At 56.0% G+C, this 115,343-nt stretch carries 108 protein-coding genes and 1 pseudogene (1 of these 109 cut by a window edge); 76 read left to right on the plus strand and 33 right to left on the minus strand.

The genetic code is table 11. The features are described 5' to 3' along the window. Positions 1–120: 120 nt before the first annotated feature. Positions 121–663, plus strand: a complete 543-nt coding sequence (locus ACN1CO_RS03655) for a glycine zipper 2TM domain-containing protein (protein WP_003849847.1) — start codon at positions 121–123, stop codon at positions 661–663. A 144-nt stretch (positions 664–807) separates the two neighbouring features. On the opposite strand, the gene mfd is transcribed toward ACN1CO_RS03655, so the two are convergent. Next, the gene (gene mfd / locus ACN1CO_RS03660) at positions 808–4,251 is read right to left on the minus strand and encodes a transcription-repair coupling factor (protein ID WP_419137750.1); all 3,444 of its coding nucleotides are present in this window, start codon (positions 4,249–4,251) and stop codon (positions 808–810) included. Between the two features lie 229 nt (positions 4,252–4,480). Then, positions 4,481–4,690 (minus strand): hypothetical protein, encoded by a 210-nt coding sequence (locus ACN1CO_RS03665; RefSeq protein WP_090962155.1) that lies wholly within the window; start codon positions 4,688–4,690, stop codon positions 4,481–4,483. Between the two features lie 247 nt (positions 4,691–4,937). Between ACN1CO_RS03665 and lolC the strand changes: the two genes are divergently transcribed. From lolC to pepT, 5 genes are all read left to right on the plus strand, one after another. Further along, positions 4,938–6,137, plus strand: coding sequence for a lipoprotein-releasing ABC transporter permease subunit LolC (gene lolC, locus ACN1CO_RS03670; RefSeq protein WP_419137752.1), 1,200 nt, complete (start codon positions 4,938–4,940; stop codon positions 6,135–6,137). After that, entirely contained in the window at positions 6,130–6,834 is a 705-nt protein-coding gene (lolD, locus tag ACN1CO_RS03675) for a lipoprotein-releasing ABC transporter ATP-binding protein LolD (RefSeq protein WP_039661033.1), read from the plus strand. Before lolC ends, lolD begins: the two co-directional genes overlap by 8 nt. Further along, on the plus strand, positions 6,834–8,078 hold the full coding sequence (gene lolE, locus ACN1CO_RS03680; RefSeq protein ID WP_283545678.1) for a lipoprotein-releasing ABC transporter permease subunit LolE: 1,245 nt from the start codon (positions 6,834–6,836) through the stop codon (positions 8,076–8,078). Before lolD ends, lolE begins: the two co-directional genes overlap by 1 nt. A 146-nt stretch (positions 8,079–8,224) precedes the next feature. Beyond that, a complete protein-coding gene (gene cobB / locus ACN1CO_RS03685) occupies positions 8,225–9,058 on the plus strand; it encodes a Sir2 family NAD+-dependent deacetylase (RefSeq protein ID WP_090962146.1) in 834 nt (277 codons plus the stop codon). A gap of 404 nt (positions 9,059–9,462) precedes the next feature. After that, positions 9,463–10,692, plus strand: coding sequence for a peptidase T (gene pepT, locus ACN1CO_RS03690; RefSeq protein WP_419137755.1), 1,230 nt, complete (start codon positions 9,463–9,465; stop codon positions 10,690–10,692). Between the two features lie 75 nt (positions 10,693–10,767). Here the strand turns inward: pepT and ACN1CO_RS03695 are convergent, their stop codons facing one another. The 8 genes from ACN1CO_RS03695 to rluE all read right to left on the minus strand — a co-directional run bounded on the left by ACN1CO_RS03695 (position 10,768) and on the right by rluE (position 18,623). After that, complete coding sequence (locus tag ACN1CO_RS03695) at positions 10,768–11,895, minus strand: JmjC domain-containing protein (protein ID WP_419137757.1); 1,128 nt, start codon at positions 11,893–11,895, stop codon at positions 10,768–10,770. Positions 11,896–11,952: 57 nt separating this feature from the next. Then, on the minus strand, positions 11,953–13,413 hold the full coding sequence (gene phoQ / locus ACN1CO_RS03700) for a two-component system sensor histidine kinase PhoQ (RefSeq protein WP_419137759.1): 1,461 nt from the start codon (positions 13,411–13,413) through the stop codon (positions 11,953–11,955). 2 nt (positions 13,414–13,415) lie between these two features. Then, the gene (gene phoP / locus ACN1CO_RS03705) at positions 13,416–14,084 is read right to left on the minus strand and encodes a two-component system response regulator PhoP (protein ID WP_003849836.1); all 669 of its coding nucleotides are present in this window, start codon (positions 14,082–14,084) and stop codon (positions 13,416–13,418) included. Between the two features lie 104 nt (positions 14,085–14,188). Beyond that, positions 14,189–15,559, minus strand: coding sequence for an adenylosuccinate lyase (gene purB / locus ACN1CO_RS03710; RefSeq protein WP_419137761.1), 1,371 nt, complete (start codon positions 15,557–15,559; stop codon positions 14,189–14,191). A gap of 44 nt (positions 15,560–15,603) precedes the next feature. Beyond that, the gene (gene hflD / locus ACN1CO_RS03715; protein WP_419137763.1) at positions 15,604–16,245 is read right to left on the minus strand and encodes a high frequency lysogenization protein HflD; all 642 of its coding nucleotides are present in this window, start codon (positions 16,243–16,245) and stop codon (positions 15,604–15,606) included. Between the two features lie 42 nt (positions 16,246–16,287). Then, positions 16,288–17,400, minus strand: a complete 1,113-nt coding sequence (gene mnmA / locus ACN1CO_RS03720; protein ID WP_419137765.1) for a tRNA 2-thiouridine(34) synthase MnmA — start codon at positions 17,398–17,400, stop codon at positions 16,288–16,290. 42 nt (positions 17,401–17,442) lie between these two features. After that, entirely contained in the window at positions 17,443–17,916 is a 474-nt protein-coding gene (locus tag ACN1CO_RS03725) for an NUDIX domain-containing protein (RefSeq protein WP_003849831.1), read from the minus strand. Positions 17,917–17,960: 44 nt separating this feature from the next. Then, a complete protein-coding gene (gene rluE / locus ACN1CO_RS03730; RefSeq protein WP_419137768.1) occupies positions 17,961–18,623 on the minus strand; it encodes a 23S rRNA pseudouridine(2457) synthase RluE in 663 nt (220 codons plus the stop codon). A gap of 104 nt (positions 18,624–18,727) precedes the next feature. Here rluE and icd point away from each other — a divergent pair, with 104 nt between their 5' ends. After that, complete coding sequence (gene icd / locus ACN1CO_RS03735) at positions 18,728–19,978, plus strand: NADP-dependent isocitrate dehydrogenase (protein WP_419137770.1); 1,251 nt, start codon at positions 18,728–18,730, stop codon at positions 19,976–19,978. 341 nt (positions 19,979–20,319) lie between these two features. Beyond that, positions 20,320–21,330 (plus strand): glycosyltransferase family 9 protein, encoded by a 1,011-nt coding sequence (locus tag ACN1CO_RS03740; RefSeq protein ID WP_419137772.1) that lies wholly within the window; start codon positions 20,320–20,322, stop codon positions 21,328–21,330. On the opposite strand, the gene ACN1CO_RS03745 is transcribed toward ACN1CO_RS03740, so the two are convergent. The 4 genes from ACN1CO_RS03745 to ACN1CO_RS03760 all read right to left on the minus strand — a co-directional run bounded on the left by ACN1CO_RS03745 (position 21,324) and on the right by ACN1CO_RS03760 (position 23,664). Beyond that, complete coding sequence (locus ACN1CO_RS03745; RefSeq protein WP_419137774.1) at positions 21,324–21,653, minus strand: DUF1493 family protein; 330 nt, start codon at positions 21,651–21,653, stop codon at positions 21,324–21,326. The genes ACN1CO_RS03740 and ACN1CO_RS03745 overlap by 7 nt on opposite strands. Next, the gene (locus tag ACN1CO_RS03750; protein WP_419137776.1) at positions 21,653–22,714 is read right to left on the minus strand and encodes a glycosyltransferase family 9 protein; all 1,062 of its coding nucleotides are present in this window, start codon (positions 22,712–22,714) and stop codon (positions 21,653–21,655) included. Before ACN1CO_RS03750 ends, ACN1CO_RS03745 begins: the two co-directional genes overlap by 1 nt. Before the next feature lie 365 nt (positions 22,715–23,079). Next, on the minus strand, positions 23,080–23,250 hold the full coding sequence (locus tag ACN1CO_RS03755) for a hypothetical protein (protein ID WP_419137778.1): 171 nt from the start codon (positions 23,248–23,250) through the stop codon (positions 23,080–23,082). Between the two features lie 165 nt (positions 23,251–23,415). After that, positions 23,416–23,664: a DUF883 family protein gene (locus tag ACN1CO_RS03760; protein ID WP_010246235.1), complete on the minus strand. Its 249-nt coding sequence runs from the start codon at positions 23,662–23,664 to the stop codon at positions 23,416–23,418. Positions 23,665–23,854: 190 nt separating this feature from the next. Here ACN1CO_RS03760 and ACN1CO_RS03765 point away from each other — a divergent pair, with 190 nt between their 5' ends. Further along, entirely contained in the window at positions 23,855–24,067 is a 213-nt protein-coding gene (locus ACN1CO_RS03765) for a DUF2767 family protein (RefSeq protein WP_419137781.1), read from the plus strand. Between the two features lie 16 nt (positions 24,068–24,083). Here the strand turns inward: ACN1CO_RS03765 and ACN1CO_RS03770 are convergent, their stop codons facing one another. The 3 genes from ACN1CO_RS03770 to ACN1CO_RS03780 all read right to left on the minus strand — a co-directional run bounded on the left by ACN1CO_RS03770 (position 24,084) and on the right by ACN1CO_RS03780 (position 26,066). Beyond that, positions 24,084–25,094 (minus strand): Ppx/GppA phosphatase family protein, encoded by a 1,011-nt coding sequence (locus ACN1CO_RS03770; protein WP_419137783.1) that lies wholly within the window; start codon positions 25,092–25,094, stop codon positions 24,084–24,086. A 23-nt stretch (positions 25,095–25,117) separates the two neighbouring features. Beyond that, positions 25,118–25,675: a hypothetical protein gene (locus ACN1CO_RS03775; RefSeq protein ID WP_419137785.1), complete on the minus strand. Its 558-nt coding sequence runs from the start codon at positions 25,673–25,675 to the stop codon at positions 25,118–25,120. Between the two features lie 61 nt (positions 25,676–25,736). After that, positions 25,737–26,066, minus strand: a complete 330-nt coding sequence (locus ACN1CO_RS03780; RefSeq protein ID WP_419137787.1) for a hypothetical protein — start codon at positions 26,064–26,066, stop codon at positions 25,737–25,739. Positions 26,067–26,280: 214 nt separating this feature from the next. Between ACN1CO_RS03780 and ACN1CO_RS03785 the strand changes: the two genes are divergently transcribed. The 3 genes from ACN1CO_RS03785 to ACN1CO_RS03795 all read left to right on the plus strand — a co-directional run bounded on the left by ACN1CO_RS03785 (position 26,281) and on the right by ACN1CO_RS03795 (position 27,455). Beyond that, on the plus strand, positions 26,281–26,460 hold the full coding sequence (locus ACN1CO_RS03785; RefSeq protein WP_419138964.1) for a hypothetical protein: 180 nt from the start codon (positions 26,281–26,283) through the stop codon (positions 26,458–26,460). Between the two features lie 183 nt (positions 26,461–26,643). Beyond that, complete coding sequence (locus ACN1CO_RS03790) at positions 26,644–27,027, plus strand: hypothetical protein (protein ID WP_419137789.1); 384 nt, start codon at positions 26,644–26,646, stop codon at positions 27,025–27,027. 14 nt (positions 27,028–27,041) lie between these two features. Next, positions 27,042–27,455 carry a GNAT family N-acetyltransferase gene (locus tag ACN1CO_RS03795; RefSeq protein ID WP_419137791.1) on the plus strand — a complete coding sequence of 138 codons (414 nt, stop codon included), beginning with the start codon at positions 27,042–27,044 and terminating at the stop codon, positions 27,453–27,455. 14 nt (positions 27,456–27,469) lie between these two features. Here ACN1CO_RS03795 and ACN1CO_RS03800 read toward each other — a convergent pair whose 3' ends face one another. Next, positions 27,470–28,132: an MBL fold metallo-hydrolase gene (locus ACN1CO_RS03800; RefSeq protein WP_419137793.1), complete on the minus strand. Its 663-nt coding sequence runs from the start codon at positions 28,130–28,132 to the stop codon at positions 27,470–27,472. 22 nt (positions 28,133–28,154) lie between these two features. Beyond that, on the minus strand, positions 28,155–29,078 hold the full coding sequence (gene ldcA, locus ACN1CO_RS03805; RefSeq protein ID WP_419138965.1) for a muramoyltetrapeptide carboxypeptidase: 924 nt from the start codon (positions 29,076–29,078) through the stop codon (positions 28,155–28,157). Positions 29,079–29,242: 164 nt separating this feature from the next. Here ldcA and emtA point away from each other — a divergent pair, with 164 nt between their 5' ends. Continuing rightward, a complete protein-coding gene (gene emtA / locus ACN1CO_RS03810; RefSeq protein WP_090962104.1) occupies positions 29,243–29,872 on the plus strand; it encodes a membrane-bound lytic murein transglycosylase EmtA in 630 nt (209 codons plus the stop codon). 10 nt (positions 29,873–29,882) lie between these two features. On the opposite strand, the gene ACN1CO_RS03815 is transcribed toward emtA, so the two are convergent. Continuing rightward, the gene (locus tag ACN1CO_RS03815) at positions 29,883–30,839 is read right to left on the minus strand and encodes a sugar-binding transcriptional regulator (protein ID WP_419137795.1); all 957 of its coding nucleotides are present in this window, start codon (positions 30,837–30,839) and stop codon (positions 29,883–29,885) included. A gap of 183 nt (positions 30,840–31,022) precedes the next feature. Here ACN1CO_RS03815 and ACN1CO_RS03820 point away from each other — a divergent pair, with 183 nt between their 5' ends. From ACN1CO_RS03820 to ACN1CO_RS03855, 8 genes are all read left to right on the plus strand, one after another. After that, on the plus strand, positions 31,023–31,964 hold the full coding sequence (locus ACN1CO_RS03820; RefSeq protein WP_419137797.1) for a D-ribose ABC transporter substrate-binding protein: 942 nt from the start codon (positions 31,023–31,025) through the stop codon (positions 31,962–31,964). Between the two features lie 2 nt (positions 31,965–31,966). Continuing rightward, positions 31,967–32,566, plus strand: a complete 600-nt coding sequence (locus ACN1CO_RS03825; protein ID WP_419137799.1) for a DUF2291 family protein — start codon at positions 31,967–31,969, stop codon at positions 32,564–32,566. Then, complete coding sequence (locus tag ACN1CO_RS03830; RefSeq protein ID WP_419137801.1) at positions 32,566–34,080, plus strand: sugar ABC transporter ATP-binding protein; 1,515 nt, start codon at positions 32,566–32,568, stop codon at positions 34,078–34,080. Before ACN1CO_RS03825 ends, ACN1CO_RS03830 begins: the two co-directional genes overlap by 1 nt. A 2-nt stretch (positions 34,081–34,082) precedes the next feature. After that, entirely contained in the window at positions 34,083–35,189 is a 1,107-nt protein-coding gene (locus ACN1CO_RS03835; RefSeq protein ID WP_419137803.1) for an ABC transporter permease, read from the plus strand. A gap of 133 nt (positions 35,190–35,322) precedes the next feature. Continuing rightward, positions 35,323–36,153 carry a transketolase gene (locus ACN1CO_RS03840; protein ID WP_419137805.1) on the plus strand — a complete coding sequence of 277 codons (831 nt, stop codon included), beginning with the start codon at positions 35,323–35,325 and terminating at the stop codon, positions 36,151–36,153. Further along, complete coding sequence (locus ACN1CO_RS03845) at positions 36,146–37,090, plus strand: transketolase family protein (protein WP_419137807.1); 945 nt, start codon at positions 36,146–36,148, stop codon at positions 37,088–37,090. The genes ACN1CO_RS03840 and ACN1CO_RS03845 overlap by 8 nt, the downstream gene beginning before the upstream one ends. A gap of 2 nt (positions 37,091–37,092) precedes the next feature. Beyond that, positions 37,093–38,580 carry an FGGY family carbohydrate kinase gene (locus tag ACN1CO_RS03850; RefSeq protein ID WP_419137809.1) on the plus strand — a complete coding sequence of 496 codons (1,488 nt, stop codon included), beginning with the start codon at positions 37,093–37,095 and terminating at the stop codon, positions 38,578–38,580. 20 nt (positions 38,581–38,600) lie between these two features. Next, positions 38,601–40,019 carry an L-fucose/L-arabinose isomerase family protein gene (locus ACN1CO_RS03855; RefSeq protein ID WP_419137811.1) on the plus strand — a complete coding sequence of 473 codons (1,419 nt, stop codon included), beginning with the start codon at positions 38,601–38,603 and terminating at the stop codon, positions 40,017–40,019. A gap of 51 nt (positions 40,020–40,070) precedes the next feature. Here the strand turns inward: ACN1CO_RS03855 and ACN1CO_RS03860 are convergent, their stop codons facing one another. Then, positions 40,071–41,201 carry a mechanosensitive ion channel family protein gene (locus tag ACN1CO_RS03860; protein WP_419137813.1) on the minus strand — a complete coding sequence of 377 codons (1,131 nt, stop codon included), beginning with the start codon at positions 41,199–41,201 and terminating at the stop codon, positions 40,071–40,073. 96 nt (positions 41,202–41,297) lie between these two features. Then, entirely contained in the window at positions 41,298–42,032 is a 735-nt protein-coding gene (locus ACN1CO_RS03865) for a flagellar brake protein (protein ID WP_419137815.1), read from the minus strand. 209 nt (positions 42,033–42,241) lie between these two features. On the opposite strand from ACN1CO_RS03865, the gene ACN1CO_RS03870 reads away from it, so the two are divergent. Continuing rightward, the gene (locus tag ACN1CO_RS03870; protein ID WP_013357556.1) at positions 42,242–42,490 is read left to right on the plus strand and encodes a GlsB/YeaQ/YmgE family stress response membrane protein; all 249 of its coding nucleotides are present in this window, start codon (positions 42,242–42,244) and stop codon (positions 42,488–42,490) included. Between the two features lie 67 nt (positions 42,491–42,557). On the opposite strand, the gene ACN1CO_RS03875 is transcribed toward ACN1CO_RS03870, so the two are convergent. Together ACN1CO_RS03875 and treA are read right to left on the minus strand one after the other, a co-directional pair. After that, positions 42,558–44,657, minus strand: coding sequence for a TonB-dependent siderophore receptor (locus ACN1CO_RS03875; RefSeq protein WP_419137818.1), 2,100 nt, complete (start codon positions 44,655–44,657; stop codon positions 42,558–42,560). A gap of 191 nt (positions 44,658–44,848) precedes the next feature. Beyond that, a complete protein-coding gene (treA, locus tag ACN1CO_RS03880) occupies positions 44,849–46,534 on the minus strand; it encodes an alpha,alpha-trehalase TreA (RefSeq protein ID WP_419137820.1) in 1,686 nt (561 codons plus the stop codon). Between the two features lie 210 nt (positions 46,535–46,744). Between treA and ghrA the strand changes: the two genes are divergently transcribed. The 3 genes from ghrA to ACN1CO_RS03895 are packed head-to-tail and all read left to right on the plus strand — an operon-like array spanning position 46,745 to position 49,059. Next, the gene (gene ghrA, locus ACN1CO_RS03885; RefSeq protein WP_419137822.1) at positions 46,745–47,686 is read left to right on the plus strand and encodes a glyoxylate/hydroxypyruvate reductase GhrA; all 942 of its coding nucleotides are present in this window, start codon (positions 46,745–46,747) and stop codon (positions 47,684–47,686) included. 39 nt (positions 47,687–47,725) lie between these two features. Further along, the gene (locus tag ACN1CO_RS03890) at positions 47,726–48,463 is read left to right on the plus strand and encodes a phosphatase (protein WP_419137824.1); all 738 of its coding nucleotides are present in this window, start codon (positions 47,726–47,728) and stop codon (positions 48,461–48,463) included. Between the two features lie 29 nt (positions 48,464–48,492). Then, on the plus strand, positions 48,493–49,059 hold the full coding sequence (locus ACN1CO_RS03895) for a TorD/DmsD family molecular chaperone (RefSeq protein ID WP_283545642.1): 567 nt from the start codon (positions 48,493–48,495) through the stop codon (positions 49,057–49,059). 119 nt (positions 49,060–49,178) lie between these two features. On the opposite strand, the gene ACN1CO_RS03900 is transcribed toward ACN1CO_RS03895, so the two are convergent. The 4 genes from ACN1CO_RS03900 to ACN1CO_RS03915 form a co-directional block, all read right to left on the minus strand. After that, a complete protein-coding gene (locus tag ACN1CO_RS03900) occupies positions 49,179–49,544 on the minus strand; it encodes a helix-turn-helix domain-containing protein (protein WP_419137827.1) in 366 nt (121 codons plus the stop codon). Between the two features lie 82 nt (positions 49,545–49,626). Beyond that, complete coding sequence (locus ACN1CO_RS03905) at positions 49,627–49,887, minus strand: type II toxin-antitoxin system RelE family toxin (protein WP_419138966.1); 261 nt, start codon at positions 49,885–49,887, stop codon at positions 49,627–49,629. A gap of 99 nt (positions 49,888–49,986) precedes the next feature. Next, positions 49,987–51,369, minus strand: a complete 1,383-nt coding sequence (locus ACN1CO_RS03910; protein ID WP_419137829.1) for a CoA transferase — start codon at positions 51,367–51,369, stop codon at positions 49,987–49,989. 46 nt (positions 51,370–51,415) lie between these two features. Continuing rightward, positions 51,416–52,300, minus strand: coding sequence for a DMT family transporter (locus tag ACN1CO_RS03915; RefSeq protein WP_419137831.1), 885 nt, complete (start codon positions 52,298–52,300; stop codon positions 51,416–51,418). Between the two features lie 172 nt (positions 52,301–52,472). On the opposite strand from ACN1CO_RS03915, the gene ACN1CO_RS03920 reads away from it, so the two are divergent. Next, positions 52,473–53,198 carry a glutamine amidotransferase gene (locus ACN1CO_RS03920; RefSeq protein WP_419137833.1) on the plus strand — a complete coding sequence of 242 codons (726 nt, stop codon included), beginning with the start codon at positions 52,473–52,475 and terminating at the stop codon, positions 53,196–53,198. Here the strand turns inward: ACN1CO_RS03920 and ACN1CO_RS03925 are convergent. After that, the gene (locus tag ACN1CO_RS03925; protein WP_419137835.1) at positions 53,186–53,749 is read right to left on the minus strand and encodes a class I SAM-dependent methyltransferase; all 564 of its coding nucleotides are present in this window, start codon (positions 53,747–53,749) and stop codon (positions 53,186–53,188) included. The genes ACN1CO_RS03920 and ACN1CO_RS03925 overlap by 13 nt on opposite strands. Positions 53,750–53,981: 232 nt before the next feature. Between ACN1CO_RS03925 and ACN1CO_RS03930 the strand changes: the two genes are divergently transcribed. After that, positions 53,982–55,502 (plus strand): aldehyde dehydrogenase family protein, encoded by a 1,521-nt coding sequence (locus ACN1CO_RS03930; RefSeq protein ID WP_419137837.1) that lies wholly within the window; start codon positions 53,982–53,984, stop codon positions 55,500–55,502. Between the two features lie 1,240 nt (positions 55,503–56,742). Here ACN1CO_RS03930 and ACN1CO_RS03935 read toward each other — a convergent pair. Further along, positions 56,743–56,904, minus strand: a complete 162-nt coding sequence (locus ACN1CO_RS03935) for an SWIM zinc finger family protein (RefSeq protein ID WP_419138967.1) — start codon at positions 56,902–56,904, stop codon at positions 56,743–56,745. A gap of 277 nt (positions 56,905–57,181) precedes the next feature. Here ACN1CO_RS03935 and tssJ point away from each other — a divergent pair, with 277 nt between their 5' ends. The 10 genes from tssJ to ACN1CO_RS03985 all read left to right on the plus strand — a co-directional run bounded on the left by tssJ (position 57,182) and on the right by ACN1CO_RS03985 (position 68,785). Continuing rightward, positions 57,182–57,682: a type VI secretion system lipoprotein TssJ gene (tssJ, locus tag ACN1CO_RS03940; RefSeq protein ID WP_419137839.1), complete on the plus strand. Its 501-nt coding sequence runs from the start codon at positions 57,182–57,184 to the stop codon at positions 57,680–57,682. 5 nt (positions 57,683–57,687) lie between these two features. Beyond that, positions 57,688–59,028: a type VI secretion system baseplate subunit TssK gene (gene tssK, locus ACN1CO_RS03945; RefSeq protein WP_419138968.1), complete on the plus strand. Its 1,341-nt coding sequence runs from the start codon at positions 57,688–57,690 to the stop codon at positions 59,026–59,028. 17 nt (positions 59,029–59,045) lie between these two features. Further along, positions 59,046–60,284, plus strand: coding sequence for a DotU family type VI secretion system protein (locus tag ACN1CO_RS03950; RefSeq protein ID WP_419137840.1), 1,239 nt, complete (start codon positions 59,046–59,048; stop codon positions 60,282–60,284). 3 nt (positions 60,285–60,287) lie between these two features. Then, entirely contained in the window at positions 60,288–63,917 is a 3,630-nt protein-coding gene (tssM, locus tag ACN1CO_RS03955; protein WP_419137842.1) for a type VI secretion system membrane subunit TssM, read from the plus strand. Between the two features lie 14 nt (positions 63,918–63,931). Further along, positions 63,932–64,648, plus strand: coding sequence for a type VI secretion system-associated protein TagF (gene tagF / locus ACN1CO_RS03960; protein ID WP_090962038.1), 717 nt, complete (start codon positions 63,932–63,934; stop codon positions 64,646–64,648). 16 nt (positions 64,649–64,664) lie between these two features. Next, positions 64,665–65,681, plus strand: coding sequence for a type VI secretion system protein TssA (gene tssA, locus ACN1CO_RS03965; RefSeq protein WP_419138969.1), 1,017 nt, complete (start codon positions 64,665–64,667; stop codon positions 65,679–65,681). Between the two features lie 79 nt (positions 65,682–65,760). Next, positions 65,761–66,294, plus strand: coding sequence for a type VI secretion system contractile sheath small subunit (gene tssB, locus ACN1CO_RS03970; protein ID WP_008925979.1), 534 nt, complete (start codon positions 65,761–65,763; stop codon positions 66,292–66,294). After that, positions 66,291–67,790 carry a type VI secretion system contractile sheath large subunit gene (tssC, locus tag ACN1CO_RS03975; protein WP_090962033.1) on the plus strand — a complete coding sequence of 500 codons (1,500 nt, stop codon included), beginning with the start codon at positions 66,291–66,293 and terminating at the stop codon, positions 67,788–67,790. The genes tssB and tssC overlap by 4 nt, the downstream gene beginning before the upstream one ends. Positions 67,791–67,920: 130 nt before the next feature. Continuing rightward, on the plus strand, positions 67,921–68,580 hold the full coding sequence (locus ACN1CO_RS03980; RefSeq protein ID WP_419137846.1) for a hypothetical protein: 660 nt from the start codon (positions 67,921–67,923) through the stop codon (positions 68,578–68,580). Beyond that, positions 68,570–68,785, plus strand: a complete 216-nt coding sequence (locus tag ACN1CO_RS03985) for a hypothetical protein (protein WP_419137848.1) — start codon at positions 68,570–68,572, stop codon at positions 68,783–68,785. Before ACN1CO_RS03980 ends, ACN1CO_RS03985 begins: the two co-directional genes overlap by 11 nt. Here ACN1CO_RS03985 and ACN1CO_RS03990 read toward each other — a convergent pair. Next, complete coding sequence (locus tag ACN1CO_RS03990) at positions 68,778–68,996, minus strand: hypothetical protein (RefSeq protein WP_419137850.1); 219 nt, start codon at positions 68,994–68,996, stop codon at positions 68,778–68,780. The genes ACN1CO_RS03985 and ACN1CO_RS03990 overlap by 8 nt on opposite strands. 323 nt (positions 68,997–69,319) lie before the next feature. Between ACN1CO_RS03990 and ACN1CO_RS03995 the strand changes: the two genes are divergently transcribed. The 38 genes and pseudogenes from ACN1CO_RS03995 to ACN1CO_RS04180 all read left to right on the plus strand — a co-directional run bounded on the left by ACN1CO_RS03995 (position 69,320) and on the right by ACN1CO_RS04180 (position 113,049). Continuing rightward, the gene (locus ACN1CO_RS03995; RefSeq protein ID WP_031592956.1) at positions 69,320–69,802 is read left to right on the plus strand and encodes an Hcp family type VI secretion system effector; all 483 of its coding nucleotides are present in this window, start codon (positions 69,320–69,322) and stop codon (positions 69,800–69,802) included. 49 nt (positions 69,803–69,851) lie between these two features. After that, the gene (locus ACN1CO_RS04000) at positions 69,852–70,343 is read left to right on the plus strand and encodes a type VI secretion system amidase effector protein Tae4 (protein ID WP_419137852.1); all 492 of its coding nucleotides are present in this window, start codon (positions 69,852–69,854) and stop codon (positions 70,341–70,343) included. Then, positions 70,340–70,699 (plus strand): T6SS amidase immunity protein Tai4 family protein, encoded by a 360-nt coding sequence (locus ACN1CO_RS04005; protein ID WP_419137854.1) that lies wholly within the window; start codon positions 70,340–70,342, stop codon positions 70,697–70,699. The genes ACN1CO_RS04000 and ACN1CO_RS04005 overlap by 4 nt, the downstream gene beginning before the upstream one ends. Before the next feature lie 142 nt (positions 70,700–70,841). Then, positions 70,842–71,216 carry a hypothetical protein gene (locus ACN1CO_RS04010; RefSeq protein ID WP_419137856.1) on the plus strand — a complete coding sequence of 125 codons (375 nt, stop codon included), beginning with the start codon at positions 70,842–70,844 and terminating at the stop codon, positions 71,214–71,216. 67 nt (positions 71,217–71,283) lie between these two features. Beyond that, positions 71,284–71,694 (plus strand): lysozyme inhibitor LprI family protein, encoded by a 411-nt coding sequence (locus tag ACN1CO_RS04015; RefSeq protein ID WP_419137858.1) that lies wholly within the window; start codon positions 71,284–71,286, stop codon positions 71,692–71,694. Positions 71,695–71,717: 23 nt separating this feature from the next. Further along, complete coding sequence (locus ACN1CO_RS04020) at positions 71,718–72,116, plus strand: lysozyme inhibitor LprI family protein (protein ID WP_419137860.1); 399 nt, start codon at positions 71,718–71,720, stop codon at positions 72,114–72,116. Positions 72,117–72,496: 380 nt separating this feature from the next. Beyond that, positions 72,497–74,359 (plus strand): type VI secretion system-associated FHA domain protein TagH, encoded by a 1,863-nt coding sequence (gene tagH, locus ACN1CO_RS04025; RefSeq protein WP_419137862.1) that lies wholly within the window; start codon positions 72,497–72,499, stop codon positions 74,357–74,359. After that, positions 74,356–75,147: a PP2C family protein-serine/threonine phosphatase gene (locus ACN1CO_RS04030; protein WP_419137864.1), complete on the plus strand. Its 792-nt coding sequence runs from the start codon at positions 74,356–74,358 to the stop codon at positions 75,145–75,147. Before tagH ends, ACN1CO_RS04030 begins: the two co-directional genes overlap by 4 nt. Positions 75,148–75,157: 10 nt before the next feature. Then, entirely contained in the window at positions 75,158–76,135 is a 978-nt protein-coding gene (locus ACN1CO_RS04035) for a hypothetical protein (protein ID WP_419137866.1), read from the plus strand. Between the two features lie 16 nt (positions 76,136–76,151). Then, positions 76,152–76,979: a type VI secretion system accessory protein TagJ gene (locus tag ACN1CO_RS04040; protein WP_419137868.1), complete on the plus strand. Its 828-nt coding sequence runs from the start codon at positions 76,152–76,154 to the stop codon at positions 76,977–76,979. Continuing rightward, positions 76,969–77,544 carry a type VI secretion system baseplate subunit TssE gene (tssE, locus tag ACN1CO_RS04045; RefSeq protein WP_419137870.1) on the plus strand — a complete coding sequence of 192 codons (576 nt, stop codon included), beginning with the start codon at positions 76,969–76,971 and terminating at the stop codon, positions 77,542–77,544. Before ACN1CO_RS04040 ends, tssE begins: the two co-directional genes overlap by 11 nt. 2 nt (positions 77,545–77,546) lie before the next feature. After that, positions 77,547–79,418 carry a type VI secretion system baseplate subunit TssF gene (gene tssF / locus ACN1CO_RS04050; RefSeq protein WP_419137872.1) on the plus strand — a complete coding sequence of 624 codons (1,872 nt, stop codon included), beginning with the start codon at positions 77,547–77,549 and terminating at the stop codon, positions 79,416–79,418. After that, positions 79,415–80,461 (plus strand): type VI secretion system baseplate subunit TssG, encoded by a 1,047-nt coding sequence (gene tssG, locus ACN1CO_RS04055; RefSeq protein WP_419137874.1) that lies wholly within the window; start codon positions 79,415–79,417, stop codon positions 80,459–80,461. Before tssF ends, tssG begins: the two co-directional genes overlap by 4 nt. A gap of 54 nt (positions 80,462–80,515) precedes the next feature. Next, on the plus strand, positions 80,516–83,125 hold the full coding sequence (gene tssH, locus ACN1CO_RS04060) for a type VI secretion system ATPase TssH (RefSeq protein ID WP_419137876.1): 2,610 nt from the start codon (positions 80,516–80,518) through the stop codon (positions 83,123–83,125). Between the two features lie 23 nt (positions 83,126–83,148). Next, positions 83,149–84,654 carry a serine/threonine protein kinase gene (locus tag ACN1CO_RS04065; protein WP_419137878.1) on the plus strand — a complete coding sequence of 502 codons (1,506 nt, stop codon included), beginning with the start codon at positions 83,149–83,151 and terminating at the stop codon, positions 84,652–84,654. A 16-nt stretch (positions 84,655–84,670) separates the two neighbouring features. Further along, positions 84,671–87,160 carry a type VI secretion system tip protein TssI/VgrG gene (gene tssI / locus ACN1CO_RS04070; RefSeq protein ID WP_419137880.1) on the plus strand — a complete coding sequence of 830 codons (2,490 nt, stop codon included), beginning with the start codon at positions 84,671–84,673 and terminating at the stop codon, positions 87,158–87,160. Then, positions 87,157–87,519, plus strand: coding sequence for a hypothetical protein (locus tag ACN1CO_RS04075; protein ID WP_419137882.1), 363 nt, complete (start codon positions 87,157–87,159; stop codon positions 87,517–87,519). Before tssI ends, ACN1CO_RS04075 begins: the two co-directional genes overlap by 4 nt. A 548-nt stretch (positions 87,520–88,067) precedes the next feature. Further along, positions 88,068–88,784 (plus strand): hypothetical protein, encoded by a 717-nt coding sequence (locus tag ACN1CO_RS04080; RefSeq protein ID WP_419137884.1) that lies wholly within the window; start codon positions 88,068–88,070, stop codon positions 88,782–88,784. Between the two features lie 208 nt (positions 88,785–88,992). Beyond that, a complete protein-coding gene (locus ACN1CO_RS04085) occupies positions 88,993–89,838 on the plus strand; it encodes a hypothetical protein (protein ID WP_419137886.1) in 846 nt (281 codons plus the stop codon). 17 nt (positions 89,839–89,855) lie between these two features. Continuing rightward, positions 89,856–90,296 carry a DcrB-related protein gene (locus ACN1CO_RS04090; protein WP_419137888.1) on the plus strand — a complete coding sequence of 147 codons (441 nt, stop codon included), beginning with the start codon at positions 89,856–89,858 and terminating at the stop codon, positions 90,294–90,296. Between the two features lie 3 nt (positions 90,297–90,299). Next, entirely contained in the window at positions 90,300–94,814 is a 4,515-nt protein-coding gene (locus ACN1CO_RS04095; protein ID WP_419137890.1) for an RHS repeat-associated core domain-containing protein, read from the plus strand. Positions 94,815–94,826: 12 nt separating this feature from the next. Then, a complete protein-coding gene (locus tag ACN1CO_RS04100; protein ID WP_260057988.1) occupies positions 94,827–95,042 on the plus strand; it encodes a hypothetical protein in 216 nt (71 codons plus the stop codon). A gap of 737 nt (positions 95,043–95,779) precedes the next feature. Continuing rightward, complete coding sequence (locus ACN1CO_RS04105) at positions 95,780–95,998, plus strand: hypothetical protein (protein WP_307380119.1); 219 nt, start codon at positions 95,780–95,782, stop codon at positions 95,996–95,998. Next, positions 95,988–96,236 (plus strand): hypothetical protein, encoded by a 249-nt coding sequence (locus ACN1CO_RS04110; RefSeq protein WP_223564749.1) that lies wholly within the window; start codon positions 95,988–95,990, stop codon positions 96,234–96,236. The genes ACN1CO_RS04105 and ACN1CO_RS04110 overlap by 11 nt, the downstream gene beginning before the upstream one ends. Before the next feature lie 419 nt (positions 96,237–96,655). Further along, positions 96,656–96,883: a hypothetical protein gene (locus tag ACN1CO_RS04115; RefSeq protein ID WP_072000452.1), complete on the plus strand. Its 228-nt coding sequence runs from the start codon at positions 96,656–96,658 to the stop codon at positions 96,881–96,883. An 821-nt stretch (positions 96,884–97,704) separates the two neighbouring features. Then, positions 97,705–98,667 (plus strand): hypothetical protein, encoded by a 963-nt coding sequence (locus ACN1CO_RS04120; RefSeq protein ID WP_419137893.1) that lies wholly within the window; start codon positions 97,705–97,707, stop codon positions 98,665–98,667. Further along, positions 98,667–99,248, plus strand: a complete 582-nt coding sequence (locus tag ACN1CO_RS04125) for a hypothetical protein (RefSeq protein WP_419137895.1) — start codon at positions 98,667–98,669, stop codon at positions 99,246–99,248. Before ACN1CO_RS04120 ends, ACN1CO_RS04125 begins: the two co-directional genes overlap by 1 nt. Positions 99,249–99,515: 267 nt before the next feature. Continuing rightward, positions 99,516–100,523, plus strand: coding sequence for an N-acetyltransferase DgcN (gene dgcN / locus ACN1CO_RS04130; RefSeq protein WP_419137897.1), 1,008 nt, complete (start codon positions 99,516–99,518; stop codon positions 100,521–100,523). A gap of 1 nt (position 100,524) precedes the next feature. Next, a pseudogene (gene dgcA / locus ACN1CO_RS04135) lies at positions 100,525–101,490 on the plus strand (N-acetyl-D-Glu racemase DgcA). 15 nt (positions 101,491–101,505) lie between these two features. Then, a complete protein-coding gene (locus ACN1CO_RS04140) occupies positions 101,506–103,368 on the plus strand; it encodes a dipeptide ABC transporter ATP-binding protein (protein WP_419137899.1) in 1,863 nt (620 codons plus the stop codon). Positions 103,369–103,393: 25 nt separating this feature from the next. Next, a complete protein-coding gene (locus ACN1CO_RS04145) occupies positions 103,394–104,935 on the plus strand; it encodes a glutathione ABC transporter substrate-binding protein (protein WP_419137901.1) in 1,542 nt (513 codons plus the stop codon). A 79-nt stretch (positions 104,936–105,014) separates the two neighbouring features. Beyond that, on the plus strand, positions 105,015–105,947 hold the full coding sequence (locus ACN1CO_RS04150) for an ABC transporter permease (protein WP_419137903.1): 933 nt from the start codon (positions 105,015–105,017) through the stop codon (positions 105,945–105,947). After that, the gene (locus tag ACN1CO_RS04155; protein WP_419137905.1) at positions 105,944–106,828 is read left to right on the plus strand and encodes an ABC transporter permease subunit; all 885 of its coding nucleotides are present in this window, start codon (positions 105,944–105,946) and stop codon (positions 106,826–106,828) included. Before ACN1CO_RS04150 ends, ACN1CO_RS04155 begins: the two co-directional genes overlap by 4 nt. A 2-nt stretch (positions 106,829–106,830) precedes the next feature. Continuing rightward, positions 106,831–107,874, plus strand: coding sequence for a P1 family peptidase (locus ACN1CO_RS04160; protein ID WP_419137907.1), 1,044 nt, complete (start codon positions 106,831–106,833; stop codon positions 107,872–107,874). After that, the gene (locus ACN1CO_RS04165) at positions 107,871–108,692 is read left to right on the plus strand and encodes a M55 family metallopeptidase (RefSeq protein ID WP_419137909.1); all 822 of its coding nucleotides are present in this window, start codon (positions 107,871–107,873) and stop codon (positions 108,690–108,692) included. Before ACN1CO_RS04160 ends, ACN1CO_RS04165 begins: the two co-directional genes overlap by 4 nt. A gap of 137 nt (positions 108,693–108,829) precedes the next feature. Then, positions 108,830–109,741, plus strand: coding sequence for a LysR family transcriptional regulator (locus ACN1CO_RS04170; RefSeq protein WP_419137911.1), 912 nt, complete (start codon positions 108,830–108,832; stop codon positions 109,739–109,741). A 370-nt stretch (positions 109,742–110,111) separates the two neighbouring features. Beyond that, positions 110,112–111,845, plus strand: a complete 1,734-nt coding sequence (locus ACN1CO_RS04175; RefSeq protein ID WP_419137913.1) for a hypothetical protein — start codon at positions 110,112–110,114, stop codon at positions 111,843–111,845. Positions 111,846–112,023: 178 nt separating this feature from the next. Beyond that, positions 112,024–113,049, plus strand: a complete 1,026-nt coding sequence (locus ACN1CO_RS04180; RefSeq protein ID WP_419137915.1) for a transglycosylase SLT domain-containing protein — start codon at positions 112,024–112,026, stop codon at positions 113,047–113,049. Between the two features lie 56 nt (positions 113,050–113,105). On the opposite strand, the gene ACN1CO_RS04185 is transcribed toward ACN1CO_RS04180, so the two are convergent. Beyond that, a complete protein-coding gene (locus ACN1CO_RS04185; RefSeq protein WP_419137917.1) occupies positions 113,106–114,134 on the minus strand; it encodes a hypothetical protein in 1,029 nt (342 codons plus the stop codon). 44 nt (positions 114,135–114,178) lie between these two features. Continuing rightward, positions 114,179–114,850, minus strand: coding sequence for a hypothetical protein (locus ACN1CO_RS04190; protein ID WP_419137919.1), 672 nt, complete (start codon positions 114,848–114,850; stop codon positions 114,179–114,181). Positions 114,851–115,311: 461 nt separating this feature from the next. Here ACN1CO_RS04190 and ACN1CO_RS04195 point away from each other — a divergent pair, with 461 nt between their 5' ends. Further along, positions 115,312–115,343: the beginning of a sigma 54-interacting transcriptional regulator gene (locus ACN1CO_RS04195; RefSeq protein WP_419137921.1), read on the plus strand. 961 nt of this gene lie beyond the right edge of the window; the window shows 32 of its 993 coding nt (coding positions 1–32); the start codon lies at positions 115,312–115,314; its stop codon lies off the right edge, out of view.

A 115,343-nucleotide genomic window follows, 5' to 3' on the forward strand; every position in this document is an offset into this window, starting at 1 on the left:
TCCATCTGTAAAACTTCATCTCAACAAACACGGCGCGTCGCGCACGCCGGTTATACCTCAGTTAACGAGGATGCTTTAGCAGCAGGATTGCGCGGTAACACTTTTCAGGAGGAACTTCCTGTGAATAAATCAATGTTAGCGGGTATCGGTATTGGTGTGGCAGCAGCTCTGGGTGTTGCAGCCGTAGCAGGCATGAACGTGTTTGATCGCGGTCCTCAATATGCTCAGGTACTGTCTGCAACGCCAATCAAAGAGAGCATTAAACAGCCTCGTCAGGAGTGCCGTAATGTCACTCTGACTCACCGTCGGGCCGTGCAGGATGAAAACCGTCTTGCCGGGTCTGTATTAGGTGCAGTGGCAGGTGGAGTGCTGGGTCACCAGTTTGGTGGCGGTCGCGGCAGAGATGTGGCGACAGTAGCAGGTGCGGTAGCGGGGGGTTATGCCGGTAATCAGGTCCAGGGCGGACTGCAGGATCGGGATACCTACACCACAACCGAACAGCGCTGCAAAACCGTTTACGATAAACAAGAGAAAAAGCTGGGATATGACGTGACCTATAAAATAGGCGATCAGCAGGGTAAAATCCGTATGGAAAATGACCCCGGCACGCGTATTCCACTGGATCGCAATGGTCAGCTGGTTCTCAACGGCGATCAGGCGTAATTGGGCAAAGCTTTGCCGCTCACGCGGCCACACAGCACAACGTAATACAGCAGTAATGAAAAAGGCGCATCTCAGGATGCGCCTTTTTTTGCGGCAAACTAACCGGCGCTTTACCGGTTAGCTCAGCAACGCACGGGCAGGGTGTTACGCCTGCCGTTGAGCCAGTTGCGAAACAAATCCCTGCACCCACTCAAGTCGTACTTTTCTTTCCGATAGCTCACGAGTAAACCGCAGTCGCGTCGGCCCATCCAGCTTCCACTGCTGAGGCTCTTTCTGCAGCAGGCCTATCAGCCATGCCGGATCCACATTGTTCTTCGGTGCAAAATCGAAATAACCGCCTTTGTCGCTGGCTTCGATCTTACGCAGACCCACAGCGCGAGCCTTCAACCGGATCATTGCCACATCCAGCAGGTTACGCGCCGGATCGGGCAGCAGGCCGAAGCGGTCGATCATCTCAACTTTCAGCTCCTGCAACTCCTCTTCGGCCTCGGCGCTGGCGATGCGTTTGTAGAGAGAAAGACGGGTGCTGACATCCGGGATAAAGGTCTCCGGCAGCAGGGCCGGCATCCGCAGTTCCACTTCCGTCTGGTTGCTGGTGAGATCTTCCAGTGACGGCTCGCGACCCTCTTTCAGGGCATCGACCGCATTCTCCAGCAGCTCCATATAGAGTGTGAAGCCCAGTGTCTCCATCTGTCCGCTCTGCTCATCACCCAGCAGCTCGCCAGCACCGCGAATCTCCAGGTCGTGCGTGGCCAGCGCAAAACCGGCTCCCAGATCTTCCAGTGAGGCGATCGCCTCCAGGCGCTTATGCGCATCGGCGGTCATCGACTTCGGATGCGGCGTTAACAGCCAGGCATAAGCCTGATGATGTGAACGGCCGACGCGACCACGCAGCTGATGCAGCTGTGCCAGACCAAAGTGATCCGCACGCTCAATGATGATGGTATTGGCGGTCGGAATGTCGATCCCGGTTTCGATAATGGTGGTACAGACCAGCACGTTGAAACGCTGATGATGGAAGTCGTTCATCACCCGTTCCAGATCGCGCTCACGCATCTGGCCATGACCAATGGCCACCCGCGCTTCCGGCACCAGATCGCTGAGACGCTGTGCTGCTTTCTCAATATTTTCAACGTCGTTGTAGAGATAATAAACCTGCCCGCCACGCAGCACCTCACGTAAGATCGCTTCGCGGATCACCAGATCGTCAAATTCACGCACAAAGGTTTTTACCGCTAAACGGCGGGCAGGCGGCGTGGCGATAATCGAAAGATCGCGCATGCCGCTCATGGCCATATTCAGGGTGCGCGGAATCGGCGTTGCGGTCAGGGTCAGAATGTCCACATCGGCACGCATCGCCTTGATACGCTCTTTGTGACGTACCCCGAAACGGTGCTCTTCATCGACAATCAGCAGACCGAGATCGTGCCATTTGAGGTCGCTCATCAGCAGCTTATGGGTGCCGATTAAAATGTCGATCTTGCCGTCGCTGGCCTGCTCCAGTACCTGCGTCTGCTCTTTGGCGGTACGGAAACGGGACAGCATCTCAATGCGGACCGGCCAGTTAGCGAAGCGATCGCGGAAGTTATCGTAGTGCTGCTGCGCCAGCAGGGTCGTCGGCACCAGCACGGCCACCTGTTTATGGTTCTCAATTGCCAGAAACGCAGCGCGCATTGCCACTTCAGTTTTACCGAAGCCGACGTCGCCGCACACCAGACGGTCCATCGCCAGCGGCTGGCACATATCACTCAGCACCGCATTGATCGCCTGCGCCTGGTCCGGAGTAGTTTCAAACGGGAAGCTCTCGCAGAACAGCTGATACTGCTCACGATTGTGCTTGAAGGCAAAGCCGGTTTTAGCGGCGCGCTGAGCATAGATATCCAGCAGTTCAGCCGCCACATCACGCACTTTCTCTGCCGCTTTCTGCCGTGCGCGAGACCAGGCATCGCTGCCCAGTTTATGCAGCGGGGCGTTATCGTCCGCACCACCCGCATAGCGGCTGATCAGGTGCAGCGATGAAACCGGGACATAGAGTTTGGCGTCGTTGGCGTAGGAGAGCATGAGGTATTCCGCCTCGATGCCGCCCGCTTCCAGGGTAGTCAGGCCGATATAGCGGCCGACACCGTGCTCCAGATGCACTACCGGCTGGCCGGGACTCAGCTCCGCGAGGTTACGGATCAGGATGTCCGGATTGATGGTGCGGCGGGTATCCTGACGGCGACGGCTGACGCGTTCGCCCAGTAGATCGCTTTCGCAAATCAGCGCCCGATTGCCCAGGGTATCAATGAATCCGCGCTCGCTGGCACCAATCATCAGGCTGAAACGATCGTCGACGGTTTCATCAAGGCGATGCACCGGCTGAGGACGCAGTTTAATACGGGCCAGTAACTCCTGCAGGCTCTCGCGGCGTCCTTCACTTTCTACTGAGAAGACCACTGCACCGCTGAAGGTCTCAATAAACTGACGCAGATGATCGAGCGGCGCTTTGGCCTGCGCCTGCACGGCCAGATCGGGCAGCGGGGTATAACCGAGGTTGGTATTCGCCGCTTTGGCGGGCAGCACCTCATTAGTCATCTGGATGCGCGGCCAGGCTTTCAGTTCGCCCATTAGCGCATCGGGACGCAGCCACAGGGTGACCGGCTCCAGCAGCGGACGCATTGGATCAACGCGGCGGTTCTCATAACGCGCCTCGGCGTCCTGCCAGAATCGGCTGGCGCTGCCTTCCAGATCGCCGCAGTTCACAATCAGCGTGTTGTCCGGCAGATAGCTGAACAGGCTGGGTAACGGCTGCTCAAAAAACAGCGGCTGCCAGTATTCGATGCCCGCAGGCAGCGTGCCTTTACTCACCTGCTGATAGACATGCTCCGACTCGCGGCGCACATCAAAAATTTCGCGCCAGCGGCTGCGGAACAACTCGATGGCGGCTTTGTCGCTGGGGAACTCATGCGCAGGCAGCAGGTTAATTTCCGGCACCGCTTCCAGCGTACGCTGACTGTCGACGTCAAACAGGCGCAGGCTGTCGATCTCATCATCGAAAAAGTCGATGCGATAGGGTTGATCGCTGCCCATCGGGAACAGGTCGAGCAGGGCGCCGCGCGTGGCGTATTCACCGTGCTCCATCACCTGATCGACATGACGGTAACCGGCCTGCTCAAGCTGATCGCGCAGGCGGTCGCGTGACAGTTTTTGTCCCTGCTTCATCACCAGCGCATGGCCGTGCAGGAAGCTGTGCGGGCAGACGCGCTGCATCAGGGTATTGACCGGCATGATCAGCATACCGCGCTGCATTACCGGCAGCTGGTAGAGGGTCGACAGGCGCGCAGAGATAATATCCTGATGCGGCGAGAAGCTGTCGTAGGGCAGCGTTTCCCAGTCGGCGAGGTGCGCCACCGGCAGATCGGTAAACTGTCGGATCTCATCCAGCAGACGCAGGGCGGTTTGGGTATCGGGGGTAATCATCAATACCGGACCAGCATGGCGTTCGGTAATGCTGGCACACTCCACCGCGTGCGCAGCGCCGATTAGCTGGCCGAGCTGACGGTGATCGCCGGATTTAACGGGCAGGGTATAACGAGTCTGTTCGGGCATGGGATCTCGGGGTTGCTCCATTTTTCCAGGACGTAATCATTCCATATTATGTCAGGGGGATCACCTTTGCGGCACAATTTTCCTGCCGCGCCGCGCTCAACCAGGGGGATCGGTTAGCCATTACCTGGCGTCAGGGATAATGCAGCGGATAGAGAGAGGATAGACGGAGTCTGAGGAGAGATCGGAAAAAACCGCCGTCGCCATGCAGCGACGGGGTTAAACGGGCATTTTATTTTATGGATTGCTGTGTGTAATGCATGCGTGGGCGGTCGATATTTGCCCAGGATAATTCCTGCTCAGGATGATAGCTGAGGTTGCCGTCATCCCACTTCACGTAGTAGCCGGCGGGTGCGTCTCCCTGCTCAAAGACGTTGATGATTTCGCCTCTGATTTCCCCGGATTTATGTTTAACGATGCTGCCTTTGGGAAATTTCAACATGGTCGCACCCTCTACTGCATGGCGAACAATCACCCTTTACTCACTTACTGATTGTAGTCTACCCGCCCTGGCGCTGAATAATCCGCCAATAAGCGGCGGCTTTATCGGCTATTCCGCGGCTTAGGCGCGGAAGATGACGCATCCGGATGCAACTTTGCTGCCGACTCAGAGGGTTAGAGGTTTCATAAAGCCAGCCGCTCCTTTATCATCCCACTACCTATTTTCAGGCAACGGCTTACTGGATTCCATGTATCAACCTGTCGCGCTATTTATCGGTCTGCGTTACATGCGCGGACGAGCATCGGATCGCTTCGGTCGCTTTGTCTCCTGGCTCTCAACGATTGGCATTACGCTCGGCGTGCTGGCGATGGTCACCGTGTTATCGGTGATGAACGGTTTTGAGCGTGAACTCGAAGGCAATATTCTTGGCCTGATGCCTCAGGCGCTGATCACCAGCGACAAAGGCAGTCTCAATCCTCAACAGCAACCTGCCGCCTCGCTGAATCTGCAGGGCGTTAACCGCATCGCGCCGCTGACCACCGCCAATGTGGTGTTGCAAAGCCCGCGCAGCGTCTCCGTTGGCGTGATGCTGGGCATTAACCCGGATGAAAAAGATCCGCTGACGCCGTTCCTGGTGAATACCCAGCAGAGCGTGCTGCAGGCCGGGCAGTACAATGTGATCCTCGGCGAACAGCTGGCCTCACAGCTTGGCGTAAAACGTGGCGATCAGCTGCGTCTGATGGTGCCGTCGGTCAGCCAGTTCACCCCAATGGGACGTGTGCCGAGTCAGCGTCTGTTTACGGTGGCGGGCACCTATGCCGCCAACAGCGAAGTCGATGGTTATCAGATTCTGGTCAATCTTCAGGATGCGTCGCGCGTCATGCGCTATCCGGCCGGGAATATTACCGGCTGGCGACTGTGGCTGGATAAACCGCTGTCGGTTGACAGTCTGAGTCAGCAGACACTGCCCCAGGGACTGGTCTGGAAAGACTGGCGCGAGCGCAAAGGCGATCTCTTCCAGGCGGTGCGCATGGAGAAGAATATGATGGGCCTGCTGCTGAGCCTGATCATCGCCGTGGCTGCTTTTAACATCATCACCTCGTTAGGCCTGCTGATCATGGAGAAGCAGGGCGAAGTGGCGATCCTGCAAACCCAGGGCCTGACGCGCCGGCAAATAGTGGCGGTGTTTATGGTGCAGGGTGCCAGCGCCGGAATTATCGGCACGCTGCTTGGCACGCTGCTCGGCGTTCTGCTCGCCAGCCAGCTCAACAACTTAATGCCGGTGATTGGCCTGTTCCTTGATGGTGCCGCGTTGCCGGTCGATATTAATGTGTGGCAGGTCGTCACCATCGCCCTCAGCGCGATGATTGTGGCGCTGTTGTCTACGCTCTATCCTTCGTGGCGCGCTGCCGCCGTTCAACCTGCTGAGGCTTTACGTTATGAGTAACACTCCTTTGTTGCAGTGCCGCGACCTGTGCAAACGCTATCAGGAAGGCAGCGTGCAGACCGACGTGCTGCGCAATGTGGCTTTCAGCCTCCAGCCCGGTGAACTGACGGCGATTGTCGGCAGCTCCGGTTCCGGTAAAAGTACGCTGCTGCATCTGCTGGGCGGCCTGGATGCACCGACGTCGGGCGACGTGGTGTTCGATGGTCAGTCACTGAATGCCATGTCCTCGTCAGCCAAAGCCGAGCTGCGTAACCGCGAGCTGGGCTTCATCTATCAGTTCCACCACCTGCTGCCGGACTTCAGTGCGCTGGAGAACGTAGCGATGCCGCTGCTGATTGGCAAAACCGCCAAAGCGGAAGCGCAGGATCGCGCCCGTGAAATGCTGGCTGCGGTCGGGCTGGACCATCGCGCTGCGCACCGGCCGTCTGAACTCTCTGGCGGCGAACGTCAGCGCGTGGCGATCGCCCGTGCGCTGGTGAACCGTCCACGTCTGGTGATGGCGGATGAGCCAACCGGTAACCTGGATGCGCGTAACGCCGACGCTATTTTTGAATTGCTGGGCGAACTGAATGTCCGTCAGGGCACCGCGTTTCTGGTGGTAACGCACGATCTGATGCTGGCAAAACGCATGACGCGTCAGATGGAGATGCGTGATGGTCAGTTAAGCGAGCAGCTCACTATGGCAGGAGCGCTGTAATGGGTTCGTCGTTATCCCTGTTGCTGGGCCTGCGCTTTAGCCGTGGTCGCCGTCGTGGCGGCATGGTCTCGCTGATTTCGGTGATCTCCACCATCGGGATTGCGCTGGGCGTAGCGGTGCTGATTATCGGTCTGAGCGCCATGAACGGTTTTGAGCGTGAGCTGAACAACCGCATTCTGGCGGTGGTGCCGCACGGTGAGATCGAGGCGGTCAATCAGCCGTTTCAGCACTGGCAGTCAATGATTGCCCCGATTGAAAAGGTGCCCGGCATTGCGGCGGCAGCTCCTTACGTTAACTTCACCGGACTGATTGAAAGCGGTGCCCGGCTGGAGGCGCTGCAGGTGAAAGGCGTTGATCCGGCCCAGGAGCCGCGCCTGAGCGCACTGCCGCAGTTTGTGGCCGATAACGCCTGGTCCTCTTTTGCCGCCGGTAAGCAGCAGATCATTCTGGGCGGCGGCATCGCTAAATCGCTCAACGTGAAGCAGGGCGACTGGATCACCATCATGATCCCTAACAACGATGGTGATAATAAACTGCTGCAGCCAAAACGTATCCGGCTGCAGGTCAGCGGTATTCTGCAACTGAGCGGCATGCTCGATCACAGTCTGGCGCTGGTGCCGCTGGCCGATGCGCAGCACTATCTGGAGATGGGAGACAGCGTCTCCGGCATCGCCCTGAAGATGACCGACCCGTTCCAGGCAGTGAAACTGGTGCGCGATGCCGGTGAAGCGACCCGTTCCTACGTCTACATCAAAAGCTGGATTGGCACTTACGGCTACATGTACCGCGATATTCAGATGATCCGCGCCATCATGTATCTGGCGATGGTGCTGGTGATCGGTGTCGCCTGCTTTAACATCGTCTCCACGCTGGTGATGGCGGTCAAAGATAAGAGTAGTGACATTGCGGTGCTGCGCACCCTTGGCGCAAAAGACCGGCTGATTCGCGCCATCTTTATCTGGTACGGTTTGCTGGCCGGTCTGCTGGGCAGCGTCAGCGGCGTGGTCGCGGGCGTGCTGGTGGCGCTGAACCTGACCTCGCTGGTGCGCGGGCTGGAGTCGATTACCGGCCACCATCTGCTGGCGGGAGATATTTACTTCATTGATTTCCTGCCATCGGAACTGCACTGGATTGATGTGTTCTCAGTACTGATTACCGCGATTCTGCTGAGTCTGCTGGCGAGCTGGTATCCCGCCAGACGCGCCAGCCGCATTGACCCGGCTCGGGTATTAAGCGGTCAGTAATAAAATGCGGCGCGAATCTTTTTCGCGCCGCATCTGTTTAAGACCTTTGCTGTTGGGGAGTGCCCTCAGCAACCGTTACTATCGGGTGATGTTGACCCGGAATCTGTTAAGAGCGGCTCGCCGCAGCTGCTACGCCAGGAGATTTTATGCGTACACCACGTCGCCGCATACGACTTGCTCGCCTGAAGAAAACCCGGAGAAAAGTGCATCAGCGCTTTCGCCAGCGCATTTTTGAGCGCGATCGTCAGGCCGAACTGGCCGCCCATCCTCAGCCACACGTTGTGGTGCTGACCGGCGCAGGTATCTCAGCGGAGTCCGGCATCCGGACCTTCCGCGCCGCTGACGGCCTGTGGGAAGAGCATCACGTTGAAGATGTTGCGACGCCCGAAGGTTTTCAGCGCGATCCCGCGCTGGTGCAGCGTTTTTACAATGCGCGCCGCCAGCAGCTGCAGGAGGCAGAGATTCAGCCCAATGCCGCCCATCTGGCACTGGCTGAGCTGGAGCAGGTGTTAGGCGATAATTTCCTGCTGGTCACGCAGAACATCGACAATCTGCATGAGCGTGCCGGCAACAGCCGGGTGCTGCATATGCACGGTGAGCTGTTAAAAGTGCGCTGTGTTACCAGCGGTCAGGTGATTGAGTGGACCGGCGATATCACGCCGGACGATCGCTGCACCTGCTGCCAGTTCCCCTCCGCGCTGCGACCACACGTGGTGTGGTTTGGCGAAATGCCGCTGGGTATGGAGCAGATTTATCAGGCGCTGGAACAGGCCGATTACTTTATCGCTATCGGCACGTCAGGCCATGTCTATCCGGCGGCGGGCTTTGTCCATGAAGCGAAACTGCAGGGCGCACACACCGTTGAGCTGAACCTGGAGCCAAGCCAGGTGGGCAACGAATTTGCCGAGCGACATTACGGTCTGGCGAGCGAAGTGGTGCCGGAGTTCGTGCATAAACTGCTGCGCGGGCTTTATAAGTAAGAGAGGGCGGCGATGGCCGCCCCTGATATTATCGACAAAGTCTGTGCCGATTAGCTGTGAGATCCAGCCTGCACCGGGAACACGGTCAGATCGGAAAGTCGCAAAACCGTCATCCATGACTGCTCGGCCCGCGCCTTCCATGGCGCGGGACGCTTTCCTCCTCTGACCGTGTACCCTGTGCGTTGAGTCTGGACGTTGCGGTGTGTTCTCGCCGGGTCAATCAGCCTGCGGGTTATCAACATTGCGAGATTTGCCGCAACAATCTCGTCATCTGGCGTTTTTTTCGGGCTTATTGCTTTCCCAAAGGTCATCGACAGCGCTAACCTGTCTGCGAATGATTTTACGCAACGTTGTGACCGCCGGGTCTGTGAATAATACCGGACGGCACTTATAAAGGATGGGCTATGGAACAGTTACTTGAGCGCTTTTTGAGTTATGTGGCAGTTGAGACACAGGCTAAGCCGCAGGCGCGCCAGGTGCCCAGCAGTGAAGGGCAGTGGACGCTGGCGCGTCAGCTGCAGGAAGAGCTGCTGGCACTGGGTTTTGTCGATGTCACCTTAAGCGATCACTGCTGCGTCATGGGCACCTTGCCCGCTAATGTTGACTGGCCGACGCCGGTCATTGGGTTCATCTCCCACATGGATACTTCGCCTGACTTTACGGCGAAACATGTGAATCCACAGATCATCGAAAACTATCGCGGCGGAGACATTGCGCTGGGTAACGGCAACGAGGTTCTGTCGCCGGTGATGTTCCCGGTGCTGCACAAGCTGATCGGCCATACGCTGATTACCACCGATGGCAAAACGCTGCTGGGCGCGGATGACAAAGCGGGTATTGCCGAGATCATGACGGCGATGGCGCAACTGGCAAAGAGCGACACGCCACACGGTGCGATCCGCGTCGCCTTTACGCCTGATGAAGAGATCGGTCGTGGCACCTCACACTTTGATGTTGAAGCGTTCGCCGCTGACTGGGCTTACACCATTGATGGCAGCGATCTGGGCGAGTTTGAGTATGAAAACTTCAACGCCGCTTCGGCCACCGTCAAAATCGTCGGTAACAACGTACATCCTGGCTCCGCGAAAGGCGTGATGGTCAATGCGCTTGAGCTGGCAAATCAGTTCCATGCCGCCGTCCCGGCTGGCGAAAAGCCGCAGTACACCGACGGCTATGAGGGCTTCTACCATCTGCATCAGATCAAAGGCAGCGTAGAGCACGCCGAGATGCTCTACATCATTCGTGACTTCGAAACAGAGAGTTTTGAACAGCGTAAACAGACGCTGCTGCAGATTGCCGAGAAAATTAACAAAACCCTGCACCCGGACTGCTCGGTCACCGTTGAGATCACTAACAGCTATCGCAACATGCGTGAAAAAGTCGAGCCGTTCCCGCACATCATTGACCTGGCTTTACAGGCGATGCGTGACTGCCACATTGAACCGGTAGTCAAACCGATTCGCGGTGGTACAGATGGATCATCGCTGTCGTGGAAAGGATTGCCTTGCCCGAACATCTTTACCGGTGGCTATAACTACCACGGCAAGCATGAGTTCGCGTCGCTGAATATCATGGCGAAGTCGGTAGAAGTGATTGTGCGTCTGTCAGAGCTGGCGGCGCAGAAGAAGAGTTAAATTAAAAAAAAGGCTCTCTGCTACAGTGGTCAGAGAGCCTTGATTCAGCAGTAGCGCAGGATTGCGCTCTGTGAGTTATTCGTCGTCGCCGAAGAACCAGTAACCGGCATTCACCAGACCGGCGATCTGCGCCAGCACGGCCGGATCATCCAGCGCATCACCCAGATCCTCCAGCGTGATGCGATAGTGATTCGCCAGAACCGCCATCACATCGGGGCGTGAACACTCAACCCGCTCACCATTGATATAGACAGCATCGCCAATCGTCAGGACACGCAGGCCACCTAACCGGCTCAGGGCATCACCCTGTTGCAGCGCATCATAAATTTCATCAGGCTGATAAGGCGGTTCCGGCGGTGCGACGTCGAGTTCGTGACGTGACTGCGAAATAAATTCGCCAAACCACTGAGCAAACTGTTCCGGCTGATTCACCACATCCAGCATCAGCTGACGTACGCCTTCAATCTCCTGCGGCAGAATCTCTGACGGGCAATCACGCGAAGGCACATCCGGATCGCTGAAGCGCAGACTGCCCAGCTCATTGGCCAGGGCGTAATCGGCAAAGCCACTGATTAACTCGCGGCCGCTGGGGGCGCGGAAACCGACGGAATAGTTCAGAGCGTTTTCCAGCGAATAGCCTTCATGCGGGAATCCTGGCGGGATGTAGAGAATATCGCCCGGCTCCAGCTCTTCATCAATGATGGCGTCGAAGGGTTCAACCTGCAGCAGGTCCGGGTGCGGGCAGTGCTGCTTCAGAGGCACTTTCTCACCGACGCGCCAGCGACGGCGGCCGGTACCCTGGATAATAAAGACGTCATACTGATCAAAATGAGGGCCGACGCCGCCGCCAGGCACGGCAAATGACACCATCAGATCATCGACACGCCAGTCAGGCAGGAAACGGAAAGGGCGCATCAGCGCGGCAGAGGGTTCATGCCAGTGATTGACCGCCTGGACCAGCAGCGACCAGTTGTTCTCACCCAGATGATCATAGCTCTCGAACGGGCCGTGGCTGACCTGCCATTGGCCATCCTGATGACTGACCAGGCGGCTATCCACCTCGTTTTCCATCGCCAGTCCGGCGAGTTCATCCGGTGAAATGGGATCGACAAAGTTTTTAAAACCACGCTTCAGTACTACCGGACGTTTCTGCCAGTAGCGCTGAATAAAATCGGGCCAGTTAATATCGAGCTGATAGTCCATAAAAGGGTTCCGCTTAGGGCTGTAAATGCCAGCAAGTATAACAGCCCTGAGGGTTTTCTACTCGCGGTGATGTTCAGGTTCCTGGCGCTGGAAGACCACTTCCATGCGTGTTCCACCCAGCGTACTGCTGGAGGCAATCACGTTGCCCTCGTACTGCTCAAGAATATCGCGCACCACCGCCAGACCGAGTCCCTGACCGGGACGGAGGGTATCGGCACGCTGACCCCGGACAAACACTAAATCGCGCTTGCTCTCAGGAATGCCCGGCCCATCGTCGTCAATATAGAGATGAAGTGCATTTTCGCTCTGAAAAGCGCTGACTTCGATAAACTCCAGGCAGTATTTGCAGGCGTTATCCAGCACGTTGCCCAGCACTTCCATAAAGTCATTCTGGTCGCCAATGAAGGAGAGCTCCGGTGAGATATCCAGTGAAATCGCCACGCCTTTGCGCTGATAGACTTTATTCAGAGCCGAGCAGAGCTTGTCGAGCAGACCGGAAACGGAGTGGATATCGCGCTGCAGCGGATTGTGATCGGCCTGCATACTGGCACGATGCAGATAATATCCGACCTGCTGCGAGATACGGCTTATCTGCTCCAGCATCACCGGCTCAGCCTGTTCCACCGTCAGCTCTTTGCCGTTACGCAGCGAACGCAGGGTACTCTGCAACACGGCCAGCGGCGTTTTCAGACTGTGGGTCAGGTCAGAAAGCGTTGTGCGATAGCGGGTATAGCGCTGCCGCTCATTGGTCAGCAGCAGATTGAGGTTGCGCACCAGACTGCGCAGTTCCTGTGGCGGATTATCCGCCAGATTCTCGCGCTGGCTGGTCTCCAGTTCGCGCACCTGCTGTGTCAGCGCCCCAATCGGCCGCAGACTCCAGTGTGCTGCCAGCCACAACAACGGAATAATCAGTATCAGGTTGGCCGCCAGTACATAACTGAACCATGACCAGACCACATCAGAATGCTGCAACTCCTGCGGGATCGAATCGACGACCACGATGGTGAGCGCAGGCAGATTGGTGGTGGCATCGTAGCGGTTAACGGCAACCGAGTGGGTAAAGGTGTCGTTACTGTCAGTGTCCCAGTCGTTGAGCCGCTGCTTAGCATTCACGTTATTGCCCATCGCCACCATACTGGTGCGGTTGCTGGTATCAATTTCGTAGAAGTCGGGCTTCAGCAGCCATTCACGGCGGATCTTTTTGCGGATCTCCGGCACGTCGCGTTGTTGCCACAGCAGCTTGCCATGCTCATCGTAGATGAATACCAGCGTCGGGAAGTTAAGCGTCATCCGTTCCGGCTGGGCGATGGTGAGCTTGTTGTCATGCCATTGCGCCAGCGTAAAGAACAGATTGCTCTCGCCGCGCATCACGCGATAGGTGTTTTTATCGAAACTCACCACATAGCCAATGACCGCGACCATGCCGTAAGAGAGTGAGAGGAACAGAACTATCGCTGCGGAGGCCAGCAGAAAGCGGGCGCGCAGCGAAATAGGGCGATAACGATTAAACCAGGACATGGTCAGAGATCAAAGCGGTAACCCTGGCCACGCACAGTGGCGATCACGTCAGTCGGGTGCAACGCCAGAATCTTTTTGCGCAGACGGCCCATCAAAACGTCGATGGTGTGGCTTTCGCGCAGTTCAGCGTCAGGGTAGAGCTGCAGCATCAGCGAGTCTTTACTTACCACTTTGCCGGCGTTGCGGATCAGCGTCTCGACAATGGTGTACTCAAAGGCAGTGAGCTTCACCGGCTCTTCGTTGACCGTCAGTTCACGGCGGGAGAGATCCACCTGAAACGGAGCCATATCAATGATTTGCGACGCATGACCACTGTTACGGCGCATCAGCGCCTGCAGGCGTGCCGCGACCTCTTCAATGTGAAACGGCTTGGTGACGTAGTCATCCGCACCGGCTTCCAGCGCTTCCACTTTCGCCTGCCAGCCTTCACGGGCGGTCAGCACCAGAATCGGCTGACGTACGGCATCGCTTCGCCAGCGGCGAATCAGCGACATGCCATCTTCATCCGGCAGACCGAGATCGACCAGCGCGATATCGGGCAGATGCTCGCGAAGAAAATAGTCGGCTTCTTTGGCGTCTTCGGCGGCATCGACCTGATGGCCCATGTCACGTAACTGGACGGCGAGATGATGGCGCAGCAGGGCATTGTCTTCAACAACCAGAACACGCATAGAAATTCCTTACACTCTGTTTGAGTCAACCTGCAGAAAGTATACGCGAAATGTATTAAACAAGATGTTAACGCAGACCGGACTGGGCCGGTCTGCGGCGGGCATTATTTCAGATCGTCAACCATCTGGATAGCGCGACCAATATAGTTTGCAGGCGTCATCTGCTTCAGACGCACTTTTTCCTCTTCCGGCAGCGCCAGGCTGTCGATAAAGGCCTGCATACCGGCAGCATCCACGCGTTTGCCGCGCGTCAGCTCTTTCAGCTTCTCATACGGCTTCTCAATGCCATAGCGACGCATCACTGTCTGGATTGGCTCCGCCAGCACTTCCCAGTTGTGATCCAGCTCGTCCAGCAGACGATCACGGTTTACTTCCAGCTTGGAGATACCTTTCAGTGTCGCCTGATAGGCGATCAGCGCATAACCGACGCCCACGCCAAGGTTACGCAGCACAGTAGAGTCCGTCAGGTCACGCTGCCAGCGAGAGACCGGCAGTTTGCTGGCCAGATGCTGCATCACCGCGTTCGCCAGACCCAGATTGCCTTCGGAGTTTTCGAAGTCGATCGGGTTCACCTTGTGCGGCATGGTGGATGAGCCGATTTCGCCCGCAATCGTCTTCTGTTTGAAATGGTTCAGCGCCACATAACCCCAGATATCACGATCGAAATCGATCAGGATGGTATTAAAGCGGGCGATACAGTCAAACATCTCAGCGATATAGTCGTGCGGCTCAATCTGCGTGGTGTACGGGTTCCAGGTGATCCCCAGCGAGGTCACGAAGTTCTCGCTCAGCGCATGCCAGTCCACTTCGGGATAAGCGGCAATGTGGGCATTGTAGTTACCGACCGCGCCATTGATTTTGCCCAGCACTTCAATCTGCTTCAGCTGACGTAACTGACGCTCCAGACGATAGGCGACGTTAGCCATCTCTTTACCCATGGTCGACGGCGTCGCCGGCTGGCCATGGGTGCGGGAGAGCAGCGGAATGTCACGGTATTCGCTGGCAAGACCCTTAACGGCGCTGATCAGCTGGTCCCAGTAAGGCAGGATCACGTCACGGCGGGCTGTTTCCAGCATCAGGGCATGCGAAAGATTGTTGATATCTTCTGAGGTGCAGGCGAAGTGGATAAATTCAGAAACAGCGTGCAGGGCAGGGAGATCGGCGACTTTCTCTTTCAGGAAATACTCAACCGCTTTCACATCGTGGTTGGTGGTGCGCTCAATGGTTTTGATGCGTGCTGCATCTGCTTCTGAAAAATCGGCGACAATCGCATCAAGGAAAGCGTTTGCGTCGGCATCAAATGCAGGAACTTCCTTGATCTCTGCGGTCTCGGCCAGTTTTTGTAACCAGCGAACTTCAACCTCAACGCGGAATTTCAGCAAACCGAATTCGCTGAAAATCGCACGCAGCGGGCTGACTTTATCGCCGTAACGACCATCGACAGGTGAGACGGCGGTCAGAGAGGATAATTCCATCAGTGCAACTCCTGATTCATTTAGCAGTGTTTTGCCGCACCGACTTAGTAAGTCAGTGGCAGCCGGGATAAGAGGGTTTTCGCTTCACGCAGCAAACGCTGACGCGAGAACATCAGTTGGAGTCGGCCACCGCCGACCTGCTGCCACAACACGGCAGCACGGATACCGGCTAACAGAGTGGCGCGCACTTTACTCTGCACCTGCGAATTCTGCAGCACCGCAGGTGAACCGGTGACCTGAATACGCGGGCCAAGCGGGCTGATCACATCTACATAGATGGCCGCCATCGCGCTGAGAATGGTGTCTGACTCCAGCTCATAATGCGCCAGCTGGCGATCCAGTTGAGTGATGCGCTGTGCCAGCGTCGCCATGGCGGTTTTGCTGGCGCTGAGCTTGCGCTCCAGCACCATCATGCTCAGGGTATAACGCGTCAGTTCAGCGCCTGCACCCTGGCGACTGCTGCTGTTCAGCACTGCCATCAGGGTTTCAAGGCCGAGACGCAGGTTGGCTTCATTGTTGCCAAACACCGCCAGCGTAGAGCCAGGATTAAGATCCAGCACGCTGCGCAGACTCACGGTCAGCGCCTCTGGATGGCACTGACCCTGCTGAGCCAGCTGCTGCACCAGATGGGCGGACTGACAGATGCCCGCCAGCGCCAGCGTAATTTCCTGATAATTTTTCGCCACGGTTACTCCTGTTTACGCGTCATCAACGCGGGCTGAGCCCGCTTACTCCGCCACTAACGGCAGGCGCTGTTCGATAATACCGCCACCGAGGCAGATGTCACCAAGGTAAAACACCGCAGACTGACCCGGCGTGACCGCAGCAACCGGCTCGTCGAAACGCACTTCAATCCGATCGTCGCCGTGTGGAATAATCTCACAGGGAATATCGGTCTGACGATAGCGGGTTTTCACGGTGCAGCGCAGCGGGGCAGTAATCGGCTGGCGATCGACCCAGTGCAGCTGCTGTGCAATCAGGCCAACGGACATCAGACGCGGATGGTCGCCGCCCTGAGCGACAATCAGGCGGTTACGTGCCACATCTTTGTCGACCACATACCAGGGATCATCTTTGCTCTCTTTCAGGCCGCCGATACCCAGGCCTTTGCGCTGTCCCAGAGTATGGTACATCAGCCCCTGATGTTCACCGACGATCTGGCCTTCCGTGGTTTCAATCTCGCCAGGTTGAGCCGGAAGATAGCGCGCCAGGAAGTCGCGGAATTTGCGCTCGCCGATAAAGCAGATGCCGGTCGAATCTTTCTTCTTCGCGGTGATCAGGTCCAGCTGTTCGGCAATGCGGCGCACTTCCGGTTTTTCCAGCTCGCCGACCGGGAACAGACTCTGAGCAATCTGCTGGTGGCTGAGGGTATAGAGGAAGTAGCTCTGATCTTTGTTGCCATCCAGACCGCGTAACAGCTGGCTCTGGCCGTCCACGTCATGACGACGCACGTAGTGGCCCGTGGCGATGAAATCTGCGCCCAGGTCCTCTGCGGCGAACTCCAGGAACGCTTTGAATTTGATCTCTTTATTGCAGAGGATATCGGGGTTCGGCGTGCGGCCCGCTTTGTACTCTTCGAGGAAATGCTCAAAGACGTTATCCCAGTATTCAGCGGCAAAGTTAACTTTGTGCAGCTTCATACCCAGCTTGTCGCACACAGCCTGCGCATCCGCCAGATCGTCCGCGGCGGTACAATACTCCTCGCCATCGTCCTCCTCCCAGTTCTTCATGAACAAGCCTTCAACCTGGTAACCCTGCTGCTGCAGTAACCAGGCGGAAACGGAAGAATCGACGCCGCCGGACATACCGACGATCACTTTTTTCTGGCTGTTGTCAGACATGACACGCTCGCATTACGATAAAAAAACAGGCGGCGCATTCTATCATGCAGAAGGCAGGCGCGCACCCTCGTGAAACGGCCACTGGAACGGGCTGACCAGATGTAGCGGGTAGCGCGTGCCCTGTTGCCACAGGCGTACGCTCTCAGCGACCAGCGGTGAACGCAGGTTAGACGCAGTGAGAATCTGCGCTGGCGGCAGCCACCAGCAACAATCGATGTCACTGTCCTGCGGCTGGGTTGGCGCTTTTTCCGCCAGATCCACACCAAACAGAAAACGCACAAAAGGCGTACTGTCGGGGGCGATCCACTGGTTTATCCCGATGAAATAGTGCATCGACGCCGCGATGCCGGTCTCTTCATAGAGTTCGCGTTCGGCGGCTTCCAGCAGCGTTTCATCCGCTTCGAGATGTCCGGCAGGCTGGTTCCAGGTGGCACGACCGTTGATCGTCTCTTCCACCACCAGTAATTCACCTTCGGCCTGAACCAGACAGGCGACAGTAACATGAGGTTTAAACATCTCTTCTCCGCAATTGTTAACCTGAGGTTATAAAAAAACGGTTTTCAGGGAGCGCTATCGCTGAGTTCGCGCCACGCACCCGGTGCCAGATCGTCGAGCGTATAACTTCCCATGGCATAGCGGATTAACCGTAAGGTAGGAAAGCCGATATGCGCAGTCATGCGTCGCACCTGACGATTACGGCCTTCATAAAGCGTGACTTTCAGCCACTGCGTCGGGATGTTTTTACGCTCGCGGATCGGCGGCTGACGTGCCCAGAGCCACGCCGGCTCAGCCACTTTCTCTACGCCCGCGGGCAGGGTCATACCATCTTTCAGATTAACCCCAGTCCGCAGAGGCTGCAGATCTGCTTCCTGTGGTTCGCCTTCCACCTGTACATAATAGATCTTGCCGGTCCGTTTGCCGGGCTGAGTCAGCGCGGCCTGCAGGGCGCCATCGTTGGTCAGCACCATCAATCCTTCGCTGTCGCGATCAAGGCGACCGGCGGCATAGACTTCTGCGACGCTGACAAAATCCTTCAGGGTGCGGCGGCCCGCTTCATCGGTGAACTGTGGCAGAACGTCGAACGGTTTGTTAAACAAAATCACGCGGCGCGGCGTTGCAGGGCGGGCAGGGCCACGCCGGGCATCACGCGTCGGGCGGCTGAATCGTTTATCCTGGTGAATTCGTTGAGTTGTTTTTCGCATGGGCTTTGCAGTAAGAAACATTCGGCGCATTATAACGTGAAATTGCGGTGATTGGCGTGACGGAAATATTCAAGTAGTATTGACGCGCATCTTACAAATCATTAACAAACGCCCAGGAGAGGTTAATGGAAAGCAAAGTAGTTGTTCCGGCGGAAGGTCAGAAAATCACCCTGAATCAGGGCAAGCTTACAGTGCCAAACAATCCAGTCATTCCTTACATTGAGGGTGACGGTATCGGTGTTGATGTTTCCCCGGTCATGCTGAAAGTGGTCGACGCAGCGGTGAAGAAAGCCTACAACGGCGAGCGTAAAATCTCCTGGATGGAGATTTACACCGGTGAGAAGTCAGTTGAACTTTACGGCCAGGACGTCTGGCTGCCACAGGAAACTCTCGACTTAATCAAAGACTATCGCGTAGCCATCAAAGGCCCACTGACCACCCCGGTCGGCGGCGGTATTCGTTCACTGAACGTAGCACTGCGTCAGGAGCTTGACCTCTACGTCTGCCTGCGTCCTGTACGTTACTATAAAGGCACGCCAAGCCCGGTTAAACGCCCTGAAGAGACCGATATGGTGATCTTCCGTGAAAACTCCGAAGATATCTATGCCGGTATCGAGTGGAAAGCGGGCTCTGCCGAAGCGGACAAAGTGATCAAGTTCCTGCGCGAAGAGATGGGCGTGAAGAAAATTCGCTTCCCTGAGCAGTGCGGTATCGGCGTTAAGCCGTGTTCAGAAGCGGGTACCAAACGTCTGGTGCGCGCGGCAGTGGAATACACCATCACTAACGATCGTGATTCACTGACCCTGGTTCACAAAGGCAACATCATGAAGTTCACCGAAGGCTCTTTCAAAGACTGGGGATACCAGTTAGTGAAAGAAGAGTTCGGCGGCGAACTGATCGACGGCGGCCCGTGGATGAAGTTCAAGAACCCGAACACCGGCAAAGAGATCATCGTTAAAGATGTGATTGCTGATGCGTTCCTGCAACAGATCCTGCTGCGTCCGGCAGAATATGACGTTATCGCCTGTATGAACCTGAACGGTGACTACATCTCTGACGCCCTGGCGGCGCAGGTTGGCGGTATCGGTATCGCACCAGGCGCTAACATCGGTGACGAATGTGCACTGTTCGAAGCGACTCACGGTACAGCACCGAAGTATGCCGGTCAGGATAAAGTGAACCCAGGTTCAATCATCCTGTCTGCAGAAATGATGCTGCGTCACATGGAGTGGTTCGAAGCGGCTGACCTGATTGTTAAAGGTGTTGAAGGCGCTATCGCTAACAAGACCGTGACTTACGATTTCGAACGCCTGATGGATGGCGCTAAACTGCTGAAATGTTCAGAGTTTGGTGACGCGATCATCGAAAATATGTAATGTCTGTTTAAGCCCGCATAGCGTTAATCGCTATGCGGGCTTTTTTGTGTCTGCTATTCACGGTTTTTCGTTCCTTTCACACCAACTCCTCACTCAGTGCGTGTTCAACAGACGATCACTTTGCTGGTTGCGGCCAATAGCCCGGCTAATCATTCAGGCGAGCAGCGGCTCTTTTCTGCTGACCTCACCTTTTAACACTATCGCAACCATGGAACCAATCTGACACTCAGCTGACTAATTTGCTGACTATACCGTTACGTTATCGTTTTCAGGACGTTAACCGGGTGAGTCTTATTTTATTCAGCCAGTACGGCGTAGCCTGTGCGCAGAGGATGTCAGACATGCGGGTTTTAATTATTTGTCGGGATAATATTGGCGACACTTTGCTCACCACACCACTGATCAGTGCGCTGGCGCAGTCGGGCCAGCATCAGGTCGATGTGCTGACCAACAATTACGCTGCGCCCGTGTTGCAGCACAATCCCGATATCCGGCAGCTCTTCTATTACACCAAGCTGCATCATCGTGAGGCGGGGCAGGGGCGACTGGCCTGCGTATTACAGCGGCTGAAGCTGATGCTGACCCTGAAAAAGCAACGCTACGATGCGGTGATTCTGGCAAAAAGTCGCTGGGATCAGCATGGAATGAAGTGGGTCAAAACGGTGCGGCCCGCCAGAGTGATTGCCCTGGGTGAACAGTCGCATCCGCTGATAACCGATCTGTTACCGCCGCCAGGCCAGTCACCGTGTCATATCAGCGAAACCCTGTTTAGCCTGGGGCGACCTTTCAATCTTAGCGCCATAGCGCCGGGCAAACTGACGCTGCGGCCGGATGCGGCGATTGCGGCCAGCCTGCGTGACACCCACGCGATTGATTCCACCGTGCCGGTCTATGCATTGCAAATCAGTGCCCGTAAGCCGAGCCAGCAATGGGAAGCCACGCGATTTGCCGGACTGGCTGAAAAAATTGCTGCGCGTCATCCCTGCCAGATTATGCTGCTGTGGTCGCCTGGTAGCCGCGATAATCCGCGTCATCCGGGTGATGATGAGAAAGCACGTGAGATTATGGCGCTCTGTCCGCACCTGCCGATCAAGGCGGTGGCAACCACCAGCCTGCCGCAGTTGATTGCAGCCATGTCGTTGTGTCAGGGGCTGGTGAGTAGTGATGGCGGGGCTATGCATATTGGTGCGGCACTGGGGTTGCCGGTAGTAGCGCTGTTTGGCGATAGCGATCCGGCGTGCTGGCATCCGTGGCAGGTTAACTATCAGGTTCTGCAACCGGCGTCACGTGAAGTCAACGCGCTGAGCAGCCGCGAGGTTTATGACGCCTTCGCCCATACCATTATTCAGTAATCCTCTTCAGGCCAGCGTCCCAGGCTGGCCGCTTCACACAGCATGGCTACCGTTAATGGACAATATCCACCTGCGTTAAACCACCCGGCGGATATCCATCGCCGTGGTGGCGAAGCAGGAAAATAGCGTGCTTCATCATAATGATCTGAGCTGACGCCAAAGGTGGCGAAAAAGTCACTCATCAGAATCGCAAATTCCACCTCACTCAGCGGTAACTGTTGCAGATGAAAACCTGCCCGATCCACTTTGCGAAACCAGCCCAGTAAGGTTGGCTGATTGTGGTATTCAATCAGCGCAATAATGGCTTGAGAAAGGTCGTTCATTACTCCACCAGCTTAGCCACAGCCTGCTCAACCTCATCGGCCTTGATCGTTGCCATCGGATGCTGTGACGAGGTTTTATCAGGACGGTGGATAATGATGTGACGATCGCTGTCCTGGCAGGGGCCGGTATAGCGCGGATTGGCGGTGGAGAACAGGCTGACCGTCGGCGTCTGTGCGGCCACGGCGATGTGCAGCGGACCGGTATCCCCGGTAACCAGCACATCCAGTGTCTGAATCAGGCTAATCAGGCCGCCGAGGTTAGTTTTGCCCGCCATTGGCGTCACGTGCGCACGGCAGTGCAGTGGCAGACTTTCGATAAATTGCTTCTCAAGAGGCTGCTCAGCGGCGGTGCCGGTAACGATAATCTCAGTGTCGGGCCAGCGCTCAAGCAATGCTGTCGCCAGCTGACTGAATGAGGCCAGCGGCCAGCGGCGAATATCTTTTGATGCCCCTAACTGAAAACCGATACGGCGATGATCAGCCTTTACAGTCGGCGTGTTGTTCAGCTCGGGCAGATGCATCCGGGTCTGCTCTGTCTCTGCGCCCAGAACTTCAATCAGTTTCAGCTTACGTTTGATGGTGTGGTCGTCGAAATAGCCTGAGTAGTGATCGAGATATTTATTTAACACAGGTGATTCGCTGCCGTAATGGTCGCGCACAATCGTCTTACTGCCGGTCAGTACCGAGCTCATAATATCGTACGGGAAATGGGCGTGTAATATCACTGACAGGTCAGGTTTATGGCGACGCAGTTTGAAAAACAGCGGCAGGAAATTCGCAATCTTGTTATCCCAGATATAAATCTTATCGAACCAGTTATAACGGCTCACAAGGTCTTTATTTTTCTTGCTGGAGACCAGAACAAATTTACTGGTGGGAAAGCGATTTTTCAGGCTCCAGATAGCCGGCGTATTCATCAGAAAGTCGCCCAGTGCCGTGGTGGAGTAAATCACCACCGTCGTGGGTGCCAGTGCCTGCAAGGCCTGCGGTTTTGTTCTGCTGGAGAATCGAGAATAAAGCGTTAAAAGTCGGTCTATCAGATAAATCTTTTTTTTCTTCACGTCTGAATTCTCTTAAACGTATAAATAATATTTAACTAAAAGGTGTTGTGAGTTATTAGAGAATATTCTTACCGTTAAAGTTCATTGTGAGGAATTATTTTTTCGTGTTCGTAGAATGATTGTTTAATTTGTTTCCACAAATTTAATGTTGTTTATTCCGGGTATATATACAGAATTGTGTAAAGGGAGTAAGGGATTATCGAAAAGAGATGGGATGATTCTTATAAACATAATAAGGGAGGAATTAATTTAATTCCGGCAAGAATTAGTAGCGTGGTAATTATTAGCGGGTTTATTTGTGGGTTGTGTGTAGTAAGGATATAACACTATAAAACAAACCCCGGCACGCATGCCGGAGCAGGAGATTACGACTGAGGCTGACCCACTGGACCGGAACCCAGCGTACCGCCTGGTGATGACTGACCGCTTGGCGCATGAGGACGGCCATCATCTTTAATCGCGTCGCTCTTCTGCGAGCAGCCCGCCAGAGTGGTGAAAGTGGCTACAACCAGCAGCAGAGCAGAAATTGTTTTCATCGGGTCACCTTGATGTTGTCAGAAAGAGTACGTAATTAAGCATAGAGTCTCACCGCACGCTGGCCTGAAAAGGCTTATCTTTCAGATATTTCTCAGCTTGAGATAAGAGTCAGAGCAAAAAAAAACGGAAGCCAGTGGCTCCCGTTCTGTTGACGTTCAGCGGTATTACTTGCGACCCAGCAGGAAGCCGATGAATACGCCAACGCCTGCAGCAACGGCCAGACCGGCAACAGGATTGGATTGAACCTGATCCTTGATGCAGTCAGCAGCGTCACGGGCAGCATAGCTTGCCTGGTTGGTGTAACGGCGTGCTGCGCCTTTAGCCTGATGCTCAGATGAACCGGTTGCTGCACCCCATTGTTCCTGAACTGCGCCAGCGGCTTCTTTTACTTTATCTTCGATTTTTCCTGACATTTATTGCTCCTTGGTTTTGAGTGAGACCCTCAAAGCGTAGCAAAGATAGTGAATTCTGCTCTTCCAGCGATGAATATCGGGCAAAAAAATCATTTCTGGCTGTTAATGACGTGCTGTTTGCGGGCCAGCCGTTTCCTGTCTAGCCTTTGAAAAGGCAGCACAGTCACTTACAGCAGCCGGAGGAGAAACGATGAAACGTGATGCACTGAATGATGATGACTATGACGAAGTCTGTCGGGTAATTGGCGATGCGGTGATTGTGCTGATGGAGCGCGGCCATGACACCCGCCGTGGCGAAATTTATGACCTGCTTAAACGTACCCGCCAGCAGCGCGCCAATAGTGAGCGGGATGAGCAGCGGATGCTGGATCATGCCATCCGGCTGGTCAAACCCGACGTATAGCGTGGGAAACGCCGCGCTATTGCAGCAGCACGCCCTGAATCAGACTGGCCTCAACAATCGTGACCTCATCTATTTTCAGTGCCTGCATATAGCCTTCCACCAGTAACAGATTGCTGACGTCGGTGGCGCGGTAATCGCCAGACAGCTCGCTGTCGCCTTTCCAGACCTGCTGCTTCGACAATGTGCTTAACGCCGCCAGCGTATAGCGGTTGGGTTTGCCCGGTAACTGATTACGGATGGAAAAACCGTGCACGCCCCCAATGCCAATCACCCGCCGACCCGCCACATCCTGTTTAATCTGCGGACTGACTTCATTAACTGCGTAAAACTGCACAAAGCGCAGCACCGACTGCCGCCACGAGCCAATCGGATTGGGAGATTTCGCATCCGGTTGGTTCTTCAGCACCGTCAGAATAAAGTTTTTCAGCGTCACGGAGGCCAGCTTGCCCTGATAGATATCGGCTACCGGCTTGCCTGCCTGCTGTCTCCAGGCAGTCATCTGCATCGATCCGCCGCCAATATCCCAGACCAGCAACTGATCATCATGGATCGCCGGATCGTTCAGCGCGGCTTTAGCGGAGAGAAATCCGAGTTTCGCCTCCTGCTGCTGCGAGATAATGCTGATTTGCGCACCGCTCTGGCGCTGCAACTGTTCGATGATTGCCTGACCGTTGCTGGCGTTACGGAACACCGCCGTGGCGACGCCGCTGATGCGCTGGGGATGAAAGCGCTGTGCGTCTGCCACAAGCTGCTGCAGTGCGGCAGCGCCTTCCTGGGCTATCGCCGGACTCAGCTGATTATCTGCTGAATGCGCTAATGCGTCGTTCCAGGCCACGGCGCGCTGATCCTGATACAGCACTTTTTCGATGCGCAACTGGCAGACATTGACGCGCGCAACCGCAATTTTGGTGGTGCCGGAACCAATATCCAGACCGGCGCGAATTTGCTGGCAGCGATCGGCCTGGGCCGCGGCGGCAAAAAACAGTGAGCAGAACAGCGTGAAAGCAGACAGCGCAGCAGAACGCATAGCGACTCCGGGAGAAGTGGGGATCAGAGTGAACGGGCGGCGACGCAGGCCGGATAGACGCTCACCAGGAAATGACGCAGGTGATCAAAACACCATTCGGCGTCATCCGCCTGCGGGCAATAGAACTGAATGGTGATCTTTTCATAATCGCGCTGACGCTGGCGCAGCGGCGACCAGCTCCAGTCGAGAACCGAACGGGCATAATTGACCAGCGTCTCCGCAGGCATCTGATGTTGCTTCTCCTGCCCGGTCAGGTAGCGGTAAAAGCTCGCTTCCAGCTGCAGGGCTTCATCAAAGCCGTGTTGCGGCAGATCGGGACGAAAAGCCACATCGATAAAGCCACAGACCGCATCAGACTGCTGCTGCCAGTCACAGGCCAGCGTCATAAACAGCCCGTCCTGCAGATTGATCTCCTCAACCAGCCGCCGCAGATTCGCTGAGCGGTTGAGCACCGCGATCTCCTCAAGGCGACCGGTTTCCAGCGTCAGATCAAAACCACACGGATTCACTGAACCATCCGCATTGCGGGTGGCGGGAAAGGGGAAGTCGATATAACCGTTGTGATCCAGACGCTTTTCCATCGGGGAGACCTGCTGCTTGACGTTTCCTGACAATAAACCATCTGGCAGCAGGATTCATCCCCTATGGGCAGGTCCAGGTAATTTGGGTGTCCTGGTAAGGATTAATCAGGCGGAACTGCTTAGCTGACAGGCGCTGCGCATAGTAGCCTTCGGGTGTCACCGCCGATGGGACATATTTAAACCGATCCAGCGACTGTAGCGGGCCACTCTTCACGCTGACATTATCCCGGGTCACGGTGAAGCTATTAACCAGATCAAAAATCACGCTCTGGGTCTGCCCCATCGACTGACCATAAATAGTCGAGACCTCACCCGGACATTCCACCCCTTTCGGGCCAGATGAACATCCAGTCAGCATCGCGATAAGGATAAAAATGCTGAATCGCATCATGATTTTTTTACCTGCTTCAATCCCTGGGAGTTTCTGGCGCAGAGTCTATCCTGCCACGCCATTAATCTCTTAATCATAGCAGTTTCCGCTGCGCTTCCGGTTTGTGATTTGTTTAATCGTTAAGCAACAGGAATGTAAAGGGGTGACTTTGCTTATCAATAAACGTTATTCTTGGCTCCTTTGCGCACCACTTAGGCAAATTCAGGGATAAATGATGAACGAAGAAGAAGCAAGTCTAATGATTATTCGCCATGCGATTGACCAGTTAGAAGCCGATAAGAAGCAACAGGTGATCGCTTGCTCAGCGGATATTCGTGCAGCAATGCAGGCTTATGACACTGAGAATGCCGGGCTGGCGCTGATGTTAGTGGCCGCCGAGGTGGCCGCTGAATAATGACTATCCGGCCAGTTTGGCAGCCTGCTACGCTGGCCGGGTTACTTTATTTTTTCTCAACTTTCAGCTTTTTCGCACGCCGATTCCATCTTTTAATGGTCTGATCTCATTTTCCCTGCGCCACTCCCTTTTTCTTTAATGTGTTAAGCTAAAAATCTCTAATAAAATCAGCGGAGATACAGCATGAAGGCTGCATTGATTGCCCTGGGCCTGCTGGCCTGTCACATCGCACCCGCCTGGAGCGAAACCGAATTTCAGCTTAACTGTCCCGGCCGGGCGACCATGACTGTGTCGCGTGCCGAGTATGGTTTAACCACCCTGATGTGGCCGGAGAATCACTTCCAGATTGCCGCTGGTCAGCAGCGTACCCGCCTGGAGGCGGGCGATCCGGTGGCGATTACCCGTTTTCGCAATGGCGATCAGCTGATTGTGAACCAGCGCAGCCAGGCCACCTTCTTTGTCTATCACGACAGCGATAAACTGCTGCCCTGCAGCCGCACCGAAAAACGCGATGTGGATGCGCTGAGCCTGGAGCGCTACGACGATCGTCAGCGCTCCGACAGTTAACCCCGGGAGCCACTATGCAACCTGAGATTACCGACAACGTCACCGCGCAGGATCTGGATGAGGTCCGTCTGGGCCTGAATACGTACAACAGCAAATTTTATGATGTGGATGCGATCAGGTCGATTGGCGTTTTTATTCGTGATGAGCAGGGCAGAAAGCTGGCCGGACTGACCGGCTCAACCACCGGCAGCTGGCTGCGGATTGATATGCTGTGGGTGAGTGAGGCGCTTCGCGGGCAGGGTGCAGGCAGTAAGCTGATGCTGGCCGCCGAGCAGGAGGCTCGTGATCGCGGCTGCCGCTATGCGCAGGTCGATACCGCCAGTTTTCAGGCGCGGCCATTTTATGAAAAACTCGGCTACACCCTGCGGCTTACGCTGGCGAACTATATGGATCATCATCAGCGGCACTATCTGACTAAACATTTGTAATCAAAATAGCGTAGTCAGAATAGCGGATTCTCGCGCAGATCCAGCGGATGCTGTTCCGCTTCGTCAATTGCCGCCAGCCAGCTCTGCAGCGTGACTTTTTTCCAGGAGAGATGCCCGCGCGTGGTACTCATCAGCACCACGTCGGGACGCAGCGATCGATAAAACTCCAGCGTCTGGCTCAGCTCAGCCGGATTACTTTCCGGCACCAGCACCGAGATCCAGCTGTCATGAGAACGCGTCACGGTATCGCCCACAAACAGATAGGTCAGCCCCAGCGGTGAACTATAGAGATAGCTGCAGCTGCCTGGCGTGTGTCCGGGTGTTGGCAGCAGATGGAAATCCCCGAAGTGCGTCTCCTGGTGCGTAAAGGTGTCATCAGGCTCAGCAAAACGGCTGACAGGGCCCAGCGACCGGCTGTGGCAATACAGCGCGCTGCTGAAGCGCTGCTGGATCACCGCCGCACCGGGCGCGGATTCGTGCCAGTGGGTCAGATAGTGGCGGATTACGCCGCCGGACTCGGCAATCACTTCATGATCAAGTGGGTTTTCTACACGGCCAATCAGCAGATTGCCGCGCGGATGACGCAGCATAAAGCCATGCATCATCAGGTCATTAACGGCATCTTCCACCGGGAATTCCGGGGTTGAGATCCACAAATCGTCATACAACGGCTTCAATGTCGATCTCCTGAAACGCTCTCTATTCGCGCAGGACGGGATGCCCGGTCGCCTGCAAATGGGCATTGCCCTGGCTGACCGCTAATCGTGCGCTGGCGCCCAGCGGCAGTGTGACGGTATCAGCGGCATGACCAAAATCTAATCCACTGATGACCGGCAGACCGGTGGTGTCACGCACGTGCTGCCAGACGGTATCGAAGTCAAACCCATTGTCATACTCTGTCAGGGCTGTGCTGGTGAAGCTGCCGGTAACGATCGCCCGCTGGCGCGCCAGAATGCCGCTCTGCTGCAGCTGAATCAGCATGCGTTCAATGCGGAACGGATGCTCATTCACATCCTCGATCACCAGAATGCCGTTCTCGATCTGCGGCATCCACGGCGTACCAATCAGTGAACAGATCATCGCCAGATTTCCGCCCCACAGCGTGCCCTGCCATTCGCCCTGATCTGGCGTTTCGCTCTGCCATTTCACCTCTACTGTAGGTGATGTCAGTGCCTGCCAGAAGTGGTGAAGGGTAAATTCAGATAAGGTCGCGGCACCAAAGTTACCGGCCAGCATCGGAGCGCTGAAGGTCATCAGGCCGACCTGCGCCAGCAGCGCCAGTTGGATCGCGGTGAAATCGCTGTGGCCGCACAGCGCCACCGGCTGATTCAGCAGACGACGTTGCAGGCCGACGTAGTCGATAGATTCCAGTAACCGGCTGGCTCCATAGCCGCCGCGCACCGCCAGCACCACGTCGGGCAGGGTGCTGAGGCTGGCAAGCTGGTTGATATCCGCCAGGCGTTCCGCGTCTGTTCCGGCGAAACGCTGAAAACGGCGGGTGATCACCTGCTCGTTCTCCACCTGATGGCCCGCCGCACGCAGTCGCGCAATGCCCTGTAGCGCCGCAGGCTGGTTGTGACAGTAACCGGAGGGGGAGATAAGACGAACTGAACGTGAAATCATCATACTTTCCTGCTGTGAGCGCCTGACTTACGGCGATGATGGCGAAAAGCCTCACTGAAGTCACGGGACGCGCCGCATTTTCGTGCATTTAGGATAAACGGTAATTTTGCTCTCAGGCTGCATGGGTATGATAGCATTCGCCACAACAGCTACGAGACGAAAAATTGCTGAAAATCCGACACCTTATACTCTCAGCTTTACTCCTGACCGGCTGTGCCAGCGAGCCACCGCACCAGGCCGTTAAGCAACGCAACACGCCGCTCACTCAGGCACCCCCGTCCAGCGTCAATGGGACATGGGCAATGTTTACCGAAGATGCCGCCAGTCATTATGGCGTTGATGAGAAGTTGATCAGCGCCATTATCAGTGTCGAGTCGGGTGGAAATCCGGGCGTAGTGAGCCGTTCCAATGCGGTGGGACTGATGCAGATTAAAGCCTCGACTGCCGGGCGCGAAGTCTATCGTACGCTGGGCCGTCGTGGTCAGCCGTCGAATGCGGAGTTGCGCGATCCGGCCAAAAATATCGATATCGGCACCGCCTATATCCGCATTCTGCAGAATTCCGCGCTGTCGGGCATTCGTGATCCGCTGACGCTGCGCTACGCCACCATCGTCTCTTATGCCAACGGCGCAGGCGCATTGCTGCGCACCTTCTCCAGCGATCGCGATCGGGCCATTGCGATGATCAATTCCATGTCACCGGATGAGTTCTATCAGCATGTGCAGAACAAGCATCCGGCCGCACAGGCACCGCGCTACCTGTGGAAAGTTACCACGGCGTACCGCACCATCTGACCGAAGACGATTAATCCTGCGGCGTGAGCAACAGCCGCGCCGTGGGATAGTCGATAATCAGCACCTTAATGTAGCCACCCAGCAGCGCACCGCGAATCGCCTGGGCTTTCTCCCGTCCGCCCGCCAGACCCACAACCTGTGGACACTGTTTCACCTGTGCCAGCTCCATGCCTATCACCGGATCTTCTTCGGCTTTCAGCACCGGCTGCCCACAGGCGTCGAAATAGTGCAGGCAGATATCACCCACCGCGCCACGCGCTGCCAGCGTCTGCAGCATTTTGCCATCGTAGTAGTTGCCGGAATTGCGCAGCAGCGCTGACGGCTCCAGATCGCCAATGCCGACAATCGCCAGATCAACCTGCTCAAACTTACTCAGTACCTCAGCCACCTCCGCATTGGCCGACAGTCGCTTACGATCAGTGACCGAATGCTCAATCGACTGCGACGGCAGCAGCCAGGCAGGGCAGTTCAGCAGCGCCGCCAGATTCTGCGTCAGAATCGTTGCCTGCACGTTGCCGTTGGCCCCGACGCCACCGAGCAGTTGAATCACGCCTTTGCAGGCGCTGTTAAGCGGATGCAGCGCATCCACCATCGCCCGGATAGTGCCGCTCCACGACGAAATGCCAATCAGCTCATCGTTGCGCAGCCGGGTCTCAAGATAGTGAGCGGCCGCCGAGCCAATCGCCTGTTTAATCTGCAGCGACGACGCCTGATCCGGCACATCCACCACAATCGCCTGCGGCAGGTTATAGGTCTGCTCGATCGCCTTTTCCAGCTCCGGATAGACGTTGGCCGGTGGCACCACGCTGATCTTAACCACACCCTCTTTCACGCTGCGATTAAGAATGCGTGAGACAAACGACTGCGATAGGGTCAGCGACTGCGCAATCTCTGACTGCTTTAACCCTTCGACGTAGTAAAGGGTGGCAATCTTCACCATCAGTCGCTGTTCATCCTGTTTTGCCATCGGTTTTTCCCTCTCTGAATCTGCCCGGTATTGTTAACAAGGATGATCAAAATCACAACGCGGGCTAATTTGTGATCGTTTTCGCTTTTTAACGATCGCGCATTGGACGCCATGTCAGTGCAGGCGCATAGTCATTATGCATATAAAATCGCGTGTGAATATATATTCAAGCGGAGAAAAATAATGACTCGTCCTCTGATTAAACTGACCCTGCTGGCTTCGATGATCGCTTTTTCTGCAACAGCGCTGGCGGCTGAGCAAGGCCTGCTGGCGATTATCACTCCATCCCATGACAATCCTTTCTTTAAAGCCGAGGCGGAAGGCGCCCTGGCCCGCGCCAAAGAGCTGGGTTACGCCACGCTGGTGGCATCGCACGACGATGATGTTAACAAGCAAAACCAGCTGATTGAGACCGCCATTGGCCGCAAAGCCAAAGCGATCATTCTGGATAACGCCGGTGCGGACGCCACCGTCGGGCCGGTACAGAAAGCCAAAGATGCCGGTATTCCTGTTTTCCTGATTGACCGGGAGATCAACAAAACCGGTATCGCCGTAGCGCAGATCGTCTCCAACAACTATCAGGGCGCGCAACTCGGCGCAGAGAAGTTTGCCAAATTGCTGGGCGGCAAAGGGGACTACGTTGAACTGCTGGGCAAAGAGTCTGACACCAATGCGGGCGTGCGCTCACAGGGCTATCACGATGTGCTGGATGACTACACCGACATGAAGATGGTGGCGCAGCAGAGCGCCAACTGGAGTCAGACCGAAGCCTTCAGCCGCATGGAAACCCTGCTCCAGAAACACCCCAACATCGTGGGCGTGATCTCCGGTAACGACACCATGGCGCTGGGCGCGGAAGCCGCGCTGAAAGCCGCCGGAAAAACCTCGGTGATCGTGGTCGGTTTTGACGGCAGCGACTACACCCGTGACTCAATCCTCAACAAAGGCAATATCAAAGCGACGGTGCTGCAGCCGGGCTGGGATCAGGCGCAGATGGCGGTCACGCAGGCGGACTACTACCTGAAGAACGGCAAAGCACAGAAACAGGAGAAGCAGCTGATGGACTGCGTGCTGATTGACGAAAGCAACGCCGCGAAGCTGAAAAACTTCAACCTGGCGAAATAACCATGAAACGGATACTGGCGGTATTGACCGGTATGGCGCTGCTCAGCGCCTGCACCGTGGTGGATCTGGATGCGGACGGAAACCCGATCATGCCAAAAGATCCACACGCGAAACCCAGCTATACCACCCAGACGCCGCAGCAGATTGCGGAGGAGACCTGGCAGCCGCGCGTGATGACCAACGCAAACAGTCACGCGCTAAGCTGGGCCGACATGGAGGCGAAAAGTCAGACGGTTAAATCCGGCGGGCGTGAAAGCGTCTTCGTGCGGGCCAGCGGGACGGCCAGCGCCTTTGATGAGAGTAACCCGCGTGAACGCACGCTGACGCTGATGATCAACGGTAAGCCGGTAGTGGTCAGCGTCGGGCCGGTGCTACGCAGCAATGCTATCCGGGATGCTGCCGGTTTCCGTTTCGAAGAGTTCACGAATCAGGTGCAGTACGCCCAGCTGACACGGGCGCTGAACCGTCATGCGGTGAAGCAGTTGCCGCCGCTGGATGCCAGCTGGGTCAATCAGCCGGTGCAGGCGCTGCTGGCCGTGAGCATCGGTCAGAACAGCGTTGAAGAAGTGGTGGCGATTGAACTTAAGCGGGGAACGCCCTGATGGAAGATGAAATCATTCTGCGGGCCGAACAGATTTCGATGCTGTTTCCCGGCACGCTGGCGCTGGATCGCGTCGATTACCGGGTCTGGCGCGGCAAAGTTAACGTCATCATTGGTGAAAACGGTGCGGGCAAATCGACGCTGATGAAGATTCTGGCCGGCGTGCAGCAGCCTACCGCGGGTTCGCTGTTCCTGAATGGCGAGCCGCTGACGCTGAGCAGCACCCGTGATGCCGCCCGGCACGGCATCGGCATGGTGCATCAGGAGTTGAATCTTTTTGAAAACCTCACGGTGGCGGAGAACCTGTTTCTGGGCCGGGAGATCCAGCGCGGGCTGGCACCCATCAACGAAGCGGAACAGGCACGCCGCACCGCCGCACTGATGGCGCGTCTCGACCAGCCGATTTCGCCCAATGAGCGGGTCGGCAATCTCAAAGTAGGTCAGCAGCAGCTGGTGGAGATCGCCAAAGCGCTGGCAGAAGATGCGGATATCCTGATCCTCGACGAGCCGACCTCGGCGCTGAGTAAAACCGAAGTGGAGATTCTGTTCCGGGTCATCCGCGACCTGACGCAACAGGGCGTCACCCTGATTTATATCTCCCACCGGCTGGAAGAGCTGATGGCGATTGGCGACGTGATTACCATTCTGCGCGACGGACGTTTTCAGGCGGAAGCGCCGGTCAGCACCATTGATGTACCGTGGATCGTACGTGAGATGCTGGGCAGTGAACCGGTCACCACCTTCCTGCCGGATCAGCGGGAGTATGGCGCGCCGGTACTGGAGGCGCAGCACATCACCTGCGTCAGCCCCAACGGCAATACCCTGGTCGATGATGTCAGTTTTCAGGTGCGGGCCGGAGAAATCGTCGGGATTTACGGGCTGATGGGGGCGGGCCGCACCGAGCTGTTTGAGTGTCTGCTCGGCAGCCAGCGTCACTATCTGGGCAAGCTGTGGCTCGACAGCAAACCGCTGCCAACCCGCCTGCCGACCGCCGATCGTATCCGCATGGGCATGAGCCTGGTGCCGGAGGATCGCAAACGCGCCGGGATTTTCCCGGTCTCATCGGTGGCCAGTAACCTCACCATCGCCAGCCTGTGGCGGCGGCTGTCGCACCGCTTTGCCATTGCGCAGCAGGCAGAGCAGCAGGCGGTGAGCCAGACGGTGGGCAACCTGGCGATCAAAATCTCCTCGCCGGACGTCGCTATCAGTGCGCTGAGTGGCGGAAACCAGCAGAAAGTGGTGATTGGCCGCGCGCTGCTCACTAATCCGCGTCTGCTGCTACTGGATGAGCCGAGTCGCGGCATTGATGTCGGGGCCAAGGCCGAGGTGTTCCGCATGATGGTGGCGCTGTCGCAGCAGGGCATTGCGGTACTGTTCTCCACTTCTGACCTGAAAGAGATTATGGCAGTAGCCGATCGCATCCTGGTGATGTCGGGCGGCAAACTTACGGCTGATCTTCCCCGCGACCAGGCGGAAGAGGCAGCGCTGGTGAAAGCAAGTGCGCAGGGGTTCTGAGCATGAAAAGCAATAACAGCGTCGCGCTGAACACACTTCCGGCTAAAGCGTTCAGTTCACGCGAAAGCATTCTGCTGCTGCTTCTGAAACTGCGCACCTTTATTGCGCTGATTCTGATTGTCGGCTTCTTCGCCATCACCGTGCCAGACTTTCTCGCCACTGGCAGTCTGGTGATCATGGTGAAACACATCGCCATCAACGCCTTTCTGGCGCTGGGCATCACCTTTGTCATTATAACTGCGGGTATCGACCTGTCGATTGGAGCCACATTAGGGCTGTGCGGCATGATCGCCGGCTGGCTGATCACCAAAGGGATTGTGCTGCCGATGTTTGGCATCGCCATCTTCCCCAGCGTCTGGGTGATTGTGCCGGTGGTGCTGATCATCGGGGCGCTGATTGGCGCGGGTAATGGCTGGATCATTACCCGCTACAACGTCGCTCCCTTTATCTGCACCCTGGGCACCATGTACATCCTGCGCGGCGCGGCGATGCTCACCTCCGGCGGCGAAACCTTCCCCGGTTTGCAGGGCAATCCGCTGCTGGGCAACACCGGTTTTGATCGGATTGGTGCCGGGACCTTTCTCGGGCTGCCGTACGCCATCTGGATGATGGTGGTGCTGGCGCTGGTCATCGCCTATATCGCCCGTCGCCTGCCGTTTGGCCGTCAGGTTTATGCCATCGGTGACAACGAGCGCGCCGCTGAACTGTCGGGCGTGAAAACCCGGCAGGTGAAAATCCTCGTCTACACCCTGTCCGGCTTCTGCGCGGCCATTGCGGGCATCGTGGTCTCCTCGCAACTGGTCGCCAGCCATCCAGCGAACGGCACCGCGTTTGAGATGAATGCGATTGCCGCTGTGGTGCTGGGCGGCACCTCGCTGGCGGGCGGACGCGGCACGATTGTCGGCACACTGATTGGCGCGTTCGTCATCGGTTTCCTGGCGGATGGTCTGATCATGATGGGCGTCAGTGAATTCTGGCAGATGGTGATTAAAGGCATCGTCATCATCATCGCGGTCATTATTGACCAGACCCAGAGCAGGATGCAGCAGAAGGCGGCGGTTGTGGCGCAGAAAGCGTTAATCGAAGAGGGGGCACCGGCTAAATCCTGATGGCACTGAACCGGGCGGGCCGTGCTGCTGAGCAGAGAGCGGACTGTCCGGTTTAACGGGAAGTTTTGCGAACAAAATTTTTTAACTGATGTGAATATATATTCATAACCGATTTAAAATTCAGAGGTAGTGTATGAATCCTTTCAATTTTCCGGTCGATGACCTTGAGCGTCGGGCGCGGGCTATCCGTCGCCGCATTATCCAGCTTAACGCGGGCAGCCCGGCAGGCGGTCATACCGGCGCTGACCTGTCGCAGGTGGAGATCCTCACCGCGCTCTACTTCCGCATTCTGAATTGCGCGCCGGATCGCACGAATGACAATCAGCGTGACATCTACATCCAGTCGAAAGGGCATGCGGTGGGCGGCTACTACTGCGTTCTGGCAGAAGCGGGCTACTTCCCGACTGACTGGCTGACGACCTATCAGCATGCCGACTCGCATCTGCCCGGCCATCCGGTCCGGCAGAAAACGCCGGGCGTCGAGCTGAACACCGGCGCGCTGGGACACGGACTGCCGGTGGCGGTGGGTATCGCCATCGCGGCGAAAAAAGATAACAGTTCGCGCCGCATCTTTGTGGTCACCGGCGATGGTGAGCTGGCGGAAGGCAGCAACTGGGAAGCGGCTCTGGTCGCGGCGCATTACGGCCTCGACAACCTGATCATCATCAATGACAAGAACAAGCTGCAGCTGGCGGGTGCGACCCGCGACATCATGAACACCGATCCGCTGCCGGAAAAATGGCGCGCCTTTGGCCTGGAGGTCACGGAGTGCAACGGCAATGACATGGCAGCCGTCGTCGACACCATTGAAAACCTGCCGAAGAACGGTAAGCCACAGGTGATTGTCGCGCATACCGAGAAGGGATTTGGCATCTCCTTTATCCAGAGTAAGGCGGAATGGCATCACAGGGTGCCGAAAGGCGAAGAGATCGCGCAGGCACTGGAGGAACTGAAAGATGAGTAATGCACAACATTTAGCCAGCGTCATGGTCACAGCCTTTATCGACGCGGTCAATCGCGGGGTGGATCTGGTGCCGGTGGTGGCTGACTCGACCTCTACCGCCAAAATTGCTCCTTTTATTAAGGCGTTTCCCGACCGGCTGATTAACGTCGGTATCGCCGAGCAGACGCTGGTGGGCACAGCGGCCGGTCTGGCGCTGGGCGGCAAAGTCGCGGTGACCTGTAACGCCGCGCCGTTTCTGGTGTCTCGCGCCAATGAGCAGGTCAAAGTCGATGTCTGCTACAACAACACCAACGTCAAACTGTTCGGGCTGAATTCCGGGGCCAGCTATGGTCCGTTAGCCAGCACCCATCACAGCATTGATGACATCGCGGTGATGCGCGGATTCGGCAATATCGAAATCTATGCGCCTTCCTGCCCGCTGGAGTGCCGCCAGATCATTGATTACGCCCTTGAGCATGTCGGGCCGGTCTATATCCGTCTGGATGGCAAAGATCTGCCGCAGCTGCACGATGAAAGCTATCAGTTCAGGCCTGGCGCGATCGATGTGCTGCGGGAAGGCAGCGATATCGCGCTGGTGGCGATGGGATCCACGGTTCACGAGGTGGTTCACGCCGCTGAGCAACTGGCTGAACAGGGAATTTCAGCCGGTGTGATCGCGGTTCCATCGATTCGACCCTGCGATACCCAACAGCTGCGCAACCTGTTAAATCACTATCCAGCGGTGATTACCGTGGAGGAGCACAACGTCAATGGTGGCGTCGGCAGCCTGGTGGCCGAAGTCCTGGCGGAAGGCGGTTGCGGTATCCCGCTGTTACGGCTTGGCATCCCGGATGGGGAATATGCGATTGCAGGCGATCGCGCTTCTACCCGCGCCCATCATGGCATTGATGCCCGCAGCGTGGTCAACAGTGCAGCGCGCATCTGCGCAGGAGCATAAAAATGGTGGGACCTGTGATTCTGGCGATCGACGAAGGCACCACCAATGCTAAGGCGATTGCGGTTGATCGTGACGGTCAGGTGGTGGCGCGTGGCAGCCAGAGTTTAACCCTGCAACATCCGCAGCCCGGACTGGCCGAGCAGGATCCAATGGCGATCTGGCAGGCGGTAAAACAGGCGATCACCCAATGCCTGGCGGATTGCGGCGGTGCACCTGCCGCGGCGATGGCGATCAGTAATCAGCGTGAGTCGGTGTTGATCTGGCAGCGGCATGATGGTCAGCCCCTGACGCCGCTGGTGAGCTGGCAGGATCGACGCTCCGAGTCATTCTGTCGCGATCTGCGTCAGGCGGGCAAAGCGCCGCGCATCACCGGCTTAACCGGTCTGGCCGTTGACCCGATGTTTCCGGCCGCCAAGCTGACCGGGATGCTGGCCGCCATTCCCGACGGCGCGGCGCGGGCGGCTGCCGGTGAGCTGTGTATCGGAACGGTTGACAGCTGGCTCAGCTGGCAGCTCAGTGCGGGTGACGTCTTTATTACCGATCATGCTAACGCCTCCCGCACGCAGCTTTACAGCCTGCACCTCAACGACTGGGACGACGAGCTGCTAACGCTGTTTCAGCTGCCACGCGCCGCGCTGCCGCGCATCACCCCCTCAGCCAGTGAACAGGGCGTGGTGGCGGTGAGCAACATTCCCGGGCTGGCGCCGGGCACGCCGATTCTGGCGCGTATCGGTGACTCCCACGCGGCCCTTCAGGCGCAGCGGCGCGGTGAGTCTGAAGTGGTGAAAGCCACCTATGGCACTGGATCTTCACTGATGATGTCCATGGCGACGCCACTGCTGACGGAAAATGGCCTCAGCACCACGGTGGCCTGGCACGACGGCACGCTGCGCTATGCCTTTGAAGGCAACATCACCCACACCGGTTCCGGCGCCGCCTGGCTGGGCAAACTGCTTGGGGTGCAGGATCCGCGCGAACTGACCGCAATGGCGCAGCGCTGCGATGACAATCAGGGCATCTATTTTGTCCCGGCGCTCTCTGGCCTGGGCGCGCCCTGGTGGGATCTGCAGGCGCGCGGCATGGTGTGCGGCCTGACGGATGCCGCCACGCCCGACGTGCTGGCACGGGTGGCGCTGGAGTCGATCGTCTGGCAAATCGCCGACGTCTTTTTTGCGATGGAGCAGGCCAGCGGCCAGCAGCTTCCGGCGCTCTGTGTGGATGGCAGCGCCACCGAAAATAGCTGGCTGATGCAGTTACAGGCGGATGTGCTCCAGCGGCCGCTGCAGCGGGTACCTACCGCGGAGGTTTCCGCGCTGGGCGCGGCGCTGCTGGCAGGCAAAGTGCTGGGATGGTGGCAGCAGGGCAGTGATATGCAGGCGCTGCAGGGCGGCAGCGTCATCATGCCGCGTGAAGAGAACGCGCAGCGTATGCAGGAAAACTATAAAGGCTGGATCGACGCCGTTGCACGCTGTCGTTATCAGCCACATTAATTCTTATCCGGAGCAGAGCCATGTCAACACTTCCTCAGCAGTTAACCTTCGGTGTCATTATTGGCAACCGGGGTTTTTTCCCCAGCTATCTGGTAGGTGAGGCGCGCCAGCAGGCGGTCGCGCTGTTTGAAAAGATGAACATCAATACGGTGATGCTGGATGAGACCCAGACCAATCTGGGCGGCGTCGAAACGCGGCAGGAGGCGAAAGCCTGCGCCGCGCTGTTTCGCCAGCACCGCGAGAAAATCCACGGCATTGTGGTACTGCTGCCTAACTTTGGCGATGAAAAGGCCATCGCCGAGGCGCTGCGTCTGGCCGGACTGAATGTGCCGGTGCTGGTGCAGGCGGAAGAGGACAACCTGGACAAAATGGGGCTGGCGACCCGCCGCGACAGCTTCTGCGGCAAAATTTCGCTCTGCAATAACCTGCGCCAGTATGGCATCCCCTTTACTCTGACTCGCCAGCACGTCTGCGCCCTGAGCGGTGAGGTCTTTATGCAGGATCTGCAGCGGTTCAGCCAGCTCTGCCGGGTGGTGAATGCGATGCGGCGTGTGCGAGTCGGCGCGATTGGTGCGCGGCCCGCCGGATTTAACACCGTGCGCTACAGCGAAAAGCTGCTGGAGAAGATGGGCATCGCGGTAGAAACGCTGGATTTATCGGAGATCTTTACCCGCACCAACCGGCTGCGCGATGACGATATCCGCGTAGCTGAGAAGCGTGAAATTCTGGAGGCCAACGCCGATGCGCGCGGCATTCCGGGCGACAAACTGGTGACCATGGCCAAACTGTTTGTGGTGATCAGCGAGTGGATCAGCGACAACGATATCGATACCACTGCCATTCAGTGCTGGACCTCGCTGCAGGAGAACCTGGGGATTAACGTCTGCTCAATCATGAGCGTGATGTCGGGTCAGCTGATGCCCAGCGCCTGCGAAGTGGATGTGATGGGCGCGCTGTCGATGTATGCGCTCGCCAGCTGTTCGCTGAATCCCGCCTCGCTGGCGGACTGGAACAACAACTTTGGCGACGAACGGGACAAATGCGTGCTGTTTCACTGCGGTAACTTCGCCAGCGCCAGTCTGGAGTCACCGACCATGGGCACGGCGGATATTATCGGCACTACCGTGGGCAAAGAGAATACCTGCGGTGCAGTACATGGCCGCATGAAGCAGGGCGATCTGACCTACTTCCGCCTCTCAACTGACGACTTCAGCGGCGAAATAAAAGCTTATGTGGGTGAGGGGATGTCGGTTACCGATCCGCTGGACACGGTGGGCTGCCGTGCGGTGATTCAGGTGCCGCAGCTGGAAACGCTGCTGGCGTGGATCTGCCGGAATGGCTTCGAGCATCATGTGGCGATGAATCACTCCGCCACGGCGGGGGTGTTGCAGGAGGCGTTCAGTGAGTATCTCGGCGTAAGCTGCTATCGGCATCAGTAAGCGGTAAGGCTGAATGCCCGCCCTTCCTTAAATGGCAGGGCGGGCAGAGACTTAGCGCGCCATTCTGCGCACCTCATCATCGTCATTCTGCACCGCTACCAGATCCACCGGCGGCAGATTACCGCCGCTGAATTCTACCTGACGAATCGGGAAGGCGAAGCGGATGTTGCGCGCTTCCAGCGCCGCCATCAGCTGCAGGTTAATCTCCTGCTGGATATCCATGTACTTGTTGTAATCTGCATCCAGCACAAAATAGACCACTTCGAAGGTCAGTTTTGAGTCCTCGAAAGCCAGGAAGTGGGCGCGATCAAAACGGGTGGTCTCAACGCCCTGAATAATCTCTTTCACCAGCGGGCTGATCTCCCGGACCTGCTCAGACGGCGTGGCGTAGCTGATACCAAACTTAAACACGATGCGGCGCTGCTGCATGCGCTTGTAGTTGTGGATGGTCTGCTGCAACAGAATGGTGTTTGAACAGACAATCTGCTCACCGCTCAGGCTGCGCAATCGGGTCGTTTTCAGGCCGATATGCTCTATGGAACCGGCAATGTCACCAAAGACAATAAAATCGCCATGCTCAAACGGCTTATCGAAACCTATCGCCAGCGACGCAAAGACATCGCTCAGCACGGTCTGAATCGCCAGCGCAATCGCGATACCGCCGACGCCCAGGCTGGCAACCAGCGCGGTAATGTTGATGCCCACATTCGACAGAATCGCCAGGAACATCATGATCCAGACCACTACCCGCAGCAGAATGCCCAGAATCACCGTCGTCACCGGGTTACGCACATGCAGCGGATCGCGCAGCAGGCTTTTCAGCCATAGCCGGATGCCGCAGTCGATCCACAGCGCGAGCTGAACAATCAGCGCCAGGAACCAGCCGTGCGCGATGGTCACGCTCCAGGACGCGGGCAGATCGACGAACTTCAGGGCAATCAGCAGTGAGAAGATCAGCAGCAGGGTCTGGCTGGTACTGCGCAGTATCTCCACCAGAATCGCGGTGGCGCGGACATGTCGATGTTCGCTGTAAAGGGCAATCCGGTTGGAGATAAAGCGAATCAGGGTACGTAATACCCAGTAAATCACCAGGGTAGAAGCCACCACGATGGCGCTGTTGAGCCAGAGTTCCTGATTAAAAAAGAGGGATTGAAAACGACGTGAAGAGAGCCAGTTTTCCATTGGGGAGGGTCTCCTTGCTGGGTTCCGGTTTAAAAGAAAACAAGCAAGAAGCATAGCCTGGATGCAGCCCAGCTGTGTGGCGCATCCGTAAAGCGGTTACTGGAAGCGGGTCGATTTATCGCGCGCCAGGCGCTCAAGGGCAAAAATAATCTGCTGTAACTGTCGTTCCTGCGCCGGGTTCAGCGTGGCAAACCGGAAGCTCAGGCGGGGTGTAATCAGGGTTTCATTCTTGCGGGTGACGACGCAGCGTTCGCCAATATTCAACAATTTTACCGGCACTTCAAAAATGCCATATTCGCCCAGTTCGACCCGGAACGGGTTGAAGCTGTCGCCATTCTGCAGTCCTTCCGGCAGCGGTTCATCCACCAGCACGCCGAGACCGCCCAGGGAGAGATCCTGTAACCGCAGGCGCGTTTTACTGCCATCCGGCCACACGGTGTGACACCAGAACTGCGGCTCCATCGGAGCGCTGACCCGGAAAAATTCCCGTCGCTGAATCTGCCACAGCAGGTCCGGCAGCGGTGCGCTGAAAGCGGGTAAGCCTTCAAACTCCACTTTTTCCAGTGAGGCGAGGCTGAATTCCACCTTCGCGCCGAAAGTTTCAGCGGTGATGCTGAGATCGTCACTGGTCAGTGCGTAGTCGTTATCGAGGTTATTACTGCCAAGGTCAAACACCAGCCGATCTTTATCGGCAGTCAGCATCCGGCTGATAAACTGCCCACGCGGAAACCGCACCAGCAGCGGCGTATCATGCCGCAGCAGGTCTTTAATAACGCCCAGAACCGCCAGCGTGCCACGTTTTAGATATTGTTCCTGGTCGGCTTCTTTCACGTCCTGCTCCACAAGGGGGTAACTGTTTTATGCTGTTTTTTTGTCTCGTTTCGGTTATCGGCGCGGCTAAAAAAAGCTTTAATTTGCCTTTCATCAATAATAACTGTGAGCGGGCAGGCAATTTTTGAAAAGCGGGCTATACTTATCGCGGTAAACCGCTTGATAAATCAGGCGTTCACGATTTAATCATAAAAAGGAAGGAGCAACAGATGGGTATTATTTCCTGGATCGTCTTTGGCTTAATCGCGGGTATTCTGGCGAAGTGGATTATGCCGGGTAAAGACGGTGGCGGTTTCATTCTGACTATCGTGCTCGGTATCATTGGTGCCGTAGTGGGTGGCTGGATCAGTACGCTGTTTGGCTTCGGCCGCGTCGATGGGTTTAACTTCGGAAGTTTTGTGGTCGCAGTGATCGGTGCCATCGTGGTGCTGTTCGTTTACCGCAAAGTACGCAGTTAACCGAAACAGTTTCAACAAAAAAGGGGACGAAGCGATTCGTCCCCTTTTTTTATCTTTTAGTCTGCTATCAGAAGTCGTAACCGACTGTCGCCATCACACTGCGTTCCGCACCCCAGTAGCAATAGCCTGTGCCGTAACAGCCCGCCACATAGGTACGGTCGGTCAGGTTATTGGCATTGACCTGCACCCATGCGCCTTTCAGGCTGCTGTTCCAGACGCCGAGATCGGCCCGCACTGACGCATCAAACAGCGTCACCGACGGCACGCGCGTGGTGTTCTGGTTGTCTGCCCACTGTTTGCCGATGTAACGCACGCCCGCGCCCGCACTCAGACCATAATCAAACTGATAGTGTCCCCAGAGTGCAGCCATGCTGTTAGGGGTGACGTACGGCGTATGACCGCTGTTGCCATCCACCGAATCTTTGAAGCGCAGATGATTCAGCGTATAGCTCGCCACGGTGCTCAGACGCGGGGTTAACTGATTATGCGCTTCCAGCTCGATACCCTGTGAATGAACTTTGCCCGATGGCGAATAAGTTGCCGTCTGCACGTTGCGGTTTGCCACATCTTTCTGCGTCAGGTCATAGACCGCCACGCTATAGAGATCGCGGGTGCCGACCGGCTGATATTTCACGCCGGCTTCATACTGCTCAGCGGTAGTCGGCTTCAGCAGATTATTGTTCGGATCGGTAAGCGCGGTCGGGGTAATCGCCTGGCTCCAGCTCACATAAGGCGAGATACCGTTGTCGAAGGCATAAAGCAGGGCTGCGCGTCCGCTGATGTGATCATCCTGACGACGCTCGCTGCCGCTGTTATTGGCGACAATGCGGTCATAGCGGCCAGAGAGATCCAGATGCCAGCGATCCAGCTTCATCTCATCCTGCAGATAGAGGCCGGTCTGATAGTAGCGACGGGTTTTATCCGCCCAGGTGTAATCCGGCATGTCGCCTACCTGTTCACCGGTCAGGGCATTCAGCTGATTGGCTGAGCCGGAAGCCGCGCTGATCTCATTTTTGTAACGATGATACTCGGCACCCAGCGTCACGCGGTGCTCCAGTTCGCCGGTATTGAATTCTGCCTGTAAGCGGTTATCGGTGGACCAGGCAGAGAGCGACGAGCGCTCGCCAGAGTAGTAGCGGTTGAGCAGATCGGGATTATTTTCATCCCAGCCAATCTGATAGACCTGATCGAGATCGACATTTGAGTGGCTGTAGCTGCCGGTCGAGGAGAACGACCAGACGTCGTTGAAGCGATGGGCGAAATCGAAGCTGTAGATCTGCTCGCGGCGCTTAAATTGATCGAGATCGCTGTTGCCCTCATAAAAACCGTTGCTCAGCTTGTAGCCGTTGTGTTCGGTGAGGCTGCCATCTCCTGGTACAGAACCGTGATAACCGCCCGACGGGTCTTTCTGCAGATAGGCTTTCAGGATCAGGTGAGTATCTTCATCCGGCTGCCACATCAGCTGCGGCATCAGCGCATATTTCTCTTCGCGGGTATGATCGTACTGGGTATCGCTATTGCGGGTCACGCCGGTCAGGCGAAACGCCCACTGGTCGTTAATCGCATTGGTATAGTCAAACATCGTGCCGGTGGTGGCATTGCTGCCCGCCTGCAACTGAATGTGACCCTCTTCGCTGAACTGAGGACGCTTGGTCACCATGTTCACCAGGCCGCCCGGCACCGTCTGACCATAGAGCGCAGAAGAGGGACCTTTGATCACGTCGATGCGCTCAAGGAAGGCGTTATCCACCTGCAGGCCGTTGAAACTGCCGCCGTCGCTCATCAGTCGCATGCCGTCGAGGAAGGTGTTATCGACATCACCGCCGTGGAAGCCACGCAGGGCAATGGTGTCGTAACGGGTAGCCGCACCGCCGAAGTTAGTGAAGACGCCAGAGCTGTAGCCCAGCGCCTGATTCAGCGTCAGCGCGCCCTGATCCTGCATCTGCTGGCGGGTGACCACGGATATCGATTGCGGCGTGGTGATCAGCGGACGATCACTTTTGGTTGCGCCCTGGCTGGTCGTCGCCAGATAGCCCTGGGTCGGCGAAGTCGAATCTTCCTGCGGTTGTGCAGTGACCACCATATCGGCAGCATAACTCAGAGCAGGCGCGGTCAGCGCCAGGGTGCAGAGGCGAATATAGCCTTTCAGCGACAATGACAGTTTCATCAAAATTCCTTTCTTGGCAAAGGTTCAGGCAGGTGGATAAAATTATTGATAGGCAATCTCATTATCATAATGAGAACTATTACCTTTTATAAATTGGCTGCAATTTTGCCTGTTGACGTAAGAAGGTCAAGTAAAATTCGCTGAAAGGGGGTGCGGATACCTCCGGCGAGGCCAGAGGTATCCAGAGTGGATCAGTTTTGTGAGCCAGACGCCTGAGGAATATCGTGGGCGCTGTTACAGGTTTTATCTTTCGGGCAGTACTTATCCAGCAGTTTCAGCGTGACGCCGTTGGTCCAGCCAAAGCCATCCTGCAGCGGATATTCACCGCCGCCACCACCGCCGAGATTTTTGCCGTCAACGACATATTTCTCCACCAGCTTATGCTCACGGTCATAGGTGTTCTGAACGTTTTGCAGGAAGCGTAAGCCGACCTCTTTCGCCAGTTTTGGCTGGTTGTAATGTTCCAGACCTTCCACAGCAACCCACTGCAGCGGTGCCCAGCCATTCGGCGCGTCCCACTGCTGGCCGTTATTAACGGTGGTGGTTACCAGACCGCCGGGTTTCAGCAGCTGTTTTTCCACCGCGCTGGCGGTGCTTTCAGCCTGCTTATCGCTGGCGACCTGGAGATAGAGCGGGAACAGGGCAGCCGCCGTCAGCTGCGGATGGACCTGCTTTTTCTGCCAGTCATAGTCGGCATACCAGTTCTGTTTGCTGTCCCACAGATAGCGATTGATCGCCGCCTGGCGCTTCTCCGCGCGATCGGCAAACTGCTTCGCCAGATCGCTCTGTTTGTTCATCTGGTAACCTTTCGACAGCGTCTGCTCCAGATGGAACATCAGACTGTTAAGATCAACCGGCGCCAGTTGGGTGGTGCGGATTGTCGAGAGGTTATGCGCATCGGTAAACCAGCGCGAACTGAAATCCCAGCCCGACGCCGCACCGGAACGCAGCTCGCGATAGAGTTCAGCTTTATTGCGCTGCGTCGCTTTCTGCGCGGTAGCAATGTCATCCATCCAGGATTCGGTGCGTGGCACGTCGCGCGCATCCCAGTAACGGTTAAGCAGCGTACCGTCCGCCAGCTTAATCACCCGCTTGCTGGCTGCACCGGCCGCGACGTTATCGCTGTCGGCCATCCAGTAGTCATACTCTTTCTGCAACTGCGGCAGGTAGCGGGTATAGGCTTTGCCGCCATCGTGGGTTGCCAGCAGATCGACCATCAGACTGAAGAATGGCGGCTGTGAACGGCTCAGGTAGTAGCTGCGGTTGCCGTTCGGGATGTGGCCATAACGGTCGAGGAGTGAGGCGAAGTTATCCGTCATATCCTGCACTTTGTCCCAGTGTCCGCTCTCGGCCAGCCCCAGCATGGTGAAGTAGCTGTCCCAGTAATAGACTTCGCGGAAGCGACCGCCTGGCACCACATAGGGTTTAGGCAACGGCAGCAACGAATCATACTGACCCGCGCTGCTGGTGGTGCGCGTCAGCACCGGCCACAGGCCATCAATGTGTTCACGCAGGTTTTGTCCGGCGGGCGGCACATATTTGTCACCGGCAGCGGGCAGGGTGAAGTTGGTATCAACAAAATGCTTCAGATCGAAGTTGCGCTGTTTCTTCTGCATCTGCCAGTCGGCAAGAATCGAGGCGGGATCGAATTTCGGCACCGCATCCGCAAAGGTCTTTTGATCGGGATAGAACTTCGCCTGTTGCACGGCGTTAAACAGCGGCCCTAAACGAACGTCCGGCGGCTGCGGCTGATTATTCAGCATGCGGCTGTTGTCGTCGGCATGGGTGGTGAAAGCGGGTACGCTCAGCAGCAACGTGAGCAGAAAGGGCGCATAACGCTGACGCCGTGAGTCGGCGTTTACCTCAATTTTTGTCATCGGTTTTTCTCCTTGTCCGAAATGCGGCCGCGCGTAACGCATTGACCACAGGACCAACTTTAGACCTTATCTGACCACTTCACCCTGAAGCGAGCCGGAAATGTGAAGCCACGGGAATTATTTTTATGGAAAAAACCGCTTTATCACGCCGGTTTTTTCTTGCTCTCACTCCGCTTTTCCCCGACGCTGAAAGAAAAAAAGGAGAGCAGGATGGAGATCATCTGGTATCACCCGTCGCAGTCTGCAGCGGCCTGGATTAACGGTTTACAACAGCGTCTGCCCCAGGCGCGGGTGCGTGCCTGGCAGCCAGGCGACGACGGTCCGGCTGATTACGCGCTGGTCCGCTCACCGCCCACCGGGATGCTGCAGGGACGCGCCACGCTGCGCGGCGTTTTTGCGCTGGGTGCTGGCGTTGACGAGATTCTGAAGCAGCTGCAGCAGCATCCTGAGATGCTGCCCGACAGCGTGCCGCTCTACCGCCTCGAAGATACCGGGATGGCGCGGCAGATGCAGGAGTATGCGGTGCATAGCGTGCTGAGCTGGTTCCGTCGTTTTGACGACTACCGTCTTCAGCAGCAGCAACAGTGCTGGCAGCCGCTGCCCGCTTACACGCGTGAAGCCTTCACCATCGGCATCCTGGGCGCGGGCGTGCTGGGACAAAGCGTGGTGGAGAGCCTGAAACCCTGGGGATTCCCGCTGCGCGTCTGGAGCCGTTCACCGAAAGCCATCGACGGCGTGACCAGCTTTGCCGGACGCGATGCGCTACCGGCCTTTCTGCAGGAGACGCGGGTGGTGATCAACCTGCTGCCAAGCACGTCCGAGACCATCAATCTCATCGACCACCACTTTTTACAGCAGCTGCCGCATGGCGCGTTTTTCCTCAACATCGCGCGTGGCGCGCAGGTGGTGGAAGACGATCTGCTGGCCGCACTTAATAGCGGTCAGCTGAAAGCGGCGGCGCTGGATGTCTTCCAGGTTGAACCGCTACCGGAGTCGCATCCGCTCTGGTCACATCCGCGTGTCACGATCACGCCCCATAATGCGGCGTTAACCTTGATCGACGAAGCTATCGACTACATCGCCCGCGCCATCAATCAGGATCAGGCAGGCGAGCCGCCGCAGGGCAGGGTTGATCGTCAGCGCGGCTATTAATGAACCGGCCCCGTCAGGGGCACTCAGCAGGAGAAGAGGATGTATCCGGTAGATCTGCATATGCACACCATCGCCAGCACGCATGCTTACAGCACGCTGCACGACTACGTGACTCAGGCGAAGCAAACCGGCATGAAACTGTTTGCTATTACCGATCACGGCCCCGATATGGCCGACGCACCGCACTACTGGCATTTTATTAATATGCGGGTCTGGCCGCGCGTGATCGATGGCGTGGGGATTCTGCGCGGTATCGAAGCCAATATTAAAAACCAGCAGGGCGAGATCGACTGTTCCGGCCCGATGCTCGATGCGCTGGATTTGATCGTCGCTGGTTTTCACGAGCCGGTTTATGCGCCGCGCGACAGAAAGCATCACACGGACGCGATGATCGCTGCCATGGCTGGTGGGCTGGTCCATATCATCAGTCATCCGGGTAACCCGAAATTCCCGGTCGATATCCCGGCGATTGCCGAAGCCGCAGCGCACTACGATGTGGCGCTGGAGCTGAACAACTCCTCCTTTACCCACTCGCGTCCGGGGAGTGAACCCAACTGCCGGGCGATCGCCGCCGCGGTGCGCGATGCCGGAGGACGGCTGGCGTTTGGCTCCGATTCCCACACCGCGTTTACGCTCGGTCATTTCGAACACTGCCTGCGAATTGCCCGCGAGGTGGATTTTCCCGAGGATCGGGTGTTAAATGTCACGCCGCGTCGCCTGCTCGACTTTCTGGAAATGCGTAGCGGCAAACATATTGCTGAACTGGCTGACTTTTAATTTATTTTTGCTTCAAGGAAATCTGACTCATGAATGAGTTTTCCATTCTGTGCCGCGTGATCGGCTCACTGTTTAATCGTCAGCCGCAGGACCCGCTGCTGGTGCCGCTGTTCACACTGCTGCGTGAAGGCAAACTGCAGTCGCAGTGGCCGCTGGAGCAGGATGAGCTGCTGACCCGTCTGCAACAGAACAGCGATCCGCAGGCGCTGGCCGCCGATTACAACGCGCTGTTTGTTGGCAGCGACTGTAATGTGCCGCCTTATGCTTCACAGTGGCCGGAAGGCAAAACGGAGCCGGAAGTGCGTGCCTTCTTAACCTCACGTGGTATGCCGCTGAGCGATGCACCTGCTGATCATTTTGGCGTGCTGCTGCTGGCCGCGTCATGGCTGGAAGATCAGTCAGAGGAAGATGAGAGCGCAGCGCAGATGGCGCTTTTTGAAGAGTACCTGCTGCCGTGGTGCGGAACGTTCCTGGGCAAAGTGGAAGCGCACGCGACTACCGCGTTCTATCGCACCCTTGCAATGCTGAGCCGCGAAGCGATTCAGGCGATGTACAACGAACTGCTGGATAGCAGCGAAGAAACGCCTGAAGCCTGATTCACCACATCGCCGGGTGCGAACCCGGCTGAATCATATTTCTGGCCGGGTTCCGGGAGATGTTTTCTGAATCCGGCGTGGTCCCTCCTGGGCTGCTGAAACGCCTTTATACTGGCGGCTTACAGGATCAACTGCTCGGGGCGGCAGCCATAGAGTTTTGCGAGACGTTCACGCGTCTTTTTCTGCGGCTTGCTCTCAGGCCGTTCAAGCTGAGAGATGGCACTTTGCGTAGTGCCTAACTGCTGAGCGACCTCCTGTTGGCTAAGCCCCCGCCAGATGCGCCAGGCCGCCTGAAGACTGACTTCCTGCTCAATCATAATCCCTGCAACGTCATGCGGGATCGTCTCATCGTCGTGCTCGTCAGTCTCAACGGGAATAGTTTCCCATTCGCCATTGCTGGCCGAGAGCAGCTTTTCATATTCCGCCACCGGCAAGACCACAAACTGAGGTTTGCCTGCTTCATCATAGATGTACTGTTTTGACATAGTTTATCCGGGACTCTGTAAGTCGCTGCAGGGGTTGTGGGTGCGAGTGGCTATAGAGCAAACCGCCGGGCGTTAACAGACTTCAGTAAGTGACTGACGTCCTTCGGGCTACCTCTGTGATTTCCAGAATCACCGGTTCTCCCCCGGTTAACGTAAAAAGGACCCGGTAATTACCAACCCGCAGCCGATAGTTATTTGCACTGCCCTGCATTTTTTTGATGTCCAGGGTGACAACCGGGAAGCTGACCAATTCACCTACCTTCTGGTAAATGATTTTCTGGTAACGTTTATCAATTTTCATAAGGTGCTTCAAAGCCCGCCTGGACCAGTCCACCCTGACCATTCCGCACCCCACATTAATGAACATCGTCCCTGAGTCATGCGCAAATGATAAAACAAAAATCTAATGTCATCAATTTATTTTCTAATTATCTAATGTGATTCACCACGTCGCCGGGTGCGAGCCCGGCGCACAACCTGGCGTCACAAAGATCTGCGGGGTGCCGGGTAGCCAGGCGGCCGCCTGCAGCCTCACGCCAAATCCCCACGGCGTTAACTCGTAACAGGGCTGGTTGTCTTTAACCTGCGGCACAATGCCGGAACCTGCGTTCTGTCCGGCGGGGTGTTGCTGCAACAGCCATGCGGTGCGTGCCAGTGATAGCCGGACCTGGCTGCCGTGACCCTCAGTAATACGTCGCCGCAATCCCTCCAGTACCGCCGCCGCCAGCAGATAGCCGCTGGCATGATCCAGCGCCTGCACCGGCAGCGGCACCGGTTTATCGCTCTGCTGCCACTGCATGCCCCGTTCGGCAATCCCGCATCCCATCTGCACCAGACTGTCAAACCCCCGACGATTGCGCCACGGACCCTGCCAGCCCCAGGCATTCAGACCGGCGTCAATCAGACCAGGTGAGAGTGCCTGCAGGGTCTGCGCGTCAAACCCGAGCCGTTCCAGCGCATCTGCCCGATAGCCATGCACCAGCACGTCCGCTTCACGCAGCAGGTGGATAAACTGCTCGCGATCGGCGGGCTGAGTCAGATCCAGCACCGCTCGTCGCTTGCCGCAGCTTATCTCCTCATCCAGCGTCGGCTCCTGCCAGCCAGGCGGATCGATGCGCAGCACGCTGGCGCCCAGGCTGGCAAGAAATCGTGTGGCGACCGGACCGGCAATAATCCGCGTCAGATCCAGAACTTTAATACCCATTAACGGACGTGCCCCGGCCAGCGGCCAGTCCGGCGCAGCAGCAGGCTGGGTAGTCTGCCAGCTAAACAGCGGTTCGCGCTGCACGGCCTGACCCTGTGGATGCCGCTGCCAGGCGGCGGCGCTGCGCATCTCTGCGGCACAGCCACCAGCATCAATCATCGCCTGCTCAAGCTCGCTGGCCTGCCATTGCTGCACCTGCTGCGCCAGCGCCGCGCGATCGGCGTGCGCCCCCAGCACCTGCTCCATCGCCAGCCGGTGATGCGCGGCATTGGTATGCAGGCGGATCCAGCCATCGCGGCTGCGATAGTCACCGGCAAACGCATCCCACATCATCGCGGGCGCAGCGCGGTTTAGCGGGTGAAAGCTCTGCTGAAACCAGCGCGACGCCAGACGTACATTGATGGTGATGGGCGGAGAAGGAAACTCAGGGCGGGAGGTGGCAATGAGTGCAGCGGCTGCCTGGGTTGCCAGACCGAGGCTGGTGGCCGCCAGTTCACTGACGGCATAGGCAGAAGAGAAGGTGGCGCGATCAACGAAAGCGGGAAGAGGCAAGGCGTCGTCGCGACCCCGCAATCCCTGCTGCATCTGCTGCCAGAGAGAGGCGGCGAGCTTTGAGTCCATGTTGTGCTCCCTGAGAAAGGTTATTTCTCAAGCATAGCACGCGGGATTAACGCCGCCGCAGGCGCGGGAAGCGGGCATGCATCCGCAGATTACGCAGGTTGATCACCGCGATAGCCGTACCGAGGATCACCAGCGAGGCCCCGATAATCTTGAAGCTGTTGAGGCTGTCGCCCAGCACCACAATCCCCATCAGCACCGATAAAACCGGCGTCAGCAGCGAATAGGGCATGATCAGATTGACGTTGTATTTCTTAAGCAGCATGTACCACAGCGTATAAGCCACAATCGACGAGGCGATGGCGCTGTAGAGAATCGCGAACCAGCCGTGCCAGCCCGCATGCTGCAGGGCATAGAGCTGGTTCGACTCCATTACAAAGCTGGACGCGCCTACGATCGGGATTGCCAGAAACGCAATCCATCCGGTCATCGTCAGCGGTTTAATCGGTGGTGACTTCTTCACAATCAGGTTACTGACGGCCCAGCCGGTGGCGCTGCACAGCAGCAGACAAAGCACCCACCACGACGGAATCGTCGGGCTGCCGGAGAGCACCACCACGCCGCTCAGCGAGATCATAATCCCCATCAGCTGCACCAGTTTCAGCTTCTCTTTCAGCACCACCATCGCCAGCAGCATTGCAATCGGCGTTCCCAGCTGCACGACAATAGCACCGGTGCCGGCATCGGTGTAGCGCAGGCCGACAAACAGCAGCGAGAAGTGCATAAAGCCGAACGTAAACGCCAGCAGCAACAGCCAGGGCAACTGCTGACGGTTAATCCGGCAAAACGGTACCAGCACGATGGCCACGACCACAAAACGCATAAACGTCAGAAACAGGGGCGGCAATTCCAGCAGGCCCCATTTCACCGCCACGTTGTTGAAGGCCCAGATGGAAACCACCATCAGAATCAGAAAAAAATGCCGCACAGCCACGATAATATCCTTTCGATGATTTTTGCTTAGCCCGCTAATGATGGCACGAACAGCAGCATTCCAGCCAATCACAGCAACAAATTTTCTGCAATTGCGGCGCAACCTGATGAGACTTTCGCACGCGATGCTGGCAGACTGATTTGAAACGACTTCTTAAAGGAACCGATTCGGTATGACCCAAACGTCCGCCTTACCCCTTGCGTTAATTCAGCTTGAAGTCCCACCCGCAAACGTCGTCTCAGAGATTGGTGAACAGCCGCGCTGGTTTATCGACGCGTTAAACCTGCAACCCGATGAATACCTGATTGTCCGGCCCCATCTGGGCGAAGCGTTACCCGATTTCGATCAGATATCCGGGGCAATCCTCAGCGGTTCCTGGGCGATGGTCACCGATCACGCTGAGTGGAGCGAACGCAGCGCCGCATGGATTCGGGCAGCGATTGATCATGATCTGCCGCTGCTGGGCGTCTGCTATGGTCATCAGCTGATGGCCTATGCGCTGGGCGGCGAAGTCGCAGATAATCCCAACGGCTGGGAGCGCGGTCTGTTACCGATCCGCTGCTCAGCTCAGGCGCAGCGCGATCCGCTGCTGCAGACACTGCCACAGGATTTCAGCGTCTGGCTGTCGCATCGTCAGTCGGTTATCAGCACGCCGCCTCAGGCGCAGGTGCTGGCCGCCTCTGCACGTGATGGCTGTCAGATTGTGCGCTATACGCCGCAGGCGCTTTCAGTGCAGTTTCATCCCGAATTTTCACGGCACATCATGAACGTCTGTACGCCGCAGGGCTGCAAAGAGGATGGAGCAAACGAGATTGAAGGGAAAGACTGGGCGCGTGAGTTGCTGGTGACGTTCTGGCAACAGACGCGCCCGGCAGTGGAGCGTGCTCAGGGCGCGTAGTGACGTGTACAGCGATAAACCCAGGCGGGTGGCACATTTTTCAGCACCCGCTGGCGCTCCCAGGTGAAGTAGCGTGACAGGTCAGGCTGGGTCAGCGAGGTGTACTGGAACTGCACAAACACACCATTCGGGCCGAGGGCGTTATAGACCGCACGCAGAATTGCCTCTCGCAGTTCAGGCGGCAGTGACAGTAGCGGCAGGCCGGAAAAGATCACATCATACTCCCCGCTCAGGTACTCCGCAGAACAGGTGCGCACGGTCATGCGCGGATCGTCCATCTCAACAAGTTTGTCTGCCAGCGTGCTGCTGATTTCAAAGGCATCCAGAGTAGCGGCAGGTGACATCTGCGACAGTATCCGCCGCGTCAGCACCCCGTCGCCCGCGCCGAGTTCAGCAATACGTAATTTTTCAGGCCATTCCACCGATTCGATCATGGTACGGCATAACGCCTCTGACGACGGCGTTATGCTCCCCATCATGCGGGGGTTGCGGATAAACTGATGCACGAAATTGGCTTTAGCGCGCATCAGGGTAATAGCTGAAGCCAGCATGCTCATCTCCAGAATGAATTTATCCTCAGGTTGACCCCTTTGTGCCGCACAAGTTTCTCTATGACCAGCCTTTTGGGTAAAAGTCGGAATTTTCTAAAGACGAAGCGCAAACGCCTATTCCTTCGGGGCGGTCACAGTTTCCGGATAACAGACCTGACAGGCTCTCAATGATCCTTCATGTTAATAATAAGTTTCATCATTGTTACAACAGTCACCTGTCAGGAGAATGATCATGCGTTACGCCGCCCCCGGAGAACAGGGTTCTCTGATCACGCTACAAAAGAATTATGGCAACTTCATTAATGGTGAATTCGTCGCGCCGGTGAAAGGCAATTATTTCACCAATAACTCGCCGGTGAACGGCTCTGCGGCGGGTGAGTTTCCGCGCTCAGACGCAGCAGATGTTGATAACGCTGTTGCCGCAGCGGCAGCAGCAGCTGACGCCTGGGGCAAGACCTCGCCACAACAACGCTCTCTGCTGCTACTGAAAATTGCCGATCGGCTGGAACAGCATCTGGAGACCATGGCGGTCTATGAAACCTGGGATAACGGCAAACCGGTGCGCGAAACCCTGGCGGCCGATCTGCCGCTGGCCGTCGATCACTTCCGCTACTTTGCGGGTTGTGTCCGGGCGCAGGAGGGCAGTGCAGCAGAGATTGATGAGTTCACCGCCGCCTACCACTTCCATGAGCCGCTGGGCGTGGTTGCACAGATTATTCCGTGGAACTTCCCGCTGTTAATGGCGGCCTGGAAACTGGCTCCGGCGCTGGGCGCGGGGAACTGTGTCGTGCTGAAACCGGCTGAACAGACGCCGCTGTCGATCACCGTCTTTGTCGATCTGATTAAAGATTTGCTGCCGCCGGGCGTGCTGAACGTCGTGCACGGTTTCGGTAAAGAGGCGGGGGAAGCGCTGGCTTCTCATCCTGGCATCGCCAAAGTTGCCTTTACCGGCTCTACCGCCACTGGCGGTCATATTCTGGAACTGGCTGCGAAAAGCCTGATCCCGTCGACGGTCGAGCTGGGCGGCAAGTCACCGAACATCTTCTTTGAAGATATCATGCAGGCGGAAGAGAGCTTTATTGAGAAAGCCGCTGAAGGCGTGGTACTGGGCTTCCTGAATCAGGGCGAAATCTGTACCTGTCCGTCGCGCGCGCTGGTGCATGAGTCGATCTACGAGCCGTTCATGGCTGCCGTGATGAAGCGGGTGAAAACCATTAAACGTGGCGATCCGCTGGATACCGAGACCATGGTGGGCGCGCAGGCGTCGCAACAGCAGTTCGATAAAATCCTCTCTTACCTGGAAGTTGCCCGTCAGGAGGGCGCCGAAGTGCTGGTGGGCGGCGGCGTAGAGAAGCTGGATGATTCACTCAACAGCGGTTACTACATCCAGCCGACACTGCTGAAAGGCAATAACAGCATGCGGGTGTTCCAGGAGGAAATCTTTGGCCCGGTCATCGGCATCACCACCTTTAAAGATGAAGCGGAAGCAATCAGCATTGCCAACGACTCTATTTATGGGCTGGGTGCGGGCGTCTGGACCCGCGATATCAACCGTGCTTATCGGGTGGGCAGGGCGATCAAAGCCGGTCGCGTCTGGACTAACTGCTATCACCTCTATCCGGCCCACGCCGCCTTTGGCGGTTACAAAAAATCGGGCATCGGCCGTGAGACGCACAAAATGATGCTGGATCACTACCAGCAGACCAAAAACCTGCTGGTCAGCTACAGTATCGAACCGCTGGGCTTCTTCTGATTGTCATCAGTGCGCCGGGTAACCCGGTACAGCCACTAAAAACCACGCTCCGGCGTGGTTTTTTTATGTGTCAGCGCTGTAACCTGCTGACACAATTACAGTTATCGCTAATCCCCCTTTCTAAAGAATAATTAATCAGTCCTGTCTGAATGCGCATCTGACGCGTTTCACGCTTCGCTTACCCTGCATTCACTCCTCTCTTACTTTTACCCGCGGCACTTCTGCGCTTTAGCCGGTTAAATCCCTGATAACGCCAGGTTTCTGACCGGGCACCGTGACCAGAACGGCTCATCACTGCCACCTGCCTGACGCTAACCCATTTTGCCCATTCACAATCAGAGCCGTTTTTAACATGAGTATTTTTAATGGTGAGCCATTGAAAAGCTGATGGATGTGTAAAAATACTTCAGATTTTTGCAAGTTGTTTGAGTTTGTCCTAATTGGGTGCTTAAAAGCGGGGTCTATTTGGATTAACTTAATTTGTTAAGTTTTTCTAAAGTAAAATCTTCTGAAAGTGGCCCGTTGAAATTTTGTCAATCTTCTGTAAACTCGCAGCTTATATTTACACATGGAATGTAATTTCAGACCCACGGGCAGGATTTACCTGGCTCGTGCGGTAGCTATGAAATCTTGCAGTGATGTAACTTATTGAATAGGATCACTTTAATAGAGTGTTCGGCAGATGTGTTAAGCCGTTTTATTTCGTTAGCGAATAACACTGTTATTGTAAATCTGAGTCAATAAGTCTGCTTTTCGACCAGGGATGGCATAAGTAAAGCTTGGGTTTTGCCTGCCTTCTCAAATTTGCCGGGAAAAAATTGATCAGGCATATGATCGTTTATTGCCAGGTCAGATTCCTCCCGTTTCCCGATTTCGTCTCCACTGATGCTTTTTTATACTTAACTCTTGCTGATCTTTCGCCTTGTCATTACGCGATGGTTTTGCACGGTTCGTTTAAGAATATTCTTTTAGCGTGGCACTAAGTCAAATTCTCTGAAGACCTATTCCCGATTTTCAACACTGACAACCGGCCTCTGGCCACTCTCCAGGATATGTATGGAACACAAGATGAAAAAAATGGTGAAGCTCCGCATTGCGTTAGGCCTGATGTTTGTTTTCTCAGTCGCCGGTTGTAAAACACCGCCAAAAATGACCGATGACACGCTGGTCACCAGCACGGTGGACGGCGTGGCGATCAGTCACCGTTATGCCGTTAAACCGCCCGCGCAGTTCAGCCCGGTCAACGAAACTTACCGTGCGCTCTATCCTGGCTCGGTAATGAGCCAGCCGGGTTATGGCGGCAAAGTCGTCGAGACCCTGAAAACCGGGGACAGCTACACCGTGATTGGACAGGTAGAGAACAACTGGCTGGCGCTGGGTGAACCCGCTCAGGCGGCAGCAGAAGCTAAGCCGGACAGCGCCACCGCTGCCGTGAAAGATGCCGCTCAGCCTGCCGCGCCGCAGGCAACCGTCACGCTGACGGGCTATGTGCCGTTCCGCGCCGTGGTGAAAAGCGACCTCTACGATCAGACCGTTAAAGCCGATCAGCCTAAACGTCGCGTGCGCAGCGCCAGCAAGAAGAAAACCTGCGTCGCGGTTAACGGTGACAGCACCGCCTGTCAGAACAGCAGTAACGGAACCTGGATCATTAACTAATCGCGCTGAGCAGGGAGGGCTTGATGATGAGAACAACACAACTCTGTCGTGGATTGATCGTGCTGGTGGTATGGCTGCTGGCGGCCTGCAGTAGCAGCAACAGCACGCCGCCGGTGGCTTACTACAACCTGGACGTGCAGGGACAGAATCAGCTTAACGGCGGTGCGCCGCTGAAAGTCCGCGTGGTGTTACTAAGCTCCGATGCGGAGTTCATGTCAGCAGACTTCTACTCCCTGCAAAACCAGTCCGCAACCGTACTGGGCAGCGCTCAACTTAATACCCAGCAGTTCTTCCTGACGCCAGAACAGCGCAGCAAAACGTTGCGGATTAAGAGTCTGCCAGAGACGCGCTTCATCGGCATCATGGCAGAGTATCAGTCGCTGGATGGCAAAGTCTGGCGACTGTCTCTGCCGATTCCCGAAGAGGAGTCACCGTCATTCTGGGCATTCTGGAAACGTAACGATGGCGAGCTGAATGCCCGCATCGTGGCGGGGATGAATGGCCTTCGCGTGGAAAAACAGTGATGTCTATGAACAGAGCCGAAAAGGTGGTCTGGACGGAGGGGATGTTTCTGCGTCCTCACCATTTCCAGCAGTCAGAAAATTATCTTCTCAGCACGTTGCGTGAGTGGGGCCAGTCTCAGCGCGCCTATACGTGGGGCTTTTACGATCTGGAGTTTGATGAAGCGCTGCTGCGTCAGGGAAAACTGGCGCTGAGCGCGGCCAGCGGCTGTCTGCCTGACGGCACGTTCTTCTCCTTCAGCCAGCCACAGCATGGCCCGGCGCCGCTGGATCTGCCGTCCTCCGTTGACCGCAGCAAAGTGGTGCTGGCGATTCCGGCCCGGCGCAATGGCCGCGAGGCGGTAGCGTTTCAGGAGTCGCAGGATTCTCTGGCGCGCTATCTCGCCTGGGAAGCAGACGTGGAAGATGACAACGCGCAGGCGATCGGCAGCGCCACCGTGCAGTTCGGCAAGCTGCGCCTGCGTCTGATGCTGGAACAGGATCTGACCGCCGAGTGGACCGCGATGGGTGTGGCGCAGGTGATTGAAAAACGCAGCGACAACCATATCCGGCTCGACAGCGACTACATCCCGCCGATGCTGACCCTGAACAGCAGCCGTCCGCTGCAGAACATGTTTAACGATCTGCACGGGCTGATTCAGCAACGCAGCCAGCAGCTGAGCCAGCGCGCACCGGGCACCGGTCGCTTCAACAGTGCCGATATGGTCGATTTTATGCTGCTGGCGCTGCTCAATCGTCAGCTTGGCCTGCACAGCCATCTGCAACATCTGCCATTGCTGCATCCTGAAACGCTCTACAGCCACTGGCTGCAACTGGCAGCGGAGCTGAGCACCTGGACGCCCGCCCGCGCACCGGATTCGCTGCCGCTCTACGATCATGACGATCTGCATAGCTGCTTCAGCCGCCTGTCGCTGCTGCTGCGCCAGGGCCTGTCACAGGTGATGGAAGAGAGCGCGATTCAGCTGCCGCTGACCCAGCGCTCACACGGCCTCAATGTCGCCACCGTGCCGGAGAGCAGCATGGTGCACGAGTTTGGCTTTGTGCTGGCGGTGAAAGCCAGCGTACCGGCCGATACTCTCAAAACCCATTTCCCGGCGCAGATGAAAGTCGCGCCGGTCAGCAAAATCCGCGATCTGGTGCAGCTGCAGCTGCCGGGTCTGGCACTTCGGGCGATGCCCGGCGCGCCGCCGCAGATCCCGTGGCATGCCGGATACAGCTATTTCGAACTGGATAAGAACAGCGAGCTATGGAAAGAGATGGAGCGCTCGGGCGCTTTTGCGCTGCATCTTGCCGGTGAGTTTCCGGGCCTGAACATGGAGTTCTGGGCCATCCGCAGTCAGTCAGAATAATAAACTGAGCACGCAGCATGATGCAGGAACAACAAAAATCACACAGCGATCTTGCGCCCGATGCCAGCCACCAGAATGTGCTGGTCGCGGCGGCTAACCCCCTGATTAACGCGATTCCACAGATCCGCCATTCGGTCTCGCATGAAGACCCGGCGCAACTGCGCCAGCAGCTGATTGACCAGATTCGCCGCTTTGAGCTGAACTGCCAGCAGTCGGGCCTCGGCTACGAAGTGATCATCGGTGCGCGTTACTGCCTCTGTACCGCACTGGATGAAGCGGCGGCGCTGACGCCATGGGGCAGTCGCGGCGTCTGGACCAGCAACGGCTTACTGGTCACCTTTCACAACGAAACCTGGGGCGGCGAGAAGTTTTTCCAGCTGCTGGCCAAGCTGTCGCAGAACCCAAGACGTCACATTCTGATGCTGGAGCTGATCTACTTCTGCCTGCTGCTGGGGTTCGAAGGACGCTACCGGGTGCTGGACAACGGCCGCTCGCAGCTGGAGACCATCAAGCAGCGTCTGCTGCAGATGATCAGAAGCGTGCGCGGCAATTACGCGGCGGCGCTGTCACCACATCCCACCGATCAGCCGGTGCTGCGTAAACTGTGGCGCCCGATGATCCCGCTGTGGGCCTGTGCAGCCGTCGCCGGGCTGGCGGCCTGTCTGTTCTATATTGTGCTCAACTGGCGTCTGGGCGATTACACCTCGCCGGTACTGGCCCGCATCTATCAGACGGCGCTGCCGGAAGTGAAGATTGGCAACCCAGCGCCGCCACCGCCTGCCACGCTCAACCTGCGTGCCTTCCTGAAACCGGAAATCGATGCCGGGCTGGTGGCCGTGCGTGATGAAGCGGATCGCAGCGTGGTGACGCTGAAAGGGGATGGACTGTTTGCTTCGGCGGCCACCGAGGTACGCGGACGTTATGTCGACGTAATCCAGCGCATCGCCGCCGCCATGAACAACGTCAGCGGTCAGATTCAGGTGATTGGTTACAGCGATAACGTGCCGATCCGCAGCGCGCGCTTCGCCTCCAACTTTGAGCTTTCGCTGGCACGCGCCCGGTCGGTGCAGTCCCTGCTGCAACAGCAGCTGGGCGATCCGTCACGGGTGAAAGCGGAAGGGCGCGGCGAAAGCAATCCGCTGGTGCCGAACAACAGCGCAGAAAATCGCGCACGTAACCGTCGCGTTGAAATCACACTGCTGGTGGCGCCGGATGCGACGCATGCCGAACTCAACGGCCTGGCGAGAGGGAACTGATCCATGCTGAATATTCTGTTTGCGGTGCTGACCAGCCGCCTCGCGTGGGGCTTTGTCGGCATTACCGCGCTCTCTTTTATCATCTGGGTGATTGGCCCGGTCTTCTCTATCGTTGATTCGCGTCCGCTTGAGCCAGAGCAGAACCGCATGATCAGTATTGCGCTGCTCTATCTGGTCTGGGGTCTGGGGCAGGCGATCCCGCGGCTCTACAATTTCTGGCTCAACCGTAAGCTGATGTCGAGTCTGGAAACCGGCAAAAGCGATGCGCCGGAAGCCGATCGTCAGCGCCTGACCAGTGAAGAGCAGGTGCTGGCAGGGCGTTTCTCAGAAGCCACCGAGATGCTGAAAAAGGCGCACTTCCAGCGCCACAGCAGCAAGGGCACGCCGTTCTGGGCGCAGCGCTTTGGCCGTCAGTATCTCTATCAGCTGCCGTGGTACATGATCATCGGCGCACCCGGTGCCGGTAAAACTACCGCGCTGGTCAACTCCGGCCTGCAGTTTCCGCTGGCGGATAAATTCGGCAAGTCGGCGCTGCGCGGCATTGGCGGCACCCGCAACTGCGACTGGTGGTTCACCAACGACGCCGTGCTGCTCGATACCGCCGGGCGCTACAGTACTCAGGAGAGTCAGCAGGCTAGCGATGCCAGCGAATGGCATCATTTCCTCGACCTGCTGCGTAAATATCGCGGACGTCAGCCGATCAACGGCGTCATCGTCACCCTGAGCGTCTCCGATCTGCTGAGTCAGTCGCCCGAAGCGCTGCGCAACCAGGCGCTGGCGCTGCGTCAGCGCCTGATGGAACTGCACGATCGTCTCGGCATCCGCTTCCCGGTCTACGTGCTGGTCACCAAAGCTGACCTGCTCAAAGGCTTCCGCAGCTACTTCGCCTCGCTGGATAAAGCCCAGCGTGAACAGATCTGGGGATTCACTTTCCCATGGGCGAAAGCGTCCGCCGCCGATTTCGAGCTGAACAGCCAGTTCCAGCAGGAGTATTCACTGCTGCAACAGCGGCTCGATGCCGGACTGGCCGATCGGCTGCTGACAGAAAGTGATGCGCAGGCGCGGGCCGAGAGCTATCTCTTCCCGCAGGAATTCGCGGCATTACGTCCGTTGCTGGCAGACGCGCTCGACACGCTGTTTGCCCGATCCGATTTTGAAACCCAGTTCGCGCCACGCGGCATCTACTTTGCCAGCGGCACCCAGGAAGGGCTGCCGTTTGACCGGGTGATGGGCGAGCTGAACCGCGCGCTGAATCTGCCGGGTCAGCAGGCGGGAGAATCGGGAAGCTGGGATCAGGTCAATAAAGAGTCACCGATTCCGCAGAACAAAGGCCAGAGCTTCTTCCTGAAAGGGGTGCTGGAAAATGTGATTTTCCAGGAATCGGGTCTGGCGGGCAGCAACCGCTGGTGGGAGCTGCGTAACCGCGCCGGATTGTGGTCGGGTTATCTGGCGCTGCTGTTACTGCTTCTGGTGGCAGGCGGACTGTGGCTGACCAGCTACAGCAAGAACAAAACGTATCTGCAGGAGATGGCCGCTAAAGGACCGCAGGTCGAGCAGCTGGGCGATCAGCTTCAGCAGCAGGTCAATGGCGATCTCTTTGCGCTGGTGCCTTATCTCAACACCCTGTTGCACCTGCCGGAAAGCGCCGACTTCTCGCTGGAGTCCCCGCCACTGACGCGCCGTATGGGGCTTTATCGCGGCACCGAGGTCAGTGATGCGACCCGCGCACTCTACGACAAAGCGCTGAAACAGCTGCTGTTGCCGCAGGTGGCGCAGAACATCACCCGCTGGCTGCGCAATGATAATGGCAGCGACGCGGACTACAGCTATGAAGCGCTGAAGGCGTATCAGATGCTCTATCAGCCGAAGCACTACGATGGCAAATTCCTGCAGGCGTGGCTGATGTTGAATCTCTCGCGTGAGCTGCCGCAGAACGTCACGCAGCAGCAGGTAAAACAGCTGGCGTGGCATCTGCAACAGCTGCTGGAGACGCAGATCCACTCATCGCCGTATGCGAAGGATGATGAACTGGTCAAGCGCGAGCAGGCGCTGATTAATCAGATGCCGCTGTCACAGCGGGTTTATGGACGACTGAAGCGCCTGCTTTCGCGCAGCGACAGCCTGCAGCCGGTCACCCTGGCGGCACTGGGCGGCCCTCAGAGCGAGCTGGTGTTTTCCCGTAAAAGCGGTAAATCGGTCAATGACGGGGTATCCGGTCTCTATACGCCAGATGGCTACTGGCAGCATGTGGACAAGCAGATTGCTCCCGTAACACAGGCGCTTTATCAGGACGATCTCTGGGTGCTGGGCGGTGCTGCGCCGCAGCAGAAAAGTGAGCAGACCGATCTCGCGGTGCGCCAGCTCTATGTGCAGGACTACATCCGCCAGTGGGAGCAGTTCCTGAGCGATATCCAGCTCAACAGCAGCGCCGATCTTTCGCAACGCATCAACACCGCGCGTCTGCTGTCGGGTAACCATTCTCCGCTGCGCCAGCTGGTAATCAACCTCAGCAACCTGCTGACGCTGAACCGGGCGCAGCCTGATGAGAAAACCGCGCAGGCGGCGAAGCCAGCGGATAACAGCGCCACCCGCACCCTCGAAGCACTGTTTACCTCGCCCGAGGCGAGTGCCGCGCGAGGACAGGCGGCAACCCAGGTCTCTCCAGAGCAGGCGGTTGCCGTGCACTTTGCGCCGGTGCTTGAGCTGGCGCAGCCGCTGCAACAGGGCAGCAAGGTGCTGGCGGTGGATGACTTCCTGCACCAGATTGACGATCTCTATCGCTACCTGACGGCGGTACAGGATGCCGCCAACAGCGGAATGCCGCCACCGGCCAGCGATGCGATCAGCCGCCTGCAGGCCAGTGCCGGACGACTGCCCGGTTCGCTGCAGAATATGGTCTCCAGCATGGCTGTCGGCGCCAGCAGCGATGCACAGCGGCGCGACATGGATAACGTCCGTAAACGCATCACCATGGAAGTCGGCAGTTTCTGTCGTCAGGCGATCGCCGGTCGTTATCCGCTGGTTCGCTCCGCGCGCAGTGAAGTGACGCCAGACGATCTGGCCCGGATGTTTGCGCCTGGCAGCGGCATGATGGACAGCTTCTTCCGCGACAATCTGGCCAGCAAAGTCGATACCACCAACGCGGCGTGGCGCTTTACGCCGGGTATCGATGGTAAAACGCTGCCAGGTGGCGAAGCGTTACTGCGGCCGTTCCAGCAGGCGCAGTCAATCCGCGATGCGTTCTTTGCTAACGGCGCAACCACGCCAGGTTTCCGCGTCACGCTGCGCACCGTAAAAATGGACAACGACATCCTCAACCTGACGCTGGATGTGGATGGACAGATATTGCGTTACAGCCACGGGCCACAGGCGGTGCAGATGGTCAGCTGGCCAGGCCCTGGCGGCACCAGCCAGGTGCGGATGCAGCTGGGCCTGACCAACGGCACCACGTCGACCCTGGTCACCAGCGGCCCCTGGGCGCTCAATCGCTTCTTTGACCGCGCCCGTGTTACCGCTGCAGGCGGCCTGACCCGTGAAGCCACGTTCAGCGTGGAAGGCCATCAGGTCACGCTGTCGTTCACCCCTGGCAGCATTCGTAACCCGTTCCAGCTTCCCGGCTTTAGCTGCCCCTGAAACAGGACCCGACAATGACTCATTACGCTGCACCCTGCTGGTACGGCAAATTGCCCAGCGCGGGTGACTTTGTGAAGCGCCGCTTTCCTGACGTGCTCTATCGCCAATGGTCCAGCTGGTTTCAGGTGGGCCTGCATCACTGGCAGAGCAGCCAGGAGAGTGAAAACGCCCCGTCGCGCCCGTTCCTCAACGCGCCGGTCTGGAATTTTGTGGTGCCGCCGATGCTGGGCAGTCAGCTGATCCAGATGGGCTGCCTGATTGCCGCACGGGACAGCGTAGGGCGTAACTATCCGCTCTGCGCGCTGCGCCACTTCACCCCTGCCGAGTGGTCGCCAGCCCTGCTGGCACGCTCCGGCGAGTGGTATCAGCAGGTAGGCAATACGCTGCTGCGGGTGGTGCAGGGCGGCGGGTCACCGGAGCAGTTGGATCAGGCGCTGATCAGCATTCCGCAGCCGCAACCGCCGCAGGAAGCGGGTGACGCCTCGGATATTCTCAACGTCATCGGGCATGGCGATACGCCCTCGACGCTGAACTGGGCGCTGCCGGGCGAGAACTTCGACCCGCAGTTCTACACCAGTTTCTGGTGGACCAATCAAAGCGACGGTTTCCCGCTTTATACCCAGGTCCACAGCGGTAACTTCACCGCCCAGCTCTTTTCCTTGCTGTTTGATCCGGCCGGTGGGGCAAAGCCGGGACGAAACGGACTTTATCCCCCGATGTTTGAATCCTGAGGCGACACGCATGACGATGAATACAGAGGCTTTGCTGGCTCCGGTCAGTGAGGAGAATCCCGGCGGCGATAACCTGGAGTACGACGCCGATTTCCAGGCGATGGAGCAGGCCAGCGCCGGTAAAGCGGAACAGCAGTTCGGCGACACCATCATTCCGGCGGAACCCGCCGACTGGAACAAAGTCGAGAAGCTGGCGACAGGGCTGCTGACCCGCAGCAAAGATTTACGGGTGATGCTGTCGCTGACTCACGCCTGGACGGAGTTAAAAGGGCTGCCGGGCTATGCCCAGGGGCTAAAGCTGATTGAACAGGCGCTGTTGCTCTACTGGGAGCCGCTGTGGCCCCGTCTGGAAGAGTACGGTGAGCAGGATCCCTTCTACCGTATCAATGCCCTGGCGTTGCTGGGTGACAAGACTGATCTCAGCGGCGCAGTGCGTCAGTGCTGGCTGCTGCGCTATCCGTCTGACGGTATCACGCTGCGCGATGCTGCCGCCCTGTGCGACGGCAGCAAAACCGAGGTGGCGGATTACCCTGGCGGCCTGCCGCGCCTGATCGACGAACTGGCGCGCGGCGACCAGCCCGGCATTGAGGCCGTACTGCAGATTCATGAGCGGCTGCAGACCATCTGCGAAACCGTGGCCGAACGGCTGGGCGACGCGGCGGTGCCGGAACTGGCGCTGCTGCGCAGACAGATTGCGCTGATCGCCGAACGCTGCCAGGCCACGGACCTCAGCCAGCTGATTCCCACCGTAGCGGCGGAACAGCCCGCAGAAGCGGCTGTTCCGGCGGCTGCCGCAGCGACTCCACGTGCTGTAGCGGACTGGCGCACGGTACAGATCAGTTCCCGCGCTGATGCCCAGCTGATGCTGGAAAAAGTGAAGCTCTACTTCACCCAGCATGAGCCGAGCCACCCGGCCCCGCTGATGATCGACCGGGTGCAGCGCTTAATCGAGCGCGACTTCCTGGAGATCATCCGTGAACTGGCACCCGATGGCGTGCATCAGCTGGAAACCATTTTCGGACGTCGCGACTAAGCAGGCGTGACCCACTCACACAGCGGGACCTGCGCGCCTGCTGTGACACATTATCCGCGCATCATTGATGGAGAAAACCATGGCAACAAGCAAATCCAGTGGGCAGAAGTTCATTGCCCGCAATCGCGCGCCTCGCGTTCAGATTGAATATGACGTGGAAATTTATGGCGCGGAACGCAAAATCCAGCTGCCGTTTGTGATGGGCGTGCTGGCGGATCTGGTGGGTAAACCACTGGAGCCGCAGCCGGGCATCGACGAACGCAAATTCCTTGAAATCGACATCGACAACTTTGATGAGCGCATGAAAGCGCTGAAACCACGCGCCGCGTTCCAGGTAGATAACACCCTAAACGGCGAAGGTAAGCTCAACATCGATCTCACCTTCGACAGCATGGATGACTTTTCACCGGACGCAGTGGCCCGCAACGTCGAGCCGCTGAGCAAGCTGCTGGAAGCGCGTACCCAGCTGGCGAACCTGCTGACCTATATGGACGGCAAAAACGGCGCTGAAGAGTTGATTGGTAAGGTGCTGCAGGATCCTACGCTGCTGCAGGCTCTGACCCATCTGCCAAAGCAGGATGAGGCCACTGAAGGTAAGGAGCCGCAGGCATGACGCAGACTTCACAACAACCGCAGTCACAGGGCGCAGCCAGTTTCAGCCAGGATGAGTTCAGTGCACTGCTGAATAAAGAGTTCCGGCCAAAAAGCGATCAGGCGCGCGCGGCAGTTGAAAGCGCGGTGAAAACCCTGGCGCAGCAGGCGCTGGAAAACACCGTTACCGTTTCCAGCGATGCGTATCGCACCATTCAGGCGCTGATTGCTGAGATCGACGAAAAGCTATCGCAGCAGGTGAACCAGATTATTCACCATCCGGAGTTTCAGTCGCTGGAAAGCGCCTGGCGCGGCCTGAGTTATCTGGTGAACAACACTGAAACTGACGAGATGCTGAAAATCCGCTTTATGAGCATCTCCAAGCAGGAACTGGGTCGGACTCTGAAGCGTTATAAGGGTGCCGGCTGGGATCAAAGCCCACTGTTCAAAAAGATTTATGAGCAGGAGTATGGTCAGTTCGGCGGCGAGCCGTTTGGCTGCCTGGTCGGCGACTACTACTTCGACCACAGCCCGCAGGATGTTGAGCTGCTGGGTGAGATGGCCCGTATCGGTTCGGCCGCGCACTGTCCGTTTATTACCGGCACCGCGCCCGAAGTGATGCAGATGGAGTCCTGGCAGGAGCTGGCGAATCCACGCGATCTGACCAAGATCTTCCAGAACACCGAATATGCTGCGTGGCGCAGCCTGCGTGAATCGGAAGATGCACGCTATCTGGGCCTGGTGATGCCGCGCTTCCTGGCGCGTCTGCCTTATGGCATCCGCACCAACCCGGTCGACAGCTTCGATTTCGAAGAGCAGACCGACGGTTCCGATCACGGCAACTACACCTGGAGCAATGCTGCCTATGCCATGGCCGCTAACATCAACCGCTCCTTCAAAGAGTATGGCTGGTGTACGTCGATCCGCGGCGTGGAGTCGGGCGGGGCAGTGGAAAATCTGCCGTGTCACACCTTCCCGAGCGATGACGGCGGCGTGGACATGAAGTGTCCGACCGAAATCGCCATCAGCGATCGCCGCGAAGCCGAACTGGCTAAAAACGGCTTTATGCCGCTGGTGCATCGCAAAAACTCTGACTTCGCCGCCTTTATCGGTGCGCAGTCACTGCAGAAGCCGATGGAGTATCACGACGCCGATGCCACCGCCAATGCCCGTCTGGCCGCGCGTCTGCCTTACCTGTTCGCCTGCTGCCGCTTCGCGCATTACCTGAAGTGCATCGTGCGTGACAAGATCGGCTCTTTCCGCGAGCGCGATGAGATGGAACGCTGGCTGAATGATTGGGTGATGAACTACGTCGATGGCGATCCGGCTAACTCCTCGCAGGAGACCAAGTCACGCAAGCCGCTGGCCGCTGCCGAGGTGAATGTGGAAGAGCAGGAGGATAATCCAGGCTATTACGCCGCGAAATTCTTCCTGCGCCCGCACTACCAGCTGGAAGGCCTGACGGTGTCTCTGCGTCTGGTCTCTAAGCTGCCGTCACTGAAAAATGACAATGCTTAAGGGCTGACGGAGGCGTGATGCCTGGGATAACCGGGCATCACGTTTACCTTGAGTCACAGAGTAACCGGGACAAAGGGTTTTACGCTCCCGGTTTACGGGAAAGATTGCTGCATAAAAAAGGATGTGGGACATGGATTCACCGAAAAATATCGCTGATGGCATGCTGGGCCTATTCAATACCAAAAAGAAATCAGGCGTTGAGACGTTTATGGTGAGTGCAATAAGTGGATTTACCTCTATTCCGGGTGATCTCTATGCGCTGACCAAAGACTTTTTAGATAGCGATCATCGCTGGGATAACGAGACGGATCGTATTCGATTGCTCACCTTACTGAAAAAAGGGGCGACCAGTGACGCTCTCAGGAAACTGATTAAGCTGGTGGTTGAGCAATATATTAAACGCCTTAATGAACAGCAGTTAGAAAAAATGCTGGTCAAAATGGGCGGAAGTGCTGCAGGCTCTTTTACGTTTAAATACCTTTTTGTGGATGCGATCGTCTCACGATTTTTTAGTCGGGTCATACCAAAGTTTCTTTTTAGCGCGGGGATGACAGGGATCATCACAATTGGCGCATCAGTTTCAAGATCGATCTATACCTCCAGAGATTTGATGAAAAAGAACAAGGAGGTGTACGCATTGCTGCGCGGAGCGGGCGATCTTGATTTACTCTATTTCCTGCTGGAGGACAACATTGATCCCTGGCTGGATGCAATTGCATTGCAACAGAATAACTCCCCGCTCGCCAATGAGGTCTTTACTAACTTTGTGGAAGGAATGCATGATGTTTAAAAAGGCAGCTCTCTTTTTAATGAGTTATCTGCTGACCTTTTTTTCTGCCCTGATATTAATTACCTGCTCGGGTTATTATATTCTGTTTTTTGACTGGGACATATCAGTAATGGGTAAGGTTATTAACGCAGCCCTGATTATTATTTCAATAACTGCGTCAATATCGCTTTATGCCGTGGCGCAAAAGTTGAAGGAAATTAATTAACCAGTTTTCTGCGTGATATCTTAATTAAAATAAAAATAAAGGCCATGCAGACGGCGGTGAAGAGAATTTTACCAGCAATGATCCCGGAAGAAGAGAGAGTAAAGTTTTCATAGCGAGCAACCAGATATATTGAACCAATAATATCAGCGATGGCATAGAGAGAGAGCAGCGACAACACGACTATCAGGAAAAGTGAGATGATCTTTTTCATATTCATTCCTTCTGTGAACTTTATAAGCGCCTGCTTACTATAAACGATCTGCCAGGATGCTGTCTATGAAATGACCGCCTGGGCATGAGGTCTATGGCAGGGCATCAGATTATCTGCTGTTGTCCTCGCCATGAAAACGCATACCGATTTTTGTCCGGTTAAATAACCGGCAATACGACGTCTGGAATATGGTTTATAACGATATTTCAGAAGCAAGGCAAAGGTAAAATATGGACTGTTTTATTCAGCCCCATGCTTTTCTTTTTGCCATATCCTTGCTTTTTTTGAAAGCAATAATCTTAACCAATAAAGAGTGAAAGATAATGGCTATTGATATGTTTATGAAGGTTGACGGAGTCACCGGCGAGTCTAAAGACTCAAACCACTCAGGCTGGACTGATATCACCTCTTTCTCATGGGGTGCCTCTCAGCCAGGCAACATGTCTGTTGGCGGGGGCGGCGGTGCCGGTAAGGTTAACTTCAACGACCTGCATGTTAATGCACTGATCGACAAATCGACCACGGCGTTGCTGAAGAACTGCGCAAGCGGTAAACATCTCGCTAAAGTCGAACTCTCTATCTGTAAAGCGGGTGGCTCTCAGGTTGAGTATGCACGCATTACCCTGGAAGACGTTCTGGTGACCGCTGTGAATTACAATGGTTCCGACAACGGCGATACCCTGGGAATGACTTACTCCTTCCAGGCTTCTAAAGTGAAGCAGCAGTACTGGGAGCAGAGCTCTTCCGGCGGTAAAGGTGCAGAGAGCAGCGCCGGCTGGGACATCAAAGGCAACAAAGAAGCGTAATATTGCTCAGCAGCCTCCCCTTAGGGGAGGCTTTAAAAGGAGTTTTGCTATGGCACATTTAAGACCTCAATTTTCAGCTGCATGGAACCGCTTCTCAGAAGTTAATGTTGCAGTTGAGAAGGTTGGAGAAATATTGGGTGGAAAAGTAGAAGCAAATATCGCCGCCGGAATTTTCGAGAATGCCTGTCCAATCAGAATGAGCTATGTTCTTAATTACACTGGTGTTCCTGTTCCCGCAAACAGTCGTTATGCGACCGTAACGGGTAAAGACAAAAAGCGTTATATGTTTCGCGTCAACGACATGATGGACTTTTTAGTCGGCGCGTTTGGTCAGCCAGATCTGACCGTTAACTCACCAAAACCCGGCTCATTTAACGGTAAACAGGGGATTATTGTTTTTCAGGGGAGTGGCTGGAGCAATGCCCGTGGGCACGTGACACTCTGGAACGGCAATATCTGCTCTGATACCTGTCACTTCCTGGGTGGCGCAGAAAATGGTAGTTTTGTTCCTGATGTTGCCTCACTGTGGATACTGAAATGAAAAAACTCCTGATGTTATTTGCTCTGACGTTATCTCCTGCGGTGCTGGCGATAACGCCTCCGGCGCCAGATTCCTTTAAGCAACCGCAGATTTTCAGCAACTGGCTTCTGAACCGCTGTGCAGGAAAAGCTGCCACTGACAAGGCTTTCAGCGATGATGCCTTTAAAAGTGCGTCAGCCTGGTTAGAGGTCAGCCATCTCCCTGTTGAAGCCTTCAGTGATGGCGATAAGTTAATCAATGCCTATCTGAAGATGGACCTGACCGGCTCGGTCAAAGGAAGCTTCAATATGATGAAATGCACATTACTTTCGCAAAGCCAGGATGCTGAGGCTCTCTATAATAAATACAAAAAGTAATTTCTTTTTTGGCAGAACCCGAAGGTGATTGCAGCGTTAAACCTCAGTAGTGAATTCCCAAAGGGGATGTGTTTAATTAAATGGAATCGCTCATTACACCTGAAGTTAAGCAGGGTAGTGACTCCTGTAAGGAAATTCCCACATGCTGAAGAAAGTCATTCATTTTATTATCATAGTGCTAATGAGTCTGCCTTCATTGTCTTTGGCGAAATCGGTTTCACACTTTGAAGGAAAAATATTCAGAGCGGATATCACCTATGGCTGTGAGGAAGGTAACGTCAGTTGTGATAACGTTTCGCTTAAGTCAACAAGAGTAAGAGATAATTCATCGATAGTTCTTAAAGGTGAAACGATCAATACAAATTGTCCTGATGTCTGTGACTTCCGGGGCTATCGCTTCGTTAATGGTCAGTATGATTATTCTTTTTATCCCAGTCAGAAGGGAGAGAGTCTTTGGGATTATATCGTGACATTCAAGGGTAAGGTTATTGCTCAGGATGTTGGGATGATGAAATAGAAACGCATATATAAATCCGATGTTATTGAGCGTGCGCTTGTACTCACGCATTGAAGAGGTATTACAGGTGAAGACTTTAATGAGATCTTATTTGTCTTCATTGCTTTGTGTCACAGTCATTTATGTTCCCCCCGTTCATGCAATGAGTGATTGTTCAAGCGGCAATAATGATCAGGAAGTTTATTCCTGCACCCAAAAAAACAGAAACGAAACTGAACTTGATTTAAATAAAGAATACAAACTCGCTAAGACCAGAGTTGAAACGCTTTTTAAAGGCGATAATAAAGAGTTAAGCCAATATATGGATACGTTCACTAAAGCTCAACGAGCCTGGCTGAAGTTTCGGGATAATGACTGTAAGCTCGCTTCGTATGCTGCAGACAAGGGAAGTGATTTAAGTAACGCTAATATTAATATGTGTACTTCTGAGCTTAACGAGCAAAGAATCAAAAAATTAAAAATAATTCCCTATCATTGATCGTTAAGAGTGCTGAGAAAAGTATGAAGAAACTCCATAAACTGGCTCTGATCGCACTCTCTATTTTCGTGTGTGCTTCAGCGCTTGCCGATGAGACCTGTGCAAAACAGCCTTCAGACGGTGCCCTGTTCAAGTGTACTGTTCAGCAGAAGAAGCTGGCGGAAGATGACCTGAACAAAGAGTACCAGACGGCTAAAAAACGCATTGTGCAGATGTACGGCACGCAGAAAAAACTGGCTGATGACTATGTCGCTACACTGGTGGATACCCAGCGTAGCTGGCTGAAATATCGTGACGGTCAGTGCAAGCTGGAGGCCTTTGCCGCTGAAGAAGGCAGCAATGCGAATGCGGTAGCGACCAACCTCTGCGTTATTCGCATCGACAAAGAGCGTACTGCTATTCTGAAGCAACTGCCTTACTGATTATATTGTCGTGCTCAGGCTTTACAGGCTGGGCACGCTATTCGCTATAAATTAACTCTCTGCATTACGCTGTCATCACGTTTATTCATTTTCAGTAAATAATTCTATGTCGATTAAATCTGAGCTGGTTATTCACTGTTAATCTTTATAAGAATCAACCTCCAGTCTGGTTGAGTTATTTTCCTCATCAATTCCTTGTAATTAATAGGTTGTCGAAATATCGTCATTAAAATAAATAAGCCAATGCTGTTATTTAAATAAACCATCGTAAAAATAAGAAATACAACCCCAATAATAAAACTCTCCGCTTCCTATACCGCGCGCCTCTCCCTGAGAGGTGCGCGGTATAGATGCCGAACCGCTAACCGCAGGAATCCGTTATGCGCTTTACGATAATAACGACTAAACCCGGCCAACAGCCGCCACAGACTCATTGTGATTTCTTTCCGCCCGGCGGCACCATTGGTCGCGGCGTGGATAACAATCTGGTGCTGCCGGATGACGACCGGACGCTTTCACGCCTGCAGGCGATTGTGCACATCACGGCTAACGGCGAATGTCGCCTGACCAACCGTGGCAATGTGACGCGCGTTCTGCTCAACGATATCCCGCTGGAACGCGGTCGGCAGGTTGAGCTGCAGGATGGTGACATACTGGGCATCGATGATTATCAGCTGCTGGTCAGCGACCTCAACAGCGATCATCAGCCGCAGATGGAAAGGGCCGTTCCGCGTCCTGAGCCGGTCCAGCCTGTCGCGCCTGCTCGCGAACCGGCAGCCGAAAAAGCCAGCACCGCCGCCATTCCCAGCGAAATCTGGGACAGCCTGGCGAAAGAGTTCTCGATTTCCGACGATCTCTCTAAACGCAAAGCGGTGCCGGAGATGCCGGATGCTCATCCGCTGACCGCGCCCGCCATGCCAGACCGTAATCCGGAAGATCCACTGGCACAACTGATCAACGATGCGCCGCTGGATTATGGTCAGAAACCTAAAAGCAGCAGCCTGTTTGACGACGGCGATGCGCTGTTCGCGCAGCAGAGCATTTTTGACGACCGGACGCCGAGCACGCTGTCTGCTCAGCAGCACAGCGCACCAAAGCAGGCTGAAGCGCCCGTCGCTGAACTGGATCCGCTGAGCCTGTTTGATGGCGAGAGCAGCGCGGATGTGCGCAACCACGATGATCCATTAGGACTGATGATGGGGAACGCGGTGCCGCTGGCCCAGCCGGAGCTGCCGACGGCAAAACCCGCCACGTTGCAGGTACCGCCTCAGCCAGCGGCAAAGCCTGAGCCGGTTACTGCCCGCGCACCTGAGCAGGTCTCTGTCAGCCTGAACGACATGGAAAACTCACCGCTGTTCAGCGGCATCGACTTACCTGTTGATGACCAGCCTCACAGCGAAGCCCCACGCCAGACGCCGCAGGCTGATGAAGCGGAGTCCGGCCAGCCGGAAGCGGTGAATCCGCAGAATGACTACGGCGGAATTACGCTGCCGACGCCGCAGACGGTGCAGCGCACGCCATCGCCGACGCCAAAAGGGCGGCTGCGCATCGATCCGGTGGCATCCGGTCGCCATCATGCTGCCGCTGTTCATCCTTCCGTGCCGAGCCAGAGCAGCGGGGACGCTCTCAAGGGTGAACTGCTGGATGCGCTGCTGGAAGGCATGGGCCTGCGTGACCTGCAGCCGACGCCACAGTTTGATCGTGAGCAGATGCTGCAGTTTGGTCAGATGCTCAGCATGTTTTCGCAGGGCACGGTTGCACTGCTGTCGTCGCGTTCGATCCTCAAGCGTGGCGTCAAAGCCGACATGACGGTGATTCTCGACGACGCCAACAACCCGTTCAAGCTGCTGCCGTCGGGTAAAACCGTATTAATGCAGATGTTCGGCAGCCGGATGCCGGGCTTTATGCCGCCACGTCAGGCGGTGCGTGATGCACTGATCGATCTGCAGGCGCACCAGCTGGGCATGATCGCCGGTATCCGCGCCATCATCGCCTCCATGCTGCAATCCTTTAACCCGGAGCAGCTGGAGGAAGAGGCGCGTCAGGCAGGATCGGTTTCGCGTATCGGCCTGCCGGGCAGCCGCAAAGCGGCACTGTGGGAGCATTTTGTGGAGCGCTACGGCGAGACAGCGGGCGAGATCGAAGACGATTTTCACACCCTGTTTGGCGAAGCGTTTCTGCACGCCTATGACCTGGAAGTCAATCAGTACAAAGACTCACAAACCCACACGGATGACGCATGAATATCACTATTGCCTCGACGTCGAATCAGGGCGATCGCGCCAGTAATCAGGATCAGATCGGTGAAGTCATCGGTAAGCGTTCAGCCTGCTTTGTCGTGTGTGACGGTGTGGCCGGATTTCCCGGCGGAGATAAGGCCGCCGCCATCGCCCGCAGCAGCCTGCTGCAATCGTTTGATGGTGATGCGCACCTCAATGCGCAGTCGATTCGCAACTACGTCAATCACGCGAACCACGCTATCCGGCAGCAGCAGAAAGCCAGCAGCGAACACAGCCGCATGGGAACCACGCTGGTCAGCCTTTTCATTGACCGCGACTACCATCTTGCCTGCTGGGCCCATGCAGGCGACAGCCGCCTCTATCTGTTTCGTCGCGGCTATCTCTATCTCGTCACTACTGACCATAGCCTGGTGCAGCAGATGAAAGATGCTGGCCATCGCACCGAAGGCATCAACAGCAATCTGCTCTATTTCGCGCTGGGAATGGGTGATGAGCAGCGCGACGCCAGCTACAGCGATGTGGTTGAGATTGAAGATGGCGATGCCTTTTTACTCTGCACCGATGGTTTCTGGCACGGCGTGACGCTGGAGCAGATGCAGCAGTCACTGCACATGGTGAATACACCGGAAGAGTGGCTGACGCTGATGCAGCAAATCATCAAAAACGATCAGTCGGATCAGGGGCAGCAGGATAATTTCAGCGCGCTGGCCGTCTGGATTGGATCGCCCCAGGATACCACCTTGCTGCACTCGCTCTCTGAAGCGGCGCAGTTCTTCCCTCTGCGAGATTGAGAACGCCAACATGAAATATGGATTACTGGGTCTGGCTGCGCTGCTGCTCAGCACGCAGGCTTATGCTGAAAACTATCGCATCGTACAGTCCCCGGCACAGAAACTGGATGTCTGGATTGATAACGTCAAAAACAATCAGCTGTCGAGCTGGTGTAACAGCACCATTAACCTGCGAATCGTCACGCTGGGTGAGAAAAACCCGACGGTCTTAAAAGAGTTTCTGCCACGGGTGGCCGGATTGATGGCAACGCAGTGTAAACCCCTGCAGCAACTGCACTGGCAGCTGACCGATGCAGAAGGCAGTGAAATCGCCACCGGCAGCGCCGCCCGCGCGCAGCAGTGGAAAACCGTGGTGACGCCGCCTGCGCCGCAGCAACAGCAACAGCCAGCCACTGCAGCCGTGCCCGCTGATGCACTGCGCAATGCCCCCCAGGCGGACACCTCGCCATGGCTGCAATTCAGTCTGCTCGATGGCTGCCATTTCCGCACCTGGTGGCAGCATCCGGCGCAGGGCAGCGCGCTGTTTGTTCCGGCAAAACAGGGTCTGGTCTGCGGTTCCGATGGCTGGCTCAGCGGACACAGCCGCCTGACGCAGCAGGGTAACGGCGCACCAGCAGCCGTCGGTGTGACATTCCTGCAGGGCTTCCCGGTGATGGGACTGAGCAGTCAGTCGTCTACCGCTGAACTGCACATCACCACGGTCAACAGCGAGCGCATGGTGCTGAGCAACGAAAAATCTCCGGACAGCTGGCTGGTTCTGCCATTCAGCAACCGCTTTAACGGCTGGCAGGCCACGCGTCAGGTGGTGGTGCAGATGCCCGCCAGCGAAGCGGCTGATGAGAGTGCGGTGCAAGCGCGTCTGCAGGAAGTCCGCAAAGTCTGGTCACCGTGGGTCAGCGGTAACGCCACGCTGAGCGTACAGCTGGTGGAAAAGCTGCATCCTGAACTGAAAGATCCCGCCGCTGCGGTCTATCGCACCCTTAACTGACGCAAAAGGAGTTTGCATGGAATCCTTACAACACCGTCTGGCCAACGCCACGCTCAGCGAGACGCTGGCGGATGTCACCCGCCAGATTCAGGCCAATCCGGCGAATGCCGATCTGCGGGCTGCCTTTGTGCAGCTGCTCTGCCTGTCGGGCAACTGGACACGTGCGCAGACACAGCTGCAATCCTGGCTGGCGTTAAGCCCGCAGGCACAACCGACCGTCAATCTGTTGCAGCAGGCGATTGCCGGTGAGCTGCAGCGTGACGCGGTGCTGCGTGGCGAGGCACAGCCGGTACTGCCGGGCAGCGCCTGGCACTGGTGCGACACGCTGCTGGCCGCCCTGCAGGCCGAAACCACGGGTGATACCACGCGCGGCAACGCACTGCGGGCCGACGCGCTGGAGCTTGCTGCCGCCAATCCCGGCACGGCCACTCAGCAGGATCAGCCGACCGCATTCAGCTGGCTGATGGATGGCGACAGCCGTTTCGGGCCGGTGTGTGAAGTGATCAACCAGGGGCGTTATTACTGGATCCCGTTTGCTGCCATTCGTGAGATGCAGTTCCAGGCACCTGCCAGCGTCACCGATCTGGTGTGGCGTCACACGCGTGTGCAATTGGTGGATGGCAGCGAGCAGGTGTGTCAGATCCCGGCGCGCTATCCGCTGCTGGCGGGTGCTGACGAGCGTTTTCTGCGCGGCAGCGTCACCGAATGGCAGCCGATGGGCGACGACCCGGACCAGTTTGTTGGTCAGGGACAAAAAATGTGGCTCAGCGACAGCGCGGAATTCTCGCTGCTGAGCCTGCAGCAGGTCGCGTTCGACAACACAGAGTCTGCCGATGAGTCATGATTCAGGCGCGCACAATGATGGCTATGCCCAGCTGCATGGCGGCTTTCGCGTGCGCAAAAAGCGTGACGCGTTAACCGCCCGCGACAAGCTGCAATCCTCATTGCTGGATCGCCTGACCGACAACGCGCCGGACAAGCAGCAGGAGCCGGAGAACAGCATGCTGATCAGCCACAGCACGCTGCGCCGCCACGTCCTGCGCGATCTGCAGTGGCTGTTCAACACCATTAATAACGAAGCGCAGCAGGATCTCAGCGGCTTCGATCAGGTGCAGCGCTCGGTCTGGAACTTTGGCGTTGCGCCGCTGGCCGGGCAGAACGTCTCCGATATCGAATGGCAGGATATGCAGCGCAAGATGACCAACGCCATCCTGCACTTTGAGCCCCGCATTCTGCCGCAGGGGCTACAGGTGCGCTGCGTCAGCGATCTCGGCTCGCTCAGCCTGCACAATGTGCTCTCGATTGAGATCAAAGGGCGGCTCTGGTGCGTGCCTTATCCGCTGGCGTTTCTGTTCCGCACTCAGGTTGATCTGGAAAGCGGCCATTTCGAACTTCAGGATGCAGGGTAATCATGGACAGCAATCTGCTCGACTACTACAACCGCGAACTGGCCTACCTGCGCGAGATGGGGGCGGAGTTTGCCACGCGTTATCCCAAAGTGGCGGGACGGCTCGGCATGCATGGCATCGACGTGGCGGACCCCTATGTAGAGCGGCTGATGGAAGGATTCGCCTTCCTGACGTCGCGCGTGCAGCTGAAGATGGATGCGGAGTTTCCGCGCTTCTCGCAGCGTCTGCTGGAGATGATTGCGCCATCCTATCTCTCGCCAACGCCGTCAATGGCCATCGCACAGCTGACGCCGGACAGCCGCAAGGGTGACATCACCCAGGGTTTCCGCGTGCCGCGTGGCACCATGATGGAGAGCCAGAACCTGAAAAAAACCGGCGTGACCTGCAGCTATACCACCGCACACGATGTGGTGCTGCATCCGCTGCGGATTAGCGAAGCCAGCCTTGGCGGCGTGCCGGGCGATCTGCCCTCTGGCGAGCTGAAACTCACGGGTCTGGGCGCAGCCAGTGCGCTGCGCATCCGCATCACCTGTGAAGGGATCTCCTCGCTGAGTCAGCTCAACGTGGATGACCTGATGCTGTTCCTCAGCGGTCCGGATATTCAGGCGCTGAAGCTGCTGGAACTGCTGATGCAGCACCGGGTGGGCATCGTGCTGCAGTCGGTAGAGAAGCGGCCGCAGCGTCAGGTGCTGACGGATGAAGCCCTGCAGCAGGAGGGCTTTGCGCCGGAGCAGGCGCTGCTGCCGGACGATCTGCGCAACTTCGACGGTTATCGCCTGTTGCAGGAGTATTTCGCCTTTCCGGCCCGTTTCCAGTTTATCAGTCTGAGTCAGCTCGGCCCATTTCTGCGCCGCTGCGACAACGCCACGGCGTTCGACATTATCATCCTGCTCGACAAAGCGGACAGCGCGCTGGAAAGCGTGGTCGATCACAGCCATCTGGCGCTGCACTGTACGCCGGTCATCAACCTGTTCCCGAAAACCGCCGAGCGCCTGAAGGTCAGCGACAGCCAGCATGAATATCATCTGGTGGTGGATAATATCCGGCCGCTGGATTATGAGGTGCATTCGGTGCAGCGGCTGTTCGCTACCGTGGAAGGTAAGCGGGAAGAGCAGGTTTTCCGCCCGTTCTGGAGCACCTTCAGCGGCGACCAGGGCGACTACGGCGCCTACTTCTCGCTGCGTCGCGAACAGCGCACCCTGTCAGAGCAGGCGCAGCGCTACGGCACGCGCACCGGCTACATCGGTTCCGAAGTCTTCCTGTCGCTGGTGGATGAGCATCACACGCCGTGGCGCGATGACGTGCGCTATCTCTCTGCCGAGGTGATGTGCACCAGCCGCGATCTGCCGCTGATGCTGCAGCAGGATCAGGGCAACTTCGTGATGCCCGACTCCATTCCGGTGTCAGAGCTGAAACTGTGCAAAGGGCCAACGCCACCGCGTCCGGCGCTGGCCGAAGGCCTTTCTGCGTGGCGGCTGATCAGCCATCTGCAGATGAACTATCTCAGCCTGATGGACAGCAGCGACGGAGAAGGCGCGGCCGCGCTGCGCCAGCTGCTGAGCCTCTACGCCAACCTGGCGGAAGCACCGGTTGCCCGCCAGATTGACGGCATCCGGCACTGTACGCTCAGCGCGGTCAACCGCCGCGTGCCGGAGCCAGGCCCGGTGGTGTTTGCGCGCGGCGTCAGCATCACTCTGGAAGTGGATGAGCAGGCATTTTCGGGTGCCAGCCCGTGGCTGTTCGGCAGCGTACTGGAGCGGCTCTGTGGCCGCCTGGTGGCGCTGAACAGCTTCACGGAGTTCACCCTCAACAGCCAGCAGCGCGGGGAAGTGGGCTACTGGCCGCCGCGCATGGGCCGGAAAGCGCTGATATGAGTGGCGAAAAAGTCATTACGCTGCCGCGGCTGACCCGGTTGCCGGATGATTTCTGGCAAAAAGTGATGGCCGCACCGTGGCGCTACGATCTGTTCCAGCTGCTGCGGCGGCTGGATGCGCAGGGCGGGCAGCGTTATCCGCTGGGCCGTGCGCCGCTGCCGAAGTTTGAATCGGTACGCATCGGTCAGACGCCGTCACTGGCGTTTGCCCCCGCTACGGTTGCCAGCGCTACGCCACGTGAAGAGTCGGGCCGTCATGAGCTGTCGATCTACAGCTTTGGCCTGTTTGGCCCCAACGGCCCGTTGCCAACCCATCTGACCGAATATGTTCATGAACGCATCGTGCATCATCAGGATCACAGCCTGTGGGCGTTTGCGGATCTGTTTCACCATCGCGCCACGCTGCTGTTCTATCGCGCCTGGGCCGATGCGCAGCCGACCGTGTCGCTGGATCGCCCCGACGACAGCCGCTTCCTGAACTATCTCGCCTGCCTGGCGGGCATCGGTTTACCGGCCCAGCAGCAGGCCAGCTCGCTGAGTCTTCATGCCCGCCTGATGCTGGTGGGCCATCTCAGCCGTCACGGCCATGATGCCGAAGGGCTGGTGCGGATTCTGCGCCACTACTTTGGCGTACCGGTCCGTCTGACGCAGAACCTGCCGCACTGGCTGACGCTGGACAGCCGCGATCAGGCCCGGCTGGGTGCGGGACGCCATATGCCCCGGCTGGGTGCCTCCGCTTTTCTCGGGGTAGCGGTACGCGATGTGCAGCACCGTTTTCGTCTCCATCTGGGGCCGCTCAGCGCCGCGCAGTATGCCCATTTTCTGCCCGATGCCTCCGGTGCGCGCGAAGTGCGCGACTGGGTGCGTCACTACCTCGGCATCGAAATGCAGTGGGATCTCAGCCTGATCCTGGCCGCAGATGAGGTGCAGGGTGTGGCGCTGGGCGGCAGTGCCCGACTCGGTTACACCAGCTGGCTGGGGCAGATGCCGCAGCCGCAGGATCGAGAAGATTTTATGTTTGAGGTTGAGGCTGCTTCGCGCTAGCCCAGCCGCTTTCCCTGTTACACAGCCTGCGTCTTTCATTGAAGAGAGCCCCCTATGTCAGAAATCAGCCGTGCCGTGCTATTCGGCAAACTGGATACGCTGTTATTTACCTCGCTGGAAAGCGCCACCGCCTTTTGTAAACTGCGCGGCAATCCCTATGTTGAACTGGTGCACTGGCTGCATCAGCTGATGCAGCAGCAGGATGGCGACTTACAGCAGGTCATCACACATTTTTCACTGGATGAAAAGGCCCTGACTCAGGACATCGTTGCCGCGCTGGATCGCCTGCCACGCGGTGCCAGTGCGGTCTCCGACCTCTCCGAGCATATCGACAGCGCCGTCGAGCGGGCGTGGGTTTACGCCTCGCTGAAATATGGCGCGACCCGCATTCGCGGCGGCCATTTGCTGATCGGCATGCTGAAAACCTTCAACCTGGCCAGCGTGCTGAAAGGCATCTCCGGCCAGTTCAGCCGCGTCAACGCCGATGCGTTGCTGGCGGAGTTCGACTCGCTGCTCAGCAACAGCAAAGAAGCCCAGCAGGCGCTGAGCGCGCCTGCTGATGCCGCTGGCGCACCCCCTGCGGCGGGTGGCAGCACGCTGGAGCAGTATGGACAGGACCTGACCGCACGCGCCCGTGAAGGCCGCATCGATCCAGTGACCGGGCGCGACGATGAAATCCGCCAGATGGTCGATATCCTGATGCGTCGTCGCCAGAACAACCCGCTGCTGACCGGTGAAGCGGGCGTCGGCAAAACTGCGGTGGTTGAAGGTCTCGCGCTGCGTATCGCAGCGGGTGATGTGCCTGCGCCGCTGCGCGATGTGCAGCTCTGGCTGCTGGATATCGGCCTGCTGCAGGCCGGTGCCGGGATGAAAGGGGAGTTCGAAGCGCGACTGCAGGCGCTGATTAATGAGGTGCAGTCCAGCCCGACGCCGATTGTGCTGTTTGTCGATGAGATCCATACCCTGGTCGGCGCAGGCGGTCAGCAGGGCACCGGCGATGCCGCCAACCTGCTGAAACCGGCGCTGGCGCGCGGACAACTGCGCACCATCGGCGCGACCACCTGGGCCGAATACAAAAAGTACATCGAGAAAGATCCGGCGCTGACCCGTCGCTTCCAGACCGTGCAGGTGCAGGAGCCGGATGAAGCCAAAGCGATTCTGATGTTGCGCAGCACCGTCAGCGCGCTGGAGAAACACCATCGCGTGCTGCTGCTGGATGATGCGGTCAGTGCGGCGGTGAAACTGTCTCATCGCTACATTCCGGCGCGCCAGTTGCCTGATAAAGCAGTGGCACTGCTGGATACCGCCTGCGCCCGCGTGGCGGTCAGTCAGGGCGCGCAGCCTGCGGCGCTGGAAGATTGCCTGCACCGTCTGGCCGCGCTGGAGATTGAAGCGGAGATTATTGACCGCGAAATCCGGGTGGGCCTGGGCGATGTGACCCGTCAGCAGGCGATTGCCGGTGAGCGCGCGGCGCTGGAAGCCGAACGCGATGCACTGCAGGATCGCTGGCTGCAGGAGCGTGAACTGGTTGAGACGCTGATTGCGCTGCGCGCCCGCTGTGTAACGGAAGAGGATGCGGCGCTGCGTGAACAGCGCGATGCGACACAGCAGCAACTCACTGCACTGCAGGGCGACACGCCGCTGCTGTTTGCCGCCGTCGATGCGGGCGTGGTAGCGGCCGTGGTCTCGGACTGGACCGGCATTCCGCTGGGCCGGATGGTGAAGAATGAGATCGAGGCGGTCCTGAATCTGGCTGACACCCTGAACCAGCGCGTCATCGGCCAGCGTCACGGTCTGGAGCTGATCGCGAAGCGGGTTCGCACCACGCGCGCACGCCTGGACAACCCCAACAAACCCGCAGGCGTCTTTATGCTGTGCGGCCCATCCGGTGTCGGGAAAACTGAGACCGCGCTGGCGCTGGCCGAGTCACTGTATGGCGGCGAGCAGAACATCATCACCATCAATATGAGCGAGTTTCAGGAGGCGCACACCGTCTCGACGCTGAAAGGCGCACCGCCGGGCTACGTCGGCTACGGCGAAGGTGGCGTGCTGACTGAAGCCGTTCGCCGTCGTCCCTACAGCGTGGTGCTGCTGGATGAGATTGAGAAAGCCCATCCGGATGTGCATGAGCTGTTCTTCCAGGTGTTTGATAAAGGCTGGATGGAGGATGGCGAAGGTCGCCACATCGACTTCCGCAACACCATCATCATTCTGACCTCGAACGTCGGGACGCAGCTTATCAGCGCGATGTGCGCCGATCCTGAGCTGATGCCCGATCCCGACGCCCTGAGTACCGCGCTGCGTAAGCCGCTGCTGGAAGTGTTCCCGCCTGCGCTGCTGGGCCGTCTGCTGGTGGTGCCGTATTACCCGCTCAGCGACACGATGCTGGCAGAGATTGTGCGGCTGCAACTGGCGCGTATCGTGCGTCGTCTGGCCGACAACCACGGCATTGAGGCGCAGATCGACGAGTCGGTGGTGAGCCAGATCGTCCAGCGCTGCACCGAGGTGGAGTCGGGCGGTCGCATGGTGGATGCCATCCTCACCAACACGCTGTTGCCGCAGATGAGCCAGATATTGCTGAGCGCCCACGCCCGCGATGAACGCTATCGCCGCGTTGAGGTGCGTTGTGAGCAGGGCGAATTTGTCTGCCAGTTCGCTGTTTAAAGCCTATCAGAGAGTTTTCGAATATGTCGGAACATGATCAACCCCTGAATGTCCCCAACGCCCTGCCGCTGGGTTACCGCTTCAATGAGTTTGAAATCAAAGAAGTCATCGGCGGTGGCGGCTTTGGCATCGTCTATCGCGCCTGGGATCACCAGCTTGAGCGTGATATCGCTATCAAAGAGTTTATGCCCGCTTCGCTGGCGGTGCGCAGCGATGACCTCAATCTGGTGCTTCGCAGCGAGCGGTTCAGCAAAACCTTTCACGCCGGCCTGAACAGCTTTATCCAGGAGGCGCGTCTGCTGGCGCGCTTTAACCATCCGAACCTGCTGCACGTGCTGCGTTTCTGGGTGCAGAACGACACCGCCTACATGGGCACTGTGTTTTACAGCGGCACAACGCTCTCGAACTTCAGCGAACGTAATCCGCAGTCGGTGAATGAGGCCTGGATCCGTCGCATGCTGCCGCCGCTGCTGGGCGCGATCAAAACCATCCATGAAGCGGGTTATCTGCATCGCGATATCTCGCTGGATAACATCCAGATTCAGAGCAGCGGCGAGCCAATCCTGCTGGACTTTGGCTCGGCGCGTAAAACCATCGGCAACCTGTCGGATGAGAGCGAGACCATGCTGCGTCCCGGCTATGCGCCGATTGAGCAGTACAGCGACAACGATGAGAGCGAGCAGGGCGCGTGGACCGATATCTACGCGCTGGGCGCGGTGCTGCATACGCTGATCACCGGTGCGCCGCCGCCGGTCAGTGTGGTGCGCAGCATCGAAGATAACTATCAGCCGCTGGTGCAGCGTCGTATGGCGGGTTACTCGACTGCGCTGCTCAGCGCCGTCGACCGGGCGCTGGCGCTGAAACCGGAAGATCGCCCGCAGAGCATTGATGATTTTGCTGTGCTGATGGCGCTGCCAGATCGCGAACCGGAACCGCTGCTCAGCGCAAAAATGAGCGGGCCGGGCACCATGCTGGTGCCGATTGAAGAAGAAGAGGAGGTCGTCAAACCTGCCTCGCCGCTGAAAACGCTGCTGGGACATCGCTTTGCACTGCCCGGCCTGGTGGCCGCAGGCGTGCTGGTCGGCCTGTGCGCCGGTCTACTGATGTCACGCGGTAACGAACAGACGACTCCGGCTGAGACCGCGCAAAACAGCGCGCCTGCCGTTACCGTCGCACCGGTTAACCAGCCGGTTGCTGCGCCACCGACGCAGCCTGACACCCCGCCGGATAGCGTTGCCAGCGCTCCGGCTCAGACTTCAGAGCCCGCGCAGACCGCCGCACGTGAACCCGATCCACAACCGGCTCCGCCGCCAGCACCTGTTGCTCAGGTCTATATCCGTCTGCAACAGGGTGAACGCGTTCAGGTGAACGGTCAGCCGCAGGCGCTTGTCCCGGCGGTGAATGGCTTCGCCACGCTGCAGCTGGCGCCGGGTAACTACACCTTTGCCATCAGCGGCCAGAGTGGCACCCGCCAGCAGACGCTGAACATCAGCGAAGAAGGCGTCTGGTTGCTCGATCCACACAGTTAATAGTCAGGGATTACTTATGTTCTCACGCATTACTGCACAGCTGTCGGCGGACGGCCTGCTGTTCCACACGCTCACGGGCACCGAGACGCTGTCCCGTCCGTTTGTGCTCACTGCCGAACTGCTGGCCACCGACGCGCGCATCGACCGCCACGCCCTGCTGGGCAAGCCGGTGACGTTTACGCTGCCGACCGATGGCCTGATGAACGCGCTCAGCCCGCGCTACCTCAACGGCAAAATCACCCGGATAGCGGTGCGCAGCCAGGAGCTGAGCGGCACGCGCTACGCGGTCTATCAGCTGACGGTTGAGCCGGACCTGTGGCCGATGCAGCGCGACCGCAACCTGCGCATCTTCCAGAGCCAGACGGTGCCGCAGATTGTGCAGACGCTGCTGAAGGAGTACGCGGTTAACGTTGAGACGCGCCTGGCGGGCAACTACCGGGTGTGGGAGTACTGCGTGCAGTATCAGGAGAGCAGCCTGGACTTTATCAGCCGCCTGATGGAGCTGGAGGGGATTTACTACTTTTTCCGCCACGAGGCGGACAAACATACGCTGGTGCTGTGCGACGCGCCGGACCAGCATCAGGCGTTTCCGGGCTATGAGACCATCGCCTATCACGTCACCCCGTCGGGCGGAGTGGTGACGGAAGAGGGCATCAGCCAGTGGTCGCTGGCGGAGAGCGTGACGCCGGGCATCTACAGCACCGACGACTACGACTTCCGCAAGCCGAACGCGTGGATGCTGCAGGCGCGGCAGAACCCGGCGTCGCCGGTGCCGGGCTCGGTGGACGTCTACGACTGGCCGGGTCATTTTGTCGACCACAGCCACGGCGAGTCCTACGCGCGCATCCGTCAGGAGGTGTGGCAGGCCGAGCACCACAGCGTCAGCGGAACAGGCACGGCAACCGGCATCGCGCCGGGCTTTACCTTCTCCATCATCAACGCACCGCACTTCAGTGACAACGGCGAATATCTGGTGACGTCGGCCACCTATGACTTTGCCGAGAACTCTTACGCCAGCGGCGACACCGGCGACAGCCGTCACAACATCCACTTCACTGTGCTGCCGTCGTCGGTCACCTACCGCACGCCGCCGGAAACGCGGTGGCCAAAAACGCACGGCCCGCAGACCGCGAAGGTGGTGGGCCCGAAAGGCGAGTCGATCTGGACCGACCGCTATGGTCGGGTGAAGGTGAAGTTTCACTGGGACCGGCTGGCGAAGGGCGACGACACCAGCTCCTGCTGGGTGCGCGTCTCCAGCGCCTGGGCGGGTCAGGGGTTCGGCGGGGTGCAGATCCCGCGTGTTAACGACGAAGTGGTGGTGGACTTCATCAACGGCGATCCGGATCGTCCGCTGATCATCGGCCGCGTGTATAACGAGGCGAGCATGCCGCCGTGGGCGCTGCCGGCGGCAGCGACGCAGATGGGCTTTCTGAGCCGGTCAAAGGATGGCACGGCGGACACCGCGAACGCGTTGAGGTTTGAGGATAAGGCGGGTGAGGAACACCTGTGGATTCAGGCGCAGAAGAACATGGATACGCATGTTAAAAATGACGCCAGCCATTCAGTCGCCAACAATCACAGCCATTACGCGGGCGGCAATGAGCTCTACCGTGTCGAAACCAACCGCGTCCATGGTGTTAAAGGGGGTGAAGAACGGCTGACCGGCAAGGGCAAACTCGATGCGGTAGTCGATACCTATGTTGTAGGGTCGGGCACCAAACTTCGCCTTGAATGCGGAGAGAGTGCTATCGAACTGAATGCGAATGGTCAGATTAATATTGTGGGCAAGGGGTTCAATATTTTCGTGCAGGGCGATGGTCACATCACCACCTCTGGCGGCAAACTGAATCTGAACACTGATGGCGCGAAACCGGGCACAAGCGCACCGGGCTCCAGTCATAAACAAAACATCAGTCAGGCCGTAGATAACCTGTTCCCGCCGAAGCAGAAAGGGCAGTCGGCACCCGCTGCGCCAAAGGCTGCGGCGGCACCTGCGAAAGGGGCGGCTGCGCCATTAGCAAATAACCAGGTTCGAAAAGTACGTCCTTTACCTCCCGAAAAACAAGCATTCTTCGATAAAGTGTATGCTGCTGCTCAGGAAGATGAAAAGAAAACCGGTGTGCCAGCTAAAATCACCACGGCTCAGGCAATTCTTGAATCTAACTGGGGCAAAAAAATGCCCACTGATATAAAAACTGACAAGGTGAGTAACAACATTTTTGGGGTTAAGGCGCATGGCTCACCGAATTATGTGGAAGACTGGACCCATGAGAACATCAACGGAAAACGTGTTGCAGTGCTGGATAAATTTGCCAGTTATGATTCAATTGACGAGAGCATTGAACAGCACTCCCAGTTTTTGATGAAAAATCAGAGGTATAGTAGTTTGTTCAACTCATCTGACCCGGTAGAATGGGCTAAAGGCTTACAGGCTAAAGGGTATGCAACCGATCCTGACTATGCCAACAGTTTGATTTCCGTGATGAAAGGGAGAGGATTACTATGATTAAATTTTTATGCGCATTAGTGCTTTCATTACCACTAATGGCTAACGCCAATGATTTCTGCCAGAATTTGAGTAGTGAGGCTAATAATAAAGGCGTGAATTTCGATAATACAGATAATGTATACAAGGTCGGTGGCAAAGGCAGATTATATTTCTACTCTGCCCCAGATGAAAAATGTATAGAAAAAGAGGTTTTTGTTGTCCCCGGTAATGAATTGTATGCTTACGTTGAATACGAGAATTATTACAGTGTTATGTATGTAACTAACGATGGAAACCAGGTTGATGGGTGGGTTAAAAAAGACAGGTTAGTTGAAACGCACACTGGTATAGCGCCAAATTATGATGCGAAAAAATAATTAATTTTTTAAGGTGAATTGATAATTAGAGGCACTGCTAGTAAATGAAACTTCGTGGTGACATTACATTGTTTCTTTGCACTGTCACCTTTGTTTTTTCCACGGTGTAATTACTGGGTATTGGCATCGAGATGTCATGTTTTGATAAAGCTAGATTACTAGTGCTAAACTAAAATTATTTGATTTAGTGCGAAAATCCAAAATCATCCGTTCTCCTTAGCTGATAAATGGAGTATTAATATTTTGAAGTAGGCGGACGGGCAGAAAAGTGAAATTTTTGTTGGCGATATGCCTGCTGGTGAAGTTAGTTATAAATACTATCAGTACAAATATGATGGTTTTGAAATCTACACTGTGAATTTGTTCTGGGAAAAAACAGCGTGATACTGATAGGTGTTTTATTGCAATAATATCCATTGATACCTTAGCGATCTCTAAAAAGCTTGATGACAACCCATTCAACTAAGCGCTATAGATATTAAATCCACCTAATCTAAATAGCAGGGTTTATAGGGTTAATGATTGTCTGGATTTCAAAGGTTAATTAAATGAATAAAGTTGGATTTAGCTTAGCGGTTTTGATGTCAATCTCTTCATTATCCTTGTTTGCTTCTGATGACTTTACTGGTCAGTGGAGTGGTCAAGAAAAAAATGATAATGGATCGTTATACTCCACTCTGACATTAAAATTAAAACAGGATAATAATAACATAACGGGTAGTTATTGTTACGTTACCCGGGGTGGAAATAAAATAGATTGTCCTGAGGGTGATGACAGCAATCTCAAAGGCACTGCAAACGGTAAGGAAGCTTTAATTGAATTTGACTCTTCGTTTGGTGGAGTCAAGGGTAAAGCAAATTTAGAGCTTAAAGATAATAAAGTTTTATGGAAGTTAACAAAAGACCCTGAGAATGGCGAGTTTTACGCTCCAAAAACTTACGCGCTCGATAAAGAAGTGATCCAGGGAAATTTAAAATCGAGCATGAAGATTTTCTCGACATCTGATTTTACCATTACTTTAGTGAATGGTTGCGGAGAGTTTTATACTGTATGTAATAAAGTTAAATACTTAGGCCTCAGAAATAAAGATGGGAAACAAATCACTCTTGAAGGTAAAACCATGCAGCCTGTCAACTCAAATAAAGCTGATGGAATGATTTTCAATAATAGCGGCGTAGATTATATTGTGAGCTTTAATCCGCTTATGTTAAAGGTAAATCAGGGGAATAAAACACTTGTAGCGCAAAATGGAAAGTGGGAGTAATGATTTTTATTATTCTCAGGTGAGAGTTTTTTGCGCTTCGAATGATAATAACGTTGATTGATGTTATGATATTTTATTGAGGTGGTGATGTTTTGTCTCCACCTCGCGCATATGGATGTGTGGATTTTTTGTTGGGTCAATTTAATTATGTCGCATTAGTGAATGAATGTTTTTTCTTATTTTTAATTACCAACTCCGATAAAAGACAATGATTGTAAATCGTTTTTTCACCAGCCTTATAATTGTGCCTGTCCTCCTGCTTTTATCCTGCATTGCCAGGGCTGAATCCGCCACGGAATCGTCTGTTCCTGCTCTTAACGAGGGCGATTTTTCCGTTCTGCTGAACGACTATGCTTTCACTCCGGGTGAGACCTGGAGTAATGAGAATTTTATACGCGCAGGCAAAGCCCTGAGTTCAGTTCTGGCCGGAGAAGTGGACATCAACAATCAGCAGTACAACTACTACCAACATAGTTATGACGGCTTTCAGTTGTTCAGCGCGGCGGCGGTTGGAGATGCCAGCCACACGGTTCTGGCTGAGATCCTTCTGGGAAGTGCCAGCGTGCCGACAGCCCGAAATATAAAGGTGGGCGATAGTCTGGAACAGGTTCAGCAAGCCTATGGACCCGGCAAAGAAGATAACAGTGATAATCAGCACTGGCTTGTCTATCAGTCGGGCGGGAAACAGTTAATGTTCCAGATTGACCAGGGAAAGGTCAGTTGCATCATGTTAAAAACAGACCTGGGTGAAGAGCAAAGCGAAATTAGTGCTGATCAGGCTATCAGCGCCGCAACGGAAGCGATTCATACCTGGCACCTGACCAGCCTCGATGATAAATGCCTGCGGTACGATCTCGACGACAGTAGTGATAAACGTTTCTTTGTCATCACGGTTCGTGAAGATAATCACGACAGCAGTTGCGGTGGCGATCCTGATATTACGCATCGTCTTTTTGAAATTAAAGTTGCGCGCGATAATACACAGCTACTCACTAATGCCGATAACGTCGATGGCGAATTCCATAACCTGATTCCACCCGCCACAAACCATTAATAAAACGGACACCCAATATGAATTACCACTTCAATGAGGGCGCCTTTGCGCTTTTTCCTGCTGCCTGGCAGGACACCACCATGAATATTCTCCGCGATGAAGCCAGTGGACTGGCATGGGTTGTCAGCCGTGGTGTTATTTCTGAGGGCAGTGATGCGGAAAAAGAATTCCAGCGTCAGTGGGACACCTTACGGAGTCAGATGGGTCATATCCAGCAGAGTGAATTTATACGTTCTATGGCTGGTGTGAATAACACATTACACGCGGTAGAAGTCGAAACCGTATTTAACCGTAACGGGCAAGAGGTGTGGCAGAAACAGCTGGCTACACAGGTGCCTGACTCGAACATCTTTATGATTTTTACGCTCTCCGCGATGCGCCCATTCAATGAAGAAGACGGACAGCGCTGGAGTGCTTTTAAACAAAGCCTGAGTCTGAACAATCCACGGAAAGCATAACCTATGGATAACCATGCGGCCCGCGTGGGCGACGAGATCATTCACTCCAGCATTTTCGCTGATATCACGAGTATTGTGGCTGAAGGTGCGGCCTATGCCGTCATTGGTGCCGCAGTGGGTGCCGCTATCGTCTCGGCAGCGCCCCTGTTGGGGACAGGGGTGGCAGCGGCGAGTGTCGCAGCCGTGGGTAACAGTTGCCTGCTCAGCGGTATTCTGGGTGGTGTACTGGCCAATGCCGTCGGTCTGTCAAAGGAGATCAGCAAAGCGGCGGATGAGCTGGGTAACATGATATTCCCGCCTTCTCCAGCCGGTGTGATATCCAGTGGGTCAGAGAATGTCTGTGTTAATGGTCTTTTAGCCGCACGCGCGGCCGGGATGCTCACGCCCGGTGAGACACCGCCACCGGAACCACAATCGCCGCAGAGCTTCGCGGACTACGGCGGTATGTTGCTCTCTGCGGTCGGCCAGTTTGGCAGTGCAATGTGGCAGCCCACGGTCGCCTCTGCCGATGCGGGCACCTCTCCGCTGGAACAGGACAAAGTGACCTGTGAAAAGCACAGTGCACCGCAATATCTGGCTCAGGGTTCGAAAAGCGTCTTTATCAATGGCCAGCCTGCGGTACGCGCAAAGGATAAAACTACCTGCGATGCCACCGTGAGTGACGATGTCTCCCCCAATGTGATCATTGGCGGTGAAACCGTCACAGTCAGAGAGATCAAAAGTGGCAAGTTCCCAGGCCTGGCCGTGATGATGATCGGCCTTTCCCTCCTGCGTGGTCGCCCCGGTCAGATCATCAAAAACATGCCCTGTGCGCTGGCCAGTGCCGTGGGCGGTATGGCGGCGGACATGGCTATTAACGCGGCCTTCTCGTCGCTGTTCCCGGTTCATGCAGCGACCGGCGTCAAAGTGCTGAATGATGATGCCGAGCGCGATTTTTCCCTCCCAGGACGGTTCCCACTGAGTTTTCAGCGCAGCTATAACAGTCTGACTCAGCGCGCAGGCCTGTTTGGTCAGGGCTGGGCCACGGTGTTTGACAGCTATCTGACGCTGGAAGGGAATCGGGCGACCTGGTTTGATGACAACGGCCGCGAACTGAGCTTTGACGTTCCCGGTGAAAAAGAGGTGCTCTACAGCATCAGCGAAGGGCTGATGGTGCGGCGCAACGAGTCAGGCGATATCGCCATTGCCGATGACGACGGTGCGGTCTGGCGTCTTTACCGGCGCACGGCTGCCGATCCGCAGGTGCTTCGACTGGCTTCTCTGAGCGATGAGTATGGCAATGCGCTGGAGATGGGCTGGGATGAACAGGCTCGTCTGGTGCGTATTCATGACGCGCCGCTGGCGATTGACGTCACACTGCATTACGACGACAAACAGCACGCGCGGCGCCCGACATCCGCCAGCCATTTTGATGGCGATCAGCACTGGCCCTTGACGCGCTGGACCTACAGCGAACAGGGCCAGCTTGCCAGCGTCACCGATGCCGCAGGCGTTGTCTCCCGGCGCTTCCGTTATAACGACGACGGATTGATGGTCTGGCATCAGCTGCCCGGCGGGCTGGAAAGCGAATATCGCTGGCAGAAGCTGGATCACTGGCGCGTGGTGGAGAACCGCACCAATACCGGTGACGGCTGCCACATGCATTACGATCTTGAGGCGGGCATCACGCGCGTATCGACCTATGACGGTCAGCAGCGCGAACACCACTGGAATGCCGCGGGCCTCATCACCTGTTTCATTGATGAGCGGGGCCAGAAATGGCGCTATGAGTGGGACGAAAACGAACTCCTGACGCGCCGCATCGATCCGCTGGGCAACGCGGTGAGCTTCACCTATGACGATCTGGGTAACCGCGTCGAAGAGAAAGATGCTGACGGCGGTGTACAGGCGGTGCAGTGGCTGTCACACCGTTCACTGCCCACGGTGGTTGCCGGAGCTGATGGCTCCACAACGAAATACTATTACGATCCCCATCACGGTCTTGAGCGCGTCGTTGATGCGCTCGGGCAAAGCACGATCTATAAGCGGGATGAGTCTGGGCTGGTTGTCGAGGAGATCGACGCAGCAGGTAACAGCTATCGCCGGGAGTTTAACGATGCCGGGCAGGTTATCCGTGAAACCGACTGTTCAGGGCTGACCACGCGCTACCGTTATCATCCCCTGGGCTGGCTCAGCTCTGTCACCGCGCCGGATGGTGAAGAAACCCGTTATCACTATGACGCAGCAGGCCGTCCTCTTCAGCTGGAACGTGCAGAAGGATGGGAAGAGCGGTTGCACTGGAGTGAAAACGGATTGCCGCTGGCCTATGAGTCGGCTGATGGCAAGCGCAGTGAATTCCGTTACGACAATGTCGGGCGATTGATTGCCAACCGCAATGCGCAGGGTGAGACGGTTCAGCGAAGCTGGGACAGCCGTGGCCGGTTGACGGCGCTGCAAAACGAGAATGGCGAGCAGTATCAGTTCGAATGGGGCGCAGATTCTCTGTTGCTGGCTCAGGTTGGGCTGGATGGCGTTGCCACCCGATACGACTATGACGCGGCGGGCCGCACGGTATCACGCACCTTTGCCGCCGGACATCCTCAGTCCATTACCCATCGTTATCACTGGGGCCGTGCGGGACAACTGCTGGCGCGAACCACGCCGGAAGGCCAGACGCGCTATCACTACAGTGGCGGCGGTCAGCTGGGTAAAGTGTCGCAGCATCTGCCGCTGTCTGACAACGAGTGGAGCCAGCAGGCCGAGCAGGAGATTACCTTTGAGTATGATGCGCTGGGCCGCATTGTTGCTGAACAGGGGGAGCAGGGCGAACTGGCGTGGGAGTATGACGCGCTGGGTAACTGCACAGCCTTAACTCTGCCGGATGGCCGTAACCTGAAGCAGCTTTACTACGGTAGTGGTCATTTACTGAGCATCGCGTTAGACAACCTGCCCGTTACCGAGTTTACCCGTGACACGCTGCACCGGGAACTGAGCCGGACGCAGGGTGGCCTGACCATGCGCAGTGAATATGACCGGTTAGGCAGACTGCGCCGCCGTGACGTGTTCAGAGGTGACTCGCAGCGTCCTGCACCGCGCGTCTGGTCCCGTCGGCGCGACTTCGATTACGGTAACAACCTGATCCGTGAAGAGCGTGATGATAATCCGTTCAGCCAGACATTATGGAACTACGATAACGCCGGCCGGCTGTTGTCGCAGGAGGGTGCGCAGCCGGGTAATGAACAGTGGCGCTGGGATGGCGCAGGCAACCCGCTGGATCGACATACTGCCGCCCATGTCCTGCATAACCGCGTCACCGAACTGAATGGTATCCGCTGGCAGTACGATATTCATGGCCGCACCACCGAAAAAGATGACGGCCAGACCCGCTGGCGATATCGCTACGATGGTGAGCATCGCCTGACGGATGTAATCAGCGAGCCGCGGGACCGTAACAAGCCGCGCACAAAGGTGAGTTTCCGCTACGATCCGCTGGGACGTCGCATCAGTAAAACCAGCCAGCAGCTGTTACAGGGGAGACCATCTGGCAACGCCGTCACGACGCGCTTTGTGTGGGAAGGTTATCGTCTGCTGCAGGAGATCCACGACGGCACTCCGCTGACCTACGTTTACAGCGACAGCCAGAGCTATGAACCACTGGCGCGTATTGATGGCGTGGAAAGCCCGGAGATTTACTGGTTCCATAATGCGGCCAACGGAATGCCGGAGTTGCTGACTGACAGTGAAGGGCAAAAAGCCTGGGAAGGTATTAACAGTCCGTGGGGCAAACTGCTGCGCGAGTCCAGCCAGCGGATGCCAGTAGTTCAGCAGAACCTGCGTATGCAGGGCCAGTACCTGGACCGGGAAACCGGACTGCACTACAATCTGTTTCGTTATTATGATCCGGACAGCGGACGGTTTACCCAGCAGGACCCGATAGGGCTGGCGGGCGGGATCAACCTTTACCAGTATGCGCCGAATGCGCTGGGGTGGGTGGATCCGTGGGGGTTGAGTTGTAAGAATGCATGGAATGCATTTCAGAAGAACACGAAAGGCGTTTTCACAAGTAGAGGATGGGCAGCAAGAGCCTATAAAGCAGTTCGCGGTAGGAATAAAGAGACTAATCCTTTCCCTAATCCTAAAACTTACCTTGAACCTGCTTATGTGGCTGAGCATTTATCAAAGTTCGAAGGCGGGGTGTCAAAGATCGCGTGGGGCATAAATCCTAAATATCCCGAAATTGGACCGCCAGGCGGGCATTTTGTTATGCCTAAAAAAGTTGCAGATGAGTTGATCGCTAATTCTGGAGGTAGCGTTGCTAAATTGGAACATTCTCTTGGTCTCTCTCCTGGGGATTTGGGCGATGCGCCCATCAGAATTGACATAAACAATCCAGAAGGCTTACGTATGCCTTCTGGAAACGAATTTGGTGCTAATAGTTATTGGTTACCGGGGGGGAGGACATCAGGTGGTATACCAGAGGCTACTATAGAACCAGTCAAAGTGTCTGAAGCTATCATTAATCCAGTTTTTAAAAAATAGTAGGTACTGAAAATGGAAAAAAAAATCTTTAGTGATTACGGCATTACCCTTGTTGAGAGGCATGGAAAAATTATTGCTTTGTTCGACTCTGGTGAACTTGTTCCCCAATATCTCGAAGCTGAAATTAGCGAGGAGGAGGCTGGAAAAGTTAAAAATAGTCAACAGGATGCTTATGAAGTAATAATGTCACTGGGGAGTAGAATAAAAAAAGTTCCGAGGGAAAAATAAAATAATTTTTGAAAAAATATTTGATTTATTAATCATGTAGTTAAATTTTAAAAGAGATTTTAAGTTTTATCGATGTGGAATATATTCACTGTAGGGCTTTATTCCCTACGGTGATTTTTTGTAGCGAAAATATTCATATCTCTTCGAGTTCAAGTGAATGTGTAAAGTTATTGTTTTATTTTTTATGCAGCTAATGCTAATGAAAACTTCTTGTTTTAGATGCTCCAGTGCATGTGAAATAATAGTGTAATTATTATGGCAAGGATTATCAAAGAAATGAAGGTTGATGTATTAGCAGTTTATTCTTTAAAGTTTTTTACAACGATTTTTTGAATTATGCTTTTAGCTCAAGTTATTGTATTTAAATTCAATTGATATTTTGGTTCCATTATTACCGTCCTGACCGATGCTGAAGGGCAAAATGCCTGGGAAGGTATCAATAGTCCGTGGGAGAAACTATTGTGCAAACTCAGCCAGCGGATGCCAGTCGTTCAGTGGAACCTGCGTATGCAGTGCCAAATGAAACTAGGCCTAAAATAGGTTATAGGTACATGAGATAATTAAATGATGGTGGGACACCAGACAGATTTTTAGAATCAACCCTTAACACTAAATCTGCGCCAATTACCTATTTTGGTTTCAAAAAATTCGAAAGTGGAAGCGCTACTCGTGATGCTTTCCAAATTAAAGGTCTTGATCCGAACAACCCTTTAGATGTTTCATGGAGTGATGGCAGATTGAGAGGCACGTTTGATACCTTACAACTTTACGAAAATGGTATACCTCAGGCTAAAGTTCCTAGAATGTTTGGTAATAAAGAGGGGGCTCCTCTTGAACCATTTACCGAAGCTTACCCAGAATATGGAAAGGGTGGGGTTCAACAACTTATTGCTGACAAAAAAACAGTAATATTTGATGAGATTAAAATTCTTCCAGAGGGCAAAAATGAACCTTGATTCTTATAATGAAGTTTTAGACTATCTTAATGAATATTTTACATTAAGGGTTAAAGATGAGATTTATTTACGTGAGTTGAGGGAGTTGATCGAGGGGTCTAGAAGACAAAAAACTGTAACTATCAGACCCATGCAGATACTTTTTTTAGAATATGTAAAGAAATATAATGACTATAACGTAGCCACTATGGAAGAAGAAAAAAATCTTTGGAGAGATCTTTTAGATTGCTGGCAATAATTCGATATAAATCTATTATTGCTTGCCCAGTTTAGCGTAAATTTCACCCTTATTGGAATATTTGCGCTGGTGGGCGAAGTTAACTACAGTTTCTATGCGCTAAGATGTAGGGCTGTTATAATTAATGTAATGTATAAAACCTGAAAAATAGTAACATAATGGCAGTTATCCTCAAAATTATTTCGATGATGAGTCAATTTTAGAGCCTTTGCTGGGATTGAATTTCGGTAGTTCAGGGATGTGACCAATAAGAAATTACTTACTCGCACCTCCTGGATATATGATGTCATTTTGAGGAATGCATGAGTTGATGAGCATTATTTATATGGTAGAAAAAATCCGGCAGGGTGATTGTAGACTTTATTGATCAAGTGCCTCTTAGTGATACAATTTTTTAACCGATGTTTAAGTGTATTCCTATGAGATTTACTAAAAGTGATTTGATTTTTACAGGTTATGGTGTCGATATATTAAAGAAAAATGATGGTTACTATATTCGATATGATGATGGTACCGTGGCTACGTTTGAAAAAGAATCAAAAATAACTTTTGATGAAGCAATGAAGGCTCAAAAAAGTGAAAGTGATGCTTATGAAGTTATTATTGCTACCCAATCCAGAGAAGGACGGGGACGGCCTCAATTTTGATTGTTGAAAATTTTTAAAATGCTTAAGTATCATTTAGATAAATCATGAAGTGATACCAGCCGTAGAGGTGAATTCGATACGTTACAACTTTAGGAAACGGCATGCCACAAGTGCGTCATCCACAAGTGTTTGTTGATAAAGACGTAACCCCTCTTGAACTATTCAGCAAAGAGCACCCAGAATATGGTGCTGGAAACATTCAACAGATAAATGCTGATTAAAGGAAATAGAATTCGGTAATGCTGATGTTTTATTTGGTAGAGAGTGATGAATTTATTTTCCTACAATGAAGTTTTAGATTTTCTTGAGGAATTCTTCCAGAGGATGATTAAAAGTGAAGCATGTTGCGAGGAGATGAAATTTATCATTGATGGGAGCCGGAAGAATAAAATAGTTCCAATACGGACCATTGACGTTTGCTTCATGAATTATCGTAAAGTTACGGGTGATTATAGTCTTCCTACAGATGAAGAGATGGAAATCTGGAAACAGTTATTTAATGTTTGGCAATGAGGCTTGAATTAATTAAAGTAAGTCTTGAATTATACTTCGCTTTATAGTGGGGGCTTTATTGCCATATTCAGAGGGTGATTTTTTAAAAGATTGTTTTTCATATGAAATGCAAGTCCTCTATTGAGTGTTTTGAGCCAAAATTGATGAATGGAATAACTATTTTTTTGTGCAATCAAAAACGGTAAACTTGTTACTATATTACCTTCTTATTGATATGTAATCCTGATGCGGTAATTATCATGGTTTTTCATTTATAATTCCATTGTCTTAACAACTCTCTTTTATCATTGAGCCTATAAGGAGATAAAATGAACCTGCCAGGAATGAATCCCGAGAATAACTTACCGGGTTATGACATCGCGAGAATGACCGGTTATGGGGCACCTGATTTTGATTTCAAAGCGCTGGGTGCAGCAATGGATTGTACTCGAGAGTTTTACCAGGCCGGCATCATCTATGCAGATGGCGCACAGCGTTATCTCGTTCGGCCCGGTCAGCGTCATCCTAATGGCCAAAGTGGTATCGTCACACATCTTATTGTGACCAAAACGCCTAAGCAAGCCACAGCGTCTAATACGGGCAAGTCACTTAGTGAAGCAGTAGGCGCAACCTCAATGGGAACGGAGATTGCCTCGACCGTGCTTTCCTGTGGTGCAATGATTATCACAGCTGGCGTGGCGGTTATCGGCGCTTCAGCAACACCTATAACCGCTGGCAGTAGCGGCGTGCTTGTTGCTATTGGTTATGCTGGCGCTGCTGCAACAGGCGTGCAATGTGTCAATGGTATTTACCGGGTTTATGATCTCGTCGAAAACGCGGGTGAAAACGTAGCGTGGCTGGACTCTCAGGATTGGTACGTTGCTACTTCAACGTCCCTTGACCTTATTTCACTAGCCAGTGTGGGCGGTGCGTTAAAAGAAGCCCTGGCAACATGGCGAGCGATGAAATCGGTCTCTTCTTTGAAAGCAACGGAGTGGCTCAGGAACTATCCAAGGCAGGACCGGGCTCGCCTGACTGAATTAATTATTAAGGCACAAAACCCTGGTATAAGTAATAAAGAGCTTAAAGCCGCCATCCGTGCAGGACTTTATCCAAAGCGGTTCCCTGTAGAGTCGGTGCAAAAAGAACTTGTTAAGCAACTCGCGCAGGTCGTCACGAGCGCAGCTGCTGTGGCAGGCAGTGCTGTCAGTGGTATTATTGCTGCTCCAGGTAACGTGCCGCGCACCGGGCGTTATATAGTGGGAACAATTCAATCGCTGGCGGTATTTTAATGCAATTTTTATCATGGCTTGTTGGGCGTAATATCTCTGAACTACTGCAACAGGGTCGCGAAATAGATCAGGTGATTGCGCGGCAGGATAATTCCATTCTTGCCCGTTCCACTACAGAGCTTGAGCGTTATTTTAAACAGCCTTCCGAGTCGCTTCCCCGACAGAACGGCTTCCCGGTTGCACTAGTGCTGATGCTGTTACTGGTCGCACTTGCATTTAACTTGCTGACGTTTCTGCACGTTTTACCACCTCTCACTCCACAGATACACGCGTTGAGTTTTTTTGTTCCCTCAATCGTCGTTCTTGGCGCGATACTCACCGCCAGTTATCTGCTTGCTCGAGGCCATACAGCGGGTGTTCAGGGGCTGGCTTACGTCTGGGCGATGTTGCTTATATCGACCGTTTTACTCTTAAGCCACAGCGTTGTTACGGGCAGCCACTCGGGCCTGTGGCTGCTTCTGGCTCTCGCTGCTTTGGTGGGTGCTCGCTGGTTACTGAATGGGCAGGCTTTCATCCTGTTTGCCATTTACTGCCGGACACAACGCCTCGCCAGTGTGGCCCGGCAGCGTCGTATGAAATAACCCATACTGATCTGTAATGCTGTTACCGCGGAATACCCATTCCGCGACTCTCTTCTATTTTTCTCTCAACACGATCTTTTCCCTATGACCCACCCCTTCCTTTAACCCATTCCCTGTCCCAATCCCCTGAAAAACCCCATATACCATCACTATTACCTCTGGCTATAACCTGCCGTTATACCCTCCTGCTAAACAAGCATTCGTCACCTTTCAGAACGCATGAAATAGTGGTTTCAACCTGATCTTTTGGCTGAAACGAGAGACAACATGCTAATCCCACAACCCTATTTACTCTTTCTTGGCGATGTTACCGATCCCCTCGCGGCAAAAACGGCGCGCGGTATTCATATCTGGCGGCCGGAGCAGTGCGTTGGCGAAATTAAACTGCCGGGCTGTACGGTCAGTCTGGGTCTTGATGAACTGGACATTCCCGGCGCCAGAGCGCGCGGCGCAAAAACGCTGGTGCTTGGCACGGCCAATGCCGGCGGCTATCTGCCCGCACACTGGCTGGAAACGATTAAAAGTGCAATCAAAGCAGGCCTGAATGTGGCCAGTGGTCTGCACCATCGGCTGGTGGATGAGCCGGAACTGGTGGCGCTTGCACAGGCTTCGGGCGTTGAGCTTTTTGACCTGCGTCATATGCGTCCAGCGCTCGGTGTTGGCAGCGGTAAGAAGCGGTCAGGTAAGCGGATACTCACCGTCGGCACGGACTGCTCAGTGGGCAAGATGTACACCTCACTGGCGCTGGAAGCAGCGATGCGCGCACGCAGCATGAAAGCTGATTTTCGCGCCACGGGGCAGACCGGCATTCTGGTCGCAGGGGAGGGCATTGCTGTCGATGCGGTCATCGCTGATTTTATTGCCGGTGCAGCAGAAGCACTGTCACCGGCGAATGACGAAGACCACTGGGACATCGTCGAAGGTCAGGGCTCTCTGTTCCATCCCTCTTATGCGGGCGTGAGTATGGGGCTGATGCACGGTGCGCAACCGCACTGGCTGGTCATGTGCCACGAAATGGGACGTCCTCATATGCGTCATTTGCCTCACCAGCCCATGGTCAGCCTGCAGGCGTGCGTTGAAGCCAATCTGCGTGCCGCGCAGGTGACCAGTGAGTCCGTTCAGCTGGCTGGCTTTGCGATCAACACCTCAAATTACAGTGAAGAAGAGGCGCTCGCTTATTGCGCCGAAATCAGCGCTGAGTTCGGCTTACCGGCAACGGATCCTGTGCGTTTTGGTATTGATGAGATCGCCGCACTGCTTCAGGAGCGTGGCTGAAATGCGACAGTTGCAGATTGAGGTGGTGGAGCTGCCGCTGGCCCGACCTTTTGCTATCGCACGCGGTACCCGCACCGCCGTGACGGTCATCCGGGTCACGCTGGAGCAGGAGGGGTTCATCGGGCAGGGCGAATGTACCCCGACGGCGCGCTACGATGAGACGGCCGACAGCGTTCAGGCCATGCTCGAAGCGATTCGTACTGAGGTGGAGTCGGGCCTGAGCCGTCATGATCTGCAACACCGGTTACCCGCTGGTTCAGCGCGCAACGTGCTGGACTGTGCGCTATGGCGACTTGATGCCGCACGGGCGAATCAGACGCTGTGACAAAAGAGCGCGTGCTCCCAGCCAGCGTCGGTTGTGACGGCAGAAACCCTTAGCCTGGATACGCTGGAATTTATGGCTCTCGCGGCGGCAGATGCTGTGTCACGTGGCGCCATCCTGCTCAAAATTAAGCTCGACCGCAGTGAGATTCTGGAAAAAGTGGCGGCGATTCGTGCGGCGGCACCGCATGCCACGCTCATTATCGATGCCAATGAAGCCTGGTCGGGGCTGGACCTGGAAAGTCTGCTGGTGGCACTGAAGGCCTTCAACATCGCGATGGTGGAGCAACCCCTTCCCGCCGGACAGGATCATGACCTGCAACGCTTTAAACATCCCATACCGGTCTGTGCTGATGAGAGTTGTCATACGCGGGCAGATATTGCCGGATTACGCGATCGCTACGAAATGGTCAACATCAAACTGGATAAGTGCGGTGGCCTGACCGAAGCGCTGGCGATGGTGGATGAAGCCCGCGCACACAAAATGCGCATTATGGTCGGTTGCATGCTGGGCTCGTCACTGGCTATGGAGGCCGCATTGCCCGTGGCGGTTAACGCTGAGTTCGTCGATCTGGATGGCCCCATCTGGCTTGCCTCCGACAGTTCTCCTTTCCTGAGCTACTCCGAAGGCCGTATCTGGCTATAACTCTGCGAGGCGACGATGACGGACACACAACGTACTTCCCCGGCAACCCGCACGGCCTCGCCATCTCCCGTGCTGGCGATTCAGGATCTCAGCGTCTCATTTCATGGACGCAGCGGTGAGAATCAGGCACTCAAGGGCATCAGTTTTGCCATTAATCCGGGTGAAATTGTCGCCGTGGTGGGTGAAAGCGGATCCGGTAAATCGGTCACGTCGCTGGCGGTGATGGGCCTGCTGGCAAACAACGGCCGTATCGATCGTGGCAGCATGCAGTTTTGTGACCGGAGCGGAAAAGTGCATGCGTTAGAAACGCTGGGTGACGCTCAGCGCCGCACACTGCGTGGCCGTGAAATGGCGATGATCTTTCAGGAACCCATGACCTCGCTGAATCCGGTGCTGCGCATTGATGATCAACTTACCGAGGCATTACGCGATCATCATCTGTGCGACAAAAAGCAGGCCCATGCGCGCGCGCGTGAACTGCTGCGACAGGTGCGTATCGCCGACGTGGATCGCGTTATGAAAAGCTATCCGCACTCGCTGTCAGGCGGCATGCGGCAGCGTGTGATGATTGCGCAGGCCCTGGCCTGCGATCCGCAACTCCTGATTGCCGACGAGCCTACCACTGCGCTGGATGTCACCGTGCAGGCGCGCATTCTCCATATTCTGCGTGACCTGCAACGCGAGAAACAGATGGCGGTGCTGTTCATTACCCATGATATGGGCGTGGTAGCGGAAATCGCCGATCGCGTGGTGGTCATGCTGCGAGGCGAAGTGGTCGAGCAGGGAACCGTGTCTGAGATTTTTGCCGCCCCACAGCACGCTTATACCAAAGCGTTACTGGCTGCCGTACCCAGACTCGGCGATATGCGGGAACACGCGTGGCCGCACCGCTTTCCTCTGCCCGGTGCCCGCGACGCTGTACAAAGCGAGCAGCAAACCGCTCGCTATGACGAGGCGCCGCTGCTGGATGTGCGCGGGCTGAAAGTCTATTACCCCATCCGCAGCGGCATCTTATCGGGCCTGACGCATCATGTGCACGCGGTGGAGCAGATTGATTTCAGTCTCTGGCCGGGCGAAACCCTGGCTATCGTGGGTGAAAGCGGCTGCGGCAAATCGACAACCGGACGGGCGCTGATGCGCCTCATCAACAGTGAAGCCGAAAGCATTCATTTTGAAGGAAAGGAAATCTCTGACCTGAAAGAGGCAGAGTTCCAGCCGCTGCGCCGTGAAATCCAGATGGTGTTTCAGGATCCCTATGCGTCGCTGAATCCCCGCCTGACAGTGGGGTTCACCATTGCCGAGCCGTTACTGTTACATGGCATGGTCTCTTCACTTGAACAGGCTTCCCCACAGATCGATGCGCTGCTGAAGAGCGTCGGTCTCCTGCCAGAGCACGCGCGTCGTTATCCGCACGAATTTTCAGGCGGTCAGCGGCAGCGTATTGCGATTGCCCGCGCTATGGCGCTGAAACCGAAAGTGATTATTGCGGATGAAGCGGTATCGGCCCTTGATGTCTCGATACAGGCGCAGGTGGTGAATCTGATGATGGACCTGCAGCAGCAAACGGGCGTTGCATGGATTTTCATCTCTCACGATATGGCGGTCGTCGAGCGTATTGCGAATCGCGTCGCGGTGATGTACCTCGGCCAGATTGTGGAGCTTGGACCGCGCCAGTCCGTCTTTAATCAGCCGCAACATCCCTATACCCAACGTCTGCTGGCCTCCGTGCCGGTCGCCGATCCAGAGAACCGTCAGCCCCGACTTTTCGATGACAGCGAAATGCCTTCGCCGTTGCGAAAGGTGGGCGAAACGGTCACTAAACCCCGTTATCGCCAGGTTGCGCCCCAGCACTGGGTCGCTGACGGCATTGCATTGTAATTATCCTCAACGACCAGGAGAATGTATGAAAACGCTGTTTCGCCGTACTTCGCTAGCCCTCGCACTGACGACGACGCTGGTCATGACTGCGCAGGCACAGGATCTGCGCATTTCAATGTATGCCGATATCACGGGGCTGGATCCGCACGACACCTCAGATAATGTCAGCTACTCGGTTCAGAGCGGCATCTTCGAGCGCCTGTTCCAGTTTGATCCTCAGATGAAGCTGCAGCCCTGGCTGGCGACCGGTTATACCTCCAATGACAGTGCCACCGAATTTACGCTGACTCTGCGTAAAGGCGTGACCTTCCAGGACGGAACCCCTTTTGATGCCGAGGCCGTCAAAGCCAACCTTGATCGTCTGGCAGACCAGAAAAAAGGCCTGAAGCGTAATAGCCTCTACAAAATGATCGCTAAGGTCACGGTGCTGGCACCCGACCAGGTTAAAGTCGATCTCAATCAGTCGTTCGGGGCCTTTATCAACACGCTGGCGCATCCTTCCGCGGTGATGTGGAGTCCAGCGATTCTCAGGCAATATCCGGACGAAGCGCAGTTGCGACTGCATCCGGTGGGAACCGGTCCGTTTACCTTTGTCGACTGGAAACCGGGCAAAGCCGTTACCCTGGCCAGATATGCAGGCTACTGGCAGCAGGGATGGCCTAAAGTCGACCATGTCATCTTCTCGCCGAGTCCGGAAGATGCGACACGGGTAGCAGCGCTGAAATCGGGTCAGGTGGATGCCATCTGGCCCCTGCCGTCAGACCTGATCGCTGCCGTGAAGCAGGACAGCCATCTCTCCATTCAGCGCGATCCGAGCATTTATCTTTATTACATGGCGATCAACACGCAGCACAAGCCGCTGGCCGACGTTCGGGTGCGTCAGGCAATCAACTATGCGATTGACCGTAATCTGTGGCTGAAGGTGGCCTTTGCCGGTCTGGGTAAACCGGCCACCTCCGCGATACCGGAAGGCGTGCAGTTCTATCAGAAACAGAGCGATCCTGATTACAGTTATGCGCCGGATAAGGCCAGGGCCTTGCTGAAAGAGGCGGGCTATCCGGACGGACTGGATCTTAAGCTCTGGGTAACCAACGCCACGGCCAGCGTGCGTGCCGCTCAGGTGCTGAAAGCGCAACTGGCCACGGCAGGCATTCGCGCTACGGTCACCCCGATGGATTCCGGTACGCGCAACGCAAAATTGTGGGGCGTCCAGGACCCGAAAAAGGCGGAGTTTGACCTCTATTATGGCGGCTGGTCGACCTCAACCGGCGATGCCGACTGGGCGCTGCGTCCGCTGTTTGCCACCGAATCCTGGGTGCCGACCTCCTATAACGTCTCTTACTTCAGCAACCCTGATGCAGACAAAGCGATAGCTGCCGGGCTGGCGACGGCCGATCCGGCTAAGCGTGGCATCGCCTATGCCCAGGCGCAAAAGGTGTTGTGGAAAGAAGCCCCGGTGGCGTTCCTTGGCACGCCAGACAATCTGGTGGGCAAGCGCAATGCGCTGAGCGGCGTTTCGATGCTGCCTGATGGCAATTTACTGTTCACTCAGGCGTCCTTTAAATAAGACGGTTTCTTCTTCGTCCCCTGTCCGGAACGGGTGTGGGACGTGAGGAGGCCTGTCGCACCTCATTTCAGGGAATGGCATGTTTGCATACATCATTCGCCGATTGCTGGAGATGATCCCGGTTTTGCTGGTGGTCTCGCTGCTGGTTTTCGGTTTTATCAAGCTCATGCCGGGCGATCCGGCGCGCATCTATGCCGGGCCGGATGCGCCCATTGAGGCAGTCGAAGCGGCGCGTCAGCATCTCGGGCTTAACGATCCGCTGCCGCAGCAGTATTTCCACTGGATTGGCAGCCTGTTGCAGGGCGATCTGGGCACCACGTATCGCACCCAGCAACCGGTGCGGGACGTGATCAGGGAGGGCTTCATGCCGACGCTGTGGCTCGCCCTGGCGGGTTTTACCTGGTCCGTCATTCTCGGTTTGTTATTCGGCGTGATGGCTGCACTGAAACGGGGGAAATGGCAGGACTGGACGCTGATGAGCATGGCGGTTGGCGGCATTTCGATGCCGGCCTTCTGGCTAGGGCTGTTGCTTATCCAGTTCGTCGCAATGCCTTTTGGGCTGTTCTCGGTCAGCGGCTTCAACCAGGCCAGCGATATTGTCCTGCCCGCCATCACGCTGGGTTCGTCGGTTGCGGCGGTCATGGCGCGTTTTACCCGCTCGGCCTTCCTGGAGGTGGCGCAGGAAGATTATGTGCGTACTGCCAAAGCCAAAGGGCTGCGTAACCGCCTGGTGACGTGGAAACATGTGATGCGCAATGCGCTCATCCCGGTGATTACCATGCTGGGCTTGCAGTTCGGTTTTCTGCTGGGCGGCTCCATCGTTGTGGAGAGCGTTTTCAACTGGCCAGGATTAGGCTGGTTATTGATTGAGTCGATCAAAGCGCAGGATCAGCCGGTGATTCAGGCGCTGGTAATGCTGTTCGTGTTTGAGTTTATTGTGATTAATCTGCTGGTCGATCTGCTTTACGCGGTGGTCAATCCGGCCATTCGTCTGCGACAGGAGCCGAAATGAGTATTCAATCGCTGGCTGACAACCCGCCTCAGATCATTCGTTCGCCGTGGCGCGACTTCCTGCATGCCCTGGTGCGTAACCCTCTGGCGCTGGTCTCAGGCGGGTTTGTACTGCTGCTGATTGTGGTGGCCATCTTTGCGCCCTGGCTGGCACCCTGGGATCCCATGGCCCCGGACTGGATGGCATTATCATCGCCGCCAACGGCGGCACACTGGATGGGGACCGACGAACTGGGGCGCGACCTGCTCAGTCGCATTATCTATGGCGCGCGTATCTCGCTCTATATCGGCGTGCTGTCGGTGACCATCGGTATGCTGGTCGGGGTCATGCTGGGCTTACTGGCGGGCTATTACGGCGGCTGGGTCGATATGCTGATCATGCGCGGTGCCGACGTATTATTCGCGTTTCCCGGCATGTTGCTGGCCATTGCGGTGGTGGCACTGCTGGGGACGGGCCTGAACAATGTCATTATCGCGGTCGCGGTTTTCAGCGTACCGGTATTTGCCCGTATCGTGCGGGCGTCGACGCTCTCTCTGAAGCAGGCTGCCTATGTTGAAGCCGTACGCTGTGCCGGTGCGCCAGACCGCGTGATTATTCTGCGGCATATTCTGCCCGGCACGCTCTCCAGCGTGATTGTCTACTTCACCATGCGCATTGGCACCAGTATTCTGACAGCGGCGGGCCTGAGTTTTATCGGACTGGGTCCGGAGCCAGACGTGCCGGAATGGGGCAATATTCTGGCGATGAGCCGCAGCATGATGATGGCCGGATCCTGGCACATGAGCGTATTTCCGGGTCTGGCGATCTTTATCACCGTGCTGGCATTCAATCTGCTTGGAGACGCGCTGCGCGACACGCTCGATCCCAAACTCAAGGGCTGACTATGGATTTCCAACAACTGCAGCGCGACCTGCTGCTGGATCGCTGGCGTGACAGACGTCAGCTTGGGCACCCGCGAAGCGCATGCGGACCCACTAATCGCATCAGCGATGTTGCGGGCGTACGTGTCGGACATTACACGCTGAATGAAGGTGAAAAGCAGACTGGCGTCACCGCTATCGTACCGCCGGGCGACAATCTGTTTCTCACGCCGCTGCCGTGTGGGGTTGAGGTCCTGAACGGCTTTGCGAAACCCGTCGGACTGATTCAGATAGAGGAGCTGGGCGTGCTTCAGACGCCGATTCTGCTCAGTAACACACTGGCGGTCGGCACGCTGTTTACCACGCTGGTGCGGGATGCCATCCGTCGCAACCCGGAACTGGGCCGGACGTTGCCCACGGTCAACCCACTGGTGCTGGAGTGCAACGATGGCTGGCTGAATGATATTCAGGCGCTGTCTATCAGTGAGGCGATGGCGCAGGCGGCGCTGCAGACAGCCTCCGCCGACTTCGCGTGCGGCAGCATTGGCGCGGGACGCGGGATGAGCTGTTTCAGCCTGAAAGGGGGCATCGGAACCGCCTCGCGGGTGATTCCCTCGCTCAACGCCACGCTTGGCGTGCTGGTGCTGGCCAATTTCGGCGCGCTGGAGGCACTCACATTGGACGGCGTCCGGGTGGGTGAGATGATCGCGCCGCTGCTGGACAGGAATGCGCCGCAGCTGGATGCCGGTTCTGTCATCATCATCATGGCGACGGATGCCCCGCTGGATGCCCGTCAGCTGAAGCGCATCGCGAAGCGAGCCGGTGCCGGTCTTGGACGGCTGGGCAGCTACTGGGGCCACGGTTCAGGCGATATTGCGGTGGCGTTTTCCACGCAACCGCTGCCGCAACCGCCACAGGACGACACGCTGGAGCCGCTGCTTGCTGCCGCGGCAGATGCAACTGAACAGGCTGTACTGGATGCCTTGCTGAGCGCAGAGGCGGTTACCGGCTTTCGCGGTCACCATCGCCCTTCACTGACGCAGATTCTGAATAGGTTAATCTCATGAAAATTTTTATCTCGGCCGACATTGAAGGTATCGCGGGAGTTATGCGCCCGGAGCAATGTACACCCGGCCACCCGGAACATCAGCTGGCCCGTGGTCTGATGGAGCAGGAGGTGAATGCCGTGATTGAGGGCGCTTTTGCCGGCGGGGCAACGGAAGTGGTGGTGGCAGACAGCCATGCGCAGATGACCAATTTGCGAGCGGAAAATATCGATCCCCGCGCCCGGCTGGTGCAGGGCAAACCGCGCGTCCTGTCGATGGTGGAGGGGATAGAACAGCAGACGTTCGACGGGCTGTTTTTGGTGGGATTCCACAGCGCAGCAGGTGAACCCGGCGTACTGGCGCATACCATCAACGGTCGTGCATTCTGGCGTATCCATATCAATGGCCTGGTGATGGGAGAAACCGATATTTATGCGGCTGCCGCCGCTGAACACGGCACGCCATTGCTGCTGGTCACCGGCGACGATCAGTTACAGAACTGGATAGCGGAACACTACCCGACGGTCGATTACGTCTGTGTTAAACGCGCCATTTCTCATACCTGCGCGGAATCGATCAGTCCACAAGCGGCACAGCGTGCGATCGCGGCCGCAGCCAGCGCCGCACTGCAGCATCCCTCTCAATTGAGCACGAGCCGCCTGACGGCACCTTACGCTATGCGGCTTCAGGCCACTAAACCGGTGCTGGCCGATCTGTTCAGCCTGATCCCCGGTGTTACGCGACTGGATGCCGTTACCGTGGCGTATCAGGCGGAGAATATGGAAACGTTAATCAGCTTACTCAGTGCATTCTCTTATCTGGCGAGCACCCAGTCGTAGCGACATTATCCAGGGATGTTTGCGCCGGTTTTGCGGTACAGTTTTTGCTTCATGATAATGATGGCTCTCTCACTCTCTACCGGCGCAGCCGGTCGGAGAGGCCTCCGTGTTCGCTATTCCATCCAGGGTAAATCATCATGCGGCTCCGCCATATAGAGGTCTTTCAGGCCATCGTACAAACCGGCAGCATCAGCGCAGCCGCACGCCTGCTGAACGTGTCGCAGCCGAATATCAGCCGTGTGCTGAATCATGCGGAACAGCAACTGGGATTTGCGCTGTTTGAGCGACGGCTACAGGGAATGAGTGTGACGGCAGAAGGGCGACGCCTGCTGCCTGAAATAGAGGATCTCTGCCAGCGCCTGCAATCCATTACCCAGCTCACCGAACAGCTGCGGCGTGGCGAAGGGCAATTAGTCCGCGTCGGGGCGGCGCACGCGTTTGGTCAGATGGTAATGGCTCCCGCGCTGGTCACCTGGCGGCAACTGATGGCCTCGGTCAGTGTGGAACTGGTCACCGAGCACTTCAGCACCTTATGCCAGATGATTCTGGAGAATCAGCTCGATTTTGCGCTGGTCTTCGGTCAGCAGGTCGATGCGGATCTACTGGCTGAGCCTCTGTTCCAGTCCTCCATGGTGGCGCTGCTACCGCTCACTCATCCCCGGCATGAACCCGTTTCGCTGGCGTGGTTGTGCAACAATAATTTACTGATGATGCAGGCGCAGGATCCGCTTGGACGCGTACTGCATCGTGCGCTGCGCGATAAACAACTGAACCCGGCCGTGTCGTTGTCGATCAAAACCTACTCGGTCATTGCCGATATGGTGCTGGCAGGCGGCGGCGTGGGCGTCGTGGATCTCTTCACCGCCTGTCGCTATGCCGAACAGCTAAAGCTGCTACCCATCGCGCAACCTCTGCCGTTTGAAGTGATGCTGATCAGCCGTCGTGACCAGCCTCAGTCGCAGTCCACTCTGCAACTGAAGCAGGTGATCCGCAACAGACTGTGGGAGATTGCCCGGCAGTGTGAAACGCAGTTTATGGGGGGTGAATAAGCACTTTGCTTTTACGCTACCCGTTCGGCTGATTCGTGACGTGCGTCACAAAATTTTGAGAATGTCGGCCTGATGTGAAACCAGGTGCGTGCACGCATCACTCAACCCTGAAGTTGCGGGGTGAGCTGTTCACTTCGCACGTTATCCACTGACCGGTTGCTGATAACCGGCATAACCTGGCGGAGTGAAAATTATGGATGGAATTAGACGCCCACCTTCCCCTGTGCATCACGAAACGATTGAACTGCCCACGCGCGGTGAGCCATCAACATCTGCAGTCACTGCTACAACCCATGCTGACAGGACGCGTTCAGCGGAGATTAGCCGTATTACAGCTACTCTGCAGAACGCGTGTAAAGGCGGACCGGACGTGCATGATTACCTGGCAAAAATCGCTGTCACCCTGCACGATGAATTGCACCAGACGGACGATCAGGTAAAAGATGTCATCAAATTGGCTCACAGCTGCGACACGATGATCATGGCTAAGGCGAAGGGAGCGATTGGAATGACCTATGCCCTTTCCGGCGTACCTGGCGATCTGGTCGGCAAGGGGATAGCCAGCGCAATGAAGCTTGAGCCGGGCACGCCCATGCACAATTTTGTCGCTGGCGTAGCGGGGGGGATGACCGCAGTGGCTTTTAAAGCGGTGCTCACGCGGGTTATCGGTAGCAGCATCCAGGATTCGAGATGGATGCAGGCAGACATGGATGCGCTGGGGCCTCTTATGAAAAAAGAGGCAGAAAAACGCGAGACATTTGGGCATAAATTAAAAATGACGGCGCTGGGGGGGACGGGTTTTAACGTCCGCAACCCGGTGACGGGTGGAATTTCCAGTGCAACCCAGCTATTACCCGAAAATAAGCCGCGGCCAGAACCGATGGGGATCATACAAGGTGCGCTCAAGCCGGGTTATGCCATTAACCAGATTGCAGGTTTTGGCCTGACTTCCGCTGCCGGTGCATTGAGTGGAGTCGTGGAAAACTACTACGACAACCTGCACGGCGCGGAATTTTTATTTGGCCGTAACGACTGGAAGGATCGTTATAAGGCGCTGTCCAACGGGCGCACGAATAGTGGCGAGGGGAGCCACTTCGATGCGGTGTGGGCGCACGCTAAAGCGCCAAAACGCTGGGTTGAAGGCGTTACAACACTGAGTGCATTAAGTGCGGTGGCCTCGGAGACGATGGAAGCGCTCGGTTTGGGCATCGGAGCGGGGGCGGCACGTGTGACGAAAGGTGGTGCAGAGAAGCTGTTCACCTCCGGCAAGACGAGTGCGGCAGAGACCGCTTTGGATCTGGCGAACAAATCCGGCTTCCGCGTTTCCCGCGAAGGTGTTGGCAATGCGGCGGCCCTGGTGCCAAACGCCTATTCTTACCTGCAACAGGGCGTGTTCGGTCTTCTTTATCAGGAGGCTGAGCGGGCAGTGGCAAACAAGCTGCGCCCGAAGGCCGCCGACACGACAGAAGAGGGAGCGCCGGTAAGTTCGGGGACGAGAACACCTGAAGGCTCGCCAGCACCCAGCGTAGGTACTGCGGCGCGAACACCTGCCGGCACGCCAGCGCCGAGTGTGGGTACCGAGGCGAGAACGCCCGCCGGCACGCCAGCGCCGAGTGTGGGTACCGAGGCGAGAACACCTGCCGGCACGCCAGCGCCGAGTGTGGGTACTGAGGCGAGAACGCCTGCCGGTACGCCAGCACCCAGCACCGGTACCCGCACGAAAGGGCCGACAGAAGAAGGTGAATCGGACAGCGACAGCGTGCGTTCGCATAACTCCGGCCCATTACGTAATACCCCGCCTGAGCGTTCATCAGAGATGCGCGCCGCGGGTGATACTTCTGCATGGTGGCAGTCGTTCCCGGACCTGGCGAAGATCAAAAGCCCACAGCCTGAGAAGTTAACCCAGGCTGACTATGAAGCCATCATCGCAGTTCTGGAAGCTGAAGCAGAGAAGATGAGCGAGCGCATTGCCGAGATGATACCGCTGCCGGACTCTTTACCGACATCCTCTGCATCATCAGTTGTCTCAGGGTCATCCGCGTCCTCAGAAGCCGGAGGACCAGCAGGATCGCCAGAACCTGAAGAAACGAAAAAAGCCTCCTGATACCACACCTTAAAAGCCGCAGCGATGCGGCTTTTTTTACGCCTGAATTTGCTTTGTCTCACGCGCCGCCCGGAACTCCCGCCTCGCGCTTTCCACTCAATCGTACCCCGGTCATAGCGGGAGAGAGGCGTCAGTCTGGCTGGCGCTAACGATGATGCTTTGTTGAGAGGAGAGAAGGATGAATATCTCGTCAGGTTCGGCTTTCGGGCTGATACAGCCGCAAATGCCTGATTTTAGTGCGCTCGATGAAAAAAATTTAGCCTCTTTTAGCCCGCCAGATTCTGGCGGCAGTGGCCAGGCGATTAACTTTGGCAATGATGCCATGAGCGGCACGGATTTCAGTAGCCTCACCGCCACGTCCGACAGTGTGAGCAACCGGGATCCGATGCAGATGCAGCAACCGGGGACGCAAATAGAGGCATTGCTGCAACTCTTATTCATGCTGCAACAGCTCTTCTCTGGTCAGCAGCAAAATAACAGCGCCGGAGCCGGGAGTGGCGGTACCACTATGCCGGACGCCTCAGCAGCAGAGGGGACTTCGCTCACCGCACCGTTTAACGGTGCCATGCAGCAGCCTGTGAACCCGACCGATGCCGCTTCTGCGCAGCAACCGCTTCCGGCCAGTATCCTGCCACAGCCGGATACGGCTTCCGATGCTGCACTGAATACGCCTGCCCGGCAGACGCCAGCATCTGGCGGCGTCCCGCTGATAAAAGGCGAGTCGGGGTTACATTTACCCGCCCCGTTACTGGATCATGAGCAGGCGATAATGCGTGCCGCCAAAGCGTCTAACCAGCCACCTGAAGTGCTGGCAGGGCAAATCTGGCAGGAGTCACGCGGAAAAACAGAGGTGACCACCGTTAACGGCGGTAATGGTCTTGCCGACAGCGGCCTGATGCAGGTTAATTCCAACACCTTCGCCGATCTGCAAAGCCGATACCCGCAGCTGCTGGGGCCAGATGCCAGCCCATCCAGCCCTGAAGACAGCATCATGGCTGGCGCACTTTATCTGAAAGAGCAGCGGGAGACTTTTGGGGGCGATCTCGGTGCCGGGCTGCGAGGCTATAACTCAGGGCCGGGGAATGTGAATGTCAACGATCTGACGGATATCTCGAAAACCGGAACCGGCGATCCGACCTATGTCGACAAAGTTCTCAACTTTGCCGACATTATCTCTAGCGGCAAAGGCACGTTGCCTGCATAACGGGCAAAAAAAAGTCCCTGTACCGGGTACAGGGACAAACAGGAGCAGTGTCAAAATCAGGCAAACGGCGGCGGTTCGTTCTTGCCTTTCCCTCCGCTGTTCTCCACCGCAATCTGCACGGTATCGGTCGCTGCCGTGATGCCCCAGCCAATCGGCCCACGCGCCACGCTCATCCCACCCTCGGCCAGTCCTTTCAGGCCACCAGTAAAGACTTCGCCCAGATTGCGGGCCTCGCCAATATTGTTAAAGAAAGGCGCAGCAACAGATTTGAGAATAGGAATGTTCGACAATATTTTGCCGAACTCACCCATACCCCACTGGAAGTTGTCTTTATTGGTCCCATCCTTACGAACGTGGGTATCATTGGTCTCCGGCAGCTGTTTATTCTCCGGCAGCATCTTCAGACCCTGCTCAGCGATATCCTTCAGCACACCCGCCTCGGTGCCGTGGCGCGCGTCACCATCTTTGGTGATGCCCTCTATTTTATCGTTAGCTGAGATCTCCTTTCGCTCGCTGCCATCGCGCGCATTCAGGCCTTTTATGCTGTTTAACACGCAGGCCATGTTATAGGCCGCATCCGCACGACTCTTCGGATCTTTATTGGCATCCGTCCAGTCGCCGAAGCGCTCTTTTAGCTCCGCCTGCTTGATATCTTTCTGGTTACCAAGGTTTTTCAGCACCGGGTTTTCATCAATGATCTGTTCGGCGCTGCGGTTATCACCCGGTGGACGACCCTTCAGATTCTCCTCCGTCGGCCTGACGCTGATATCCTTCTCACTGGTTCGCACGCCATCGCCCGATGCCTGAGGAGCCTCTTCACCGGCTGTTTCGCTGGCAAATAACGCCGTGGGCATCGTCCCTTCTTCAGCGGTCGTCGGATCGACAAGCGCCCCTAATCCAGCCTGCGTTAACAGCTGATCAAGCTGCTGGATCGGATCGGTCAGGCCCGCCAGCGGCGTTCCGCTCCCACCGGAGTAGCTGATGGGGAGATCGCTGCCCGGCCCCGACAGCGCAGAGCCGGGCAGGGGAGTCGATAATGGCAGTTTACCCGGCAGTGGCCTGCCGGGTGAAAAAGCGGGGGTCATTCCCCCCCCGCCAGGTATTGGCATAACCATACAAGCCCCCTGAATTAGCTTTGCGGATTTTTCTGGGAAGACTGGCCCTCACCGCCGCCCAAAAGCCCCTGCAACAATGAAGAAAGCCCTAACAGGGACAGCAGGTTTTGCATCATTCCGCCCTGTTGTCCGCCATTGTCAGTCGCTCCCTGAGCCGGGGCCTGCGGTGCATTTCCGCCAGATTCTCCGCTGTCTGACCCTTTACCTTTGTCGATCCCCATCATCTGCTGCAGTAGTTGCTGAAGCATCTGCATCAGCTGCTCAAGCGGATTGCCGCTGTGATTCGTGCCCTGTGAAGGCGCAGACGTACCCGGTTGTTCCGGCTGCTGCGCCTTATTACCGCCACCCAACAACTGTTGCAGACCGGTCAGCATCATAATCTGCTGCAGTAAGCCACCGCCCGACGGGATGTCAGGCGAGTTTGCACCGTGTGACGGGCCGTTTTTCTGACTTCCGCCTGAACCGGTCAGCGAAGCCAGCGTGCTCAGGCCGTCAAAGGCGTTACTGGCAAAATTGAGCGGGCCTGTTTTCGCATTACTGAGAAAAGGTAACGACGATTTCCCGGGTTGATCGGGTAAGTCTGGTTTACCTGACGGACTGCCCCCCGTTTTGCCTGGCATATTTGCCGCAGGCATATCAATTTTGTTCGCGTTTGCAGCTCCACCACCAAATCCTGGAATCTTCATGAATTTATTCCTCAGAGTTAATAAGTCAGCGATTGATTGGGCAGCAGCAGCGGTAACATTTTGCAATCCTGATTACTGACGATTGCACAATTTTACCGTTCAGGCTGATGCTACCTCGCACTGTGAGTGGCAGTTGTTCCGGGATGGTTCCACTAAAAATATTCCCTTTGTGATGCAGATTCAGATTTATAAAAATTCAGCAGCATCGCCATTTATAAATTATTTGTCTGTTTTATAAGGTTTTTATTTGAGTCGTGTAGGGTAATCCTTACCGGCTGAGCGTCTATCCCTACAAGATAATAATCCTGGACTGATAGCGGGGATGACCTGATTGGGTGAGAGTGAGGCCGCAGTAAATTTGTAATTCTTTGCATCAGGCTCTGCTTCCAGAACATCCACAAGTGCTGAACGAGCAGCGTGTCCCATGTAAGGCGCGCTTATGCGAAGCTAATGGAGAATGTATGGTTCGTCTTTACAGGACACAGTCAGACCC

The sequence above is a fragment of the Pantoea sp. R13S299 genome (genome assembly GCF_048515925.1).
GTDB lineage: Bacteria > Pseudomonadota > Gammaproteobacteria > Enterobacterales > Enterobacteriaceae > Pantoea.

Coding starts and splice junctions, on each gene's coding strand:
- ACN1CO_RS04000 (WP_419137852.1), top strand. CDS start 69,852: ATGGCACATTTAAGACCTCAATTTTCAGCTGCATGGAACCGCTTCTCA.
- ACN1CO_RS04110 (WP_223564749.1), top strand. CDS start 95,988: ATGAACCTTGATTCTTATAATGAAGTTTTAGACTATCTTAATGAATAT.
- ACN1CO_RS04075 (WP_419137882.1), top strand. CDS start 87,157: ATGATTAAATTTTTATGCGCATTAGTGCTTTCATTACCACTAATGGCT.
- ACN1CO_RS03725 (WP_003849831.1), bottom strand. CDS start 17,916: ATGTTTAAACCTCATGTTACTGTCGCCTGTCTGGTTCAGGCCGAAGGT.
- ACN1CO_RS03990 (WP_419137850.1), bottom strand. CDS start 68,996: ATGAAAAAGATCATCTCACTTTTCCTGATAGTCGTGTTGTCGCTGCTC.
- ACN1CO_RS04005 (WP_419137854.1), top strand. CDS start 70,340: ATGAAAAAACTCCTGATGTTATTTGCTCTGACGTTATCTCCTGCGGTG.
- ACN1CO_RS03860 (WP_419137813.1), bottom strand. CDS start 41,201: ATGGAAAACTGGCTCTCTTCACGTCGTTTTCAATCCCTCTTTTTTAAT.
- cobB (WP_090962146.1), top strand. CDS start 8,225: ATGCGTACACCACGTCGCCGCATACGACTTGCTCGCCTGAAGAAAACC.
- lolC (WP_419137752.1), top strand. CDS start 4,938: ATGTATCAACCTGTCGCGCTATTTATCGGTCTGCGTTACATGCGCGGA.
- mfd (WP_419137750.1), bottom strand. CDS start 4,251: ATGCCCGAACAGACTCGTTATACCCTGCCCGTTAAATCCGGCGATCAC.
- ACN1CO_RS04145 (WP_419137901.1), top strand. CDS start 103,394: ATGAAAACGCTGTTTCGCCGTACTTCGCTAGCCCTCGCACTGACGACG.
- tssG (WP_419137874.1), top strand. CDS start 79,415: ATGAGTGGCGAAAAAGTCATTACGCTGCCGCGGCTGACCCGGTTGCCG.
- ACN1CO_RS03765 (WP_419137781.1), top strand. CDS start 23,855: ATGAAACGTGATGCACTGAATGATGATGACTATGACGAAGTCTGTCGG.
- ACN1CO_RS04115 (WP_072000452.1), top strand. CDS start 96,656: ATGAGATTTACTAAAAGTGATTTGATTTTTACAGGTTATGGTGTCGAT.
- ACN1CO_RS03985 (WP_419137848.1), top strand. CDS start 68,570: ATGATGTTTAAAAAGGCAGCTCTCTTTTTAATGAGTTATCTGCTGACC.
- ACN1CO_RS03855 (WP_419137811.1), top strand. CDS start 38,601: ATGTCAACACTTCCTCAGCAGTTAACCTTCGGTGTCATTATTGGCAAC.
- ACN1CO_RS03755 (WP_419137778.1), bottom strand. CDS start 23,250: ATGAAAACAATTTCTGCTCTGCTGCTGGTTGTAGCCACTTTCACCACT.
- ACN1CO_RS03925 (WP_419137835.1), bottom strand. CDS start 53,749: ATGCTGGCTTCAGCTATTACCCTGATGCGCGCTAAAGCCAATTTCGTG.
- ACN1CO_RS04100 (WP_260057988.1), top strand. CDS start 94,827: ATGGAAAAAAAAATCTTTAGTGATTACGGCATTACCCTTGTTGAGAGG.
- ACN1CO_RS03830 (WP_419137801.1), top strand. CDS start 32,566: ATGGAAGATGAAATCATTCTGCGGGCCGAACAGATTTCGATGCTGTTT.
- ghrA (WP_419137822.1), top strand. CDS start 46,745: ATGGAGATCATCTGGTATCACCCGTCGCAGTCTGCAGCGGCCTGGATT.
- tssJ (WP_419137839.1), top strand. CDS start 57,182: ATGATGAGAACAACACAACTCTGTCGTGGATTGATCGTGCTGGTGGTA.
- ACN1CO_RS03760 (WP_010246235.1), bottom strand. CDS start 23,664: ATGTCAGGAAAAATCGAAGATAAAGTAAAAGAAGCCGCTGGCGCAGTT.
- tssF (WP_419137872.1), top strand. CDS start 77,547: ATGGACAGCAATCTGCTCGACTACTACAACCGCGAACTGGCCTACCTG.
- ACN1CO_RS03780 (WP_419137787.1), bottom strand. CDS start 26,066: ATGATGCGATTCAGCATTTTTATCCTTATCGCGATGCTGACTGGATGT.
- ACN1CO_RS04040 (WP_419137868.1), top strand. CDS start 76,152: ATGGAATCCTTACAACACCGTCTGGCCAACGCCACGCTCAGCGAGACG.
- ACN1CO_RS03815 (WP_419137795.1), bottom strand. CDS start 30,839: ATGGCAAAACAGGATGAACAGCGACTGATGGTGAAGATTGCCACCCTT.
- lolE (WP_283545678.1), top strand. CDS start 6,834: ATGGGTTCGTCGTTATCCCTGTTGCTGGGCCTGCGCTTTAGCCGTGGT.
- lolD (WP_039661033.1), top strand. CDS start 6,130: ATGAGTAACACTCCTTTGTTGCAGTGCCGCGACCTGTGCAAACGCTAT.
- ACN1CO_RS04170 (WP_419137911.1), top strand. CDS start 108,830: ATGCGGCTCCGCCATATAGAGGTCTTTCAGGCCATCGTACAAACCGGC.
- ACN1CO_RS03835 (WP_419137803.1), top strand. CDS start 34,083: ATGAAAAGCAATAACAGCGTCGCGCTGAACACACTTCCGGCTAAAGCG.
- ACN1CO_RS03890 (WP_419137824.1), top strand. CDS start 47,726: ATGTATCCGGTAGATCTGCATATGCACACCATCGCCAGCACGCATGCT.
- ACN1CO_RS04030 (WP_419137864.1), top strand. CDS start 74,356: ATGAATATCACTATTGCCTCGACGTCGAATCAGGGCGATCGCGCCAGT.
- ACN1CO_RS03995 (WP_031592956.1), top strand. CDS start 69,320: ATGGCTATTGATATGTTTATGAAGGTTGACGGAGTCACCGGCGAGTCT.
- ACN1CO_RS04065 (WP_419137878.1), top strand. CDS start 83,149: ATGTCGGAACATGATCAACCCCTGAATGTCCCCAACGCCCTGCCGCTG.
- treA (WP_419137820.1), bottom strand. CDS start 46,534: ATGACAAAAATTGAGGTAAACGCCGACTCACGGCGTCAGCGTTATGCG.
- purB (WP_419137761.1), bottom strand. CDS start 15,559: ATGGAATTATCCTCTCTGACCGCCGTCTCACCTGTCGATGGTCGTTAC.
- ACN1CO_RS04190 (WP_419137919.1), bottom strand. CDS start 114,850: ATGAAGATTCCAGGATTTGGTGGTGGAGCTGCAAACGCGAACAAAATT.
- mnmA (WP_419137765.1), bottom strand. CDS start 17,400: ATGTCTGACAACAGCCAGAAAAAAGTGATCGTCGGTATGTCCGGCGGC.
- ACN1CO_RS04090 (WP_419137888.1), top strand. CDS start 89,856: ATGAATTACCACTTCAATGAGGGCGCCTTTGCGCTTTTTCCTGCTGCC.
- ACN1CO_RS03820 (WP_419137797.1), top strand. CDS start 31,023: ATGACTCGTCCTCTGATTAAACTGACCCTGCTGGCTTCGATGATCGCT.
- ACN1CO_RS03895 (WP_283545642.1), top strand. CDS start 48,493: ATGAATGAGTTTTCCATTCTGTGCCGCGTGATCGGCTCACTGTTTAAT.
- phoP (WP_003849836.1), bottom strand. CDS start 14,084: ATGCGTGTTCTGGTTGTTGAAGACAATGCCCTGCTGCGCCATCATCTC.
- ACN1CO_RS03910 (WP_419137829.1), bottom strand. CDS start 51,369: ATGGACTCAAAGCTCGCCGCCTCTCTCTGGCAGCAGATGCAGCAGGGA.
- ACN1CO_RS04080 (WP_419137884.1), top strand. CDS start 88,068: ATGAATAAAGTTGGATTTAGCTTAGCGGTTTTGATGTCAATCTCTTCA.
- ACN1CO_RS03950 (WP_419137840.1), top strand. CDS start 59,046: ATGATGCAGGAACAACAAAAATCACACAGCGATCTTGCGCCCGATGCC.
- ACN1CO_RS04085 (WP_419137886.1), top strand. CDS start 88,993: ATGATTGTAAATCGTTTTTTCACCAGCCTTATAATTGTGCCTGTCCTC.
- tssB (WP_008925979.1), top strand. CDS start 65,761: ATGGCAACAAGCAAATCCAGTGGGCAGAAGTTCATTGCCCGCAATCGC.
- ACN1CO_RS04165 (WP_419137909.1), top strand. CDS start 107,871: ATGAAAATTTTTATCTCGGCCGACATTGAAGGTATCGCGGGAGTTATG.
- icd (WP_419137770.1), top strand. CDS start 18,728: ATGGAAAGCAAAGTAGTTGTTCCGGCGGAAGGTCAGAAAATCACCCTG.
- rluE (WP_419137768.1), bottom strand. CDS start 18,623: ATGTTTCTTACTGCAAAGCCCATGCGAAAAACAACTCAACGAATTCAC.
- phoQ (WP_419137759.1), bottom strand. CDS start 13,413: ATGTCCTGGTTTAATCGTTATCGCCCTATTTCGCTGCGCGCCCGCTTT.
- ldcA (WP_419138965.1), bottom strand. CDS start 29,078: ATGATTTCACGTTCAGTTCGTCTTATCTCCCCCTCCGGTTACTGTCAC.
- ACN1CO_RS03695 (WP_419137757.1), bottom strand. CDS start 11,895: ATGGACTATCAGCTCGATATTAACTGGCCCGATTTTATTCAGCGCTAC.
- ACN1CO_RS03790 (WP_419137789.1), top strand. CDS start 26,644: ATGAAGGCTGCATTGATTGCCCTGGGCCTGCTGGCCTGTCACATCGCA.
- tssA (WP_419138969.1), top strand. CDS start 64,665: ATGAATACAGAGGCTTTGCTGGCTCCGGTCAGTGAGGAGAATCCCGGC.
- ACN1CO_RS03905 (WP_419138966.1), bottom strand. CDS start 49,887: ATGGTCAGGGTGGACTGGTCCAGGCGGGCTTTGAAGCACCTTATGAAA.
- ACN1CO_RS03825 (WP_419137799.1), top strand. CDS start 31,967: ATGAAACGGATACTGGCGGTATTGACCGGTATGGCGCTGCTCAGCGCC.
- ACN1CO_RS04185 (WP_419137917.1), bottom strand. CDS start 114,134: ATGACCCCCGCTTTTTCACCCGGCAGGCCACTGCCGGGTAAACTGCCA.
- ACN1CO_RS03840 (WP_419137805.1), top strand. CDS start 35,323: ATGAATCCTTTCAATTTTCCGGTCGATGACCTTGAGCGTCGGGCGCGG.
- tagF (WP_090962038.1), top strand. CDS start 63,932: ATGACTCATTACGCTGCACCCTGCTGGTACGGCAAATTGCCCAGCGCG.
- ACN1CO_RS03980 (WP_419137846.1), top strand. CDS start 67,921: ATGGATTCACCGAAAAATATCGCTGATGGCATGCTGGGCCTATTCAAT.
- ACN1CO_RS04160 (WP_419137907.1), top strand. CDS start 106,831: ATGGATTTCCAACAACTGCAGCGCGACCTGCTGCTGGATCGCTGGCGT.
- ACN1CO_RS04180 (WP_419137915.1), top strand. CDS start 112,024: ATGAATATCTCGTCAGGTTCGGCTTTCGGGCTGATACAGCCGCAAATG.
- ACN1CO_RS04150 (WP_419137903.1), top strand. CDS start 105,015: ATGTTTGCATACATCATTCGCCGATTGCTGGAGATGATCCCGGTTTTG.
- ACN1CO_RS03665 (WP_090962155.1), bottom strand. CDS start 4,690: ATGTTGAAATTTCCCAAAGGCAGCATCGTTAAACATAAATCCGGGGAA.
- ACN1CO_RS03870 (WP_013357556.1), top strand. CDS start 42,242: ATGGGTATTATTTCCTGGATCGTCTTTGGCTTAATCGCGGGTATTCTG.
- ACN1CO_RS03770 (WP_419137783.1), bottom strand. CDS start 25,094: ATGCGTTCTGCTGCGCTGTCTGCTTTCACGCTGTTCTGCTCACTGTTT.
- ACN1CO_RS03900 (WP_419137827.1), bottom strand. CDS start 49,544: ATGTCAAAACAGTACATCTATGATGAAGCAGGCAAACCTCAGTTTGTG.
- ACN1CO_RS03930 (WP_419137837.1), top strand. CDS start 53,982: ATGCGTTACGCCGCCCCCGGAGAACAGGGTTCTCTGATCACGCTACAA.
- ACN1CO_RS03775 (WP_419137785.1), bottom strand. CDS start 25,675: ATGGAAAAGCGTCTGGATCACAACGGTTATATCGACTTCCCCTTTCCC.
- tssI (WP_419137880.1), top strand. CDS start 84,671: ATGTTCTCACGCATTACTGCACAGCTGTCGGCGGACGGCCTGCTGTTC.
- ACN1CO_RS04120 (WP_419137893.1), top strand. CDS start 97,705: ATGAACCTGCCAGGAATGAATCCCGAGAATAACTTACCGGGTTATGAC.
- ACN1CO_RS03745 (WP_419137774.1), bottom strand. CDS start 21,653: ATGAACGACCTTTCTCAAGCCATTATTGCGCTGATTGAATACCACAAT.
- tssC (WP_090962033.1), top strand. CDS start 66,291: ATGACGCAGACTTCACAACAACCGCAGTCACAGGGCGCAGCCAGTTTC.
- tagH (WP_419137862.1), top strand. CDS start 72,497: ATGCGCTTTACGATAATAACGACTAAACCCGGCCAACAGCCGCCACAG.
- ACN1CO_RS03795 (WP_419137791.1), top strand. CDS start 27,042: ATGCAACCTGAGATTACCGACAACGTCACCGCGCAGGATCTGGATGAG.
- ACN1CO_RS04095 (WP_419137890.1), top strand. CDS start 90,300: ATGGATAACCATGCGGCCCGCGTGGGCGACGAGATCATTCACTCCAGC.
- ACN1CO_RS04010 (WP_419137856.1), top strand. CDS start 70,842: ATGCTGAAGAAAGTCATTCATTTTATTATCATAGTGCTAATGAGTCTG.
- pepT (WP_419137755.1), top strand. CDS start 9,463: ATGGAACAGTTACTTGAGCGCTTTTTGAGTTATGTGGCAGTTGAGACA.
- ACN1CO_RS04140 (WP_419137899.1), top strand. CDS start 101,506: ATGACGGACACACAACGTACTTCCCCGGCAACCCGCACGGCCTCGCCA.
- ACN1CO_RS04035 (WP_419137866.1), top strand. CDS start 75,158: ATGAAATATGGATTACTGGGTCTGGCTGCGCTGCTGCTCAGCACGCAG.
- ACN1CO_RS03845 (WP_419137807.1), top strand. CDS start 36,146: ATGAGTAATGCACAACATTTAGCCAGCGTCATGGTCACAGCCTTTATC.
- ACN1CO_RS03850 (WP_419137809.1), top strand. CDS start 37,093: ATGGTGGGACCTGTGATTCTGGCGATCGACGAAGGCACCACCAATGCT.
- dgcN (WP_419137897.1), top strand. CDS start 99,516: ATGCTAATCCCACAACCCTATTTACTCTTTCTTGGCGATGTTACCGAT.
- tssK (WP_419138968.1), top strand. CDS start 57,688: ATGAACAGAGCCGAAAAGGTGGTCTGGACGGAGGGGATGTTTCTGCGT.
- ACN1CO_RS03875 (WP_419137818.1), bottom strand. CDS start 44,657: ATGAAACTGTCATTGTCGCTGAAAGGCTATATTCGCCTCTGCACCCTG.
- tssE (WP_419137870.1), top strand. CDS start 76,969: ATGAGTCATGATTCAGGCGCGCACAATGATGGCTATGCCCAGCTGCAT.
- ACN1CO_RS04155 (WP_419137905.1), top strand. CDS start 105,944: ATGAGTATTCAATCGCTGGCTGACAACCCGCCTCAGATCATTCGTTCG.
- ACN1CO_RS04125 (WP_419137895.1), top strand. CDS start 98,667: ATGCAATTTTTATCATGGCTTGTTGGGCGTAATATCTCTGAACTACTG.
- ACN1CO_RS03785 (WP_419138964.1), top strand. CDS start 26,281: ATGAACGAAGAAGAAGCAAGTCTAATGATTATTCGCCATGCGATTGAC.
- ACN1CO_RS03920 (WP_419137833.1), top strand. CDS start 52,473: ATGACCCAAACGTCCGCCTTACCCCTTGCGTTAATTCAGCTTGAAGTC.
- ACN1CO_RS04020 (WP_419137860.1), top strand. CDS start 71,718: ATGAAGAAACTCCATAAACTGGCTCTGATCGCACTCTCTATTTTCGTG.
- ACN1CO_RS03740 (WP_419137772.1), top strand. CDS start 20,320: ATGCGGGTTTTAATTATTTGTCGGGATAATATTGGCGACACTTTGCTC.
- tssM (WP_419137842.1), top strand. CDS start 60,288: ATGCTGAATATTCTGTTTGCGGTGCTGACCAGCCGCCTCGCGTGGGGC.
- tssH (WP_419137876.1), top strand. CDS start 80,516: ATGTCAGAAATCAGCCGTGCCGTGCTATTCGGCAAACTGGATACGCTG.